The sequence below is a fragment of the Gracilimonas mengyeensis genome, from assembly GCF_900182705.1.
Taxonomy (GTDB): domain Bacteria; phylum Bacteroidota; class Rhodothermia; order Balneolales; family Balneolaceae; genus Gracilimonas; species Gracilimonas mengyeensis.
Window position 1 is genome coordinate 57,672 of the sequence record NZ_FXTP01000005.1, and the last position, 115,343, is coordinate 173,014.

General features: G+C 44.1%; 93 protein-coding genes and 2 tRNA genes (2 of these 95 cut by a window edge). 41 read left to right on the plus strand and 54 right to left on the minus strand.

Translation table 11 applies throughout. The features are described from left to right. Both meaB and radC read left to right on the plus strand, forming a co-directional pair. Positions 1-619 carry the 3' portion of a methylmalonyl Co-A mutase-associated GTPase MeaB gene (meaB, locus tag FN815_RS06800; protein WP_142453879.1) on the plus strand. It extends 377 nt beyond the left edge of the window, so the window shows 619 of its 996 coding nt (coding positions 378-996); its start codon lies off the left edge, out of view; it ends in the stop codon at positions 617-619. Between the two features lie 84 nt (positions 620-703). Further along, positions 704-1,420, plus strand: a complete 717-nt coding sequence (radC, locus tag FN815_RS06805; RefSeq protein ID WP_142453880.1) for a RadC family protein — start codon at positions 704-706, stop codon at positions 1,418-1,420. Between the two features lie 383 nt (positions 1,421-1,803). Here radC and FN815_RS06810 read toward each other — a convergent pair. The 10 genes from FN815_RS06810 to FN815_RS06855 all read right to left on the minus strand — a co-directional run bounded on the left by FN815_RS06810 (position 1,804) and on the right by FN815_RS06855 (position 16,253). Then, a tRNA-Ser gene (locus tag FN815_RS06810) sits at positions 1,804-1,892 on the minus strand. A 77-nt stretch (positions 1,893-1,969) separates the two neighbouring features. Then, entirely contained in the window at positions 1,970-5,302 is a 3,333-nt protein-coding gene (locus FN815_RS06815; RefSeq protein WP_142453881.1) for a sensor histidine kinase, read from the minus strand. A gap of 63 nt (positions 5,303-5,365) precedes the next feature. Further along, positions 5,366-5,932, minus strand: a complete 567-nt coding sequence (gene hpt / locus FN815_RS06820) for a hypoxanthine phosphoribosyltransferase (RefSeq protein WP_142453882.1) — start codon at positions 5,930-5,932, stop codon at positions 5,366-5,368. A gap of 1 nt (position 5,933) precedes the next feature. After that, complete coding sequence (gene tilS, locus FN815_RS06825) at positions 5,934-7,277, minus strand: tRNA lysidine(34) synthetase TilS (protein WP_142453883.1); 1,344 nt, start codon at positions 7,275-7,277, stop codon at positions 5,934-5,936. Between the two features lie 21 nt (positions 7,278-7,298). Further along, positions 7,299-8,597 (minus strand): M28 family metallopeptidase, encoded by a 1,299-nt coding sequence (locus tag FN815_RS06830; protein WP_342780479.1) that lies wholly within the window; start codon positions 8,595-8,597, stop codon positions 7,299-7,301. A gap of 94 nt (positions 8,598-8,691) precedes the next feature. Further along, a complete protein-coding gene (locus FN815_RS06835) occupies positions 8,692-9,129 on the minus strand; it encodes a hypothetical protein (RefSeq protein WP_142453885.1) in 438 nt (145 codons plus the stop codon). Positions 9,130-9,253: 124 nt separating this feature from the next. Further along, a complete protein-coding gene (locus FN815_RS06840) occupies positions 9,254-10,579 on the minus strand; it encodes a murein hydrolase activator EnvC family protein (protein ID WP_142453886.1) in 1,326 nt (441 codons plus the stop codon). Continuing rightward, positions 10,576-11,352, minus strand: a complete 777-nt coding sequence (locus tag FN815_RS06845; protein ID WP_142453887.1) for a DUF4292 domain-containing protein — start codon at positions 11,350-11,352, stop codon at positions 10,576-10,578. The genes FN815_RS06840 and FN815_RS06845 overlap by 4 nt, the downstream gene beginning before the upstream one ends. After that, entirely contained in the window at positions 11,345-13,024 is a 1,680-nt protein-coding gene (locus FN815_RS06850; RefSeq protein ID WP_185957203.1) for a tetratricopeptide repeat protein, read from the minus strand. Before FN815_RS06850 ends, FN815_RS06845 begins: the two co-directional genes overlap by 8 nt. A 118-nt stretch (positions 13,025-13,142) precedes the next feature. After that, the gene (locus tag FN815_RS06855; protein ID WP_142453889.1) at positions 13,143-16,253 is read right to left on the minus strand and encodes a T9SS type A sorting domain-containing protein; all 3,111 of its coding nucleotides are present in this window, start codon (positions 16,251-16,253) and stop codon (positions 13,143-13,145) included. A 361-nt stretch (positions 16,254-16,614) separates the two neighbouring features. On the opposite strand from FN815_RS06855, the gene FN815_RS06860 reads away from it, so the two are divergent. The 8 genes from FN815_RS06860 to FN815_RS06895 all read left to right on the plus strand — a co-directional run bounded on the left by FN815_RS06860 (position 16,615) and on the right by FN815_RS06895 (position 24,993). Beyond that, positions 16,615-17,265, plus strand: coding sequence for a GNAT family N-acetyltransferase (locus FN815_RS06860; RefSeq protein WP_142453890.1), 651 nt, complete (start codon positions 16,615-16,617; stop codon positions 17,263-17,265). A gap of 154 nt (positions 17,266-17,419) precedes the next feature. Beyond that, positions 17,420-18,622 carry an argininosuccinate synthase gene (locus tag FN815_RS06865; protein WP_142453891.1) on the plus strand — a complete coding sequence of 401 codons (1,203 nt, stop codon included), beginning with the start codon at positions 17,420-17,422 and terminating at the stop codon, positions 18,620-18,622. Next, positions 18,615-19,580 (plus strand): N-acetyl-gamma-glutamyl-phosphate reductase, encoded by a 966-nt coding sequence (gene argC, locus FN815_RS06870; RefSeq protein WP_142453892.1) that lies wholly within the window; start codon positions 18,615-18,617, stop codon positions 19,578-19,580. Before FN815_RS06865 ends, argC begins: the two co-directional genes overlap by 8 nt. 2 nt (positions 19,581-19,582) lie before the next feature. Further along, on the plus strand, positions 19,583-20,392 hold the full coding sequence (proC, locus tag FN815_RS06875) for a pyrroline-5-carboxylate reductase (protein WP_142453893.1): 810 nt from the start codon (positions 19,583-19,585) through the stop codon (positions 20,390-20,392). After that, positions 20,389-21,519: an aspartate aminotransferase family protein gene (locus FN815_RS06880; RefSeq protein WP_142453894.1), complete on the plus strand. Its 1,131-nt coding sequence runs from the start codon at positions 20,389-20,391 to the stop codon at positions 21,517-21,519. The genes proC and FN815_RS06880 overlap by 4 nt, the downstream gene beginning before the upstream one ends. A gap of 374 nt (positions 21,520-21,893) precedes the next feature. Beyond that, complete coding sequence (locus FN815_RS06885) at positions 21,894-22,847, plus strand: N-acetylornithine carbamoyltransferase (protein ID WP_142453895.1); 954 nt, start codon at positions 21,894-21,896, stop codon at positions 22,845-22,847. Continuing rightward, complete coding sequence (argB, locus tag FN815_RS06890; RefSeq protein WP_142453896.1) at positions 22,844-23,608, plus strand: acetylglutamate kinase; 765 nt, start codon at positions 22,844-22,846, stop codon at positions 23,606-23,608. Before FN815_RS06885 ends, argB begins: the two co-directional genes overlap by 4 nt. A gap of 317 nt (positions 23,609-23,925) precedes the next feature. Continuing rightward, complete coding sequence (locus FN815_RS06895) at positions 23,926-24,993, plus strand: M20 family metallo-hydrolase (RefSeq protein ID WP_142453897.1); 1,068 nt, start codon at positions 23,926-23,928, stop codon at positions 24,991-24,993. Between the two features lie 301 nt (positions 24,994-25,294). Here FN815_RS06895 and FN815_RS06900 read toward each other — a convergent pair whose 3' ends face one another. Next, positions 25,295-25,687 (minus strand): type II toxin-antitoxin system VapC family toxin, encoded by a 393-nt coding sequence (locus FN815_RS06900; protein ID WP_142453898.1) that lies wholly within the window; start codon positions 25,685-25,687, stop codon positions 25,295-25,297. Beyond that, complete coding sequence (locus tag FN815_RS06905) at positions 25,684-25,938, minus strand: AbrB/MazE/SpoVT family DNA-binding domain-containing protein (protein ID WP_142453899.1); 255 nt, start codon at positions 25,936-25,938, stop codon at positions 25,684-25,686. The genes FN815_RS06900 and FN815_RS06905 overlap by 4 nt, the downstream gene beginning before the upstream one ends. Before the next feature lie 345 nt (positions 25,939-26,283). Here FN815_RS06905 and xseB point away from each other — a divergent pair, with 345 nt between their 5' ends. The 13 genes from xseB (at position 26,284) to FN815_RS06970 (ending at position 40,199) form a co-directional block, all read left to right on the plus strand. Further along, a complete protein-coding gene (gene xseB, locus FN815_RS06910; RefSeq protein ID WP_142453900.1) occupies positions 26,284-26,487 on the plus strand; it encodes an exodeoxyribonuclease VII small subunit in 204 nt (67 codons plus the stop codon). A gap of 6 nt (positions 26,488-26,493) precedes the next feature. After that, a complete protein-coding gene (dxs, locus tag FN815_RS06915; protein WP_142453901.1) occupies positions 26,494-28,419 on the plus strand; it encodes a 1-deoxy-D-xylulose-5-phosphate synthase in 1,926 nt (641 codons plus the stop codon). 47 nt (positions 28,420-28,466) lie between these two features. Next, a complete protein-coding gene (locus FN815_RS06920; RefSeq protein WP_142453902.1) occupies positions 28,467-29,072 on the plus strand; it encodes a hypothetical protein in 606 nt (201 codons plus the stop codon). Between the two features lie 18 nt (positions 29,073-29,090). Further along, positions 29,091-30,092: a tRNA preQ1(34) S-adenosylmethionine ribosyltransferase-isomerase QueA gene (gene queA, locus FN815_RS06925; RefSeq protein ID WP_142453903.1), complete on the plus strand. Its 1,002-nt coding sequence runs from the start codon at positions 29,091-29,093 to the stop codon at positions 30,090-30,092. A gap of 116 nt (positions 30,093-30,208) precedes the next feature. Further along, positions 30,209-30,282 (plus strand) — tRNA-Arg (locus FN815_RS06930). 317 nt (positions 30,283-30,599) lie between these two features. Next, complete coding sequence (locus tag FN815_RS06935) at positions 30,600-31,181, plus strand: restriction endonuclease subunit S (protein ID WP_142453904.1); 582 nt, start codon at positions 30,600-30,602, stop codon at positions 31,179-31,181. Between the two features lie 14 nt (positions 31,182-31,195). Then, positions 31,196-31,423, plus strand: a complete 228-nt coding sequence (locus FN815_RS06940; protein ID WP_142453905.1) for a DUF2188 domain-containing protein — start codon at positions 31,196-31,198, stop codon at positions 31,421-31,423. A 41-nt stretch (positions 31,424-31,464) separates the two neighbouring features. Beyond that, a complete protein-coding gene (locus tag FN815_RS06945) occupies positions 31,465-32,961 on the plus strand; it encodes a type I restriction-modification system subunit M (RefSeq protein ID WP_142453906.1) in 1,497 nt (498 codons plus the stop codon). Between the two features lies 1 nt (position 32,962). Continuing rightward, positions 32,963-33,991 carry a virulence RhuM family protein gene (locus tag FN815_RS06950; RefSeq protein WP_142453907.1) on the plus strand — a complete coding sequence of 343 codons (1,029 nt, stop codon included), beginning with the start codon at positions 32,963-32,965 and terminating at the stop codon, positions 33,989-33,991. Between the two features lie 35 nt (positions 33,992-34,026). Continuing rightward, the gene (locus FN815_RS06955) at positions 34,027-35,298 is read left to right on the plus strand and encodes a restriction endonuclease subunit S (protein ID WP_142453908.1); all 1,272 of its coding nucleotides are present in this window, start codon (positions 34,027-34,029) and stop codon (positions 35,296-35,298) included. Positions 35,299-35,304: 6 nt separating this feature from the next. Continuing rightward, positions 35,305-36,309, plus strand: a complete 1,005-nt coding sequence (locus FN815_RS06960; RefSeq protein ID WP_142453909.1) for a virulence RhuM family protein/type II toxin-antitoxin system death-on-curing family toxin — start codon at positions 35,305-35,307, stop codon at positions 36,307-36,309. Continuing rightward, complete coding sequence (locus tag FN815_RS06965; protein WP_142453910.1) at positions 36,302-39,490, plus strand: type I restriction endonuclease subunit R; 3,189 nt, start codon at positions 36,302-36,304, stop codon at positions 39,488-39,490. The genes FN815_RS06960 and FN815_RS06965 overlap by 8 nt, the downstream gene beginning before the upstream one ends. A gap of 1 nt (position 39,491) precedes the next feature. Beyond that, positions 39,492-40,199, plus strand: a complete 708-nt coding sequence (locus tag FN815_RS06970; protein WP_185957204.1) for a M48 family metallopeptidase — start codon at positions 39,492-39,494, stop codon at positions 40,197-40,199. Positions 40,200-40,683: 484 nt separating this feature from the next. Here the strand turns inward: FN815_RS06970 and FN815_RS06980 are convergent, their stop codons facing one another. The 4 genes from FN815_RS06980 to FN815_RS06995 form a co-directional block, all read right to left on the minus strand. After that, positions 40,684-42,909 carry a phage/plasmid primase, P4 family gene (locus FN815_RS06980; protein WP_142453913.1) on the minus strand — a complete coding sequence of 742 codons (2,226 nt, stop codon included), beginning with the start codon at positions 42,907-42,909 and terminating at the stop codon, positions 40,684-40,686. An 11-nt stretch (positions 42,910-42,920) separates the two neighbouring features. Then, the gene (locus FN815_RS06985; protein ID WP_142453914.1) at positions 42,921-43,205 is read right to left on the minus strand and encodes a helix-turn-helix domain-containing protein; all 285 of its coding nucleotides are present in this window, start codon (positions 43,203-43,205) and stop codon (positions 42,921-42,923) included. 75 nt (positions 43,206-43,280) lie between these two features. Beyond that, on the minus strand, positions 43,281-44,195 hold the full coding sequence (locus tag FN815_RS06990) for a hypothetical protein (RefSeq protein ID WP_142453915.1): 915 nt from the start codon (positions 44,193-44,195) through the stop codon (positions 43,281-43,283). 23 nt (positions 44,196-44,218) lie between these two features. After that, entirely contained in the window at positions 44,219-45,451 is a 1,233-nt protein-coding gene (locus FN815_RS06995) for a site-specific integrase (protein WP_142453916.1), read from the minus strand. Between the two features lie 153 nt (positions 45,452-45,604). On the opposite strand from FN815_RS06995, the gene FN815_RS07000 reads away from it, so the two are divergent. The 3 genes from FN815_RS07000 to FN815_RS07010 all read left to right on the plus strand — a co-directional run bounded on the left by FN815_RS07000 (position 45,605) and on the right by FN815_RS07010 (position 50,737). After that, positions 45,605-45,850 carry a hypothetical protein gene (locus FN815_RS07000; RefSeq protein ID WP_142453917.1) on the plus strand — a complete coding sequence of 82 codons (246 nt, stop codon included), beginning with the start codon at positions 45,605-45,607 and terminating at the stop codon, positions 45,848-45,850. A gap of 115 nt (positions 45,851-45,965) precedes the next feature. Further along, positions 45,966-49,367, plus strand: coding sequence for an EVE domain-containing protein (locus FN815_RS07005; RefSeq protein WP_185957205.1), 3,402 nt, complete (start codon positions 45,966-45,968; stop codon positions 49,365-49,367). After that, on the plus strand, positions 49,364-50,737 hold the full coding sequence (locus FN815_RS07010; RefSeq protein ID WP_142453919.1) for an McrC family protein: 1,374 nt from the start codon (positions 49,364-49,366) through the stop codon (positions 50,735-50,737). The genes FN815_RS07005 and FN815_RS07010 overlap by 4 nt, the downstream gene beginning before the upstream one ends. 12 nt (positions 50,738-50,749) lie before the next feature. On the opposite strand, the gene FN815_RS19210 is transcribed toward FN815_RS07010, so the two are convergent. Genes FN815_RS19210 through FN815_RS07020 form a run of 3 tightly spaced genes read right to left on the minus strand, consistent with a single transcriptional unit; the run spans position 50,750 to position 52,358 of the window. Beyond that, entirely contained in the window at positions 50,750-51,109 is a 360-nt protein-coding gene (locus FN815_RS19210; RefSeq protein ID WP_221930266.1) for a nucleotidyl transferase AbiEii/AbiGii toxin family protein, read from the minus strand. Next, entirely contained in the window at positions 51,073-51,546 is a 474-nt protein-coding gene (locus FN815_RS19215; RefSeq protein ID WP_221930267.1) for a nucleotidyl transferase AbiEii/AbiGii toxin family protein, read from the minus strand. Before FN815_RS19215 ends, FN815_RS19210 begins: the two co-directional genes overlap by 37 nt. Further along, on the minus strand, positions 51,543-52,358 hold the full coding sequence (locus FN815_RS07020) for a type IV toxin-antitoxin system AbiEi family antitoxin domain-containing protein (RefSeq protein WP_185957206.1): 816 nt from the start codon (positions 52,356-52,358) through the stop codon (positions 51,543-51,545). The genes FN815_RS19215 and FN815_RS07020 overlap by 4 nt, the downstream gene beginning before the upstream one ends. 303 nt (positions 52,359-52,661) lie before the next feature. On the opposite strand from FN815_RS07020, the gene FN815_RS07025 reads away from it, so the two are divergent. Next, positions 52,662-53,231 (plus strand): sugar O-acetyltransferase, encoded by a 570-nt coding sequence (locus tag FN815_RS07025; protein ID WP_142453921.1) that lies wholly within the window; start codon positions 52,662-52,664, stop codon positions 53,229-53,231. Between the two features lie 22 nt (positions 53,232-53,253). Here the strand turns inward: FN815_RS07025 and FN815_RS07030 are convergent, their stop codons facing one another. The 12 genes from FN815_RS07030 to FN815_RS07085 form a co-directional block, all read right to left on the minus strand. Beyond that, a complete protein-coding gene (locus tag FN815_RS07030; protein WP_142453922.1) occupies positions 53,254-53,778 on the minus strand; it encodes a pirin family protein in 525 nt (174 codons plus the stop codon). 15 nt (positions 53,779-53,793) lie between these two features. Continuing rightward, positions 53,794-53,994, minus strand: coding sequence for a hypothetical protein (locus tag FN815_RS19005; RefSeq protein ID WP_142453923.1), 201 nt, complete (start codon positions 53,992-53,994; stop codon positions 53,794-53,796). Between the two features lie 10 nt (positions 53,995-54,004). After that, complete coding sequence (locus tag FN815_RS07040) at positions 54,005-54,409, minus strand: DoxX family protein (RefSeq protein WP_142453924.1); 405 nt, start codon at positions 54,407-54,409, stop codon at positions 54,005-54,007. 51 nt (positions 54,410-54,460) lie between these two features. Beyond that, on the minus strand, positions 54,461-54,961 hold the full coding sequence (locus tag FN815_RS07045) for a VOC family protein (protein WP_142453925.1): 501 nt from the start codon (positions 54,959-54,961) through the stop codon (positions 54,461-54,463). 106 nt (positions 54,962-55,067) lie between these two features. Beyond that, positions 55,068-55,649 (minus strand): YceI family protein, encoded by a 582-nt coding sequence (locus FN815_RS07050; protein ID WP_142453926.1) that lies wholly within the window; start codon positions 55,647-55,649, stop codon positions 55,068-55,070. Positions 55,650-55,692: 43 nt separating this feature from the next. Next, positions 55,693-56,550: an SDR family oxidoreductase gene (locus FN815_RS07055; RefSeq protein ID WP_142453927.1), complete on the minus strand. Its 858-nt coding sequence runs from the start codon at positions 56,548-56,550 to the stop codon at positions 55,693-55,695. A 37-nt stretch (positions 56,551-56,587) separates the two neighbouring features. Continuing rightward, positions 56,588-57,250, minus strand: coding sequence for an NADPH-dependent F420 reductase (locus FN815_RS07060; RefSeq protein ID WP_142453928.1), 663 nt, complete (start codon positions 57,248-57,250; stop codon positions 56,588-56,590). A 148-nt stretch (positions 57,251-57,398) separates the two neighbouring features. Beyond that, positions 57,399-57,974 carry a Crp/Fnr family transcriptional regulator gene (locus FN815_RS07065; protein ID WP_142453929.1) on the minus strand — a complete coding sequence of 192 codons (576 nt, stop codon included), beginning with the start codon at positions 57,972-57,974 and terminating at the stop codon, positions 57,399-57,401. Between the two features lie 125 nt (positions 57,975-58,099). Further along, on the minus strand, positions 58,100-58,639 hold the full coding sequence (locus FN815_RS07070; protein WP_142453930.1) for a YceI family protein: 540 nt from the start codon (positions 58,637-58,639) through the stop codon (positions 58,100-58,102). A 660-nt stretch (positions 58,640-59,299) separates the two neighbouring features. After that, positions 59,300-59,569, minus strand: a complete 270-nt coding sequence (locus FN815_RS07075) for a GIY-YIG nuclease family protein (RefSeq protein ID WP_142453931.1) — start codon at positions 59,567-59,569, stop codon at positions 59,300-59,302. A gap of 171 nt (positions 59,570-59,740) precedes the next feature. Then, positions 59,741-60,442, minus strand: a complete 702-nt coding sequence (locus FN815_RS07080; protein ID WP_142453932.1) for a LytR/AlgR family response regulator transcription factor — start codon at positions 60,440-60,442, stop codon at positions 59,741-59,743. Next, a complete protein-coding gene (locus FN815_RS07085; protein WP_142453933.1) occupies positions 60,439-61,668 on the minus strand; it encodes a sensor histidine kinase in 1,230 nt (409 codons plus the stop codon). The genes FN815_RS07080 and FN815_RS07085 overlap by 4 nt, the downstream gene beginning before the upstream one ends. A 317-nt stretch (positions 61,669-61,985) precedes the next feature. Here FN815_RS07085 and FN815_RS07090 point away from each other — a divergent pair, with 317 nt between their 5' ends. Beyond that, positions 61,986-63,257, plus strand: coding sequence for an aspartyl protease family protein (locus tag FN815_RS07090; protein ID WP_142453934.1), 1,272 nt, complete (start codon positions 61,986-61,988; stop codon positions 63,255-63,257). 114 nt (positions 63,258-63,371) lie between these two features. Continuing rightward, entirely contained in the window at positions 63,372-64,349 is a 978-nt protein-coding gene (locus FN815_RS07095) for an alpha/beta hydrolase family protein (RefSeq protein WP_142453935.1), read from the plus strand. A 36-nt stretch (positions 64,350-64,385) separates the two neighbouring features. Here the strand turns inward: FN815_RS07095 and FN815_RS07100 are convergent, their stop codons facing one another. The 10 genes from FN815_RS07100 to mdh form a co-directional block, all read right to left on the minus strand. Next, a complete protein-coding gene (locus tag FN815_RS07100; RefSeq protein WP_142453936.1) occupies positions 64,386-64,889 on the minus strand; it encodes a hypothetical protein in 504 nt (167 codons plus the stop codon). Positions 64,890-65,024: 135 nt separating this feature from the next. Then, positions 65,025-65,375, minus strand: coding sequence for a cupin domain-containing protein (locus FN815_RS07105; protein WP_142453937.1), 351 nt, complete (start codon positions 65,373-65,375; stop codon positions 65,025-65,027). A gap of 111 nt (positions 65,376-65,486) precedes the next feature. Further along, entirely contained in the window at positions 65,487-69,245 is a 3,759-nt protein-coding gene (locus FN815_RS07110; protein ID WP_221930268.1) for a PDC sensor domain-containing protein, read from the minus strand. Positions 69,246-69,537: 292 nt separating this feature from the next. After that, positions 69,538-71,310: a sensor histidine kinase gene (locus tag FN815_RS07115; protein ID WP_142453939.1), complete on the minus strand. Its 1,773-nt coding sequence runs from the start codon at positions 71,308-71,310 to the stop codon at positions 69,538-69,540. Between the two features lie 618 nt (positions 71,311-71,928). Continuing rightward, positions 71,929-73,188, minus strand: a complete 1,260-nt coding sequence (locus FN815_RS07120) for a GAF domain-containing sensor histidine kinase (RefSeq protein ID WP_142453940.1) — start codon at positions 73,186-73,188, stop codon at positions 71,929-71,931. A 16-nt stretch (positions 73,189-73,204) separates the two neighbouring features. Next, positions 73,205-76,186, minus strand: coding sequence for a PAS domain S-box protein (locus FN815_RS07125; protein WP_142453941.1), 2,982 nt, complete (start codon positions 76,184-76,186; stop codon positions 73,205-73,207). 193 nt (positions 76,187-76,379) lie between these two features. Continuing rightward, on the minus strand, positions 76,380-76,643 hold the full coding sequence (locus FN815_RS07130) for a response regulator (protein WP_221930269.1): 264 nt from the start codon (positions 76,641-76,643) through the stop codon (positions 76,380-76,382). Between the two features lie 304 nt (positions 76,644-76,947). Further along, positions 76,948-77,598, minus strand: coding sequence for a response regulator transcription factor (locus FN815_RS07135; protein ID WP_142453943.1), 651 nt, complete (start codon positions 77,596-77,598; stop codon positions 76,948-76,950). 2 nt (positions 77,599-77,600) lie between these two features. Beyond that, entirely contained in the window at positions 77,601-80,711 is a 3,111-nt protein-coding gene (locus FN815_RS07140; RefSeq protein WP_142453944.1) for a PAS domain S-box protein, read from the minus strand. Positions 80,712-80,960: 249 nt separating this feature from the next. Further along, entirely contained in the window at positions 80,961-81,917 is a 957-nt protein-coding gene (gene mdh / locus FN815_RS07145; RefSeq protein WP_142453945.1) for a malate dehydrogenase, read from the minus strand. Between the two features lie 368 nt (positions 81,918-82,285). Between mdh and FN815_RS07150 the strand changes: the two genes are divergently transcribed. The 4 genes from FN815_RS07150 to FN815_RS07165 all read left to right on the plus strand — a co-directional run bounded on the left by FN815_RS07150 (position 82,286) and on the right by FN815_RS07165 (position 86,898). Next, positions 82,286-84,190, plus strand: a complete 1,905-nt coding sequence (locus tag FN815_RS07150; RefSeq protein ID WP_142453946.1) for an ABC-F family ATP-binding cassette domain-containing protein — start codon at positions 82,286-82,288, stop codon at positions 84,188-84,190. 119 nt (positions 84,191-84,309) lie between these two features. Further along, the gene (locus FN815_RS07155; RefSeq protein ID WP_142453947.1) at positions 84,310-85,581 is read left to right on the plus strand and encodes a M28 family peptidase; all 1,272 of its coding nucleotides are present in this window, start codon (positions 84,310-84,312) and stop codon (positions 85,579-85,581) included. A 5-nt stretch (positions 85,582-85,586) separates the two neighbouring features. After that, positions 85,587-86,345, plus strand: coding sequence for an enoyl-CoA hydratase/isomerase family protein (locus FN815_RS07160; RefSeq protein WP_142453948.1), 759 nt, complete (start codon positions 85,587-85,589; stop codon positions 86,343-86,345). A 157-nt stretch (positions 86,346-86,502) separates the two neighbouring features. Continuing rightward, positions 86,503-86,898 (plus strand): DUF2784 domain-containing protein, encoded by a 396-nt coding sequence (locus tag FN815_RS07165; RefSeq protein WP_221930270.1) that lies wholly within the window; start codon positions 86,503-86,505, stop codon positions 86,896-86,898. A gap of 82 nt (positions 86,899-86,980) precedes the next feature. Here FN815_RS07165 and FN815_RS07170 read toward each other — a convergent pair whose 3' ends face one another. The 3 genes from FN815_RS07170 to FN815_RS07180 all read right to left on the minus strand — a co-directional run bounded on the left by FN815_RS07170 (position 86,981) and on the right by FN815_RS07180 (position 90,582). Then, positions 86,981-88,144 (minus strand): DUF2911 domain-containing protein, encoded by a 1,164-nt coding sequence (locus tag FN815_RS07170; protein ID WP_142453949.1) that lies wholly within the window; start codon positions 88,142-88,144, stop codon positions 86,981-86,983. A 181-nt stretch (positions 88,145-88,325) separates the two neighbouring features. Further along, the gene (locus FN815_RS07175) at positions 88,326-88,973 is read right to left on the minus strand and encodes a DsbA family oxidoreductase (RefSeq protein WP_142453950.1); all 648 of its coding nucleotides are present in this window, start codon (positions 88,971-88,973) and stop codon (positions 88,326-88,328) included. A gap of 379 nt (positions 88,974-89,352) precedes the next feature. Next, positions 89,353-90,582, minus strand: coding sequence for an MFS transporter (locus FN815_RS07180; RefSeq protein ID WP_185957207.1), 1,230 nt, complete (start codon positions 90,580-90,582; stop codon positions 89,353-89,355). Positions 90,583-91,030: 448 nt separating this feature from the next. Between FN815_RS07180 and FN815_RS07185 the strand changes: the two genes are divergently transcribed. Next, positions 91,031-92,650, plus strand: a complete 1,620-nt coding sequence (locus tag FN815_RS07185) for a DEAD/DEAH box helicase (RefSeq protein ID WP_142453952.1) — start codon at positions 91,031-91,033, stop codon at positions 92,648-92,650. Between the two features lie 394 nt (positions 92,651-93,044). Here FN815_RS07185 and yidC read toward each other — a convergent pair whose 3' ends face one another. From yidC to rpmH, 3 genes are read right to left on the minus strand one after another with little or no spacing between them, the layout of a single operon-like run. Next, positions 93,045-94,838, minus strand: a complete 1,794-nt coding sequence (gene yidC / locus FN815_RS07190) for a membrane protein insertase YidC (RefSeq protein ID WP_142453953.1) — start codon at positions 94,836-94,838, stop codon at positions 93,045-93,047. A 12-nt stretch (positions 94,839-94,850) separates the two neighbouring features. After that, positions 94,851-95,291 carry a ribonuclease P protein component gene (gene rnpA, locus FN815_RS07195; protein WP_142453954.1) on the minus strand — a complete coding sequence of 147 codons (441 nt, stop codon included), beginning with the start codon at positions 95,289-95,291 and terminating at the stop codon, positions 94,851-94,853. Next, complete coding sequence (rpmH, locus tag FN815_RS07200) at positions 95,266-95,427, minus strand: 50S ribosomal protein L34 (RefSeq protein ID WP_142453955.1); 162 nt, start codon at positions 95,425-95,427, stop codon at positions 95,266-95,268. Before rpmH ends, rnpA begins: the two co-directional genes overlap by 26 nt. A 211-nt stretch (positions 95,428-95,638) precedes the next feature. Here rpmH and FN815_RS07205 point away from each other — a divergent pair, with 211 nt between their 5' ends. After that, positions 95,639-96,469, plus strand: coding sequence for a nucleotide excision repair endonuclease (locus tag FN815_RS07205; protein ID WP_142453956.1), 831 nt, complete (start codon positions 95,639-95,641; stop codon positions 96,467-96,469). Positions 96,470-96,807: 338 nt separating this feature from the next. Here the strand turns inward: FN815_RS07205 and FN815_RS07210 are convergent, their stop codons facing one another. From FN815_RS07210 to FN815_RS07225, 4 genes are all read right to left on the minus strand, one after another. Then, positions 96,808-97,041 (minus strand): DUF3820 family protein, encoded by a 234-nt coding sequence (locus FN815_RS07210; RefSeq protein ID WP_142453957.1) that lies wholly within the window; start codon positions 97,039-97,041, stop codon positions 96,808-96,810. Positions 97,042-97,308: 267 nt separating this feature from the next. Further along, on the minus strand, positions 97,309-99,735 hold the full coding sequence (locus FN815_RS07215; protein ID WP_221930271.1) for a TonB-dependent receptor: 2,427 nt from the start codon (positions 99,733-99,735) through the stop codon (positions 97,309-97,311). 133 nt (positions 99,736-99,868) lie between these two features. Beyond that, positions 99,869-101,146, minus strand: coding sequence for a sensor histidine kinase (locus FN815_RS07220; protein ID WP_142453959.1), 1,278 nt, complete (start codon positions 101,144-101,146; stop codon positions 99,869-99,871). Next, on the minus strand, positions 101,143-101,832 hold the full coding sequence (locus FN815_RS07225) for a response regulator transcription factor (RefSeq protein ID WP_142453960.1): 690 nt from the start codon (positions 101,830-101,832) through the stop codon (positions 101,143-101,145). The genes FN815_RS07220 and FN815_RS07225 overlap by 4 nt, the downstream gene beginning before the upstream one ends. A gap of 628 nt (positions 101,833-102,460) precedes the next feature. Between FN815_RS07225 and uvrA the strand changes: the two genes are divergently transcribed. Then, entirely contained in the window at positions 102,461-105,274 is a 2,814-nt protein-coding gene (gene uvrA, locus FN815_RS07230; RefSeq protein WP_142453961.1) for an excinuclease ABC subunit UvrA, read from the plus strand. A 278-nt stretch (positions 105,275-105,552) separates the two neighbouring features. After that, entirely contained in the window at positions 105,553-106,140 is a 588-nt protein-coding gene (locus FN815_RS07235; RefSeq protein ID WP_185957209.1) for a porin family protein, read from the plus strand. 61 nt (positions 106,141-106,201) lie between these two features. On the opposite strand, the gene FN815_RS07240 is transcribed toward FN815_RS07235, so the two are convergent. From FN815_RS07240 to FN815_RS07250, 3 genes are read right to left on the minus strand one after another with little or no spacing between them, the layout of a single operon-like run. Continuing rightward, positions 106,202-106,699: a response regulator gene (locus FN815_RS07240; RefSeq protein WP_142453963.1), complete on the minus strand. Its 498-nt coding sequence runs from the start codon at positions 106,697-106,699 to the stop codon at positions 106,202-106,204. A gap of 10 nt (positions 106,700-106,709) precedes the next feature. Then, positions 106,710-108,110: an SLC13 family permease gene (locus FN815_RS07245; protein ID WP_246075177.1), complete on the minus strand. Its 1,401-nt coding sequence runs from the start codon at positions 108,108-108,110 to the stop codon at positions 106,710-106,712. A gap of 11 nt (positions 108,111-108,121) precedes the next feature. Next, positions 108,122-109,318, minus strand: coding sequence for a porin (locus tag FN815_RS07250; protein ID WP_142453964.1), 1,197 nt, complete (start codon positions 109,316-109,318; stop codon positions 108,122-108,124). 639 nt (positions 109,319-109,957) lie between these two features. On the opposite strand from FN815_RS07250, the gene FN815_RS07255 reads away from it, so the two are divergent. From FN815_RS07255 to dinB, 4 genes are all read left to right on the plus strand, one after another. Continuing rightward, positions 109,958-110,878, plus strand: a complete 921-nt coding sequence (locus FN815_RS07255) for a DUF58 domain-containing protein (protein ID WP_142453965.1) — start codon at positions 109,958-109,960, stop codon at positions 110,876-110,878. Positions 110,879-111,352: 474 nt separating this feature from the next. Beyond that, complete coding sequence (locus FN815_RS07260; RefSeq protein WP_142453966.1) at positions 111,353-112,573, plus strand: serine hydrolase domain-containing protein; 1,221 nt, start codon at positions 111,353-111,355, stop codon at positions 112,571-112,573. A gap of 465 nt (positions 112,574-113,038) precedes the next feature. Next, positions 113,039-114,391 carry a T9SS type A sorting domain-containing protein gene (locus tag FN815_RS07265; protein ID WP_142453967.1) on the plus strand — a complete coding sequence of 451 codons (1,353 nt, stop codon included), beginning with the start codon at positions 113,039-113,041 and terminating at the stop codon, positions 114,389-114,391. Positions 114,392-114,991: 600 nt separating this feature from the next. After that, positions 114,992-115,343, plus strand: the beginning of a protein-coding gene (gene dinB, locus FN815_RS07270; protein WP_142453968.1) for a DNA polymerase IV. It continues 734 nt past the right edge of the window; 352 of the gene's 1,086 nt are visible here — the first part of the coding sequence; it begins with the start codon at positions 114,992-114,994; its stop codon lies beyond the right edge, outside the window.

The window sequence follows — 115,343 nt, forward strand, 5'->3', positions numbered from 1 at the left end:
TTCCGGCTCATTGGGCGGCGTGGCGCGTAGCACCCGGGAAACCATCACTTTGTGCGAAGCGGCCGGCTTTGATACCATTCTGATTGAAACTGTGGGCGTGGGACAGTCAGAAACGGCCGTCCATTCCATGGTCGATTTCTTCCTTTTGCTGATGCTTGCTGGCGCAGGTGATGAACTGCAAGGTATCAAACGGGGCATCATGGAGATGGCCGACGCCATAGCTATCAATAAGGCAGACTCTGGCAACGAAGATGCTGCCCGGCGCGCTATGAGCGAATACAAAAACGCCCTGCACCTGTTCCCACCAACTGAATCAGGATGGATACCAAAAGTTACTACCTGTTCAGCATATCACGAAAAAGGCATTCCTGAGGTCTGGAACATTGTGGATGAATATCTTCGTCACACAAAAGCCAAAGGGTTTTTTGATCAAAAAAGAAAACAGCAGGCTGCCTACTGGCTTAATGAAAGTATACAGCAGGAGTTACATGCTGCTTTTTACAACAATCCTGCTCTAAAGGTAAAACTGGAAGGCTATCGTCAACAGGTGCAGGACGGAGAGATTTCTTCTTACAAAGCGGCCAAGGATTTAATCAGGCTGTTTTTGAATCATTCGTAGGATATAGCACCGGCATTCCACTTTTTTTGTAAGGATTTGCTTTGAGATTGCTCTTACTCTGAAAGCAAACCAATTACAGAAATTATGGCCTACGAAGAATCTTTTTCCATCGAAGACTTCCATAACCGCACCGTCAAAGACATGCAGCCTGATGAGCAACCCCGCGAAAAGCTGATGCGCTACGGAGCTGAATCCCTTTCTGATTCCGAACTTTTAGCTATCCTGTTGCGCACCGGCACCAAAAAATTGAATGTCATAGAAACAGCCAAAGCTTTGCTGGAGCATTTCGGAGGCTTACATAGCCTGGTACGTAAAGACTGGCAGTCGCTTAAAGTGATCCCCGGCATTGCCAAAGTAAAAGCCATTACCCTGGAGGCTGCTTTCGAATTGGCGCGACGCATGCAGATTGCCGAGCTGGGCAATGAGATTACGGTGACCTCCCCCGAAGATGTAAACGCCTATTTTGCGCCTAAACTTCGGCATCTCACCAAAGAAACTTTCATTGTAGCCTTTCTTGATAACACAAAGAAGCTAACCGGTTACCGCTCCATCAGCACCGGAGGAAAAACAGCCACTATCGTAGATGCTTCCGAAGTAATGCGCCAGGCCGTGCTGCATGAAGCCAACTCCATCGTGCTGGTTCACAATCATCCCTCGGGCCATAACAAAGCCTCAACGGCGGATATTCAGCTAACCAAACGGCTGGCAGAATGTGGTAAGCTGTTTGGAATCCCTGTAGAAGACCATGTCATTATTGCCGGACATCAGTTCGTGAGTCTACGAAGTAATGGGGTTTTTTAGCACTGAGAAAATCTCGCATCGAAATTCGATCTATCGTAAATCTCTCTTATTAAGGCTTTCGGTTGTAATTGGAAGGAAGAATTTATTACTCAGCTTTATAGTTCTCTTGAATCAACAGAATAAACTTCTAAATTCGAAAGCTAAGGTCTTTGGATGAGCGAATGATCGATTAGCGACTAGCGAACTGCGAACACTTCTAACTTCAATGTTCCTTATTGAATGTTCGATGTTCGAATTGTGGAGAGGGAGGGATTTCCCGCATAGCTTATAATCTGAAAGCATCCCAATCTTAAGCGGGACAGGCTTCCCATCCCTGAATTATTTTCCGAACATAAAAAAACCACCAGACAGTGAATGCATGCATGGTGGTTTGAAATCTACAGCGGAGAGGGAGGGATTCGAACCCTCGATACCTCGTTGGAGGTATACTCCCTTAGCAGGGGAGCGCTTTAAGCCGCTCAGCCACCTCTCCGTTTTTTGAAGGGCATCAAATATAGCGACCTTTACCGACTAATAGCAACCCTTTTCGACGATTTAATCGGAAGGATTTTAATTTCTTTCTGAGATACCTTTTTCTGAAGCATTAAGTCCCGCTACCGGCAAGCGAACGGTGAAAGTTGTACCACGACCCTCTTCGGTATCAATGAGTATGGTGCCATGGTGCATCTCCGTCATTTCCTGGCAAATCAACAGCCCTAAACCCGATCCCTTTTCGTTATCGGTGCCGTAACGGGAAGTATTTACGCCCAGTTTTAGCAGCTCATTAGCCATTTTAGCGCTCATACCGATGCCATCATCTTGCACCGAGATATCATAAAATGATTCCTCCTTTTTTACCTCTAAATGGATGTTACCGCCAATGGGAGTAAACTTCAGTGCGTTGGATGTCAGGTTTCTTAATACGGTTTGGAGCATATTTGAATCGGCAAAAATCGTGTAAGAATCATCTGCAGTATAGCTAAGCTGTATTTTTTTCTGCTTTGCAACCGGCTCAAAAATATGAGCGATCTCAATAACCAGTGCCTTTAAGTTCACCGTCTCTGGTTCTGGCTTTATTTTGCCACTCTGCAGCGAAGCCCAGTTTAATAGGTTCTCTACCAACCTGAGCAGTGACTCCGACGAGCCGTGAATATATGCCATGCTTTCCCATAACTCGGGGTCTTTTTCGCGATCAATATCTGAAAGCAAGATATCGCTATAGCCAAGTATTGCCTGAAATGGATTCCTTAAGTCATGGGCAATCAGCGAAAAGAATTTATCTTTGGTACGGTTACTTTCTTCTAATTCCTCGGCCTGCTGCTGTATAATCTTGTTCTTCTCTTCCAGCTCGTTTTTCTCCTTTCTGATCTCTGCTGTCTGATCTTCAATAACCCGCTTAAGTTTATGCTGTCGGTTCAAAAGATACCGGTATCGCAATTGAGAGGTACCGTAATAACCAATTCCTATCAACAGTAAAATAAGCCCTATAAACCAGGGCTCTTCGTAGATAAAGGGTAATACAGTAATGGATATTTCTGCCGGCACCTCATTCCAGCTCCCCTGATCATTGGCAGCCGTCACCTCGAATGTATAGAAGCCCGCCGGTACGTCTACAAAGGAAATGGAGCGGTCTCCGTATACTTCTTCCCATTCATCGGAATATCCCACCAAGCGATACCGATAACGTGTTTTCTCCGGGGCATTAAACGTTAGTGCATGGTAATTAACCCGAAAGCTTTTATTCCCTCTTTCAATTTGTATCGCATCCTGGGCGTCATATATCCGCCCGCCGGCTTCAACACTATTTATTACCACATGAGGGGGGACCGTATTGCTTCCATTTTGCGAAGCATCAAAAATGGCAACACCTTCTTGGGTGGCAAACCAAAAGAAGTCATTCTCTGTTTTTAGTCCTGCTTCCTGGAATGAGCCATTCGCTTCAGGGTTTCTCATGCCTTCCGTACTGCTGTAATGCATGAGGCTAAAACTATCGTTGCGGCCATCCATATAGCGGTTCAATTCATCTTTTCTGATTTTGACAATCCCCTTGTTTGATGAAATCCAAAGCCACCCGAAATTATCCTCAGAAATCCAGTGGACGATATGGTCGGGCAGTCCGTCATCCCTATTCACATAAGCAATCTCGCCATCCCGAATGCGATTCAAACCATTATTTTCGGTACCTACCCATACAGTACCTGTATCTTTTTCATCGATATAGATGGAGCGCACATTATTTGAAGACAAACCTTCTTCCGTAGTAAAATTGGTAAATGTGCCCTTATAATACCTGCTGACTCCTCCATCCAGGCTTCCCGTCCATAATCCTCCGTCCGAATCTTTGGTAATGTATCTAATCTTGACGCCACTTAGCCCGTCTTCTTTACCGTATATCCGCAGGCTGTCATTCACAGGATTCCACTTTAGCAGCCCACCATACGTACCTATCCAAAGTTCTTCTGAACTTTCGGAATGCATAGCACGGACATCGTTCATTCCCGGCCGATCCGAGAATTTGTGGTTTTTAAATTCAGAGCCGGTCATCAAATCAAGCCCTTGCTGATGATACCCAATCCAGATATTACCGTTAACATCTTCTTCAATAGATTGAACGATATTGCTCGCCATCCCATCACGGATATCGTAGTTATAGACTTCCTGCCCTTCCACAATATTCAAACCATCTCCTCTTGTGCCCACCAGAATTCGATTTTGGTGATCTTTCTCCAGAGCAAGGATATTATCGCCAGAAATACCCTCTGGCACCCCAAGTGTACGTACTTTTGATTTACTCACCTTGATCAGACCATGACGGCTGGTCCCAAACCAGAGATTACCTTCACGATCTTCGTACATACAGGCATATTGGTAATCCTGCATCCCTTCAATTCCCTTGAACGGCACCAAGCGACCATCCTTATAAATACTAAGTGTTCCGGTGGTGCCAATAAACCAGAGTACACCGTCTGAGTCCCTGCGGACCTTCCAATAAATCTCTTTTATCTGGAGGTTGTCTTCTTCGATTCTTTGAATTTTGGCTGAACCGGGAACTTCTCCAAACACACGCCCGTCCGAAATGTAAATAGTGGTTTCTTCATCTCTGTATATATTGTAGATATTAAGGCCATCCAGTACCCGAAATTTCGGCGGCGATACAAGTTCCCACTCCTGAATCTGATACATCTTTCCGACAGAAGATACATTTATCACACCTTGGTCATCCTGAAACAACGCAAAAAAACTGTTCTCAGCAATACCATTACCAAGGTGGTACTCTTTAATCAACCGGCCATCATAATGCAAATGATACAAGCCGTTATTCGTGGCCGCCCAAATAGTGTTGGTAGAGAAATCTTCGAGTAGCTTGTTTACCCTTCTACTCTGATCATCATCTTTGTTTATGTACTGTGAAAATTGCCCTTCGTGATAAACGTACAACCCGCCCTGGGTAACAAAAAACATACGCCCGTCAGCCGTTTCATGCATTTGGGTAATATCCAGGTCAGTAAAACCTTCTTCGTTGCCGTAATGGGTAAATTCACCATTTTTCATCAGCATCACACCGCCATATTCCAGCGAAATCCACATTCCCACTCCTTCTTGAATATGTAGCATAGTGGTGCGGTTATGCGGCATTTCCGGTGTGTTGGAATAGTTAAACACTTTGAAATTAAGCCCGTCAAAACGTACCAATCCATCGTAGGTATTTACCCAGAGATAACCAAGGCTGTCTTGTGAAACCAATCCCACCGTGTTTACCGGCAATCCGTCTTCAATGGTCCAGGTTTGTGCAGTAAGCGTATCCAGTTTTTGTATTATTGGATATTGAAAAGCATTTGCCGAATGAGCCCCAAATGCCCATAGCAAACCCACCGTAAATAATATTACACGTTTCTTATTCATTGCCTTTAGTTAAGCAGCCCGTTTGGGGGATGCTTCAGCCCGGAGAATCAACCCAGACTGTATTTATTTTTCATCATCCAGCACATAAATTTGGGACAGGTTACGTCCTTCCTGAGCGTAATCCAATCCATAGCCAAGCACAAAAGCATCCGGGATTTCGAAACCTACATAATCCAATTGCACGTCATGTCTGGTAGCTTCTTTTTTATGAAGCAGCGTACATACACTCACTGAAGCGGGGTTTTCTTCCTTCATTCGCTTCACCATATACTGCATACTTAAACCGGTATCCACAATATCTTCAATCAGTATCACATGTCGTCCTTCAATTTTCGCGTCAATATGCTTGAGCTCCGTAACCTGCCCCGATGATACTTTTTCATCACCATAGCTGCTGAGCTTCATAAAATCCACCTCGCAGGGAATGGTAACGTGCCGCATGATATCTGCCAGAAAGATAAAAGCCCCATTCAATATGCCAATAAATATCGGACGCTTGCCATCAAAATCTTTATTAAGCTGCCGCCCCATCTGCGCCAGACGCTCGTCTATTTGTTCTTTGGTGATAAATATCTTAAAAAGCTCTCCGTTACAAGTTACTTTATCGGGCTGATGGAATCTTGAACTCATATCAAATTGAAAGATTAATAGTCAAAAATATTTCGGTTTGGGGATGATAACGGGCCTCCTCAGCCACGGCTCCCCACTCGTTGTTTTCTGCCTTCACGGGATAGATAATGGCGTAAATAGTACCATCTGATCCGCACAATACCAAAGCCTTTTCCTTTAAATGAGCGGGTATTTTGCGGGATGTCAGATGTTTGGCAATGTTTTGGGATCCTGATAAACCTAAAGGCGTAAAGCGATCTCCCTCTTGCCATTCTCGCAAAGTCAGGGGCCATTGCAGCTTGTCTGCGTCTACTTGCAAATTTGCCGACTGGCTGCGTGAAGATACAAGTTTTAGCGATACCGGGCCCGTCTTAAAATCACTCTCCACTTCACCCCTTTTAAAAGTGTAGCTGATGGACGCTTGTTCTTTGTGAGCTTGAATAACAACCTGCCCACGATCTGAAGTTAACCTCAGGTTACCGGCTTCGATTGTTGTACCTGTTTGGATATGTTCAATCTCTTTCAGCTGCTGCCATTCGCCCCGGGAGAGCGACTGTTCCAGGCCATTTATTTTCAGGATGGTTTTCAGTACCGATGTTTTCAGGTTGTCAGGCAATGCCGAATATTTTGTCAAGTCGATCATATTCTTTTCAGCCACCTGACCGGCCACCTGTTGCATGGCAGCTTCAAACCGTTCTCCCTGTTCCTGCAGCTTTAAGATATTTTGTTGCCAGCCCGGAAAAAAACCATCCATTTGCTCAGCAAGCTCATTCCTTAAAAAATTACGGGCATAATCACTTTGCAAATTAGATTCATCCACTCGGTATGGAATGACCTCTCCATCGCAGTAATCGAGTATTTGTTGTTTGGTAAAAGGGAGCAGCGGCCGGAAGAGCTCTCCATCCCACACAGACATCCCCTGCCATGCTTCCGGTGCACTTCCTCGAAGCAGTTTCTGCAAAATGGTTTCTACCTGGTCATCCTGATGGTGAGCCGTTAGGATGGCTGCGGCATCATACTCTTCCTTAAAATCCCTAAAAAAACGATAGCGTTGTTTCCGGGCCCAGTTCTGAAAGTTTTCATCCCCGGCATCTTCAGGATTCAAGGGAATCGTACAGCATTCAAATCCCCACTGAAAAGCCATTTGTTCGGCGAGCTCTTGGTCGAGATCTGAAGCTTCATCACGTTTTCCATAATTCACATGCACAATCAAGGCTGAAATCTCTAATCTCTTGAGCAAGTACATCAGAGCCATCGAATCGGGACCACCGCTCACTCCCAAAACAAAAAAATCATCTGGCGCAAAGTACTGCCTCCTTACTTTTTCCAGATGATTTTCTAATTGAGTTAACAGGGACTGAGCCATGTGATCTAAATCCTGTTGGAATTAATCCCCGAAAGAACCGGCTGGACCCGGAAATACTACCGGACTTTCAAAACCCTCTTTGGAAACACTAGCCACACCAAAGTAGTAGTTGTCGATTACAACATTTTCCAAAGTGTGTTGGGTTGAGTCGGCTGGCACATACACGCTTTTTTGCCATTGATTGGCATCCGTCAGGCGCCAGTAAATTTTGTAGCCTGCCAGCTGTGGATTTTCTTCGGAATCCAGCGCTTTCCATTTCAGCGTGGTGCTCGGGCGAACGGCGCCTTCAATTTCTACATTGGCCGGCGGGCTGGGTGCCCACGACATACCTGCCATTACCACCGCATTTAAACCGGTAAGTTTGGCGGCAAAATCGAATTCAACTTCATCCAGCACGTCACCATATTCCACGCCATCCTCGGTTCGTAAATCCTGGTGCTGGCGGTTGTAATCTTCATTTGTTTCCATGATACGTACACCCGGGAATCCAGCCTCGTTAAACGGCCGATGGTGCCCGCCTCGTCCAAAACGATCCAGACGATAAATCATCATTACATCCAGGTTACGAATGTACAAATCGGCCATTTTATCTACGTAACGTGCCAGGTTGCGCGAAGGCGAATCAACCTCACCACCCGTATAGCGACGGATGGTTGCTTCCCGCTCTGTTTCCACGTAGCGGGTTCCTTCAGAAAATACGCGGGCGGTAGTATTATCAATCACCTGGTTGATACCCTGTATGTTGCCAATCATATCATTATTCAACACACCTTTGATATCCCAGCCTTGTTCTTTGGCATATTCGGCCAGAATCTGTCCGCCAAATAACCCCTGCTCCTCACCGGATAGAGCAGCATACATTATAGAACCTTCGAACTCATATTGGCTAAGAACCCGAGCGGCTTCAAGCGCACCGGCAACACCGGAGGCATTATCGTTGGCGCCGGGAGATTCAGAGGTACCGTCCAACGGATCGGAAACACGCGAGTCAATATCACCACTCATCATAATAAAACGGTTAGGATCGGCTGTGCCTCGCTGAATAGCAATTACATTCACTATTTTGGTGGGTTCCGGGATACGCCGGGTGCCCTCAACCACATCACTTACATAAAATACTTCCAGGCAACCGCCACATTCTTCTGAAATGCGTTCAAACTCTGCTTTTATCCAGCGCCGGGCTGCGCCAATTCCGTGGGTATCAGAAGTAGTATCAGACAATGTGTGACGGGTACCAAAACTCACCAGTTTTGTGATATCGGCTTCAATACGTTCGGCAGAAGGAGCGGCACCTATCTCGCGGAGCACTTCCGTTTCCATGGTCTGCGACCAGGCGCTGCCTCCCATCAAAAACACAAATAATAGGGTAGTTATCGTAGCTTTAAATAATTTCATAAAGATAGAATAAGAGTTATTAGTTATTCTCAGGAGAGGAATCGTCTTGTTGTAGATATTCTTTCAGGTTTTGCTGAAACCGGGCTTGCGCTTTTTGTCCTGCACGATGCCCGAAATAGGCACCCAGCCCACAGGCCACAATCACGGTAAACATATAGGTAAGTTCGGACTGCCCCAAGCCGGCATCAAAAATCTTTACCCACACCAATGGAGGAATGGCCACCATCAAAGCAAATACATAGGGAGCAGGATTTGGTCCCTGAAGGCGCCGCATAAAACGACGACCGCTTACGAATACCAGGTTCATATATACCAGGCCAAAACCCAATAGAAAAAGCATTCCGGTGACGCCGGGATCACTTATTTTTACTAAAAATTCGGAACTGAGAAGCGTAAAAGCTGCCGATACAATGAATATACCGGAGGTGTAAAATATAAAACGAGGAAGGTTATCCACGGGAAAAGTTGGCTTTTAGGTTTGATTGTGGCCAAAATTCCTAAAAACAAACCCCAAATGCTAATGCATACATAACTTTTAACGCCTTGCGTAAAGTGTACCGTAAAATGGAAGGCTTGCAAGTTTACTTAAGCCAGCTCACCGGATTTACGTTTTGGTTGCCATCCCGCAATAAAAAGAAAAGAACTTCGCCTAACTCAGATTGAGAGGTACCGGATGAGCCAATACGGTCACCTTGACGTAACACCGTTCCCACGCCCACATCAATCTGGCTGAGGTTGCCATATGCGGTGTAATAAGAACCATGTTTTACGAATACTACATCGCCGTAACCGGGAAGTGGACGAATACGAAATACATACCCATCTGCCACCGCTTTAACAGGCGAACCGGCATCGGCTACAATATCGATACCGGGATGTTCGGTGATGGTGCCATACAAAGGGTTACGAACGCGTCCAAATTGCTTGGCCACGGTAGTGCTGTTTACCGGCCAGGGGAGGTCTCCTTTGGCTTTAGCAAATTCGTCTTCAAATACAGCCAATTCTTCATCACTTACAAAATTCGTGGAACGGGCGGCGCTCTCATACTTTTCAACCTCGCTGGCCCGGCGGGAAGCGTCCGTGATATTCCGGGCCTCTTCGAGACGGCGCAGACGTTCATTTTCGGCGGCACGTAATTCCTCTTCTTCCTCGATCAGGCTAGAGAAAGTGTTCTCCAGATTCTCTTTCTCCTGCCGGGTCTTACGCAATTCAGATAACCACTCGCTGCGTTCCTGTTTAATTTCTTCAACGGTCTGCTCCTGCTGTTGCCGTTGGTCTCCCAGCTCTTCTTTTTCCTCCCGGATTTCTCCCAGCACAACCCGGTTCTTCTGATGACTGTCCTCCAGGTTTTCCTTCACTTCATCCAGCTCCCGTTTGGTTTCACGGATAGCTTCTGCCTGCTTGGCCTTCTGCTCTTCAAAACGGCGCAGGTAATTGGCGCGCACCACCATCTGGTTGATGGACTTGGAGGTTAACAGCAACTCCAGGTTTCCGGTCCGTCCATTCTTGTATGCGTAACTGATGATTTTTTTGTAGCTCTCAATCAGATGATTTAATTCGGCTTCCCGCACGCTTATTTCTTCTTCGGTGAGACGTATCTCCGCTTCAATCTGAGATTGCTCCTGTTGCAGGGATTTAATTTTATCATCCTGCAAAGCAATCAGGTTATTCAGCGACTGAAACTGCTCAAAGGATTTATCAAAGCGCTGCTCAGCCTGACGTACCCGCTCCTGATAATTTTTGATACGGGCTTCCAGCACATTGATTTCAGCCCGGGCATTTTCCTGGCGCTTAAGCAGTTCCTCCCTCTTCTCTTCGTAGGTTGATTGTGCAGAGACCTCCACGGCCGCTAAAGCTGCAAGCAAGATCATCACACATACTTTCAATAAATAGCTATGAGCTTTCATAATCGTTCAATCTCTACATTCTTGGGGATATCAATGGTCAACTCCGGCAACTTTGGGTTCACATCCAGGCTTCGGATTAAAAAGACCACCCGCGAATCTCCATCGGAACTAAAAATCGTGATTTTCCGCGGTAAAATAAATCCATTAAGCTCACCATAACTTTCGTATTCCAATCTTGAATATGGAGCGGCAGAACGTGGTGGTTGTTCTACCTGCCGTACCTGTCCGCCTTCTTTGCTCAGGTACACCCGGGCACCATTCTTCAACCGCAGTTGTAGGAAATTATTGTTTTCGAAAACCGCCTGCACCTGCTCCTTCCCCACTTTGAAATTGATGAGATCCAAAATATTGATAGAGGCCAGTTCATTCAGGCTGGTCATGCGCCCGTCATAAATCGACAGCTTTTGAGCATAATCATCCAGGCGGTTGTAGATCAAAATCGAATCCTGATCCACCAGCATCTTCCCGCCTTCGATACCAATACGGTTTTGGATAGTGAGCAGGCTTAGCGCCGTATCTGCCTGAAATTCTATAGTTACCCGGTCGCTGTTCCCCGGCTCACTCACCAAAGCCCGTCCTTTACCCTCCAGCGTGTTCAGGCTTTCGGAATAATCGGGAATCCTGTTCACCACTTCACCAATAGAAAGACTGCTTTTGCTATAGTTTTCTTTAGAAACCGAGCGAGAAGTGCTACAAGCGGTAAAGAACAAGACCAATGGTATAAGCGGAAAAAACAGGGATGTGAAAGAACGGATTTGCACGTGCTTACCCATTTATTTTAGGTTCAAGATGGGTGCGATCCGGATCTTTTTCGAGGGCCTGCCGCCACCAGTCACGGGCTTCTTCCATATTGCCCAGCTTTTCGTTTACATCGCCCATATGCTCCAGTACTTCCGCACTAGCTTCCCCAGTGTCAATAGAAGCTTTGATGAAACGCTGTGCCCGGTCGTAATCTCCCAGTTTATAATACACCCAACCCACGGTATCCAAGTAAGCTGAATTTTCGGGATTTACTTCGATGGCTTTCAGTGCCAATTCCTTGGCGCGTTCGAGGTTCTCTCCGCGCACCGATAAGTTGTAGGCGTAATTATTCATGGCGTTGTCATTATCGGGATCGTACCGCAAAGCTAATTCGTACGCTTCGTCTGAGGCTTCATGGTTCTCAAGGTTGGCCCGAACATCACCCAGTGTACTGTAAATGACGGATTTAAACGGTCTACGTGCAGGAGCCCGTGCTGCTTGCTCCAGCCAGGGTTCTGCTTTTTTGTTTTGATCGTTCAGCATGTACCCGCTACCGATAAAAAACTGTATAAAGGCATCTTCGGGCACCTCTTCGTTGGCTTTAAGGCCCACTTCAATTGTCTCCTCGTATTTCTGCTGACTGAGCAATAATTGCAAGCGTTGTCGCCAGGCGATATCATCTCCGGGCAGCAGCTTATTGGCTTGTTCCAGTTTTTCAAGGGCTATTTCGGGCTCCCCGGCCTGACGGTAATATTCTCCGGATAAAGTAAAAGCAGGACCAAACTCTGGCTCACTTTCCGTAAAAGTGTCGAAAATGCGCTCGGCTTCTACCCGCAGCTGTATGTTTTGGGGATCCTGTTCTACCCTGGAATAAAAGAAACGGGCGATCTCCATTTTATTTTCCGGCTGAATCAGCGTATCAGAGATAAAATTGGTCAGCAGAGTTCCGGCACTGTCCCACTGTTGCTCTTCCAGGTAAATAGTGGATAAGGTGATCAGCGATTGTGGATCACGGGCATTGCGGTCAAGCGCATCCTTCAGCACTTTCTTGGCTTCGGCTTTTTCACCGGTACGGGAATAGTATTGCCCCAACAAGTTCAGCATTTGCAGATTATCCGGATCAGCTTCACGGATTCTTTCCAGCTGCACAACGGCAGAATCGGTTGCTGCCAGCGACTCAAAATTCCTGAATTTCATCAACAGCACCTGCGGGTCTTCCCCAGAGAGTTTTATAATCCGGTCTAATATCTCATTGGACCTTACAAACTCACCATAATCCTTATAGGTATCAGCCAGCATGTACAATCCCTCAAAATCATTGGGATGATATTCCAGCAGAGTATTCAGCTGCTCCAGGGTGGCCTGATTGCGACCGGCACTGCGATAAATCTCGGCCAGTTTCAGCCGGTACCATTTGCTTTCCGGATCGGCTTCAACGGCTTGCTTTCCATATACCGCCGCATTCGGTAAGTCATTTAAAGACAGATAGGTATCGGCCAGGGCATAACTCACGCCCGGGGGCTGATCAAGGTTACGATAGGCTTCCAGCAATAACTCCCTTGCTTCCTCATAAGCCTCGTTTTCAAAAGCTTCCAGGCCGTTTATATATGCCGATTTCCCAGAATAATCATTGTTCTGTTGAACCTGAGCAGGTAACAGCTGTGGAATAATAAAGAGTGCGAATAGTAAAAAATAGTTTCTCATAGAACACATAACGCTAAGTATAACGGTATAGCGCCTTTTTTGCTTATTTCATTCATAAAAAAAGAGCCGGAAATCAATCCGGCTCTTCTAACATTAGGAGAATAAAAAGTGGGGAATTCTACTTGATAAGCATCATTCTCCGCGTTTGGGTAAAGTCTCCGGCGTTTATCCGGTATAAATACATTCCACTTGATAAATTAGCTGCATCGAAAGTAAGGGTATAGGTACCAGCCGACTGTCGTTGTCCCTGAACCAGGGTAGCCACTTTTTGTCCGGTGATGTTATATACCGCAACATTTACGCTGGCCGCTTCGGGCAGGGCATAACTAATTTGCGTGGTTGGGTTGAATGGGTTTGGATAGTTCTGGTCCAACTTAAAAGCAGTTGGCGTTCCGTCATCAATTTCCTCGTTACTGGTGGTCATGCCAGGCAACAGCTGGGCTGTTCCGTCAGGCAGTACCAGTAGTAAACCAAAACCGGGACCTTCATTATTGGCAGATGGATCAAGGAATCCACTGGCAAGTATCATGGCCGTTTGACCTCCCAGGCTACTCACATCGGCGGTAAAAGAGGCTACGGGTGAGTCAGCGCCAGTTGGATTTACATCAATGGTGTAAGAAGCCAAAGGCACCGTCAAATAGCTCTCGGTGGCACCGGTGTAAGACACATTGGTAGCCAGAGCAGTAACATCTCTCGCTAAAATATCCACAGCCGGAGCATCGGTAGCGCCATGATAGATACCAAAGGTAAATTCTTCTTCATTGCCGGATAATTGCGCACCGGATTGTACATCCAGCATGAAGCCGGTATCAACGCCATCCGGGTTGTCTGCAAAGGCGGAAGGATCACTGACACCTTGTGCAATCACATAATAGTTTTCACCAGCTTCGAAAGTCACATTGGCCGTGTAAGAATCTTCGGTCAGCTCAGCATCAGCAAGGGTAACACCGATGGTATATTCGGTACCCGCTTCAAATTCCAGGAAGTCAGTTGCGTCACGGAATCCAACATCTTCCAGCGTAAGCGCTCCGTTTACGTAAATATCCACCATTTCAAAAGCAGGGTCAGCTGCATTGTGGATGATTTGTGCCATAGCTGTTCCGTAAGATGGAAGGTTTATTACCGTGCCATCAGGCAGCACCGCAATCAAACCAAAAGCTGGCCCGTCGTTGTTGGCAGAAGGATCCAAAAATCCGCTGGCTAACACAATAGCTGAAGAACCGCCTAATCCAGATACATCTGCTTCAAAAGAAGCTACGGTGGTAGCTGTACCTGCCACATTGATATCCAGCACATAACTGTCGGCAGGTACACTCACGTATCCTTCCGAATCATCGGTATAAGCTAAACCGCCAACCAGTGTATTGCCTCCGGTATTTATATCTACAGACGGTGCGTCACTGGCACCATGATATACGGCCAGATCAACCATTCCTGCATCGGCCGTAGTTTGGGCGCCGGTTACCACATCCAGAAAGAATCCGGTAGTAACGCCATCCGGGTTTTCAGCAAATTCGGAGATATCATTCACTCCCTGCGCAATCACATAATAGGATTCACCAGCATCCAGATTCAGCGTAGTATTGTACACGGAAGAACTGATCCCTGCGGCATGTGGAGCCACATCAATTTCGATATCAACCCCCGCACGCAATTCTACAAAAGGACTTGCTTCTCGGAAGGCCACACTGTCTAAAAGGATTTCGCCGTTGGCATAAATATCAACCAATCCAAAAGCAGGATCGGCAGCATTATGGATGATTTGTGCTGTAGCTGTTTGATATGCCGGAAGCTCTACAACTGTTCCATTTGGCAACACGGCAATCAACCCAAAAGCTGTGCCGTCATTGTTTGCGGATGGATTCAGAAATCCACTTGCCAGGACAATAGCACTTGATCCGTCTAAACCACCAAGCGGAGCCACAAACGAAGCGACAGTGGTTGAAGTACCGGCCGCATTTACATCCAACACATATTCAGCTGCGGGTACGCTTAAGTAGCCGGCTGTATTATCTGTATACGACAAGCCGCCTGCAAGTGTGTTGCCACCTGTGTTAATATCAACGGTGGGAGCATCGCTTGCACCATGATAAATGGAGAGATCAACCTCACCAGCATCGGCAGTAGTTTGTGCCCCGGCAATAGCATCCAGGAAAAAGCCTGTCTCTACTCCATCGGGATTCTCTGCAAAAGAAGAAGGATCACTTACGCCCTGTGCAATTACGTAATAAGATTCGTCGGTCGCCAGGTTCAGCGTGGTGTTATACACAGAGGCGCCAATACCTGCTTCATAAGGCACAACATCAATCTCAATATCAACGCCAGCTTCTAATTCTACGAAGGAAGTTGCTTCACGGAAAGCAACACTGTCCAACAAGATTTCACCGTTTGCATAAATATCTACTACTTCAAAAGCCGGATCAGCAGCGTTATGAATGATTTGTGCGGTTGCCGTCGGCGTGTATTCCGGAAGATTCAGCACCGTACCATCAGGCAATACTGCAATCAACCCAAAAGCTGGTCCATCATTGTTGGCTGAAGGATCCAGAAAACCACTGGCTAAAATCATAGCTGTGGAACCTTCGAGAGTTGAGATATCAGCCTCAAAAGAAGCTACCGTTGTTTCAGTGCCGGCTGCATTGATATCTAATACATAGCTATCACCCGGCAAACTGATGTAACCGTTGGTGTAATCAGAATATGGGATGTTACCTACCAACGTTCCGCCCGGGGCATTTACATCTACTGCGGGAGCATCGGTTGCGCCGTGATAAACGGAAACGCCCACAAAGGACGAATCAAAGGTTGTTTGGGCTCCTGAATAAACATCCAGCATAAAAGCGGTAGAACGCCCGGTTGGATTCTCTGCAAAAGCAGAAGGATCGCTTACGCCTGTTGCTACAATATAATATGCTTCGTCAGCTTCCAGGTTAACCGTGGTATTATAGACCGAAGCCCCGATTCCTGCTCCAGCGGGTGCAACATCTATCTCGATGTCAACACCAGCTGTGAGTTCTAAAAATCCGGTAGCTGATCGGAAAGCGACATCTTCCAGCAGTACATCGCCGTTTGCGTATATATCTACGACCTCAAAGGCTGGGTCGGCTGCGTTATGAATAATTTGTGCTTCTGCAGTTTGTGCTTGCGCGGAAGTGGTTCCCAAAAGCCCTGAAAAGGCAAATAGGAAAGCGCTCACAATGGCAGAGATACTTGTACCTAATGATCTCATAGTTCCTGTATTTAATTGTGATTTATGTACAAGAGAAATGCAGCGTCTCTTTTGTTGAATAGTCAATTTTTGTGCAAATCTCCTGCGCTTATCAATGCAATTTGCTGGCACATTAGTTCCCGAAATAAAAAATCAAGAAAAAATTTGAAATAATTCTTTAGCTTTGTTTACATTAGAGCCATGCAAACGAACAGCATAAATAGAATTAATTTTACGCCAACACCACTCCGGCGGATTCCGCGGCGGCGGTAAGCATATAACTATGTCGCTATCTCAGCGGCACCCACCTCGACAAAACCGCTCAATTCTATTATAACTTTTCCCCGACAGGGAAATTCCATAAAGATCTCACTCAACCATCATGTCTGTTCAAATCCAAGTTGCTTCCGAAAAGCATAGCACTTATGCCGAAGAAATCACGCTAATGATTGAAACGGCTGCACGCCAGCGCGGCACCGGTATTGCAAAACGTGATCCGGAATACGTCAAAAAGAAGCTGCGTAACGGTAACGCCATCATCGCTTTAGACGGCAACAAGCTGGCCGGCTTCTGCTACATCGAGGTGTGGGAAAACAAAAAATATGTAGCCAACTCGGGATTGATTGTACACCCCCACTACCGCGGCATGGGGCTGGCCAAAAACATCAAAGCCAAGGCGTTTGAGCTCTCCCGTAAAAAATATCCCGGCTCCAAATTATTCGGGATTACCACCAGCCTTCCCGTCATGAAAATCAACTCGGACCTTGGCTACAAGCCCGTCACCTTTTCTGAGCTTACCCGTGACGAGACCTTCTGGGATGGTTGCCAAAGCTGCCCCAATTATGACATCCTTACCCGTAATGAGCGCAAGAATTGTTTGTGTACCGGCATGATGTACGATCCCAATCAACCCAATAAAAAACCCAAGGCTGAGCGTGAGAAAAACATTGCCAAATATTACCGGTGGGTGAAAATGAAAACCAACAAGTACCTGAAGAAACTGAATCCCATGAGCATGTTTTTTTCCATTTAAACACTATGAATTTTAATAGACCGTCATTGCAAGGAGCCAAAAAGCGAAATCCTAAATATTTCATGGAGATCGCTACGTCGAATACCAGCACAGGCTTAGTCTCAACATCCATACTCCTTGCGATGACACAAACTCATTCAAATTCCATTCAATCATGACTGAAAAGAAAAAAGTTTTACTCGCCTTTAGCGGCGGACTCGATACCAGCTACTGCGCCATATGGCTGGCTAAAGAAAAAGGCTATGACGTGCACACCGCAGCCGTAAATACCGGTGGTTTTGATGCCGAAGAAACCGAAGCACTGGCTGAAAAAGCCCAAAAGCTCGGCATTCAAAATCACGTAATGTTGAATGTGGAAGAGGAATTCTATCAAAAGGGCATTAAATATCTGGTATTTGGGAATGTGTTGAAAAACCACACCTACCCACTATCGGTAAGTGCCGAGCGGGTATTCCAAGCCGTAGCTATTGCTGAATATGCTAAAGAAATTGGCGCCGATGCCATCGCTCACGGAAGCACCGGGGCCGGGAACGACCAGGTTCGTTTTGATTTAGTGTTTAATGTGATGGCGCCCGGTGTGGAGATCATCACCCCTATTCGTGATCAAAAACTGAGCCGTGAAGAAGAAGTGGAATACCTGAAGGAAAACGGCATCGATCAGGAATGGGCCAAAGCCAAATATTCCATCAATCAGGGATTGTGGGGCACCTCCGTCGGCGGCGCCGAAACGCTGACTTCGCACCAGGGACTTCCCGAAGATGCCTGGCCTACTAAAGTAACCGCCACCGATTCGAAAAAAGTGGAATTGGAATTTAAACAAGGCGAGTTGATTGGCATTGACGGCCAGCAATTCAGCCCGGTTCAGGCCATTAAAGAACTGGAGAAGATTGCCTCTCCATATGGCGTTGGAAGAGACATTCACGTAGGCGATACCATTATTGGAATTAAAGGTCGTGTGGGATTTGAGGCAGCTGCGCCAATGATCATCATTAAATCACACCAGCTGCTGGAGAAACACACGCTGGGCAAATGGCAACTGCACTGGAAAGATCAACTCGCCGACTGGTACGGCATGTTGATGCACGAGGGTCAGTATCTCGACCCCGTGATGCGCAACATTGAAACCTTCCTGGAAGACACGCAAGAGACGGTATCCGGCAAGGTATTTGTGAAACTGGAGCACAAACGATTTGAGCTGGAAGGCATCGAATCAGACCATGATTTAATGGCTTCCAAATTTGGCCAGTACGGCGAGATGAACAACGCCTGGAGCGGCGAAGATGTGAAAGGCTTCACCAAAATTCTGGCCAATTCTATGCTCATCCAAAAACAAACCCAAAACCAGACCAATGATTAAAGTCGGAGTCATAGGAGGCGCGGGATATACCGCCGGAGAACTGCTCAGAATTTTATTGCATCACCCCAAAGCGGAATTGAAAAGCGTGGTGAGCCGCAGTCACAGCGGGGAGTTTTTGTACAAAGCCCATCCCGACCTGAACGGAGATATCGATCTGAAATTTGATGCAGAACTGAACCAAGATGTAGACGTGGTATTTCTGTGCATGGGGCACGGGAATTCCAGAGGTATTGTAGAAAGCGGGGTGATTCCCGAATCGGCCAAAATTGTAGATTTGAGCACGGACTTCCGCCATAAAGAAAGTAGTAACGGATTTGTATATGGCCTGCCGGAACTGAACCGCGAGGATATCAAAGAAGCAGACAAAATTGCCAACCCCGGCTGCTTTGCCACCTGTATTCAGCTTACGCTGTTGCCCTTGGCGGATGCGGGATTGATTAACCAAGACGTGCACGTAACTGCCATCACTGGAAGCACCGGGGCGGGACAAAATCCCACGGCTACCACGCACTTTAGCTGGCGCAGCCACAATGCCTCCATCTACAAACCACTGACTCACCGCCACCTGAAAGAAATCAAAGAAAGCCTGACGCAGCTGCAGGATGATTTCAGCAACCAAGTGCACTTTATTCCTATGCGCGGAGCGTTTACCCGTGGAATTTTGGCGGTTTCCTATCTTCCCACAGATAAATCACTTGAAGAAGTACAGGATTTATTTGAAGCGTATTACGCAGATCATCCCTTCGTGCATCTCTCGGATGAACCGCTGGATGTGAAGCAAATTGTAGGCACCAACAAAGGCTTGCTGCATCTGCAAAAAGAAAATGGCCAAATCCTCATTACCGGTGTGATTGACAACCTGGTGAAAGGGGCCTCGGGACAGGCCGTGCAAAACATGAATCTCATCTTTGGACTCGACGAAACGGAAGGACTCACTCTTAAATCAACCGCATTTTAATCATGGCTAAAAAACACGACATCGCAATTATTGGAGCCGGAAACCTGGGTATCGCCATCGCAAAAGGCATTGCCGGGGCCAAGTTGGCCAAACCCAAAAACATGTATCTGACCCGCCGGCACCTGGAGAAACTGGCCGACTTAAAGAAGCAGAAGTTCAACGTGCTGGCTAATAATATTGAAGCCGTACAAAACGCGGAATATGTGTTCTTATGTGTTCAACCCAAGCAGCTGCCTGATGTGCTGAAAGAAATCAATCCGGTGTTGGATCCTGAAAAACATGTACTGATTTCCACGATTACCGGGGTTGAAATCCCTACCATTGAGCAGCACCTGGAAACGACGATGCCCATCATCCGGGCCATGCCCAATACGGCTACGGCAATCCAGGAATCGATGACCTGCATGTGTACTAAGAACGCCAGCGAGGATCAGGTAAAAGAAGTGAAGACCTTTTTTGAGGCCCTGGGCGAAACGCTGGTGATTGATGAGAACCTGATGAAGGCCGCCACCGTGCTTGCGGCCAGTGGTATTGCCTTTTTCCTGCGGTATATTCGTGCGGCTACCCAAGGTGGAATTCAGCTGGGATTCCATGCGGAAGAGGCCCAGAAGATTGCCATGCAGACGGCCCGCGGCGCTGCCTCATTGTTGGTGGAGGGCGAAAATCACCCCGAAACGGAAATTGATAAAGTAACCACGCCCCAGGGCTGCACCATCGCCGGACTGAACGAGATGGAACACCAGGGCCTCAGCTCGGCCGTCATCAAAGGATTGATGGCTTCCTATGAAAAAATTAACAACATCACCCAATGAATTTATTTGAAGTTTACCCCCTCTTAGACGTTGAGCCGGTTAAAGGCAAAGGCCACTATGTGTATGATAAAGAAGGTACCAAGTACCTGGATTTTTATGGCGGTCATGCCGTAATTTCCATCGGGCACGCCCATCCGCATTATGTGGAACGCGTGAATGCACAGCTCAACGACATCGGTTTTTATTCGAATTCGGTACCCATCAGCATACAGAAGGAACTGGCCAATAAACTGGGCAAGCTGTCGGGTTACGACGACTGGAGCCTGTTCCTGTGCAACTCCGGTGCCGAAGCCAACGAAAACGCACTTAAGGTAGCCTCAGCCCACAATCAGCGGAAGAAAATCCTTGCTTTCAAAGGAGCATTCCATGGACGTACTTCGCTGGCTGTGGCTGTTACCGACAAGCCCAGCATCGTATTTCCGGTAAATGAAGGGGCGGAGGTATTGCGCTATGAAATGGAAGATTTTGACGGTGTGGAAAAAGCGTTGAAGCAGGAAGATGTAAGCGCCGTCATTATTGAAGGCATTCAAGGCATCAGCGGCATTCATGCTCCTTCTGAAAAATTTCTAAAGCATCTGCGAAAGCTCTGTAATAAAACGGATACCGTACTGATTTTGGATGAGATTCAATCCGGCTTTGGCCGCGCCGGTACCTTTTTTGCCCATCAGTTGTTTGGGGTTGAACCGGATGTGATTACCATGGCCAAGGGCATGGGCAACGGATTTCCCGTGGCGGGCGTGTTGATTCATCCCAAATTTGAAGCCTCATTCGGGATGCTTGGAACTACCTTTGGTGGCAACCACCTGGCCTGCGCTGCCGCCTTAGCCGTACTGGAAGTGATAGAACAGGAAAACCTGCTGCAAAACTCTAAAAATGTAGGAACCTATCTGGGCGAGCAATTGAAGGAAGTACCTAAGGTGAAGGAAATCCGTCAGTTTGGGTTGATGATTGGCCTGGAGTTTGACCAGCCCGTAGCCGACTGGCGTAAGAAGTTGCTGTATGAGCACCATATTTTTACCGGCTCCTCGTCCAATCCGAATGTACTGCGGCTGCTGCCTCCACTTTCTGTTACTAAGGAAGAGTGCGATATGCTGGTGGGGGCGTTGAAGAAAGTGGTTAGTGATTGAAGCTCTGATGTTGAACCGGGATTAAATGCTTAAAAATGGAATAAGGAAAGATGTTAAACTCTACCAGTAAAAGTCCTCCCTTGAGGGAGGTGCCGGGTTTTGACTTGTCAAAACACGCGGAGGGTGTTAGTGCCAAAGGACCAATTGTCGAAAGTGAACGATAATGCCTTTGGTGCCAACACCTCTCACATTCAATGCGGGAACAGCCGCATTGAATGATCTCTCCTCAAGGAGAGACTTAATACTGGCTTGAATCATTTGTAGGATTCGATTACATAATTGAGACTTATAGTGAACAACAAAATTCAAACTGACCACACCCCACCGGCCTCTGGGCCGAATCGTTAATTCTGTACTAAAACCTTATTGAAACCATGAACTCATTCCTGTCTATAAACGATGTTGAAAACCTGCCGGCGCTGGTGCAAGAGGCGCTGGAGATCAAGAAGAACCCGCATGTATATTCGGATTTGGGACGGCAGCGATCGATGTGCCTGATCTTTCTGAATCCCAGTTTGCGGACACGATTGAGTTCACAGAAAGCCGCCTTTAACCTGGGTTTGGATACGGCCGTGCTGGATGTCGGCAGTCAGGGGTGGAACCTCGAATTTGCCGATGGTGTGGTGATGGATGGCGATAAAGCCGAACACATAAAAGAAGCAGCTGCCGTCATCAGTTCCTATTTTGATGTGGTTGCCATTCGCGCTTTTGCCAAGCTGCAGGATCGCGAGGAAGATTACAGCGAACAGGTGATGTCGGCCTTCAAGGAATACTGCCCCGTACCGGTTATTAACATGGAATCATCGACCGGGCACCCGCTGCAGGCTTTTGCCGACCTCATCACCATAGAAGAACATAAAAAAGTGGAAAAGCCCAAAGTGGTGTTGACCTGGGCGCCGCATCCCAAAGCACTGCCGCAGGCGGTTGCAAACTCCTTTTCGCAATGGATGCAGGCGGCGAATTTTGACTTCACCATCACCCATCCTGAAGGCTATGAGCTGGCCGATGAAATGGTGGGCAATGCCAAGGTAGAATACGATCAAGCTAAAGCTTTTGAAGGCGCTGATTTCATCTACGCCAAAAACTGGTCCAATTATAAAGACTATGGAAAAGTAGTAAGCAAAGACTCAAACTGGATGGTCACCCAGCAAAAAATGCAGCTTACCAACGCAGGAAAGTTTATGCACTGCCTTCCGGTCCGCCGCAATGTGGTGGTAGAAGGCGCCGTGCTGGATAGCGACCAAAGCATCGTGATTCCCCAAGCGACGAACCGAATTTTTTCAATGCAAACCGTAACCAAAAAAATTCTCGAAAGTACTCATTCATGAAATCCATAAAAGTCATTAAAGTTGGCGGAAAAGTTATTAACAACGAAGACCGGCTGGATGCTTTCCTAAAAGCACTCAGACAACTGGAAGGCCCCAAAGTATTGGTGCATGGCGGGGGCTCGGTAGCTTCTACCATGGGCGAACGTCTGGGCATCAAACCCAATATGAAAGACGGACGCCGTATCACCGATGACGACACGCAGGAAGTCATCACCATGGTGTATGGCGGACTGGTGAACAAAAATATTGTAGCCAAACTACAGGCCTTGGGTTCTGATGCCGTCGGGCTTTCAGGTGCTGATGTGAACCTCATCTCTGCTAAAAAGCGAAACCCCGAACCCGTGGACTATGGCTGGGTTGGAGATATTGAGCAGGTACGCACCGACTGGCTGCTGGAGTTCTTGCGGAATGATGTGATTCCCGTACTGGCCCCGCTCACGCACGACGGCAAAGGGAATATCCTGAACACCAATGCTGATTCCATTGCATCATTTACGGCTTCTGCTTTGGCTGAGTTTTCTTCTGTAGAACTGATGCTCTGCTTTGAACAAGCCGGCGTTATGAAAGATGAAATTATGCTGCCCGGATTAAATCCCGATTTATATGAGGAGTTAAAGTCCGAGAAAGTCATCACCGACGGCATGATTCCTAAAATAGACTTGGGCTTTGCCGCTTTGAAGCAAGGAGTTAAGCATGTAACCATCCGCAGCTTTGATGCATTGCAGGAAGAGAAAGCCGGGACAGAGCTGCGGTTAACGTAGTTTCGTTAAGTAAACCTCCAAGGTTTTTAAAACCTTGGAGGTTTGACTGAATCTCCCAGCCTGGAATCAAGACCTGACAGGTCTGTGCTTGGCAAGAAGTAAAACTGTGATAGCTGTGATGATTTTGATCGGTTGAGATGATAGATACGTAAATCACAGTGCATCATATAAATCACACTCATCACAGTTAAAACGAATAGGAACCAGAGGTTCCGGCAGGCATTCTGAACGGGACGTTCGGAATGAGTACTAAAATTTGTAGCTAATATTAACTCTGGAAGGGTTCAGAACCCTTCCAGGGTTGTAAAAAATCACTCATGAACACCATCGAAGAACTTACTGAACAAGCCATTGAGCTGTTGAAAAAGCTCATTTCCATCCAGTCGTACAGCGGCGAAGAGGATAAAACCGCCGACCTGTTGTCGAACGTACTGGAGGAATTTGGCTTCAACCCAGAGCAGAAGGGAAACAATGTTTGGGCCTATGGCGGAGACATCAACCCCGACAAACCAACACTGCTGCTAAACTCCCATCACGATACGGTGAAGGCCTCTCAAAAGTGGACTAAAGATCCCTTCACCCCAACCCTGGAAGACGGCAAGCTGTTTGGACTTGGAAGTAACGATGCAGGTGGCCCGCTGGTGAGTTTGCTGGCTACATTTGTTTATTTGTCGGAGCGAGAGCAACCATATAACCTGGTGTTTTTGGCTTCCGCTGAAGAGGAAACCTCTGGCAAAAAAGGTGTGCCTATTGTACTGCCTGAAATGGTGGATATTGACCTGGCCGTAGTAGGCGAACCAACCTCCATGGATCTGGCTGCTGCAGAACGCGGACTGGTTGTGCTGGATTGTATCAGCCATGGTAAAAGCGGCCATGCTGCCCGTGGGGAGGGCGAGAACGCTATCTACAAAGCCATGAAGGATATTGAGTGGTTCCGGAATTTTGAGTTTGAGAAAGTGTCGGAGGTACTGGGCGCCATCAACATGACGGTGACCATCATCGAAGCCGGGACGCTGCACAACGTAGTTCCAGATGAATGCCGTTTTGTAGTGGATGTGCGACCTAACGAGTTTTATAGCAATGAAGAGGTGGTAGAAAGCATCCGCCAATATGTGGATTGCGAGGTGAAGCCCCGTTCGTTGAATTTAAATGCCTCCGGTATTTCGCTGGATCACCCCGTGGTTAAAAAAGCGGAGTCATTAGGTATCCGCACTTACGGATCTAAGACAATGTCGGACCAAGTGCACATGCCTTTTGACAGCATCAAGATGGGCCCTGGCAATACGCATCGCTCACATACTGAAGACGAGTTTATTTATTTGGATGAAATTCGTGAGGGAATAAAGACGTATGTGAAACTTTTGGATGGGCTGGAGATTGAGTGATTAGTTTTTAGTTGTGAGTTGTGAGTTTTGAGTTGCTTTGGTTCGAATAGGTTGGTTCCCCCCCCCAATGATCTTTTGAAGTTGCACTTCAAAAGTAAAAGCCCGGCAAGGTTGTACCTTGCTATGTATGCTACTGCCCTCCCTGATTTTTTAGCAGCTCTACGGCTGCTTCAAAATCGGTCCCTCCAAAGGGACACAGGCTCTGTAACGGACAACCCAACTTTTATTCTAAGCTGTATTTTAAGCATCCACCTCGACAAAAATTTTGCAGCATTTACCATTCTTTAAGCACAATATTGCCTCACTCCAATAAATTCATCCCCTTCAGCCGGGAAGCCTTTTTATCGAAAGTGTAGGTAACGGCTGCGTGAATATTCTCGTTTAGTTGATTTATTAAACAATCTTCGAAATCAGCATTCGATTTCTTGTAAGTATTAAGTGCCTTGAAAATAGATTCGGCTTCCTGGAAAACAATCTCTTTCGACTGGAGTAGAATTTCAAAAGTAGATATTAACTCTTCTTTCTTGTAATTGTATATATAATCCAAAACCCACCACACTTCTGTTACGACTACAAGGTTTACAAAAAATTGATCATTTCCAATTCCCTTGAAAAGACTCAACGCTTTTTGATATTGCTCTTCATCATCTCTGAGCAAATAGCGAAGTAAAATATTGGTATCGATACCCTTCATTGAGACTTAAATTTATCACGAACATACTCAGCAAGTTTTTCATCCATTTCTTCCTGGGATAAGGGTTTCTGTCCGGGTCTATGCAGCTTACCCGCAGCTTCAAGTATGGATTTTTTCGAAGTTGACATTTTAACATCACCTTCGGCCTCAATATCAAAATTGATTTTATCACCGGGTTTAAGGTTCAGTTTATCTCTAATTTTTTTGGGGATCGTTACTTGTCCCTTGGATGTAAGCGTGGCGGTAGGCATAATGTCTCCTCTAATTCTTACTGCTTGTAAGGAATTTGGTCAATTTAAGCTTCAATTGCAATGCTACAGCTGTTCAGTGAGCTGTGAACAGCAATCAGTTACCACCAGATAGACTCTACTGTAAGCCTAAAACTTCCCAATGATCTTCCAGAGATCTTTTGAAGTTGCACTTCAAAAGTAATAGCCCCGCAAGGTTCCACCTTGCTATGTATGCAACTGCCCCGTGATTTTAAGTAACGCTCAAGTAGCCCAAAAAACCACAAATTCTAAAACATGCCTTTTTCCTAAAAAACCGGTATCCTTGGATGATATTAAATTGTAGAAATTACCTTTTAGCAAAAATTAATGGCAGAAAAGGAACGACTTAGCTTTGAAGAAGCTTTAAAACAATTGGAATCTATCGTTAATCAGCTTGAACAGGACGACATAACTTTAGAGGATTCCGTGAAATTATACGAAGAGGGCGTGAAGTTATCCCGGTTTTGTACCGAGACACTCGAGCAAGCTGAACTTCGTATTGAACAGGTGAATGAAGCTAACACAGAATAACGACTTATGGAGTTCGATAATCCTACCCCCGGGCCCTTACTTGCAGAAATAAACAGTCCCGCTGATCTGAAAAAATTGAAGCCGGAACAGTTGCAGGATGTTTGCGACGAGCTCCGTCAGTTTATTATTGATACCGTATCTGTGCACGGAGGACACTTTGGTGCCAGCCTTGGCGTAGTGGAATTGACCACCGCCCTTCATTATGTATATGACACGCCCGAAGACCTCCTGGTTTGGGATGTGGGGCACCAGGCCTATGGCCACAAAATTTTGACCGGACGCCGCGATCAGTTTCACACCAATCGTAAGTACGGCGGACTTTCCGGTTTCCCGAAACGTACCGAAAGCGAATATGATACCTTTGGCGTGGGGCATTCCAGTACTTCCATTTCTGCAGCTTTGGGGATGGCCGTTGCCCGTGACCTGGACAAATCCGACAAAAAAGTAGTAGCTGTTATTGGTGACGGAGCTATGACAGCCGGTTTGGCTTTTGAAGCCATGAACAATGCCGGAGCTATGAACAGCGATATCCTTGTTATCCTGAATGATAACAATATGTCGATAGACCCGAATGTGGGAGCCCTTAAAGAATATCTGGCTGATATCACTACCAGCAAGACCTTTAACAAGATGCGGGATGAAGTGTACGATATGCTCGGGCACTTCAAATCCGCCGGCGATAAAATGCGTAAAGTGGCATCGAGACTTGAAAAAGCCATGACGGCTGCTCTCACTCCTGGTTCTTTGTTCCGTGCTTTAGGTTTTAAGTATTACGGACCTGTAGATGGACACGATGTGGACGGGCTTCGTAAAATGATGGAAGACTTGCGCGATGTGAAAGGTCCCAAGCTGTTACACACCGTGACAGTGAAAGGCAAAGGCTTTGCTCCTGCCGAACGTGAGCAAACAAAATGGCACGCATCCAGCAGTCCTTTTGACAAGATTACCGGAAAATCCCTGGCCGAGCCGAAAAATGACGACAAGACCGAACTGCCTCCAAAATATCAGGATGTATTTGGTGAAGCCCTGGTAGAATTGGCTGCTAAAGATGAAAACATTGTAAGCATGACGCCTGCGATGCCCAGTGGTTCCAGTTTGTGGCCGATGATGAATACCTTCCCTGACCGGGCATTCGACGTCGGTATCGCCGAACAACATGCCGTTACTTTTGCAGCCGGATTGGCCGCCGAAGGCAAAAAACCTTTCTGCGCTATTTACTCTTCCTTCCTGCAGCGCGGATACGATCAGCTGGTACACGATGTAGCCATTCAGAAATTGCCGGTGGTATTCTGTATTGATCGGGCCGGACTCGTTGGAGCTGATGGTCCTACCCACCATGGAGCGTATGATATTTCCTTTATGCGGGCTATCCCGAACATGATTATCTCCTCGCCCTTGAATGAACAGGGACTGCGCGATATGATGTACACGGCTTCCCGTTATGACGAGGCATCCTGGGCCATCCGTTATCCACGGGGCAGAGCGACTGGAATGGATACCAAAGACAAATTTGAAGACATAGAAATTGGCAAAGGGGTTTGCCTGCGCGAAGGCGAAGGCGTTGCCATCCTGAGTTTTGGTCCTATTGGCAAATATGCCATGGAAGCGGCAGATACCCTTGCGGAAGAAGGCGCTCACATTGGGTATTACGACATGCGTTTCGCCAAGCCTTTGGATACCGATTTACTTGATGAAATTTGTGAACGCTACGATCACATTATCACCCTTGAAGACGGAGCACGCATGGGCGGATTTGGCAGTGCCGTGGCTGAATACATTGGAGAAAAAGTAAAACGGCCTACCCTCAAAATAATGGGCATCCCCGACCGTATAATAGAACATGGAACCCAAAGAGAGCTACATGCCGAAATCGGCATAGATGCAAAGGGTATCCTCGAACAAGTGAGACCTTTAATTACAGTTAACGCATAGATTTGAAACACTTATTATTACTCCTCTGCACAGCCAGTGCACTTTTTTTGACATCCTGCCTCAACACCGACACCCCCGATAGCTACAGAGTAGTAGAAGGAGTGGTTCTGCATAACGGTGCTCCTGTTACTGATGCAGGCGTCCATATTCGCAATCATTTTGACCCCGGTGGCTTTGTGGATGGAGAAAACAATGCCGTTAAAATTCAATTTGAAACCAGTATTCCGGAATATTTTATTGGTGAACTCTATCGGTATCAAACCAGCGAGCCTTTTGCAACTTTCTTCTCAGACAGCCTGACTGTAGGCGAATACACGCTTACCGTACCAGACTCTCTACTCAGCAATGGTATTTTTGCTTACACCATCCGCACGGAAAGAAGCCAGGGTGTCAGCAGTTTAGTGGTCATAAACAAACCGGATTCTCTGCTCCCCGGCACTCGCCCGTTTACCAACACTACGGCAGAAGGTGAATTTGCCCTCAGCCCCATTCCTATTGGTTTTGGCGATTCTTTTCAGTCTGAACAAAGGGGTTCTTTTGAGATCACCGACAGCCTGGAGTTTATAATCACGGCCGGCGATTCTATTTTTGCTACACAGAAAGTAGAAGTGAAGCCTAATACCGATAACTTTTTCGAGATTGCCGGAAACTAAGAGCTTATTTATAAGGGAATGAATTTTACCCTCTCTGATTTTGATTACGACTTGCCCGAAAAACTAATTGCCCAAGCCCCGGCTTCGCCACGCGACCACGCCAGGCTGTTGGTGTACAACCGGGAAACCGGTACCATCACCGATGATTATTTCTACAACCTTGGAAAGTATCTCCCCAATGAAACCACACTGGTGGTGAACAACAGCAAAGTGGAGAAATGCCGCCTGCTGTTTGATGACGGGAAAAGGGAATTGTTTGTGACCTCCGTGCGTAACAATAACACAGTGGAAGCGATGGTGCGCCCTGGCAAAAAGTTTAAGCTGGACCGGGAAGTAGAGCTGGCAGAAGGCATCACCGCAAAAGTCACCAATATTGCCGATGATGGCATCCGCACGGTCATTCTTTCTTGTGATGTGGACGACCCAAAGCTGGAACCTTACAAGCACACACCATTCCCTCCTTATATCGAGCAGAATGAATCCCTGTCAGAGGAATACCAGACGGTGTATGCCAAAGATCTGGGCAGCAAAGCAGCCCCCACGGCCGGACTGCATTTCACGGATAATCTGCTGGAAGATTTGAAGAACGCCGGCGTCCGAAAATCGGAAGTAACCCTGCATGTGGGCCTGGGAACCTTTGCGCCGGTTAAAACCGAAGATATATCCGAACACAACATGCATAGCGAGTGGTACCAGCTGGGGGCTTTTACTTGTGAAGAACTAAATGAGGCAAAGCATATCACAGCAGTAGGGACAACCAGTGTTCGTGTGCTCGAATCAGCGGCAAAAGAGCCGCGGGGTTTTCAGCCCGAAAGTCGGGATACCGATATTTTCATCACTCCCGGCTATAAATTTAAAGCCACGGATGCGCTCATCACCAACTTCCACCTACCCAAAAGCACCCTGCTGATGCTGGTCTCCGCTTTCATGGGATATGAGGAAATGAACCGCCTGTACCAGCACGCCATTGAGGAAGAATACCGCTTCTACTCCTTTGGAGACGCCATGCTGATTCTCTGAGCTCTGCTTCAATTTTTTGCTGTTTCTAAGTGCAGGTCTTCTTATATTTGATGCCCTTTTGAAACAGACATTCGATCAATGTTCACCCTTCAGTGTTCCTTGTATAATGTTCAACTGCGCCCGTAGCTCAACCGGATAGAGCGTCTGACTTCGGATCAGAAGGTTGAGGGTTCGAATCCTTCCGGGCGTACGATTTATGAGCCGTTAAGTAACTATTTTTGTTAACTTAACGGCTCTTCTATTTTTTGGACCGGCCAACATATGGCAAACATTTTCCTTTTCCTGCTCTATTTTGCACAGATTAAGCTTTTCTTATCAAGTTCTCTATTTGTGTCAGAAACAGTCCAAATTTCCATCCATTTTAGAGGGTACAAATAAGGGTACATAAGAGGATCTTTTATAGTAAAATAGGCCGAATACAGAAACAATTTACTGTAATTATTTTTGCTTCCTTAAAATTGATTACCTACCTTCTTGCAGAAACACATTACTGCACAATTATACTCGATGAAACTAAAAGAAATAGCTGAAATATCCTCGGGGTATTCTTTCAGGTCTAAGATCAAACATGATCCGGCTGGTGAGACGAAGGTCATCCAGATGAGTGACATGGACAAGTATGAAGGAATCCTTGTCGATAAGCTGCAGAGGCTGAGTAACTTTGACCCAAGGAGTAGTCGTTATTTTCTGGAGGCTGGAGATGTCATTATGATCAGCAAGGGCTACAATATTGATGCTTTTGTAATACCTAAAGGCTTGGGGCGAGTAGTGACGGTAAATAGCTTTTTGGTAATGAAACCCAATCAGAACAAAATTTACCCTGATTATCTTGCTTGGTTTTTAAATTCAAAGCGCACGCAATACTTTTTCAGGCAGATGGCAGCGGGGACTGATATACCTAACCTCTCAATCAAGGCACTGGAGTCTTTGGATGTCTATTTGCCCTCTATGAATGATCAATATTTGATCTCCGACATAGAGAGACTAAAAAAACGGGAAGTGTATCTGCATCAGAAAATTACGGATAAAAAAGAGCAGCTTGTAGATGAGTTGCTCCAAAAGAAGTTTGATAAACTTAAATCTAAATAGTCGAGGAGAAACCCATGGCAAAGAAACAGAATATTGATGTCTCACCTTCTGGAGATAATTGGCAAGTCAAAAAACATAATGCCAGTAGAGCGTCAAAAGTATTTAAAACACAGAAGCAGGCTATAGAATATGGCCGGGAATTAGCTAAAAAGAATAAAAGTGAGCTCTATATAAAGAATCGAAAGGGACAGGTTAGGGATGCAAATTCTTACGGCAAAGACCCCCACCCTCCAGAAGGATAAACAATCAAACAAGAAACTAACAGAAATTAACAGTTACATAGATGTCTAACTACAAACCATCCCAACAAGAAATTAACAACGCATTATGGTCGGCCTGCGATACGTTTCGTGGCGTGGTTGACCCTTCGGAGTACAAAAACTATATCCTGGTGTTTCTCTTCCTTAAGTATTTGAGCGATGTATGGAAAGACCGGTATGACGCCTACAAAAAAGAATATGGAGATGATGAGGAGCTTATTCGGCGCCGGATGAAGCGAGAGCGTTTTGTACTGCCGGATGATTGCACCTTCGATTACTTGGTTGAAAACCAGAATGCTGAAGATCTTGGCGACCGAATTAATAAGGTCTTGGAAAAAATTGAAGAGGCTAACTATGAGAAGCTGGAAGGAGTATTCCGTAATGTGGATTTCAACTCAGAAGGAAATCTCGGTAAGACCAAAGACCGGAACCGTAGGCTTAAAAACCTGATCAACGATTTCCATAAGCCGGAGCTGAATTTCCGCCCATCAGTAATTGGTACAGAAGATATTATTGGAAACGGGTACATGTATCTGATTGAGCGATTTGCTTCGGATGCCGGTAAGAAAGGCGGTGAGTTCTACACCCCTCATGAAGTTTCTCAGCTTTTGGCAAAGCTCATAAAACCACAGCCCGGAGATCGTATTTGTGACCCGGCGATTGGTTCCGGTTCATTGGCGATTACGGTAGCTGAAGAAGTGGATGGAAAAGATTTTCGCATATACGGACAGGAAAGTAATGGTAGCACGTGGGCATTGGCTAAAATGAACATGTTCTTGCATGGTATGGATGCTGCGGATATTCGCTGGTGTGATACGCTGAACAGCCCGGACTTAGTGGAGAAAGATCAGCTTATGACTTTCGATGTGGTGGTGGCCAATCCTCCGTTCAGTTTGGATAAGTGGGGTAAAGAGGAAGCCAAAGATGATCCTTACAACCGATACAAAAGAGGGATTCCTCCCAAGAGTCGTGCAGATTACGCATTCATCCAACACATGATTGAAACGGCCAAAGACGAGAACGGAAAGGTTGGGGTGATTGTCCCACATGGTGTGCTATTCCGTAGTGGAGCCGAAGGACGTATTCGGGAGGCGTTGATCAAAGAAAATCTCTTGGAGGCCGTGGTTGGGTTGCCAGAGAATCTCTTCTTTGGAACCGGTATACCGGCAGCTATACTAATCTTCAATAAAGCTAAAGAACGAGAAGAGGTGCTCTTCATCGATGCAAGCAAAGGCTTTGAAAAAGGGACCCGCCAAAACAAGCTGAGAGATGAGGACATAGAGAAGATCGTTTCCACTTTTGAGCAATTTGAGACGGTGGATAAATACTCGTATGTGGCCTCTCCTGATGAGCTGAAAGAGAATGATTACAATCTGAACATTCCCCGTTATGTGGATACCTTTGAGCCGGAGGCAGAGGTGGATATTGCAGAGGTTCAGGGGGAAATTGAAGAATTGGAGACAGAGCTGACCCACGTTCGAAAGCAGATGGATGAATATTTGAAAAAGCTGGGGGTATAGAATGAGTGAAATGCAGGACGAACGTTATGGAGAGTTTTTGATCTATAATTCACCTGACGGTGAAGCAGATATAGAGGTTAGACTCGAAAATGAGTCTCTGTGGATGTCACAGCAGCAGATGACCGAACTGTTTCAGACAACCAAGCAAAATATAAGCCTCCATATTAAGAATATTTATCAGGAAGAAGAGCTTGAAGAAGAGGCAACTGTCAAGGAATACTTGACAGTTCAAAATGAGGGAGATCGCCAGGTCAAAAGGCCCATCAAGTATTACAATCTTGATATGATTTTGTCTGTTGGGTACCGTGTTCGGTCAGCAATAGGAACGCATTTTAGAAAGTGGGCCACTGAGCGTTTAAGAGAATATTTGGTGAAAGGCTTTGTGATGGATGATGATCGCCTGAAACATCCCGGTGGATGGGATTATTTTGATGAGCTGCTGGAACGCATCCGGGATATTCGGGCCTCTGAAAAGCGGTTCTACCAAAAGGTGAAAGATATTTATGCGCTAAGCGCCGATTATGATTCTAAATCTAATGCGGCCCAACTCTTTTTTAAAAAGGTACAGAATAAAATGCTGTGGGTAGTTACAGGACAAACAGCTGCTGAGTTGATTGTTGGGCGTTCAGATACTGGGAAACCGAATATGGGGTTGACTTCCTGGAAAGGCAACAAAGTGCGAAAGCAAGATGTGGATACGGCAAAGAACTACCTCAAAGAAGATGAGATTAGTGAGCTGAACCGCATTGTAACCATGTATCTCGATTATGCCGAAGATCAGGCAAGACGGCGAAAGGCGATGTATATGAAAGATTGGGAAGATCGCCTGGATGCCTTTCTCGAGTTTAATGAACGTGATATTCTGGATCATGCAGGGAGCTTAAAAGCCTCCGTCGCTAAGAAACTGGCCGGTGAGCGGTATGATGATTTCAACAAAAAAAGGAAACAACTGGAAGCCCGAAAAGCGGATGAAGAGACCCTGGAAGAACTGAAGCAGATTGAAGAGAAAGCGAGAAAAAAGAATGAGTAAATCAGTAAGAAAAAATCAAGTCTTAAGTTATTAGTATGACATCAGGTAAAAAATATATTGGTCCATCAGTAAAAAATGTTCCTGATGAGTGGAAAATTGCTCCATTGGGAGAATGTATTATGGGTAGTGGCAAATATGGTATTAATGAATCAGCATCTGAATACGATCCTCAAAAACCTCGATACCTAAGAATTACTGATATAGATGATTACGGGAATCTTAAGCAGGAAGGGAAAAAATCTGTTGAAAGCGAACAGTATTCAAAATATTTATTAGAACTGGGAGATATCGTTTTTGCCAGAACAGGTAATACTGTTGGTAAAACATATCTGCATGAAATAGATAATGGGGAATTGGTTTATGCAGGCTACCTAATTAAGTACAAACCTGATGCAAATACTCTAAGACCTAAATATCTTAAATTATATACAGATACTGCATACTATAGAAATTGGATTAATACCATTTCACAAAGAAGTGGTCAACCGGGGGTTAATTCAAATGAGTATAGGAAAATGCCCATACTCTTACCCCCTCTTGAAGAACAAGATATAATTTTAGGAATTATCACTTTTTGGGACGAAGCCATCTCCAAAACAGAGAAGCTCATCCAGGCCAAGAAGCGGTATAAGAAAGGCCTCATGCAGCGGCTGCTCTCCGGCAAGGTTCGGTTTCCGGAGTTTGAAGGGGAAGATTGGGCTGAGGTGAGGTTGGGTGAGGTATTTGATAGAGTAACAGAAAAAAATGAATCTGATACAGTTAAAAATGTATTAACGATTTCCGCCCAAGACGGTTTGGTTAGTCAGACTGATTACTACAATAAATCAGTAGCCAGTAAAGACTTGTCTAACTACATCGTTATAAGACAAGGTGATTTTGCTTACAACAAAAGCTATTCAGAAGGATATCCGTTAGGAGCCATTAAAAGGCTGGATGATTATGAAAAGGGTGTTTTGTCTCCTTTATATATATGTTTCAGATTAACCTCAGATAATGTGGATAGTGATTTTATAGCTCACTTCTTCGAATATGGAGGTTTGGACCATGGCATTTATAAGATTGCAAGAGAAGGAGCCCGTAACCACGGCTTACTGAATGTTAGCGTGAAGGACTTTTTTGAAATCGATATCACATTACCTCAATATGAGGAGCAAAAAAAGATAGCTTCAATATTAAACAAGGCGATGAAAGAGATTGAGCTGTTAGAGGTACAACTTGAAAAGTATCAACAGCAGAAGAAGGGTTTGATGCAGCAGTTATTGACGGGGAAAGTGAGGGTGAAGCATATAGATACCGGCACTAACTAAATGGATATGAGTGATCAAAAAGATATCATTATTTATGAGTCTAAAGAAGGATATACCAAACTGGAAGTAAATCTTCAGGAAGAGACCGTATGGCTTACTCAGGAGCAGCTTTCACTTCTTTTTAACAAAGATGTACGAACCGTTTCGGAGCATATCACAAATATTTATGAGGAAGGAGAACTGGATAAAAAACCAACTATCCGGAAATTCCGGATAGTTCGGAAAGAGGGTAACCGGCAGGTTAAAAGGAATATTCAGCATTATAACTTGGATGTCATCATCTCAGTGGGTTATCGTGTGAAATCTATTGAAGGTACACGATTTAGAAAATGGGCTACGAATATTTTAAAGCAACACCTTATTGAAGGGTACACGCTGAATCAAAAAAGATTGAAGGAGAAAGCCTCAAAGTATGAAGAACTAAAAGCGGCATTAAAGCTGATGGAGAAAGCGGCCCGCTCCAAAGAATTGGAGCCAACGGAGGCAGAGGGCTTGCTGAAGGTGATTTCGGATTTTAGTTACTCCCTTGACATGTTGGATCGCTTCGATCACGAACAGTTGGATTTGCCGGAGGTTGGAAGTACTGATCGATGGAAAATCACCTACAAAGACGCACGTAAGGCCATAGAAACTCTTCGTAAAAGAACACAGGCTAGTGAACTGTTTGGACGAGAAAAAGATAAGTCACTAAGAGGTTCCATTGGGGCTATATACCAATCATTTGATGGGAAAGATGTGTATCCAACGGCTGAGATAAAAGCAGCTCACCTTTTATATTTTTTGGTTAAGAATCATTCCTTCAGTGATGGTAATAAGCGAATTGCCGCCTATCTTTTTCTGCTTTTCTTACAGCATAATGGTCTTCTGTATACCGAAGAAGGATTGAAACGAATTTCAGACTCAACACTCGTTGCATTGACCTTGATGGTGGCAGAAAGTAATCCCTCAGAGAAAGAAATGATCGTCAAAGTTATTGTGCATTTACTTCAAGCCGGAGACCACAATGAATAACTCATCCTACTTAGAAGACAAAGACTCCCAACTCCCGGCACTTCGACTGCTGCAACAGTTGGGCTATACCTACATCTCCCCGGAGAAAGCCCTGGAGATGCGGGATGGACTGCTCACCCGGTTTGTACTCACGGATATCCTGGAAGATCAGCTATCCAGCATCAACAGAATCGAATACAAAGGGGAAACGCTGCCCTTTCCGCCACCGGCTATCAGTAGAGCCGCTTACGATCTTCAGCAGCAGCCGGACGAAGGTTTAGTGAAGACCAATGAGAAGATTTATGATTTGCTTACGCTGGGTAAAAGCTATGAGCAGGTTGTTAAGGGAGATAAAAAGAGCTTTCCGTTTAACTATGTGGACTGGGAGCATCCGGAGAATAATGTCTTTCACGTAACGGATGAGTTTGAGATTAAGGGAAAGCATAAGGTTCGCCGGGTCGATATGGTCCTTTTTGTGAACGGGATTCCCTTTGTGGCCATCGAGAACAAACGAAGAGATAAAAAGAATGCTCTCGATGAGGCTATCTCCCAACATCTACGCAATCAGAACAAAGAAGAAGTGCCCGGTTTTTTTCACTTCACCCAAATGCTGATCGCTTCCAGCGTGAATGAGCTTTCGTATGCGGCTACTGATACAAGCAAGAAGTTTTGGTCGGTCTGGCGAGAGGAAGAGAATATTGAAGACAAAGTAAAAGAGCTGATCGCCAAGCCGGACGATTCAACGGAATGGATGGATCGTCTCAAAGCTCATTACTACGAACGCCCACAGACAAAAGAGAAAAAGCGAGAGCCCACCAAACAGGATGTAAACCTATATAGCCTTTGTCGCCCCGACCGATTACTTGAGCTCACACGGAATTTCACGGTGTTTGATAACAATACCCGAAAGATTGCCCGGTACCAGCAATATTTTGGGGTAAAGCGTATGATGAACCGTGTTCGTCAGACGGATGAAGACGGAATTCGCAAAGGCGGTGTGATATGGCACACTCAGGGAAGTGGGAAGTCCATTACCATGGTATTCATGTCCAAAAACCTGGCAGTAGCCGATGATATTTCATCCCAACGTATCATCTTGGTAACTGATAGAACAGATTTGGACGATCAGCTTAAGAAGACATTCAGAAGCTGCGGTAAGGATATCATCCAGGCAAAAACCGGCAGGCACCTTGCCGAGCTGATTAAAGATCCGGGCGTTGAAAATATCTCCACGATCATCAATAAGTTTAACGCTGCGCTTAATCAAAGGAACTTGGTCAATGAGTCCCGCAATATTTTTGTATTGATTGACGAGTCGCACCGCACCCAGTACGGAATGATGCATGCGGAGATGAGAAAGATACTACCTAATGCCTGCTACATCGGTTTTACGGGTACACCTCTCATGAAAAAAGAGAAGAGCACAGCCGCCAAGTTTGGCGGTATCATTGATTCGTATACGATGGATCAGGCGGTGAAGGACAAAGCTGTAGTGCCGATCATCTACGAAGGCCGGGCAGCAAAGCTGGATACCTGGAAAGAGAAGCTGGACCGAGAATTTGAACGGGATATGGAAGGCATGTCGGCAGATCAGGTCTCCGACTACAAACGCCGGTACTCCACGTTAAACAAACTGCTCACGGCTCAACTGGTGATTGAGGAAATTAGCAAAGATATTACCGATCACTTCCTTAAAAACCTTAAGGGAACCAAATACAAAGCGCAACTGGCTGTGCCCGATCGCAAAACAGCTGTACGCTACTATCGTTACTTCAAAGAGCGTGGACAGATTAATGCCGAACTCGTTATTTCTCCCCCTGACACGCGGGAGGGACATGACGATACCTATGATGATCCGAATGACGAGGTGCAGGTATTCTGGAAGCAGATGATGGACCGATTTGGGAATAAAGAGACTTACGAAGACAGTATCATTAATCTATTTAAGTCAGACAGCCGGGAGGTGGAGCTTATCATTGTCGTTTACAAACTCCTCACCGGTTTTGATGCACCCAATAACACGGTGCTGTATATGGCTCGATATCTGGATGAGCATAACCTGTTGCAGGCTATAGCCCGTGTGAACCGTTTGTTTGAAGGTAAAGATGTCGGGTTTGTTATAGATTATGTGGGAATTCTTGGCACGTTAACCGATGCGATCAATACCTATTCGGCCTTGAGTGGCTTTGAGCAGCAAGATTTAATGGGAACAGTTACCCCCATGAAAGAAGTGGTCGAGTCTCTACCTAAATTGCATAAAGCCTTGTGGGATGTCTTCAAGGAATGTGAGGACACGAATGATAATGAGGCGATGGAGCGGTTTCTGCGGCCCGATGATATTCGGGATGACTTCTATGAAAAGCTATCCAATTTCGCCCGAACCCTACAAGCAGCCTTTTCAGCGGATAAATTGTTTGACTATATCGACGAATCAGACATTAAACGGTACAAGAAAGACCTGAAATTCTTTGAAAACCTGCGTCGCTCTGTCCGAATTCGTTACGGAGAGGCCATTGACCACCGAGAGTATGAAGATCGGGTCCAAAAAATGCTAGATTCTTATGTGGGCACAGAGGGAATCGATCAAATTGTGGAGCCTATAGATATTTTCAGCGACGAATTCTTTGAGATGCAGGATGAGCAGTCTAAACGCTCTGATGCCTCCAAAGCCGATGAAATAGCCAGTAAGACCAAGAAGGTGATTGAAGAGCGCATGGACGAAGACCCGGCCATGTACCGCAAGTTCTCGGATATGATAGAGGAAACCATACAAAAGTTCTTACACGACCGTATCTCCGAGAAAGAATACCTCGAAAAGGTTAAACAAATTAAGCAGGGTGTACAGCAGGGGATTTGGGATGGAACCCCGAATGAGCTGAAAGAACGTCCGGTAGCCCGTTCCTTCTACAATACCATCAAAACAGAGATGGAGGAATTCTTTGAGGAGGCATATATGGCGGTTGAACCAGAAAAACGGGAAGATTTCTACACCACGGCTGGAATTGAATTGGAGAAAATCATTGAAAGTCTAACCATTGTAGACTGGGAGACCAATCCGGACGTGAAGAACAACATGTTCATCGCCATTGAAGACTACATGATAGAGTTATTTAGAAAATTGGACCTTAAACGGGATTTTGATGTCATCGAACGCATTGCAGAAACCATCATCAAGTCAAAACAAAAACATAGCTCACGATAATTTGCAGACGGTTGATTATGGTACCACCACCCTTAAGTTTAATCTGACCTACTCTAACCGAAAAACGTTAGAGATTGCGGTATATCCGGACCAGACTATTTGGGTCACGGCCCCGGAACAGGCTGAAATGGAGAAAATTCATGACAAAGTGCGCAAGCGTGGGCGGTGGATCGTCAAACAATTAAAGTATTTCAACCGATTTGACCCGCTGGGAGATCACGACGAGTATGTGAGTGGAGAGACACATCGCTATTTGGGTAAGCAATACCGGTTAAAAGTCATACAAACAAAGGGAGATCAGCCTGAATCCGTTAAACTAAAAGGCGGATACTTCCAGATTTGGTCTAACAAAAAGGGCGATAAAGACCATGTTAAGCAGCAGTTGGATAGCTGGTACCGGGAGAAAGCAGAGAAAAAGTTTGACGAAAGGCTGGTCGCTTGCCTGGAAACAGTAAAAAAGTATGACATTAAACGCCCCCAACTCCAAGTGTATAACATGGAAAAGCGCTGGGGAAGTTACACCTCCTCCGGCAAGGTGCTTCTCAATCCCGAATTAATCAAACACCCGGTATACTGCATTGATTACGTGATCATACATGAGTTATGTCATACAAAACAGCCTCACCACGACAAGGAATTTTACCGTTTGTTAAACAAAGTGCTCCCTGACTGGCAACGGCGTAAGCATAAGCTGGAGCGGTTTAAATAGCCATGTATGACAAAATAAGGGCAATTTTGTTATACTAAATGGCCTTTTACTGATCCTTTCCTCTGAACTGGTTAACCAATCTATGCATATTGATTTCCTTCTGTTTTAAGTGCAAAAGTGACTCGATTTTAGCCAAACTCAGGCTATGAAGGTCTCTAGTCGTCAACATTTGTTGATTGCTTTTACCTGCTTCGTATGGCATTCGCAGCATCTCACCTTCACTGCATGTAACAACATGACCGGGTAATTGAGCGCAAAGGTCATACAATTTTTGGATGAGCTGAAATTTCTTTAGCCTCCGTTTGTATGACATTCGGCACCTGTCACTACAGTATTTTGCATCACTTCGCTTTGATGCAGTGCTTTGCCCACATGCTAAACATTTAGAGGCTGCATTGTTCATACTTGTTCGGAATAGAAGTGAAATTAAATATCAGTAGAGTAAGTAGAGGGTGTAGGTCCATACTGGCATTTACATTTATTTTTAAGCCTGAACATGCTCTACACCCTCTACATCATCTACGTGATCATGGGCTTTGGGCCGGAAGCCACGCCAGTGAACTCGCCCATTAGAGTGATACTTTACGAAGCCTCTTTCCTCAAGCCTTGGGTTCAGCTTATTGTTTGAAAAGGGTACAAGACCGTTGTCACTACACCACATCTCATAAGTATGGCGGAACTCTTTGTTACTGCAGCTGTGTGTAACCCCTTCCTCGCAAGCTTCCTGCAAAAATGAGGACAGAATATCCATCTCCCCTCGGTATTTTAAGGTCTCTCGCCCCACAGATTCCGGGACCATTAATTTCCTTCCGTTTTCTTTCCACTCTTCAAAGCCTTCAAGCGCCCAGTTAAACACACCGGACAAATCCTTTTTCAGCTTTTCTTTTAATTCGCCATCCCGTTCTTTTTCGGAAAAGGTTCTACCAAACTTTATCAATCGAAGTCGTCTCCAGATCCCATCGTCGGTCCCAGTTATTAGTGGCTTATGGTTGCCAAACAACCAAAGCGTATGGGTTGGGGTAAAGTCGAAAAACTCTTGCCGAAGGAATCGGGCTGATATGGTATCCCCACCGGTGAGGTTTTTAACTTGGGCTTCGTCTAACTTTTTACCCTCTTGCACCTCGGATAGCAGCACAAAACGCTGGCCTTTCAATCGGGCCACATCATTGGGGATACCTGCATACCCATTGCGATCCATGATCATTTCGTTTTCGCCTTTACAAGCATACTCTCCAAGCATCTCCATGATGACTTCTACAAAGGTGGACTTTCCATTTTTCCCCTTTCCAAACAAAAAGAACAAACACTGTTCGGTTGTGAGGCCAGTCATAGAGTACCCGACCGCCTGTTTCAGGAAATTGGCCATCTCTTGGTCGCCATTCATAATTTGTAAGACAAACTCTCTCCATCGCAGCCCATTTGCATTGGAATCAAAGTTAAAGGCTAACTTTTTGGTGATGTAGAGATCGGGATTGTGCGTTAGCTTCCTACCATTTTTAAGGTCATAGGTTAGATTTTCGAGTGTAAGCTTAAGGGGGTATTGGTCTAAATCCTTTCCGCTTACTTTAACTCTCTTGTCTGTCTTTGCGAGGTTAAGAAAAGCATTAAGACTGGTACCCTTAGCTGATTTCTTTGCATGACGTTTCTTTTCTTTGGCAAGGTCTTCATCTTCAATGTCGCAAGCTTCGTCATACAATTCTTCAATCATCTTCTTGGCGTAGCTGGTAACGATCAGCTCTTTGGGATCTCTCTTCCATCGGGTGCCGTCCCAAACCAACCAGCATTCGCTATCGGTGTCAAAGCAGACTACATCTGCATAACGCTCAACAAACTCATTGGCATTGCCAAACTCAGTGTCCCATAGGCCGTATTCTATTTCGTTAGCATTAAGTGATGTCATACTACCTGTTGATGAATTTGGATCACGGCTGGCACTTCCGGCAATCACCTGGACTTCTGAGCTATCTAAAGGTGGGCTACAACGTTTAGCATTGATATCAAGGAGTTCTGATTCAATTTGTATGCGATTAGCTCCCTTTTTCCGGAGAAGAACGCCAAGTTCAAACAGTGTATTATTCCGTTCTCCTTCTGGAATAGGATCAGTGGAACTTAAACTGTGTTTTTTATCCTCTTTCTTTTGCTTAGTGGCAGGTTTGTTTAACGCTTGAATGAGTTTTTCTGGAAAAGCTTTGATCTCATCGAGTCCAATGAGCCAGTCATAAGTTTGTCCCGATTGATGCAAACAGCCAGGAGCGACTATATATCCGCCGTCTGTCTTGATATCCAGTCCATCACCAAGCTTTCCATTACTGTTTTTGATCTTTCCTTGACCGGGATACCGGTAGTAGAAATGATTACCTCCACCTCCTGTAATAATAGTAGTGGTTTGCGTAAAATTACCGAGCCTCTCTTCCAATTCATCGAGCGACTTCTCTCCTCCATGGCGAGGATCTACATCTAAAACGACTAAGTTTGATAGCTCTCCACAAACAATACCAATATTAGCTTCCGGCCAACTCCGCCACCATTCCCTGACTTGATTTGGGTTGTTGGTTGCATTGTTGGGCCAGTCGCTAATTCGAGGGTGTTTACCTTGACTTCCACATGACCTACCACAGGAACACCCGTCGTTTTCCTGGGGAGTGTGAAGCGGAATAATGTGAAATCCTTTATCAACGAGATCTAATGCTGTGTTTAATGTGCTGCTCATTGTTATCCCTCCTACCGGTAAGCTTTTATCATGTTATCACGTAAAAACTTTTCGATACCTTCACGAGGGTAAAGGATGACTCTCCCTTCTCTTGTATAAGGGATTTTACCCTCATCCCGGTAATTCTGAATGGTTCGGCGGGAAACATTCATCATTTCCATTACTTCATCGGTGCTTAGCCAATCCTTTTTAGTATTGGCGTAGGCAGGAAGCTGCTCTTTAACAGCCTCCTTTACCGCCGAAGCAATTTGGTTGAGGGTATTTTCATCCAATTGTATGGTTATAGAACTCTTCATAGTGAACTTGAATTTTATTGTTAGTAATTAAGTGCACTTGAAGGTATTGGGTGAAGGTTAAACGCCCCACTCGGTCTATGAGCTAATGTTCTCGCTGAGCAAGCTTAATTCATTGTAGATTTTGTCGCGATGTCTTCTGGCCCTATCGGCAAGAACTTTAGGTTCATCTGGGAAATCTTCAGGTTTCAATCCTAAGGCATTCAATTCAGATTCAATGATGCTATGTGCTTCTTTATGAGAGTATCTACTTTTCTCTACTAAGGAATTGAAACGAAGCTTAATAGCGGGATCTACTAAATGCCCCATATTAAGAAGGTTACTGAGGTCCTTATCTATTACCCGATCAAGTGAAAATTCAAATCCATCCCAATTTCTGGTCACAAAATCCTCACAACTTGGAAATGACCCTTGTTCAAATAAACAGCGCATAGCACATGACATGCCAAGGTGTTGAGCGAATAGCATACAAAGTTGATCCAAGAGACTTTCAACATTAGACAAGACTTCCGTAATGAAATCATTGTAACTCCCAAAAGGATGGCCAATTTTATCTGCTTTGAACTTCGAAAAGTTCAAACCTTTTTTAGTGCAGTCAATGCCTAAAGCATAAAGGTAGTTTTCCCTGACCTCTTTCCATATCTTTAGAATCCTAAGAAGTTGAACTGCGTTTTTCTCCTCAAGTTCAGCTTCTTTTGTTTCAAATACACCAATTGCATTGTCAAAAATATTTCTGATTTCTTGAAATTTAATGCTACAACGTTCATAAAGAGTGTTCTTGTGTTCTTCGGCAGCTTGGACAATTAACAAGTAGCTATTCCCATGATCACCGCTATTATACCTTTCAATATCTTGTTTGAAATTTAGCCAATTCTTCTCGAATGATTTATAGTATTTGTTGTCATCCGTTGGAGTAAGTGAGAAATAACCGTCTATGGAGTTTTTAATTTCTTGTTCTGTAGGGATGTAATTAACTAGTTCTTTAGGTTTCATGATTTGTATCGTTTTTTTAAGGTTTAGTTAAAAAGTTCTTCTACCGTCTCGTCTAAGTGGTCTTCACCAAGGGATTCGAGGTAATTCATAGTGGTATCTACACTGGAGTGACCCAGCATGTCTTTTATATCCAGCAGTCTTACATTTTTCTTGTTAGCCAGCTGGGCAAAAGAATGGCGGGCAATGTGAGTGGTAATGTTTTCATTGATCTCCGTTAAGCTCCTTATGTCTTTGAGGTACTTGTTGACCAAGGCTGTCTTCGAGGAGATCTGTTTGGATAAAAAGTTCTTATCACTGTAATCCTTACGATTGTCTAAAAGTGGGAATACAAAGTGATTGGGCTTTGGCTTTCCTTGGCCTCGGTAGTGGTTAAGAATCTGAAGGGCTTGGTCTGTGAGCTTCAGGTAAATTCGCTTTCCGGTTTTTCTCATATCATAATCGAGATACCCATCTCTTACCGAGCTCCATGTCAGTGTAACCGCATCTCCGAAACGCATTCCCCGACAGTAGTAGGCAAATAGAAAAATATTCTTGGAGTCGAAAATTCGAGTCCCCGGCTTTAGCTCAAGATTTTCAATAGCTCTAATCTCATTCTGAGTAAGTTTCGATTTTGTGACCGGTTCAGAAGGGATTTTATAAATTCGGAAAGGGTACATATCGGCAGCTATCTTGCCCTCATTGATGGCAACATTGAATACCCTTTTGATCTTCTTCATATTGTTACCTACGGTATTTATTGCATTCCCGTATTCCGAAATCAGGTACGTTTCAAAACGACGAAGGAACTGTACATCAATGTCATCAAAGTAGATTCTCTTTTTCGGCCAGAAGTCCCTGAGTTTATTTAGCACGGTTCCATAGTTCTTGTACCTCTGTAGTGACCCTTGCTGTTTGAACCCGGTTCTTAACTCTTCGGCAAAGCTTAGAAATTCAACTCGCCCTGTTTTCTTAATCCCATCTAAAGATCCTGTCTCAAGAACCTTCTGCATTAAGTCTATATCAGCTGCCGGTTTGAATTGCTTTAGCTCCAGAATTAATGTGTCGCAGTCCAGTTTCTTAACTCGCAGGTAGCGATTGATCTTGTCGTGGCGAGGGTGTGACTTTCGCACGACCTGTTTTTCTTGGTTCCAATGCTCTTTCTCTATGTCGATATCCAATCGTACATATCGAGATTCCCTTTCATGGGTGAGACGGAGATATAGTGGGTTACCATTCTTGTTCTTGCGAGACTTTAAATAGTATGAAAGTGTGGTCATATCAGTACGTCTAATTATCGATGTTGTTATGCAGTAAAGCTTACTGTATATTTACAAAGAAGCAAGAGGTTTCTCTAAAAAATCTCTGAAAATAGATTTTCGCCCTTTAAGGAAGCCTAAAGGCATTAATTCAAACGAAAAACCAAGATTGGAATGGAACTATATAAAAGACTTGAACTGCCAGATCCCAAATTTAAGCGTCACGATTACATCACCGACCACAAAGGACAATCCTTTGAAATACGATTTTTCGAATGGGATTTTGAAAGAGAGGAATACTACTATTTTCCAATGCCGGACACTTTTGCAGGGAAGATTTATGAAGGGGATGCTAAGTTAACTGATCCTCCTAAGGATACCAGTATGGTTGTGTATGAGTTGTTGTTTGGAGAGAAATAGAGATGCATTTATATCAGCATATACAACAGAATTTAAAAGACTCCTATTGCCATAGTTTTTTAATAAATTGTTTATTCCTTATGATTTAGTAAGAATGAAGCAAATACTGATAAGAATGAATGATGAAGATCAAAAATTTACGTGGGTACAAACACATAAAGAACTGGTTGAGTATCTTAAGGATAAAGAGGATGACCAAGAGGTTTTAATAAAATTACTTAGTGATGCAGGTATTACTGGCTTGCATGATGAGGAGATAAAGGGGACCCGAAAAGATTTAGAAGAAATAGATCCGTTTACCTTTTTCTGCTTTATAAATAAATATCCCAGAAGGAGAATCAAGATACTCCAGAATATTGCTGATCAATTAGACATCACTATCCCAGAAGATGACTTAGGTGTACCCTCAGCACAGGGCCAAAAAGTAATGATGTTTCCATTCAGTTATGATCGTAAGGATAACGAGATTTCAGCATTGTGGAGGTTTTTCTTTGATGCATTACTTGATAGCATAGATGATTTCCAATTCAGTGAAATTCTTAATCAGTATGGCGTTGGACCAGTTAAAATAACTGAGGCACTATTTTACATTGATCCGGAAAACTATTTTCCAATTAATGGCCCGACCAAACCTTACCTAAGAAGTGTTTTGGAAATAGAGCCAACCTTTGAAAGCTACACGGAATATCAAGCCATATTAGAAGAAGTACGCCAAAAAACAGAAACTCCTTTTTACGAGCTCTCCCACATTGCTTGGGAATGGAATAATAGATACAAAGCAATGATAGAAAAATGGGAAAACTTACAACAAGATTACAAAGTGCATCGGAAAGAAAACGGTTTGGTTGATGAAATTTATAAATGGGAAGCCGTTCAGCATTTTCAGGATACTTTTGATCTTGAAGCTGATGATTTTGCTGCGAACCTTAAAGATGCCATTTCAAAATCTTACAACCTCGTTTATCAAAACTCAAAAGGTTTTATAATCAAGGCCGCTACCTACTTTCCGGAAGAGGTACGGAAGATGTTCCGCCTCCTTTATAATGAAGAAGAATCTCTGGAGCAACGGCTCTTGGATTTTGAGGGGCAGGCAGAGGAATTAGTCCCAAAAGTATCTGAAGCTCACGGTAAAGAACTGAATCATCAGCAGGATGAGCGGACCCTCTCCTTTTATCTGACGATGCGATTCCCGGAACAATATCCCATATATAAAGACGACGTCTACCAATATTTGCTGTCAGAAGTAGCCAACCAGGAAAGTAAAAGTGCTGGAGAGAAATATCTTCATTACCTGGAACTGGCTGGGGAGTTAGTTCCCACTATTGAAGAAGATCAAGAGCTTGTAAAAACAGTTCGGAATCAGCTCAGCGAGGACTGCTATACCGGCGAACAAAAGTGGCTGATCTTTCAGGATATTCTTTGGGTGAATATGCGGGGAAACACAGAGTCAAATTATTGGCTGTTTCAGGGTAATCCTTCCGTATTTGATATTGAACAATCATTAAAGGATGGAGCCTTAAGTAGTTGGAGGGTAAATGCGCATAAAGATAAAATTAGGCCGGGCGATAAAGTGATCTTGTGGGTATCCGGTAATAAGCGTGGATGTTACGCTTTGGGTGAAGTAGAATCTGAGGTCCAAGAAAATACAGCCAAAGAAGATGAGCTCCCCTACTATAAGGAACATGATAAAGAAAACGGCTTTGATCAGGTTGAGTTAAAAATTACCCATAACCTTGCAAATAATCCCATTACCTACGATCAGATCAAGAATGTTCCGGAGTTGGCAGATCTAAAAATTGGAAATCAGGGAACTAACTTTTCGGCAACAAAAGAAGAGTATGATGCTTTGTTAGCTACAGCCAAGGTAAAGCTCAATACAAAAAGATATTGGTTGTACTCACCGGGCCCCAATGCAAATAAGTGGGAGGAATTTCACTCTGATGGAGTTATGCGATTAGGTTGGGAGGATTTGGGAGACCTTGCTCAATATGATTCAAAAGATGAGATAGTAAAAGCACTTCAAGATTTATTTGATACAGATAGCTCTAAGAAGAATGATGCTACTGCCAATTGGGAGTTTCTTCATGAAATAAAAATTGGAGATGCTGTTATAGCTAAGAAAGGACGAAGCGAATATATCGGATATGGGATAGTGGAATCCGAATATTTCTATGAAGAGTCTCGCGATAATTTTAAATCAACACGAAAGGTTAACTGGTTTAAAAAGGGATCTTGGGAAGAGCCAAAAGGAGATAATGTTGTAAAGACTTTAACTGATATCACTCCTTATCCTGATTATGTAGCTCGCATCAAAAAAATTATGGGAATAGAGGAAAGTAAAATGCTTAAAAAAGAAATAAACTACCCACTCAACACCATTTTCTATGGCCCTCCGGGAACTGGTAAAACATATAATACCATTAAGCGGGCTGCTGAAATTGTGGAAGACCGAAGGATCGAAAATTATGTGGAAGCAAAAGAGATATTTAATGACCAGCTGGGAGAGACCATCGAATTCATCACCTTCCATCAAAACTATAGCTACGAAGATTTTATTCAGGGATTGAGACCTGATATTGAAAACAGTCAGCAGCTTACCTTTGAACGTACTGACGGTATTTTTAAGAAATTGGCTGATAATGCTTTAAAAAACTGGAAAGCGTCCAGATCTCCTCAAACAAAAAAGCAATCATTTGAACGCGTTTTCAATGAATATATCCAGCCTCTTGTGGAAGGAGAAGTGGAAGAGCTTGAAGTACAGATGAAGCGAGTATCCTATTACATTACAGCGGTAACGGATAAATCGATAGAATTTAGAAAGTCCAATGGTGCAACTTCTCACACATTGAGTATTAATACATTGCGGAAAATGTATGAGGCTGAGTCAGTATTAGAGATACAGGGTCTTTCATCTTACTACTCACCATTATTGGAGGAACTCCTGGACATTGGGAAGTCTCCCGGTGAGACGGAGCAAGTGGATCTTAAAAACTATGTGATCATTATTGATGAAATTAACAGGGCAAATATCTCAAGAGTTTTTGGTGAGCTAATTACACTTATAGAACCTGATAAGCGCCTTGGCCGAGAATTACATATTCCAGCTAAACTACCATCCGGCGAATCATTTTCTGTACCAGAAAACCTTTATATCATTGGTACGATGAACACGGCTGATAAGTCTATTGCACTGTTAGATATTGCACTACGACGCCGGTTTGATTTTGAGGCGATGTATCCAGAGTATATCATCGAAGATCAGCAGATCTACGATGTCGATGTTTTGAAAATGATCAATGAGCGCATCATAAAACTAAAGGGGCACGATTTTCAGATTGGTCACAGCTATTTTATGGATGAGGAGCTCAGCCTAAAGAAACGAATGAACCGGAAAGTAATCCCTTTACTACTGGAATATTTTATGAACGATGAGAAGGAGGTTAAAGATATCCTGAGTCATGCTGGACTTGAAGTAGAGGATAATAGCTGGCCGCTTCGAATTACAGGCAAGAAATGATCAACCTATTCGAATATCAAAATAAGGCGGACCTGACCGATGGAATGGAGGGTCTGGAAGAGTTTCTGGATGGGATCTGGAATCAAAGGGAGAAGAGCGGCTACTACTATGGTAATGAAGAGGAAGAAGATGAGAAAATTGAAGCCCAGCGTTTCCTTCAGTTTCTTCATCGTACTGATGAGATTAAGTCGAATAAGTATGTGGGTGTAATTCACTTTCAAGGGCAGAAGATCAATCTACTACCTAAGATTTTCTTTGATGATAATCGTGAAGTCAGCAAACACGATATCAATGCCATCCAGCAGCATATTCTATGGTGGCTTAGCTACTGCCGCAAGATCAAATTCCCAAGCTATCAAACATCATTAGGGGCCGAGAAAAGTGACTTTTTTGAAGTACTCATCTACCTGTTTGCTAAGTATACTCGGGAGCTGCTTGGGCATTCTATTTATCAACAGTATCAAGAAGTCCGGCGTGAAGTACAGTTTGTCCGTGGTCGGCTGGACATAGAACGTTACATTAATCAGAACCTATCAAAGGGACGCTGGCATAAGGTGAACTGCATTTACGATCCGTTTGTGCTGGATAACCGGTTCAATCAGATTATAAAGTATGTGACTAACTTATTGTTTCATCAAACACAAAACGATGAATCTAAAAAGTACTTGCGCGAGATTCTATTCACCCTTGATGATGTTTCGGATATCCCCGCCTCAGCAGAAGAGTGTAAATCAATACAGTTCAACCCTGCCTTTGCTGAGTTTGAAACCGTGCGTGACTACTGCCAGCTTTTCCTGGATCATGCGGTATCCTTTGACTATAAGAATGACTTAAAGCTCTTCGCTTTCCTGCTCCCAATGGAGTACCTGTTTGAGGATTTCATTTACGGGTTTATCGAGAAAGAAGTGGATGGCATTAAAGCCATAGCACAGTCTTCATCTACCCATTTGGACCACGATAAAACATTTGCTTTGAAGCCGGATTTAATTCTGAAAACAAAGGAAAAGCAGATTATCGCAGATACTAAATACAAAATGGTCTACAATGATCAGGATGATCCAAAGAAAGGAATATCTCAATCTGACTTGTATCAGGTATTAGCGTATGCAGTTAGATTTAAGATCGACGAGATAGCCCTACTGTATCCCGATCAACTATCCAATTACCATGAAGAAGTAACAGGGTTTATTATTCGCGATGAATTTGCCGACCAAGTAGATGTGAACATCAAAGCTTATCAGTTGCCTATTATAAACAGAGCAATGTTTGAAGGGCAGTGGAAAAGAGGTAAAAAATTGGATGAAATATTTGCAGATGCGGCAGAAAAGCTTCGTAGAAGGGTTGACTATCTATTCACCTCATCTATTTAGAGTAATATTGTTTTATAACTTCTGAATTAAATTTGAACTAATATTTTCAAATGCTTTATCCTGCTCATACTCAACTTCAGGTCTAAGCAAAGCCATAATATCCCCTGTAAACTCCTCGTCTTTCATTTTCTCTTCCAAATTCATTTCAAACTCCCGTGCTGAGGGAGCTTTATTCTCTTCCTTATTCATATATGCATGAAAACACTCAATGATTTTGTCGACGTCCAGATCAAGATTCTCTATGGCATAATGTAAGTCAAATAAATCACGTCCTTTTTTACGCTGATATAATGCCCTGAGTTTTGTACCTATAAGCTCTTCCGGCTGGTAAGTCGTTACTTCTGCACTCCCTTGATACCAAGGATTATCCACTGAAACGTTTCTTTCTGTAACCCCAACACATTGAAGTGTTCCCGTGTATTGATTTCAATTTTTACCCGCATGCTTGGCGGAGGACTTACCTCAGTCTCAAACTGATAGTAAACTGTGCAATTATGCTCATTCAGTTTTACTTGCCGGTCATCTTTCCCACCCAAGAATATTAATTGATCCCGAATAGCTTCAAGCATGGGTTTGGCAGGACCAGAATGTAGCTGTACCAAATCGATATCTTCAGAATACCTTGCCTGTGGATTCAAGAATAATTTATGGAGAGCTGTCCCGCCTCGGAATGCAAGGTTTTCCTTTAAATAGTCATTGGAAAATATCTCTACAACGGCTCTGGAAATAACCAAATCCTGTTCAATCTGTGAAGATTCAGTCCAAGGGGCTACGGATCGCCATGCATCTATATACGCTTTAGGGATCATAGTTCGTCAATCTCTACATTCGTGTTTGGTATTATTTTCCAACGGTTTGGTGTTTTTTGGTTTTCACTGTCTGTTTTGGGATTTAGCTGAGCTGGGTAGTATTTCCGGTTGTCTAATACACTATGTATGGCATCAGCCAGTGTGGTTTCCTGAAGAACCTCATCAAACAAATAACCCAAGCGTTGAAGGGTTGTGGTTTGAGGGAAATCCTCTGCGGCTTTTGCCAGTGGGTCTGGTTTCAGCTCAAAGACTAATTCAGCCAGAACCGTGGTAGCCCGGTTTATGCCCCCAATACGGTCTGAGTAAAAGATTAAATCAAGAGCCGTTAATGCTGGACTCGAAATATTTATGTACCCTGCATCTGTTTTCTGCTGAGTTACAAAATCAGCATTCCAACCTTTTTTCAAGCAAAAGACAATAGATTGTGGCCTGTTTTTGATCGGTCTTAAATAAGGAGGCTCAGAGACCACGAATTGTGTTTGCGGCTGTTGATGCGCAGCTCCATGATACATAGCTGCGGTTAGCAGGCCTACATAATAATCCCGTTCCAGAAATTTCATCAGATCATCAATGAAATAGCCTAATGGAAGAGTTTGGAGGGATGCGTATTCCGGAGGGATGATTAGGTAGAAATTCTGCCTAAGTCTTGATATTCGTTCTTTATCGGTTAAACGTTGAATAACTTTTTGATAGGCTTCATCAGATAAGTTGAACTCTGCAATGATTTCATCCCCGGTAAACGTATATCGCCCTCTGCTTCGGAGTTGGTCTAAGTAGCGGCTAAGGTATTCGTATGTGTTCCCGTTGTTCATTTTAGTTTTCAACTGCATTACTGGACGGAATTCATCCAGTTATGCAGCTAAGAACTAAAAAAGGTTGGTTAAATACAACCATCTTCTATTTGAGTCCGGATATTTTACATACATGGAGTTTCCATTTGATATCTGATTTCGAATCTCAGTGGCCAGTTCCAACACATCACTTCCCTCACCTTGTCTCATTACTTTAGTTAAAGCATTTTCACCAACATTTTGCTGAAGGTTTACAATATATCTCAATTCTTGATTGCAGTTTTAAGACTATCTTTCACCGGTTTCAAAAAAATAATTTGCGATATGACCGAAAAAGAAAAAATGCTTGTGGGTAGGTTATACGATCCGTCTGACAGTCAATTGGTAAGGATGAGACTTCATGCTCGTCGTATGACAAGTCAGTTTAATCAGGTACCTGCAAATGACAAAAGCATGAGAGGTCAAATTTTGAAGTCTTTATTTAAAGTTACCGGGGAAAAGATTTACATAGAGTCTAATTTCAGGTGTGATTATGGAGTGCATATTACAGTTGGCGAGAATTTTTATGCCAATTTTGATTGTGTGATCCTCGATGCTGCTGAAGTGACAATAGGCAATAATTGCTTAATAGGTCCTCAGGTTGGAATCTACACTTCGACCCATCCCCTAAATCCCAAAGAAAGAAGCAGTGGACTAGAATTAGCAAGGCCCGTAACCATCGGAAATAACTGTTGGATAGGAGGGCATGCAATCTTAAATCCTGGAGTGACCCTGGGTCACAATGTAGTTGTAGCTTCAGGTGCTGTTGTTACAAAAAATTTCGGGGATAATGTAGTGATCGCAGGTAATCCTGCCCGGGTTATCAAAGAGATTGCTCCCAATGCTGATTACTGATTTATCTTGCCTAATTCGCAAATTACTTAGCGAATAACCCGTTACGGCTGAAGGGTGCATTTTCATCCAAAACAAAGAAGACCAAATCAGCATCATCATGGCTTTTTATGTTAATCAGCTGATCTTTGATGACAATGGAGTCGCCTTTTTCAACAATCACACCTGAATTTCCGATGCTACCGCTTCCATGAAATACATACAACAGACCGGTTTTACCATTCAGTTCCGGTGTTACAAGATTAAGGCCTTTCTCAAGTAATGCATCATAAAACAAAACCTCACTTCTGAAAATCATAGGTGCTTGTGAGCGTTCATGTCCCGCTAAAAGGCGCCAGGTATTAAGGCTGGAGGTTTCTTTCGGTTCCAGAAACTGAATACTGGGTTTGAGGCCGTCGGCTTTGGGCCGAATGAATATCTGGAGCATTTCTACGGTATCCTCATCCTCAGGAACACCTTCTTCATGATAGATCCCACTTCCTGCGTTCATTAGCATAAAGTGCTTGCTATGAATTCCGAGATCGTTTCCGTCGCTGTCTTTATGATGCATGGTTCCTCTTCTTAGTTAAGAGAGGATCTCTTCATTTTGATGCATGTGCATTGGGACTAAAGCTCCGCCCTCTAGGGTAGCATGTTCCAGCCGCCCGATCTGTGCAAGTCCGTGATCATTCAACTCTTTGAATGGTTTGCCAAGCGGCAGGAACCTCGATGTAAAAGGTCCCCACCTGACGACTCGTCTCTTATTTGCTTTGGTAATGTGTATCATGATAAAGTTCTCAAGAAGCTGTTTGAACTATATTTTTTACTACCTCAGGTTGTAGGTCATCATTCAGCTTATGAAATGTATAATAGGACAATCCAAGAATAGCCAACATGACAAGCGGAGTGATGACAGCTGAAGCAGGGTCACTTTGTGCAGCATGCGCAATACTCCCTGAGATCATGTTGATGGAAAATCCGGCATAAACCCATTCTTTAAGGCGACCGTAAAAAGGAGTTAGTAACATCAGAACACCAAGGTATTTAGCGATACCCAATTCCACACGGAAATAATCCGGGAATCCTAAGTGCTGAAACGTTTGAGCCATCTCAGGACTAGTGAAATACATGGTTGCACTGAATAACATCATTGCGCTAAATAGAAGGGTAGAAATCCAGTAGGTAATTTTTAGTTTTTTCATAATAATAGTAGAAAGTGTTGTCTTTGAGTAATTATTTAAGTTCACAGATGATCAATCATCCAACTCGCTTAGAAGATCTTTCAGATCCAGAGGTTTGGTAACCATTTTCACCGAGCCATCTTTATCGTACTCCCATTCTTTTTGTGGGCGGTCCCGGTATAGTTCTACTCCATTTCCATCTGGATCCTGAAGATAGATTGCTTCAGAAACTCCATGGTCACTGGCTCCGCCAATAGGGTACTCTTTGTCAATGAGTCTTTTAAGTATGACCGCTAAGTCTTTCCGGGTCGGATACAAAAATGCCGTATGATACAAACCCGGGCTATTTCGAGGTGCAGGAGAGCCGCCATGGCTGTGCCAGGTGTTCAACCCGATATGATGGTGGTAGCCACCTGCAGATAGAAATGCGGCCTGTTCTCCATACATAGTGGTTAACTCAAAACCTAGCAGATCGCGATAGAACCCAAGGGCTTTATCAAGGTCAGAAACTTTCAGGTGTACATGTCCGACACGGGTTTCTGATGGAGTAGTATATGTATTATCAGTGCTCATGGTTAGATCTAATTAAGTGTGGTTTTGAGGTTCAGTGAAAAAACATAGTTGGATTCAATTGGAGTAAAAGGTCATAAAGATTCACCCTCATGGCCCTGGTCATCTATCAGCTATCTTGCTTGGTAAATTCACCATCGGCTTTAATTTGCACCTTATTGCTGATCATGGGTGGGGGAAAGCCATTGCCGAGGTCAAAGTCTGAGCGATCGATGGTTCCGGTAATTTGAATGCCGGCTTTAAGGGCTCCATAGGTCATTTCATTCTGAACTTTTCCACGGTAGACCATATGTACCTTTACTTCTTTTGTGATGCCGTGTAAGGTCAGGTTACCGGTGAGTGCATAGGAGTTTTTCGCTAACTTTTTAATGCCGGTGCTTTTGAATGTCATGGTCGGGTACTTTTCAACATCAAAGAAGTCCGCACTTTTAAGGTGATCATTGCGCTGATCTACACGGGTTTCGATGGACGCTGTTTGTACAATGAGTTCTACTTGCGCATCACTGAAGTCATCCTTCGAAGAAGTAATGTTGACTTTATAGTCGCTGAAGTAACCTGGAACATCAGCTATACCCAAGTGAGTTACAGTAAATCCGAGCTTTGAGTGAGCCGGGTCTTCAACCCAGACATCCTGAGCAAAAACGCTCGCAGGCACAATTAAAAGAGATAGTATAAAGGTTAATTTTTTCATGGTTGTATTAGGTTTAGTATTAGGTTACAGTAAATTGTTTTAATTAACGGGTGGTCATTTTGTCGATAAAACTTTGCATATCAGTGGGTGTGCGACCAAGTAATTTTTCCAGGTGATCAAACGAGAAGTCTAAGGCTCCGTCAGAAAAGGTCTCTGCAGTCATCAAGCTCATAGCTGCTTGTTCTTCTGTTATCTTAAGTCCTTGCAAAGCCTCTGCAAAGTAGGGGACTGAAATATCCGAGTAGGAGACCTTTTTGCCGGCTGCTTTACTTAACATATCAGCAATCTCGGCAAGTGTATATGACTTGCCGGATGTAATCTCGTAGGTCTTGTTTTTGTGCTGATCTTTATCCTGAAGACCGTTGGCTAATGCCTCAGCCATCTCAGAACGAAGTGCCAGGTTGATAGGTTTACCGGAAGATGGGAATACCCACTGTCCTGTTTTAAGTGCATCTCCCAGAAACAATGGCAGGAACTCCATATAAAATGTATTACGATAGATCGTGTAAGGAATGCCTGATTGTTTTATTAGTTTTTCAGTTGAAGCATGATCTGGAGATAGCGGGCTTAATTTTTTGTCAGCCTTAATAATACTGGTGTAAAAGATGTGGTTTACGTTGGCGTCCTTAGCAGCTTCAACGACATTTTCATGTTGCTTAACGCGTCCATCAAGAGTACTGGAGGAAATCAATAGCAAGGTATCAACACCTTGCATGGCATTTTCAATGGAGGCATAATCGGTATAGTCTCCAATTCTAAGCTCTATGCCTTTTGCTTTCAGTTCTGTTCCTTTTTGCTCACTGCGAACGAGTCCGGCAATGTTTGCATCGGGATCCTTCTCAAGTAGATAATTGATGGTTTGAGATCCCAATTCTCCGTTTGCTCCGGTTACAAGTATCATAAGTCTAATTTTTTAGTGTTAACGTTCTATTGGCTTTTCAGTGGAGTATCTTCCAGCCGGCGTGCCATTTATAATTATTTTTAATGGTGAGTTGTATCAGCAGAAGTTGCATGCGTTCAAGAGTTCCACTCACCGTCAGATCACCGGCAATTATTGGATTGAATCCTGCGGTCTCTACAAGTTCACTTACTATTATTAAGGCCTCCTCGTCATCACCGGCAATAAAGGCATCGGTTTGCTTCCCATCGATGACTGGCTGCTCAAAATCAGCAGCGAAGGTTGTGTTAAAGGCTTTAATCACCTTAGAGTGAGGGAGCCACTCTTGCAATTCTTCAGCCGCACTGGTATCAGGCCTGGTTGTTAGCTTTTCGAAATCTTCATCTACCGGATTTGCTATACTGATCACTACTTTTTGAGTGGCAACATCTCTGATCTTGTCAGTCAGCTCTTTTTCGACTTCATGTGGGACAGCAAGAATAATAATGTCAGCTTCCCAGCTGGTTTCGTGAGGACAGCTCATGAAATGGGTATCAGCTTCAGGGTGTTTATCACGAATTTGTTGTGAAAGCTCACCTAATTGCTTTGGGTCTGAGTCAAATAGTAGGAGGCGATAGTTACCACCGGCAATGCTTTTTGCAATGGCAGAACCCATTGAGCCTCCGGCACCAAGAATGGCAACCGTTTGTTTGGTAATAGACATATTGGACTTTCGTTTACAATTGAATAATTATTTCAATGCAAACTTACCGGTCATGGGTCTTGAAACCATTGATATCTGTTAGTAAAAACTCTTGATATATATCAATGAATGTGCAAACAAAATTCTCTTTCTGTTGAAAAGAGACAGATCAACGATTATAACTTCCACGTACTCTACTAAGTGTTTCCGGGCTAACTCCAATATAAGAGGCTATCAAATGTTGGGGGACCCTATTAAGGAAAGCTGGACTTTCAGCGATCAAGCGTTCATATTTTTCTTCCGCAGTAAGTCCCAGGGCATTTTCAACGCGACGCTGCAGAGCTACATAAGCATTTTGTACAATAATGCGATGATAGCGTTCATAAGGGGGAACTTGTTCAAGAAGCATTTCATGATTCTTTCGGTCCAGTATTAGCAGTTCACTATCTTCAAGTACTTCGATATTTAAACGTGTGGGTTTACCTGTAAAGAAACTTTGGAGATTGGCCATCCACCAACCTTCAAAAGCAAAGCGAATCACACGTTTATTTCCAGACATATCTAAAGAGTAGGAGTACAGGGCCCCTTTTTCAACAAAAGCTAATTCTCTGCAAACATCCCCCTCTTGAAGCAAGAATTGCCTTTTGAGCATACGCTTTGGGCGAAAACTATGTTTGCACAGCTCCCATTCTTTGTCACTTAAAGTAACATGTTCCTGAAGGCTCTTTTTTAGCTGTTCATACATTAGAAAAGACTTTAGCTTGTGGTGAAATCCTGTGATCAAAAATGTACACCGAATTGCAGTAAATAAAAAAGCGGATACCCTTTGAAAGAGTATCCGCTTGGGGGATCAACAACAAATTGCTGTAATCAGCTTTGAACGAACTGAACGTTTAACTGCAATTTAACCTGGTCACCAACAACAACGTTTCCGGCTTCTGTTACAGCACTCCATGTAAGACCGAAGTCTTTGCGGTTGATAGATCCACTAATTTCAAAACCGGCTTTGGTTTGGCCGTATGGATCAACAACAGTTCCGCCGTGAACCACATCCAAAAGTACCTTTTTGGTTACATCACGAATGGTCAGGTCACCGGTTACTTTATATTCTCCGTCTTTGATCTTTTCGAAATTCACTGATTCAAATTTCAGTTGGGGAAATTCTTCTGCATTGAAGAAATCATCCGACTTCAGGTGCTGATCCCGGTCTTCATTGTTGGTCGATATACTGTCGATATCAGCGCTAAAGGTAGCTTTAGCCTTTTTGAAATCGTCACCATCGGTTTCAATCGTTCCGTCATAAGAACCGAAGCTTCCGGTGACAGTCGAAATAACCAGGTGTTTTACTTTGAATTGCACTTCAGAGTGAGTGGGATCAATTTTCCACAAAGTTTTTGTTGAAGTAGTCATGGTATTGGGGATTTGATGTTATTCATTATGTTCAGGAATAACATAAGGGGGTATTGAACCAACACCATTGATATAAGACAGGAATTAATCTTGATATATGTCAATAGAGTATCTAACAGAAGAACATTTTTCCGGCAAACAAAACTTTCATTTACCTTCTCTTTGTTCACTTAACAGAAATATAGAATCCACGTTAGATCATGAATAACGTGCATTTAAACGAAATAGAGCGAAGACTTTTGCTTTCTTCCGGGCGTACAAATATAAAGCCACAAGATACTGATAAACAGAATCTTGTGGCTTTTATGTTTTGGGGATTGGACAATATTTGATAAACATTTTCCCCTCGTTCCCAACCACCCGGTTGGGGATGCCACTCCGGACCTCCCGGTCCGCGATATGCTACAGACAACATCCCCGCTCAATTTTTGATTAAACATTACTTCCCTTCACCCACCGGGGTAAAAATTCTTCTCTATTATTACACCTTTTCCCCGGGTTGCCCGATCCCGATCATCGCCCCAAATTAACACCCCAACGGGCTTACCCAAGGTTACCTGCGTTTTTGACTGCTACGGAGTCGTAAAGCTTTATAATCCATGCGGTTCCATAATTGGCAGCCACAAAAAGATCTCAAACCCAATAATCATCCTAAAAAAACTAACCCTTTGCCATTAAACGTGCTATCAACGCTTCCTTCTGCTTTCGACTTAGCTGCTTAATGGCGTATTCGCGTTTGCAGGCTTCGGATTGATTGGGCTGTTCTTCGAGATATACCAGTTCTTTGGGAGGAAATGCCCGCAGGTATTTGGCTCCCTTACCGCTGCAGTGATCCCGCCATCTGTTAATCACATGGTTGGTACAGCCGGTGTACAGACTGCCGTTTCCACAGCGGATGATATATACAAACCAGGAAACTTCTTCGTACATATGCTATTCTGTTTCGCTTTAAGACCTCCAACGGGATCAACTTAATCCGAGGGGGCGTTGCTTTGGGAACAATTCCGTTAAGTATATAAAATCACATTCCTTAAAACACAGATTTCCTCACAAAAATAATCCGTGGAATCCCACAATCCACAAAATCCGTGATTCCAACCCTTAGCCCTCAAAAAACGCTTTCACCTCTTTCCGGTAGGTTTTGCCAATGGCTAACTTCTTGTCCGCCACCTTAACCTGCCAGGACTCATATTCCTGCAAATAATCGGCATTGATGATGGTAGAACGATGAATACGAATGAATGAGCCGGGAAGGAATTCTTCCATGAGTTCGCTTAGACTGTGGTCCACTATCACTTTTTCATCTTGCATAAACACCTCCGCATAATTCCCGGAAGCCGTAATGTAACGGATATCAGCAGAGTCCAGTTTTAGCATCTTGGTTCCGTTTTTTAGCAACAAGGCAGAAGCTTTGGCATCAAGCTGAGGACCGGGTTGGACAGCCTGCCGTTTATGCTCCAGCACACGCATCACCGCCTTGTAGAACCTGGGAAACTCGATGGGTTTTAAGAGGTAACCGGCCGCCTCATGATCGTAACTCTCCACCGCATACTCATCATAAGCCGTTGTAAAAATAACAGTCGGCGGATTCTTCAACGCCTTCAATAACGACATCCCATCCATATCCGGCATGTTGATGTCCAGGAAAATAAGATCCACCTGCTGCTCTTTTAAATAAGAAGCGGCTTTAAGCGGAGAGGTGAATGTTTCCATCAGTTCAAGCTCCTCAATCTTATCCACGTAATGCCTGATCACATGATGGGCCCGAGGTTCGTCGTCTACAGATATGGCTTTTAGTTTCATCGGCGGGGTAGTTTTAATATCACCTCATGTTGTTGCTGGTTAGACAGGATATCCAAATCAAAGTCATCTTCATAATACAAGGCCAGTAACTTTTTGGTTTGAGCCGTCCCGATCCCGGAAACACCGGCTTCCTGTTTTGAGGGATGATTGCTGTTACAAACCGTCAAAATGATATAGGTTTCTGTGATGTTAAGTTTCATCTCCACGAAGGAAGGCCTTTCATAGCTTATGCCATGCTTGAATGCATTTTCCACAAAGTTAATCAGGATCATCGGGGCGATTTGCGCCGAATGCAGATCACCGCTTATCTCCATGTTGATATCTACGGATTCCGGATTTAATCGCAATTTCTGTAATTCCACATAACGTTTTATGTACTCCCATTCTTCTCTCAGCGGAACCAGTTTTTTGGTGCTATGGGTTAATGAGTATCTCATCAAACCGGTTAGGTTCTGTAGCCCATCCGCAAGGGCTTCGTTCTTACTTTCAAGCGCCATGGAGTACAGGTTATTCAGCGTATTGAAAAAGAAATGAGGCCGAAGCTGAGCCCTTATCAAGGCAAGTTCCGATTGCATATGATCGGCTTCCTCCAGTTCCTGATACCTGTATAAAAACTGAGTCGTCGTTTGTGCCAGAAAAGCCACCAACACGATCAAAAAATAGACCGCAAACAGAGAATCAGAAAATGAACTAAAAGTGCCAAACCTGAATACCGTGGTGGAAGGCTGAGTGGTTAGAGCTGAAGCTGTCGTTTGGCTGGTTGTCGGTTCAGTGTTAAGCATCACTCCGGCAAACACCACAATGACCATATGAATAATAGCAAAACCAAGCCAGCCCGTAGTCAATGCAAGCAGCTTCTTTTTAAGGGCGCTTTGATTTCTTTTGAAGAACATAAAATAGGAGACAAACCAACCTGTGAGATACAGCCCATACACAATGCCATGCCAAATCATTTGATTAGTTTGAGAAGACTGTGCATCGTTGCTGCTTCCAAAGCTGGAAGTAACTTCGGAATTCATTGTATCCTGAAAAACAGAACCGGCAGCAGTATCCGGCGAAGAAGAATACCCGCGAAGGATATAAGCTTCAGATTCTGAAGAAATGGGAACACCCTCTAACACCATATAATTGATGAGCTCATAATTTCTAATTGCCAGGGTTGTGATAACCACCACCGCCACAATATGGATCAGAATTTCGGCCAGTTTTGGTATCCGGGGATTCATGCTAAAAGTTCAATGTACATGCTGTGTTTTATCGTAAGCGTTGAAGTAACACCGTTAAGAGAGTCAGTAATGTTGATTTCATCAAACTTATACATCGGTTTTGTGTGTCATTCATTTAAAGGTAGAGAGCAGGCCGTTCAGGATTAAATAGAACATCCGAACGGCGCTTTATATCATGTGAACGGCACCCCTACGCATTCAGCCAATAAATGTTAACACTCAAAAGTCAAAGGAATGCTTTCGGATGTAAAATTTTTTGAGTGAAATGCTGGAGGTTATTCTTGGTGAAAACATTAAATATTCACCAGGTACACACTATGGATATTAGTAATTATTTACTGCTACTGCTTATTTGGACGCTGGCTTTTGGAGTAATCCGGGGACAAGAGAAATCAAGCAAAGAGAAACTGGTTGATCGTATCGTCCAAAGCATAAATAACCAGTCTATGGAAGGCTTGAAGCCCTATTTATCGGACGATTTTGTTATTTCAGGCAGATATAGTCCCATTTCATTGAAAATCCTGGAACAGCTTATTCTTCAATTAAACGAACAGGTAAATGACTATACCTGGATCAAGTCCGAAGAAACGCTTGATGGTTCAGTGACACATTTTTACCGCTTCGATTATGAGGGGATGGGGGAAAGACAGATGTCGTTTTCAGTCAATGAAGACGGTAAAATCACAGAAATGGAGCTGGTGAATATGAAAGTAAAGACCCTGGAGGAAGAACCGGAGGTAATTAAACCCACAGAAAAGGTCATAGAGATTCCCTTCCGGTTAAAAGAAAAACTGCTGTTAGTAGATGCGACAATCCAAGGAGAAAGAAAGACCTTCCTGTTTGATTCCGGATCTCCACGATTGATTCTCAATCAACAGCATTTTAGTACTGAAGCAACAGATTCGGGAGCAACCAGATTCAGCTCTGTGGAGGGAGTACATAGACACATCAACAGCCTAGATATTATTGAGCTGCCGGATTTCAATTTCCATGGCATCCGGATGAAGAACCAGCAAGTGCTCACCGCAGACCTTTCTCATTTAGAGGCTACTTTGCACACTCCCATTGTCGGCTTAATCGGGTACGAAATCTTTGAAGGCTACGATGTGCTGTTTAATTATGGACAACAAAAGCTGATACTCATTTACCCGGATCAAACCAAAAACTTTATAGCCGCATTAAGTGCGCAGCTATCCGTCTCCGTTATCCCCTTCAAGTTAGAAAGTCATCTCCCTCTGTTTGAAGCCTCGGCTTCAGGCCGGCAATTTACTTTGGGTTTGGATAGTGGTGCCTCCTCAAACCTCCTGTCACTTAATTTGATTGAACCGTTGGAAGGATCAGTCTCTGAACTGCACCACACCGAGCTTTCCGGAGCGGATACAAATGAACAAATGGTTACCAAAGGGGTTCTGGATGAGATCGGCATTGGCGACATTTCCTATTTCAGTGTACCCACGATCTTTAAAGATATCACAAACCTGAAAAAAGCCTACGGAGATGAGCTGGAAGGATTGGCAGGATATGAACTTTTAAGCCGGCAGGTATCGTTGATTTCCTATTCGGAAAATACCCTGTATCTCTTTAAATAAAGTGTAGCAGTCGGCAATGACATTCCGGTAAGGGCCGCCATGAAAAATATCTACTGCTAATTTACTAAGCAGGTTAAATGCTAACATAGTATCAATCTTAAAACGGGAATCTACGTGACTAAAAAATGTGCTTTACTACCCTTATGCTTTCTTTTGCTTTTGATACCGGCATTGTGCTTTGCCCAGATCACTCCTGGTGATAAAGGGTTCAGGGAATACACCATCGAAGCTCCCAATGATACCATCAACTTTTATCTATATGCTCCAAGGGATCTTCAGAAAGATCATCTTTTCATTCATATTGACGGCTCTTATCCGGCTCCACTCTGGATAGAAACCAATCCCTGTTGCTCCACGATGGATCCTTTTAGCTATAATTTGATTCCCGATAATTATGCCTACGTTGTTATCTCAAAACACGGATTTCCATTCAGCGACAAAGAAGATTTTACGGTTCCATCAAATTATTGGGAAAAGAATACACTGGATTTTCGGGTTGAGAGGGTTAACCGGGTGATCAAATATATTCAGCAAGAGATTTTTCAACCAGAAAATATCGTATTGGTAGGCACCTCACAGGGGACGGATGTAGCTGCAAAGTTAGCTACTCTAAATAAAGATGTAACGCACCTTGGATTTTGGGCAGGAGGAGGACTCCCCCAACTTATGGAATTCATCATGTTTGTAAGGAAGGATGCTATTGCAGGAAAAATTTCGGAAGTCGAGGCTACAAAACGAATTGATTCCCTTCTGGTGCAGTTTGAACGGATGTTCCAGGATCCATCGCCACATAAAATGTGGGATGGAAATAGTTATCTCAGCTATGTGAGTTTTTCTGAACCTCCCGTTCAACACCTTTTAAAACTTGATATCCCGATATATGTGGCGGTAGGCACCCTGGATAAAAATGTGGCTGTTGAAAATTCCTACATCATCCCCGTTGAATTTATCCGTCACAGAAAAAAGAACCTTACCTTTCGACAGTTTCCAAACTATGATCACAATTTCATAGAAATAACCGAAACCGGACAAGAAATCGACCAGTTTGATACGGTGACCAAAGATTTCATTCAATGGCTGGAAGAGCACTAGTCCGGCATAATAAGTACCGAAATGTGCGGATAGTGCTTAGGCTTCATTCTTCTTAAAAATCCGATTCCCAATCTCCCGCTCTTTCCGCACCAAGAATGAGCCCTGACCGCGCTGGCGGACAAACCTGCATGTGCGTCCGCAAGCATAGAACAGCAAAAAAGCCAATAGCGTAGCGCCAATGGTCGCTATAGGCTGTTCGGCAAGATTTTGATAAACGGCCTGGAAAAAAGCTACGCCTTCATTCAACATATCCATTACGCGATCCATCGCTTGCCCGCCATATCGCTGATGAAAGTCTGCCGCTGTTTGCGTGTTATAATCCTCAATTACCATGCTGATGTAGCTTAACTTCTCAGGCCAGGCGGCAAGCTTATGGTACACCTCCGACAAAGAACCAAATCCTGTAGCAAGTTTATCCAAAAAAGAATCCGGTGCGGCTAAAACAATGAGGGCAACCACTCCGGCTGCAATTTTAAATACAAATTCCAGCACAAACAGAAGCGGATGTACGGTAAATCTATATATAGGAGAAGTTTTCATAGAGCGCCGGTAAGGTTTTGAGATTCATATACTGCTGCTTTTAGCGAATCGGGTAACAAGATAGCTTAAGCTTTCACTTTAAAAAACTTTGAGTACGTGATTGCCTTCTATATCTACTCAAAAGCCTGTTTTCAATCAATCCAAGGTAATGAACACAGAAGTGCGAGGCCCATTATTCACGGCCCGGCTGATATGTCCCCGGCCAGTGGTGTCTTCCACCAGCACAATGTCTCCGGTTGAGAATCGCCGTACGGTTCCATCTCCTATTTCTACATCTACGGCACCATCCAGCATGATGATATATTGCCGGCGGGGCGCATTGTGCCAATCATAATTATAATCGGGATCGGTGCGACGGAAGATGATACCCGTGGCATCCAATCGCTCTGAAAGGTGTCCGATGTCGCCGGCATCTTCCAGTTCTATTTCAAAATCCTCGAAATGTGATTCGTTGTCTGCGCCGGTGTAGATTCGGGTGATGGTCATTGCTCTAAGTTCTGTTTAAACATTTAAAAAAAACATATCTCCCTGAAGTGACTTATAAAACCTAAAAAGCACTTCGGAGATTCCTTTTATTCAAACGAAGCATAGAATTTTTCACTCAGCTCTTTTACCAAACATAGAGGGAACATTGGTAAGCTTGGCAATGGCACCAAAAATTGCAATTAGTGACGTTACAATGGCCACTATTTCATTTAGATATTGTTGTTGGGTAAACAATATAAACAAGAAAAGTCCGCCCATAACAAGCAGAATAAAGGTGCGGTATCTTGCCCAGCTGCTTTTGCTTTCAACTTCAGATTTAATTGCTTTAAGAGCACTTTCGTCAAAAGTATCGAGAATAAATTGCCGGAAGGTGGCCCTGTCCGTACATTCCTTCGCAGCTTTTTCTTGCTCTTGATCCTCCTCTTTTTTCTTATTTACTGCCTCTTCATCGTCATCATAAAAATAAAATTGTGTGAGTATCAGATGTTCTGACCCATTTTGGGATTTGTTGTTATCACTGCCATTTTTCAATCCGTCTTGGGATTTGTCTTTATGCTTGTCCTTGCTCTTGCCCTTTATCAATCCCTTCTTGAATAATGCATTAATTACGCCGGTATTTTTAGTATTGATGATTCCATCTTCGGCTAAATCATACAACAAATATTGCTCATTTTTATCCAGACTCACAAACCTTTTTTGAAATTTCATCCTTGTTTTAAGCTTTTTGTTACAGGCTTCCTCCCTTTCTTCATCAGTAAAACAAATCGGTTTATAATAAGTGTCAAAGGTTGACAGGAACTCTAATAAACTGCTATAAAGATCTATTGTCTCTGGTACTTCTTCTGTTTTGTCTATTTCACTTTCCTGATTTTGAAGTTCTTCTTTTTGCCCCCCTTTACTTTCCTGCTCTTTTACTTTTCCTGATTTCTCAGTCTTTACCATATACTCCTTTTCTTTTGCTCTTTCCGCCTCCTCAATCAACAGTAACGGACTTTGTTTACAAATAACCGTAATTTTCTTCTCTTTATATGAAGACAGGAGCTCTTTCATTGCAATGGCATCTTCTTTGGATATCTCTTCAAATGAGGCTGGAAAGTTAGATACCCGTATTTCCCTTATCTTTTCATCTTCATCTGATTTGGGATTTCCTGCATAACTACTCCACTCCACTTGTTTTACTTCTGTAGAACTTACATCGTTAGAAAACGCCTCTCCTGTCACATCTACTAAAAAGAGCCTTAAAGGGGCATCTGTTACTTTTTCCATCTTGCACTCCCAATCCCAATCCTCCATTTTCTGGATCTGAACTTTGAACAACCTTTTTTTAACTCTTCTAAAAATTTTTATGGCTCCCAAAAGTAGTACCAAAAGTGCCAGCAGCGTAAAAACCATACCTCCAAAGTTTTTATTTAGCCATGTTCCAACGCTGGCAAAGTTAAGCCTTGTTAATTCCGGATTATGAGTTACCCTGTTTTTAACGGTCCTTGTTACTTCCTGCATACCCATAAAAAGGGTTCTTTCCTTATATGCCCGAAAGGCATTATCCATTTCGTGATCAAACTCACTAAAGGAATAGAATACAGGCTGACCTGCCATAGAGTATTCCGGCAATATCTTCTTTTTGAACATGTAATTGCCCTTTCCTTCGCCCATATTCATCCTTTTGCTGTGGATGTTTGCTAGGGTTTGGAATTTATTGGCACAGAGCTCCTCACCAAGCCATGCTATATATTCTTTGTTGGCAATCTCCTTTTTATTCAACAACTCCGCAGTCTTTATTTCTTTTAACTTGTTTAGAGTAAAGGTTTCCCGGTTATACGAATAATTGAAGATCAGAAGTGGGATCAGCACACAAAGAAAGAAAACAACTCCCCAACCCTGCTCATATTTCAGCTGTTTTTGCATTGAAATAGGACGTAACCAACTATCGTAAGATGGCGGCTTATGTTTTAAATATGCTTTCAGATACACCACTCCCATAAATAACAAAATCAATAAAATAATGATGGATATAGTAATCCGGATGACTCTTGAAAACACTCCGAGTTGTGTACTTTTATCCCCTATTAGTACCAAGTAAAAAGGCAACTCCTCGTGGAGACGAGAAAAAGAGGCCGCCGATTGACTTCCATGGTATGAGATAGAAGTGTAACCCAGGTTATTATTATGGATACGCTGGCGAACTGCTTCTGTATCTTTTACTTCTTCAAAAAAGTTCTCATTTAGGTTCTTATCTGAATCTGAATGAAAGTGTACCAGTCCGCTTTTATCAATTACACTAAACTGATAGCCATATGGAAGCACTGTATCATACAGCGAATACAATTTGCTGGTAATACCAAATATTCTATTGCTACATTTTTGCTTTCGGGTGATAACCGCCAGTTGTTGCCCCGTATTGTAAGACACAATAGATTCCAGAAACATCTGTGCTGAAGGGCAACCACCTGTTTTATACCCCGTTTCCTGAAACAACCTGTCTACATAGCCCCGGTTTTTTACGTTAAATTTTGGAGTACGATGCTTTCTAACTGTCCATTTTTTTTCTTGTGCACCACTTGAATCAATCACAAAATAATCTTCCAGGAATGGGTAGGTCCAAAAAAAGTGCTCGTGATTGTTGGCTTCATCAAATGGCGAATGTGCCTCATTACTATCACTCATGTTCTCAGCTCCGGCTGCTTCCATCCTCACCAAAAAATCAGCGATATCATAATACTCTTCAGCAAAGGTTCCTTTTATTTCTGCTTCTAAGTATTCAAGAGATTCCTTGTTCTGTACCTCAGACATATTGAATACATACAAAAAATAAATAACGATCGTAAGCAAAGAGGTCAGGCTGATGATCGAAAAATATGCCAATACTATATCCCTGGTATTTACTTTTTCCTGATCATTAATAGTATTCAATTTTATAAGAGGCAAGGCCAGCAATACCAATACTGAAACTACCAACAATATCAGGCTCCATTTCCTGGAAATCTTCCAGCTTTCGCTCCTAAACTCATCAGCCCGGATAAAACCAACAAGATTCCAATGCTGGCTTTTGGATATATGGATAGGACGCACAAACGCTTTGTACTCTACTCCATTTACAGCGACTGTGCGCACTCTTGCGTTTCTCGTTTGTGCGGTACCAGCCAAACTATCTGAAAATTCTTCGTAAAACATCGTCCCCTGGGGATTAGACTCATATATAAGCCAGTCTTTGGTTGTCAAAATAAAGCTCTCAAAGAAATCGAAATGCAACAAATCACCCACCAGGTTCGGAGTAGCTATCTCAATTTTATACGATAAATGGGTTTTACTCTCATTACTTAGCACCGAATCAGTATGAGTTGAATCAGGAACTCCACTCTCTGTTTTTTCACAAAAGATCCGGGTATTTCCGGATATTTCATTAAGTCCAATACGATCAGAGTAAAGAACCGAAGTATAGTCTGGCGTATTTATATGCAGTTCAATTTTGTTTTCACTGAAGCTTTCATCATTGTGAGCTTTAATCCTTTCAACACTCAGCTCTCGAAATGAGATATCGCTGTTAAACCGGTTTATTTCATTGTTCAGATGGCTTTCAACATTTAAAAAAACTTTACTTGTATCCCCTTTTTCCAATTTTGAAAGACCACAAAAAATATAGTTACCAACACTTTTTTCCTTTACCACATTACGAGCATTTTTTATTAAACTTTTTGCCCGTGTTCTCAGGTTATCACTTACCCGGTTTAACTCTCGAAAATTTCTTTCTGTAATTCTTTCTTCGTTTTCCGGAACGTATATTAGAAAAAAGCCCGCAACCAGCGAGGCAATGATCGTGGATATAATAATGATCAACCAATAGTTCCCGGCGGCTTTACTTTTTGTAGCCATATTAACCCCATAGTTTATGTTATTGTAAGTAAGAGCTATCAGATTGCCATTCCTTACAAAAAAAATTTTCCGCCCGGATACCCCATTTATCTTCCTGAGCTCATATTAATGTAATAAAAAAATATATATATCATGTTTTAAAAACTACTATTGGGCATAGCTAACTATCATTTATATATACCTTCAAATGATCATGTATTGTACTCTAAAGAAAAGATTTACACCGTGTTACACCAGCAGATACTATCCACATATAAATGAACCCGACAGACGGAGCCAACATAAGGCCCCCTCACTCCTCTGCCACAAACTGCATCTTAAACTCTGTGCCCTGCTCCTTATTATGCAAGCTATATTCAGCATTTAGTTTCTCAGCCATCATTTGGATAACGGTCATTCCCATGGAATCACCTTGTCCGCTTTTATAATCTTGGGGCAAGCCAACTCCGTCATCCCGAATACTGAGTTGTACCAGGTTTTCGTCTTCGTCTTGAATAAGCTGTAAGGTAATGGTGCCTTCTGCCCTGTTCTCGAAAGCATGTTTATGGATATTGGTAAGCACTTCGTTAGTAATGAGGGAACAAGGAAGCGCCTGGTCGAGACTTAATTTAACCGTCTCCAGCTGAAAATCGTGGGAAATATCTGTTCGAAGCTTATACGTCTTCCCAATATTCAGCGCCAGCAATTTAATACGCTTACTTAAATCAACCTGTGCATAATCATTGCTTTGGTACAACTGCTCGTGGATGCTTGCCATCGTGTGTATACGGGCAATACTGTCAAACAGGCGCTCCAGCACTTCCTCGTTATTTTCTTTGTAAGCCTGCAACTGCAACATGCCTATCAAGCCGGTCAGGTTATTTTTTATGCGGTGATGAATCTCGGCCAGCAAGGTTTCTTTCTCCTTCAGCGAGTCCAGTATCTTCCCTTGTTTTATTTGCCGTGCGGTGATATCGCGGGCATTTGATATGTAGCCTCTCACCGCGGGGTCATCCGTCAAATTTGTAATGGTAGCTTCCAGCCACCGCCAGTTTTCCGCCGAATCCTTAAAACGAAAAGGAGAAAGCTGTATCGACTTACCCGGTGCCAGTCCTTTAAACTGTTTGTAAATGCAACTTTTATCATCAGGGTGAATAAAATCAAAAGCATTGCGTCCTATAAAATAACCGGGGTCAATCGATAATACATTATATGCTGCCGGGCTCACATAATGATAATTGGCTTCCTCGTCCAGGATTGCCATCATATCGGTGCCGTTTTGCACCATGGCTTTAAATCTGCGCTCGTTATACTCCAGGTCTTCTTTGGCTTTACGGCGTTCGGTTACATTTTGGCTAATGCCATAGAAACGAACACAACGCCCATTTTTATATTCCGGCTCACCCGTTGCACGTATCCATCGTTCATCTCCCTGACCGCTAATAATTTTGAGTTCAACATCGAAAGGCTTTTCTCTCTCGATTGCATCCATGGCGGCTTTCTCAAATAAATCCCTGTGATAGCCTTCTTTAAATAGCTGGATAGTACTTCCTACATCCGGCTCGTAATCTTTACCAAAACCGTGCACTTCTTTGGTGATATCGGACCAATGCAATTCTTCCTCAATCATATCGTACTCCCAGGTGCCTATATCTGCAAGTTTGTATGCCTGGTCCAGTTTCGCTTTTTCTTCTTCTATTTGAGTAGCAAAAACACAGTGATTCAGCTTTTGGAGACACAGATGAAACACCATCGATACCGATTCTTGCTCTTCTTCACCAAAAGAGTCGGATTCTTTCTGCTTGTACATCCATAATTCAACCTCTGCTCCGTTTTTCAATTCTCCCGTCTGACCCAGATAATTCTTCGATTCCCTAAAATTCTCAGAGCGAAACGACTCATCCTTAATGAATATTTCCACAGAAAGCAGTGAAGGGTACGCCCAGTGGTCCATTATCTTTTCGATAACTTCAGCAGCCATTTCATTTGTGTTCATCGCCTCGTCGTCCAGCAGACAAATGCTGTTAAAAAGTACAGCTTGCTCCTTAAGTAATCGCTCTGTGCCAATTTGGGAGAAAGAACCCATCACATATTTTTTCCTGGGGATTTTTTTGCCTTAAATATGCGGCAAGTTTACTAATCCATAGCTAAAAAGGCCAATTAAAGGGCAGCTCATTATAAAATTAATTCAATATATGTCGAAGATTCCTGCCTGCGCGGGTATGACCTCCTGAAGCTTTCGATATTTTATTTAACCTTTTTTTGAAAGCAGTTTGTAGATAACATAAGGTTGAGATATAAATAACTTAGAGATAGGCTTATTATTTCGAGGCCGGCACTCGTTTAAATTAACGTCAGTTCAAAAGAAGAAATCAATTGCTCCGGCCTTCAGGCCGGTGATAGCATATCTTTTCTATAAAGAACCCGAATTTTGATGGCATTAAAGTCCAAACGTTTGTCGAGGGTGGACGACAAGAAACATATAAGGCAATACGATCAAAGCTTTGAAAAACGTGTCACCAGGTAGCTCTATTAGGGCAAAGCTTTGTTTATCTTGTCTTTCTTCACCGGCCTGAAGGCCGGAGCAATTCTGTAAAAGTTGAGATATTATCTCGAATTCACGTTAAATAGCAATTGCCAAAAAAAAGAGCCGCTCCGTATCAGGGTAGCGACTCTTTTGGGTTTTGGGGTATAAATGAAGTTCTTAAGCCTCTTCTGTTTCCGACAACGTTTGTTCAGGGATTTCAATTTGGAAGGTACTTCCTTCGCCTTCTTCAGTTTCTATGGCGATGGTTCCGTCATGGATATCTACCATTTGTTTAATCATAGGCAGTCCCAGCCCAGTACTTATTTCGCCTTGTGTTCCTTTCCGGCATTTTTCTTTATTCCGGGTAAATAAGTTGGATAATATATCTTCAGGAATACCAATCCCTTCATCAGTAACACGTCCCTTTAATATTCGTGGCGAACCATCCTCCACTTTAAATTCGAGAGTAACCTTATCTCCGTTTTCGCTAAACTTGAGCGCATTTGAAAGAAGGTTACTTACAATGAGCTTAAACTTCTCTTCATCCAGCTTAAATTCCATTCCGGACCCAAGATTTAGTACAATTTCAACTTCCTTGGTTTTGGCCATGGGTGTGTACATCTCAACAATATCACGTATAGTTTCTTCAACATGTACATTTTCAACATTCAACTTTGTGGTTCCTGAAAGTAAGGAATGACTGATGAGCTCGCTGGTGTAACTAATAAGCTTTCGGCCACTTCCTTCAATCATATCGAGGATACGGGATATTTCTACCTCTTCACCTTCCCAAAAATTCTTCAGATATCCGGCCGCCCCAATAATGCCATTCAAGGGGCTTTTGATATCATGATTGATAGCTTGTATAAGCTGCTCTTTTTCTTTGTTGAGATTTTCAAGGTGATGCTTTTGCTTTCTCAGTTCCAGCCGGGCCATTATCTCGTCAGCTATAGTGGCAAGTGCTTGCTTTTGATCATCACTGAGTTTTTTGGGCTTGGTATCCATCACACAAATAGCACCAATATTAGCCCCATTTGCACTTTTAAGCGGATAGCCACAGTAGGATCTTAAATCAGGATCCCCCTTCACATAGTCTTTGTTCTTAAAACGCTCGTCTTTGGAAAGATCTTCTATCTCAAAGTTACCTTCTTGCTTAATGGTATATTGGCATACCGTGTCAGAACGTTTGGTATAGCTTGCTGTGGGCATCCCCTTGGCGGCTTTGGTCCATTGCCAGTTATATCCCATTATATTCATCAATGACACCGGCGTGCCGGTTACGAGGGCCGCAAGCTCCACCAGTGAATCGAATTCTTTTTCAGGCATCGTCTCATAAATATCGTACTCTTCAAGCTGTGCCAGGCGCTCTTTTTCTTCTTCAGAGGGAACTGAATCTTGGGGTACTTTCTCAGGTAAATGATCTGTCAATAATTTCATATCTGCGGGGTTAGGCTTAGTTTAAACCGCTGTGAGGACCTTTTATTTCCCTCTTCGCGAAACTCACGGTAAGGGTCGGTTTTTCCTTATCATCAATGGTGAGTTCTCCGTCTATCTGCTTCAACAAAACATGAATCAATTCCATTCTTAGTTGTTTCTCCATCAGGTTTGTATCAGCAAATGAACGAAACAAATTCCCTCCAAAGTGGTCCGTTATGTTTATCTGAATACAGCTACCCAGGTCTTTCATGACCAATGACAATCTGTTTTCGTGTTTTGTTATATCCCCCTCCAACTCATCTTCTATACATGAGAGCAATTCATTTAACAACATACCGGCCGGTACGGCCTGGTTTACATTTAATACAACGTCATCAATCTTAATTTCTGATATAATTTCATGCGCTTTATACCCCGGCAGTTTGCTTTGATCAATCATCACACTTTCAATAAACTTTTTGAAGTTTACATGCGAGAGGCTGGCATTTTGATACAGCAGCTCATGCACTTTTGCGATGGTGGAGATGCGCGATTGAGAAGACTGTAAATGCTGAGATACTTTTTCATCGGTACTTCCAAACATTTCGAGTTCAAGTAAGCCCGATACAATAGCCAGGTTATTTTTTACCCGATGATGAACTTCATTCAGCAAAGTCTCCTTTTCCGCCAGCGATTCTTCAATAATCTTGCGGGCCTCAACCTGCTCGCTTACATCAATAGCCTCAATAATTACGCCGTAGATATTTTGAAGTTCATCGTGCAATGGCTTCACTACAAAATTGAGGTAATGCACGGTTTTTTCGCCGGTCTCTTCATTGTTAAAGTAGATTTTCTTTTCAGTGAAATGGAACGGCTTACCTTCCCGGTAACAGATATCAAGAAGCTCAAGAAAGCCCTGATCACTGAATTCCGGAATCACTTCAGCAATAGAATTACCTATTAGCTCGTCGCGACCAACCAGCTCTTTGTACCGGTCGTTTGCAAAAGTGTAGGTATGGTTTTTTCCTTCCAACGTTGCTATGGCTGAGGGTGCCTCCTCAAACATATCCTGCATGTGCAAGCGGGCTTTTTTCTCAGTCTCAAGGAGTTCTACGATTTGGTTCTCCAGCCGCTTCCGCTCGGATATATCCACATACATTCCAAAAATTGCGATCACCTCGCCATCGAGTTCTACAGGTACCCCGCCCACCAGCACAGGTATTTCTTTACCTTCTTTTGTTCTTCGAATCGTTTCGGTTTGAAAGGCATCACCTGTAAAACTCAGTTCGGAAAGTGTTTTAGCCTGCATACTCATAGAACTTGGCACTATGGTCTCGTCCAGCTCTACACCTACCAATTCATCATTGGTATAACCAAATAATTGTTCAAAACTTTCATTGAGCTCTTTCACCTTGCCCTTGGCGTCAATCAACACAATACCTATGGGAGAATTATCAAAAAGCTGGGTTAGCAATTGAGCGTTGCGGTTTCGCTCGTTTTCAATTTCTTTGAAATCATTTTGATTCAGGCCACTGCCTACAATAAAATGCTCACCATTCTGGAAAAAGCTTGTACCTGAAATTAAATAATGAAGCACTCTTCCTTCTTTGCTGACGCACCTGGTTTCAAGATTCACTCTTTCACCAGTAAACCCGCGGTTCAGGAAAAACTTAATACTCTCCCGATCTTCAGGATGCACAAGTTCCAGGATATTCAAATTTTCGAGCTCATCTGCGTTATAGCCAAAATCGTTTTCCAGCATCGTATTCCAGCGTATCAGCTCTCCGGTACTCTTGAATACAAAAAAGGAACTTGGAAGGCTTGAAATCGCTGATTCAGTAAACTCTTTTTCCTGCATCAGTTGTTGTTCAATGGCTTTCCTTTCGGATATATCCTTAATACTTACAATGGTCTTCTCGGTGCCGTCTTCCGCTTCAAAAATAACCGAGCTCACTTCAACAGGAATGGTGTATCCTTCTTTATGAGTAAAAAACACTTCACCTGTAAACTCACCGTTTTTACGGCGCTGCTTCAGGGCTTCACAATTTTCAGGATGCTTTACATCAAAAATGATGTCTCTTTCTTTATTTACAAGCTCCTCTTCGGTATAGCCTAATAAATCACAAGCAGCCGGATTGACCGCCAAAATGCGGCCATTCGGTCTGCCTATGATTGTTCCTTCCAGGGTATTGTTGAACTGCAGTTTGTACTGCTGTTCTGATTCTTTTAACGCCTGTTCTGTAATTTTTTTATTGGTGATATCCTTAAACACCCAGCTTGTAACAGGCTTTCCTGTTTCATTCCGAAACAGGATCACGCTCAATTCTATAGGCACTTCTGTGCCATTAGCCGTTTTAAGTACGTGCTCTCCTATGTAATTGCCTTCCCGGTTAATCTTCTTTTGGATCTCACCGGCATCCACTTCTACATCCAGGTAACTGGATATATTGGAATAGGTAATGTCATGAAGGCTAATCTCCAACAGCTTGCAAGCTTCGTCGTTGGCTTCGATAATAACTTCGTTATCATCGGCCACTAAAATACCGTACAAGTTATTCTGAAAGTATTTGGCAAGCTTTTCGCGCGTTTCCCTCAGATATTGCCGGCTGATAGTTTGGTTACTAATGTCTTCATATACTAAAACTGCACCGCTATCCAACCCTGTAGTGTTTATGGTTACACTAAACCAATGCTGTTGATTTTCCTGGCTGAGATTTATTTTTGCAGTAAAGCTTTCACTTTCACCATTCAATACTTCTTTTAAACCTAATAAAAGGCGAAGGGCAGAGTCACTGCCGCTCGCCAAAGGAGCTTGTAAACACGTTAATATGTTTTCATCCAAATAGGGATGGCTCCAGCTCTCTTGCAGTTCATCACTAAAGGCCTTCCATTTTTTATTAAATGCTACTACTAATCCTTCCGTATCAATTATTGCAACATGAGCATTCAAAGAATTTAAAATCACCCTACTCAACGGGTCGAGCTCAATAACCGTATATATATCATCTTGTCTTACCATATATTAAATTTTACCTACTCTCACTTTTGTAGTGTAATGCCAAAACCTTTATCAGCTATTTGCTGCTTGCTTTGTGACTCTTTATCAACTTAAGAAGCTTTTCATCCCGACAAATGACGTGAAAAACCTAATTTCAAAAATAGGCGATTTAACGTAGTTGTGATTTTTTTACCTAGGTAAAAACACGCATTCCTTATTCTGTGAAGCCATCGTATGTATTACCGTCCATCACCTGAGTTACTGCTTCTCGCAGCTTCTCCTCACTGGGGGTAATAGATAAAATTCCATTCGCACCAGCCTTGACGAGTGATTCTGTAAAGCGGGCGTGCGTGTAGCCATGCATTACCACTATTGGAGTGTTAGGGAATATTTTTTTTAGCCTGGCTACTTTTTGTGGGGCGTTACCCAAGCCCGTAGATGTATTGATATCTACAAAAACCAAATCTTTATCGCCCATAGTTTTATTATGCGACCTGGAAAAAAACTCAGATGGAGAAATAAATTCTATCTCTGAGTCAAAGTGGATGTTTAGCATTTCACTAACAATGCTATTGGTTTGATTCAGAGTACCTATGAACGCTATCTGCAGCATCAGACTCTTACTTTTACGGCGATGATTGACTTATTTCAAATCTAGCTGAAAATTCCAGCTCATCAATCAGTGATAAGGCCTATTTTTTAAAATTTTTATCTAGGTGTTTTTACCTACGCATTTTACTTATACCTATATACCTCAGGCCTGTTTTATAAATAGAGAAATGCTAATCCAACAGGTTATTCTTTAGCGCATATTTTACCAAACCAGCTGTATTTTTTGATCCTGTTTTTTGCAGCAGATTTCGGCGATGAGCATCTACTGTACGCACACTTACAAATAATTCGTCGGCTATTTCCTGATTGGTATATTCGTTTACAATTAGCTTTAATACTTCTTGTTCACGCTCAGTGATGTGTACATCTTCGGGTTGGTTTTTCTTAGATAAGTCCGGATTCACCAATTCCATTAAAATTGACTGGGTGGCGCCATCGCTAAAATAATGTTGTCCTTCCATTATTTGATTAACAGCTTTGATCAACTCATCCCGGCCCGCACTTTTTAAAATATAGCCTGATGCACCGGCTTTAATCATTTTTCGAATATGCTGGTCTTCGCTAAGCATCGTTAAAGCCAACACCTTAATGTCCGGGTATTCTTTTTTGATTTTCTTAGTGGCCTCAATACCGTCCATTTTGGGCATGGTAATATCCATAATTACCAAGTCCGGATTATACTTACCGCATGCTTCACAAGCTTCTTTCCCATTTTCAGCTTCACTTATGATTTCGAATCCCGGTTCATCTTCCAGTAATAATCTAATACCATCTCTTACAATCTCATGATCATCCGCTATGGTTATTCGAACATTAGCCATGTTTATTCACTTTTTATTGCATTCTGTTCAGGTATGGTTACACTAATAAATGTTCCTTCACCTGGTCGGCTCTCGATCTGTATTTCTCCCCCAAGAGCCCCTGCTCGTGTTTTTATTGTTTGTAATCCTAAACCAGGCTCAAAACCGGAAGATTCTATATCGAACCCCTTGCCATTATCATCAATAGTCAGCATCAAGTCAAGGTCATCTTTCACCAGCTGTATATTAATTTTATCCGCTTCGGCATATTTCATCACATTTGAGAGAGCCTCTTGCGTAATACGATACAAATTAAATTCCACTTCCCGCTTCAACTCCAGTTCATCCACATTATTATAAAAACTGATCTTAGCACCTGTAGAGCCCCGGTAATTATCCAGTAAAGACTCAATTGCCATCACCAATCCATAATCATCCACTACCCTTGGCAATAAGTTTCGGGAAATCTCAGACGTCTCGTTAACCGCATTCTTTAGCAGGTTCAGGCCTTTCTTGAATTGCTCTTTTTTGCGTTCCGTTAGTTGATCCGTTGCTGTTTCTACAGCCTCGAAATTCATCCGTGCAGCTGCAAGATATTGTCCAAGGCCGTCATGCAGCTCTCGGGCTATGCGAGCTCGTTCTTTATTTTCTCCCTCAACCAGAGAGGCCAGCACCATCTCTTCGGCTTTCTTTTGCTCAGTAATATCATTCACCAATATCAGCCGATAGTTTTGACCAAAGTAATTAATAGCAGAGCCGGTAATTTTCACATATATAATCTCACCCGATTTCGTTACATGTCTCCATTCTTCGGGGGGTGCAAATTTTTCTAAATGGCCACTGATTTCTTTATTAAATAATTCCAGATCTTCTTTAGGACGTATATCTCTAAGTGTCATCTCATAGAATTCTTTACGGCTGTATCCATAATGACTTATTGCCGCATTATTTACCTCAACAAATCGTAAAGTCTTGGGGTCGTATATCCACATGGGCAATGGACTTTTAAGAAATAGCAATCGATAGTTGTGCTCCGACTCCGCCAGCCTTCGTTCAGCCTTTACCTGCCTGGTTACATCTACCACGGTAGAAATCATCAGGTTTTGTTTTTCTACCGGTATCACTTTAGCGTTTACAATCCGCTCTTCCCCGCTCTGGGTTTGAATTTCGAGGCGCTCCCAGTGCATCCTTTCCGGGTTAGAAGAATTGATATCGGCTTCAATCATATCGTACATTTTCCTGCGGTACTCAGGCTCAGGGAATATACTTTTATAAAACGACTCCTCGTCATTCAGCACCTTTTGTGGCCAGCCATATATATCCGAGTACTTGTCGTTTGCCAGGGTGGATGCGCCTGTATCCATCATATTTACGGCCACACCAATGGGCAAATTTTGCAATGTGGTTTCAATGAATTCATTTCTCTCCTTTAGCCTTCGCTGAAATTCTTCCCGCTCGGTGATGTCTTGTATCGTTCCACTCATGGCTACCGGCGTGCCCTCTGTATCATAAATAGTTTTACCCAATTCCTGTAAGTGTACAATATCCCCCGTCCCCGGTTTTATGAGCCGGTAACGCACATTCATCGTGCCATTTTCCAATCCATCCTTAAAAACACGTTCGTATTCTGTTTTGTCATCGGGATGAATCATTGCCATCATTCCTTCAAAACTAGTATCGGCGGTTCCTTTTTTTATATCAACCAGGTTGTAAAATCCATCCGACCATATGGCTTCATCCAGCTTAAGGTCCCGGTACCAGTGTCCTAGGCCGGCAATTTCCTCTGCCTTTTGATAACGTTGAGTTACCTGTTCCAGTTTTTTCTGCTGCTGCACCGTATCCGTTACATCCTGTATGGTGCCCCTTATAACTTGCGGCTCGCCACCCTCCCCAAAATCTACCGTTCCAAGCTCTCTGATATAGGCTATTTCTCCACTTTTGGCTTTTTTAATTCGGTAATCTATTTCTAAGCGACCGGTTTGCTGGGCTTTCTCCACTTCTTCTGCAAAATAAGGCCAATCCTTTTCGTGAATTATTTCCTTCAATTTCTCAAAGCTTATGCCCTCTTCATTATCAAGTTCTGTCACTTCGTAGAAGCCATCAGAAACGGTACTTTCGTTCGTTTTTAAATTTCTTTTCCAGTGACCAATATTGGTGAGTTTTTCTGCATCGCGATAACGCTGGGTAAGTTCTTGCAGCGCGCGTTCTTTCTCTTTCAGGTTAGTAGTATCCAGGCCAATGCCAATAGTTAAGTCTTCTGTTACCTGAATATTTGTCCATGTGGATTCAATTTCTTTACCATCTTTCGTGTGCATCTTGAAATCCTTCCACTCGCCATTGGCTACCGCCATATGCTCTTCGGCTTTTTCCCGCCTGTCTTTATCCGGAAACATTTCTTCAATTAAATTAAAAGACTGCAAAGATCTATTTTCATACCCGGTCTTCTCCTCAAAGTATCTGTTTACCCGGTACACTTTGCCTTTGTTATCGTGAAGATTGATGAAAACAGGAATATTGTCGTAAATCTTTTTTAGTTCCAGCCGCTCCCGTTCAAGTTTTTCCTCCAATCTTTTTTGATCTGTCACATCCAAGCCAATCCCAACCAGGGTATTATCTGAAAGACGGATATTGCACCAGCGCTGGCTGCGTACTTCCCCGGATCTGTGCTGTACCTCAAATTCATACCACTCACCGTCTGCCTCCAGCATAACCTGAGCAGCTTTCCTCCGCATATTCGAATCCGGATAGCATTTCTCCATGAGATCAACTTCCTGCACGTCTTTGTTACTCCAACCCAGTTGTTTCTCAAAAGCTTTGTTTACCTTGATTTTATTTATCTCCGGATCAAACACACTTATCAAAATGGGGATATGCTCGAAAATACCTTCAAATAATTCCTTCTCAGAAGCCAGACGCTCATTGTTTATTCTCATCAGCACATAAAGAAACACACTAGTTCCCAATACATAAAAAATACCCTTATAGGTCTGTAGTTTGGAAATTAGCTGGGGATCTTGGGTTAACCAGATGAGAACTTTGTCAGAAACTAAAATCCATAGAAGAGCAAACACCAAATAAGCAAAGGTGATAGAAAATGCATTAAGTTCAAAAATCTTCAGAATGCGTCTCATCATGCAAATAATTATTGGCCTACAGATAGCTATTGGTTATTGTAGAACATCTGTTGCTTTAAAACAACCTTTTTTAAAAGCGCTTCCAGTCAATTCGCCTTGGTATACTTGCTCAACTCAATAAAAGAATGGATTAGTTTTTTAAACCCTTTGTTCCCGAAAACGTTCTTTAAAATAGAAATCCCTCACGCAAACAGAATTCACGTGAGGGATTAATGCAAGTAGTGAGGACCTTGTCCTCGCTAGTTTAGTTTACTTGTTCATTAGTTCTCTGAATTCATCCAAAGTACTTCTTACTGCTTTGGCTGATTCATTTAGAAGATCTTGTTCTTCTTCGTTTAATGCAACCTCAATTACTTCTTTTACACCACCGGTGCCTAATTTAACGGGAACACCGATGTAGAGGTCGTCAATTCCGTACTCACCGTCGATATGGGCACATACCGGGAAGATACGGTTTTGATCCAGCAGGATGGCTTCAACCATTTGGGCTGCAGCCGCACCCGGTGCGTACCAGGCAGATGTGCCCATGAGGCCTACAATTTCGCCTCCGCCTTTTTTGGCACGATCTACAATTTCCTGCAGACGATCTTCATCAATAAAATGTGTAATCGGCATTCCAGCAAGGGTTGTGAATCGAGGCAGTGGTACCATGGTATCGCCGTGTCCACCCATCAGCAGAGCCTGAATATCTTTTGGAGATACATCCAGTTCGCTGGCAATAAAGGCACGGAAACGTGCGGTATCAAGGATACCAGCCATCCCCATCACTCGCTCGTATGGCAAGCCGCTTGATTCTTTCGCTACCTGCACCATTACATCCAGCGGATTGGAAACCACAATAATAATGGTCTCAGGAGAGTGCTCAGCCAGTTTTTTACTTACATCCCCTACAATATTGGCATTAATTTCTAACAGGTCATCACGACTCATGCCAGGCCGACGAGGCACACCGGCTGTAATTACACAAACGTCAGATCCAGCAGTATCGGCATAATCCACAGTACCGTTTATACGGGTATCAAAAAGATTAACGGGTGCAGATTCCCATTGATCCAGGCCCCGGCCTTTGGAAGGATAAAATGTTTTATCGCCATCTTTTTTTTCGATGTCAACAGCTACAATCTCTTTGCAAATGTCGCGCTGTGCGAGGACGTCTACTACGGTTGAGCCAACGTTACCTCCAGCTCCAACTACGGTTACTTTCATGTTATTGTATTTTTTTGTTCGGATTCTGATTTGAAAACGTACGTCAAAAGTCAATTTTCAGGAGGCGGGCTGTCAACGTTACCGCCTCCTCAACACTGCCTATATAATTACGCTATAAATTATGAATTTTAGATGTTGATGTATAGAAATCGATTAGAGGTAATGTACCAATTTAAGGGCTTAAAAGAGAGCCTAAGCACTAACCTTACAATCATTTTGCCTTTTATTTATACTTCTCAAATTAAGCGGGCGTTTTAGTCTGGTTTGCAGTAATGATTGAAGTTTTACTAACCTCTGGGATCGTTCGATATTCTGTCTTTTTAATGCGTATTTTGATTATTCATAATGCTATCATCTAACTATTATTTATGACCTACCTCTCTACCGAGAATTTATCCAAGCATTTTGGCATTAAGCCGTTGTTTGAAAACCTCACATTTGGCCTTTCCAAAGGGGATAAAACCGCTCTGGTGGCCCCCAATGGCACCGGAAAATCTACCCTTCTTAAAATCGTAGCCGGCGAGATGGAACCCGATTCCGGAAAGGTAATGGTACGAAATGGCATACAGGTAAGCTTTTTGGCGCAGGAGCCGGAGATGGACGAATCTATGACCATCAGCGAATTCATTGCCCATGGCAAATCCGATAAGATCAAAGTGGTTCAACGATATGAAAAGGCCGTGCGTGATCAAGCGGAGGACTTCAACCCGCAAACCCAAAAAGAGTTTGAACAGGCTACCGCGGCCATGGACGCCAACGAAGCCTGGGACGTAGAACAACAGATGGAGCAAATTCTGGGTGTGCTTGATATTCACAACCTGGAGCAGTCAATCGCCTCACTATCCGGCGGGGAGCGTAAGCGTGTGGCCCTGGCTTTTGCCCTTCTTGATGATCCCGATGTACTGATTCTTGATGAGCCCACCAACCACCTGGATGTGGAAATGATTGAGTGGCTGGAACAGTATCTGGCCAAAAGTAATCTCACCTTGCTAATGGTCACTCATGACCGCTACTTCCTGGACCGGGTGTGTAATCATATTCTGGAGCTGGATGCCGGCAAGCTCTATCATCACAAAGGTAATTACGAGTATTATCTGGAAAAGAAAGCCGAACGGGAAGAGATTGAAGCAACCGAGATTGCCAAAGCCGGCAAGCTGATGAAAAAGGAACTGGAGTGGATGCGTCGCCGCCCCAAAGCCCGCACCACCAAGTCCAAATCACGCATAAAGCAGTTTCATAAAACCAAGGAAAAGGCAAACTCCCAAACTGAGGATGCCGAGCTGAAGCTGGAAATGAATATGAGCCGGATGGGCGGCAAAATCCTTGAGCTGAAGCATATCGATAAAAGCTTTGAGGATGGCGACCTCGTGATCCTGGATGACTTTAGCTATTCCTTTAAGCGGGGCGAGCGAATTGGCATCCTGGGTAAAAACGGAGCCGGCAAAAGTACTTTCCTAAAGATTATAACCGGAGAAGAAGAACCTGATAATGGCGAAGTGGAAACCGGCCAAACCATGGTAATCGGTCATTACCGGCAACAAGGCCTGCAGCTGGATGAAAGCAAGCGCGTGATTGAAATCATCAAGGAAGTGGCTGAAGTCATTGAATTGGCCAACGGCGATACCATCTCAGCCACGCAATTCCTGGAGCACTTCATGTTTCCCAAAAAGATGCAGTACACACCCGTTGAGAAACTGAGCGGCGGGGAAAAACGCCGGCTTGGACTGATGATGGTGCTCATGGAAAACCCCAACTTCCTGATCCTGGACGAGCCTACCAACGACCTCGACCTTATCACCCTGAATAAACTGGAGGAATTCCTGTTAAACTTTGGGGGTTGCCTCATCATCGTTTCTCACGATCGCTTTTTCATGGATAAACTGGTAGATCACTATTTTGTATTTAAAGGAGGTGGAGAGATTGAAGACTTCCACGGCACCTATGATGAATACCGGGAGCAAACTTTATTGGAAGCGGCTGAATCTTCTTCGGCCAGCAACAAATCCAAATCTTCTTCCTCATCAACCTCTGGCAACCAAAGCTCCGACTCCGATCAACCCAAAAAACTAAGCCATAACGAGCGGCGTCAATATCACAAGTTGGAAAAAGAAATCGCCAAGATGGAGGAACAAAAAGAATCCATGGAGGCCAAATTGAGCAGCGGCGAACTGGACTACGAAGAGTTGAGTGAACTCTCCAAAGAGTACGAGCAACTAAAAGGGGAGATTGATGAAAAAACAGCTGTGTGGTTTGAACTAGCAGAACGGGCTTAATCTACATTTCCGTACTGCACCTCTACTCTGTGCTCTATTTCAATTTCCATAAAATCCGGTTCCCCAAAAATTCCGCAATATGTTATATTAAATGAGATGTTTAACCATAAGCTTTTGCTATGCCATACAGATTGTCGCTCTTCCTTCCCTTTCTTCTGCTAACTATCTCTTCCTGTTCTCCGGCCGAAGAGTCGAAACTGAGTGAACCTGACATCACCTCTCATGACATTGAAACCCATATCAGTTTTTTAGCCAGTGATGACATGCGGGGCCGCGAAACCGGCACCCCGGAAGAAGCGGCAGCAGCCAACTATATTGCTGATTTGTTTAGAAGTTATGGCCTGGACCCTGCCGGGGATGAGGGAAGCTACATTCAGCCATTTACGGTAAACATGGCTATGGCCTCCAATCCACACGCCAGTCCGGATGACTCTGCCGGAGAAAAGCGATTGGCTAAAAATGTGGCCGGTTTGTTACAGGGTACCGGCAATACAAACAATGTTATTGTAATCGGAGCACATTACGATCATTTGGGTATGGGCGCATTTGGTTCTCTAAGCAACGGGAATGAGCGCATCCACAATGGCGCAGACGACAATGCATCCGGAACTGCAGGCCTACTGGAACTGGCCCAATACTTTGCTGAAAACCGTCCCGAAAGTAACCTGCTCTTTTTGGCTTTTTCAGGTGAAGAAATTGGCCTGCTTGGCTCCCAGCATTATGTGGCTAACCCTACTGTGGAGCTTGATGAGGTAATCGCCATGATTAACATGGATATGATCGGACGGCTTAACGAGGATAGGCTTATGATTTTTGGAGTAGGCACCGCTGATAATTGGGAATCTATTTTAACCTCTGCCAATGCAGACTCACTGGACCTGGAGCTTGTGGAAGACGGCACCGGCTCCAGCGACCATACCAGTTTTTATTACAAAGATATTCCCGTACTCCATTATTTCACCGATACCCATGCGGACTACCACCGTCCGTCTGATGATACCGAATGGATCAATTTTGACGGACAAGAAAAAGTGGTTGAACATGTCGCGCGCGTTGTTCAGACGCTGGACACCCTTAGCCGCAATGAACTTGCTTTTACCAAAGCGCCCGGCCAACAGCGCCAAACCATGCGCATGGACGGCCCCACCCTGGGCGTACTTCCCGATTACGGTTTTGAAGGGGAAGGTTTCCGCATTAACGGGGTAAACGAAGATGGTCCTGCCGCCGGTGCCGGGTTACAGCCGGGTGATGTTATCATCCAGATTGGCGATATATCCATCAAAGATATTTATGAATACATGGGTGCCCTTAACGAGTTCTCAAAAGGCGACCAAACCACCGTTACGGTAAGCCGGAATGATGAAACCCTCACTTTAAATCTGCAATTTTAGGCAGGATGGTTCTCACCCAAAAACGCATATCCGATCACATCCTCTGGGCTAATATCAATCGCCCAAAAGCACTCAATGCCATAGATTTTGAGGTACTGGATGAACTGGAAAAGCTGGTCCAAAAGGTTGAAGAAGACGAAGACATTCGCGTTCTCATTTTGAGCGGAAGCGGGGATAATACCTTTGTCTCGGGCGGTGACCTCAAAAAATTTCATACCATCAAAGAAAAAGATAAGATGGTGGGACAGGCACAGCGCATTCAAGATCTTTTGTTCCGTATTGAAGAACTTCCCTGCTGGACGGTCGCTCATATCAATGGGGATGCTTATGGCGGGGGAATTGAACTCATGCTGGCCTTCGACTTCCGGCTTTCGGTACCTGATGCCAAATTCGGTTTCACCCAGGGACGCTTTTACCTGGTGCCTGGCTGGGGCGGCATGACTCGCCTGGTGGAAAAAGTGGGCCGAACCAAAGCACTGGAATGGCAGGGAAAATCAGAAGTTTTAGAAGCCCATAAAGTGCTGGCACATGGTATGATTGAACACATACTGCTGGGAGATCACCCCGAAAAAGAAACCCTGGCTTGGGTAGAAGCACTTACTCAAAACGACCGGAAATATATCCGAACTCTTAAAGAAAATGCCTTCCGAATTTCTGCCGCCCGGCGGGAAGCCCTTGAAGCCGAAACCGAGCCTTTTGCTGAGCTTTGGGTCGATGAACAGCATCTTTCCCGTGTGGAAGATTTTATGAATAAGGGGAAATAAGTTGAATTCTTAACCGGGACCCTGGTATCACTAAGATCCCTGCCTACGCAGGGATGACCCTTTTTAAGTAGATAAAAAAGCGACCCTGTTTATCCCTCCCTTTAGCTTAACCCACGGATGAATCCGTGGGCGATGGATTCTTTCAGAAACTTATTTAATGACTTTGATTGGTGGTTTTATGTATCAATTCCTGGATTACTTTTTCGTGGTGTTCCACTTTTCGTTGATCCTGTTTAACCTCACCGGATGGATTTTCCACAAAACGCGCCGGCTGCATCTGTACGTTATTACCGCAACGATCTTCTCGTGGGTAGGCCTGGGTATTTTTTATGGATGGGGTTACTGTCCCTGCACCGACTGGCACTGGCAAATAAAATATCAACTCGGAGAAACCGGCCTCCCGGCGTCATACATTAAATATTACCTGGATGCGGTTACCGGTATTTCCTGGGATGCGTTTACGGTTGATGTTCTTACCGCCAGTTTGGGCATTGCGGCTTTTTTGTTGTCGGTTTGGATAAACCTGAAAGATTACGTTTCACAAAATAATTAACAGTTACAATTCTTCAGCTAATAAAAAACCTCCAAGGTTTTAAGAAACCTTGGAGGTTTGATTTGAAATGAAAAATCAAAGATTACTCAATGGTAAAAGGGGCACTAAACACGGTTTCGCCCCATATCAGCTGGAGCTCACCGCCATTATCCGTTTCAACTACAGTTATAGTGAAAGCTTCCGTACTTTCTTCCTTCGTAGAGATTTCCATCGGTACGCGACCTAAATCCATGCTCTCATCGTAGGCCGTTCCATTCTGTCCGGTTTCCTCGTTAATGATTAACGTGCCTCCATCCTCTTCTGGAATAGTGAAGAGTGTATAATCACCAGCTGGTACTTCGAGATCGCCAAATTGCAGATCAGAAGTGGTAGAAAAGTGTGTTGCCCGGTTGGCTCCGGTTCTCCAGACTTCGCCCCAAGGCACGATGCCTCCAAATAGTTCACGGTCGCGTTTTTGGGGAGAACCGTATTCAAGTTGAAAATTGGTATCGCCGATGTCATACTCTACTTCTACAAAACCGGAAAGAGATCCGAAAGAATTTCCAGCCCGGTCTTGTTCGGCAAACCTCATACCGATATCGTCAATTGGCAATGATTCATGTCTATACACTTTCAGCTTTCGGGTAGTTAAACCTGCATCCAGATATTCCAAGTTACCGCTGTCATCCACATTCACACCCATCACACCGCGGAATGGATGGCGGATAGTCATGGAATCGCCTTCCAGATCAGCTATAGTGAAATCAGATAACCGGTTGCCCGTTAACAATGGTTGGATTACGGTATCCTGACCTGTTTCTACCGCGTTGTTAAAGGCTACCTCAAAAGGCCAGTGTACCATGTCGATGAATGGCAATACGCCCGGTTCGTAAGGCGCCGTGTACGTGCCTGGATTATTTTCTTCCATCACTTCCACATACAGGCTGTCGCCCACGCGATTAACGGTTCGGGTGACCGCTCCTGATCCGGTAAAACCTTCCACCGGCGGATATACGGTTTTAACCATCTCCTCTATACCGCCAGTCTCATCCAGCGTTAATTTATAAGCAGAAAATGAAGTTTCCGGCACTCGTAAAACCACTTGTGCGGTTATACTGGAGTCGGTTTTCACAAATTGCTCCACCGCCAGCGTATCGTTTCCAAGCATGGTCACGAATGATGCCTCGTCCTCAACTCCATCTTGGGAACCAGAAGTGCAGGCCCCTAATGTTAATGCAACAAATAGTATCCATACAAAATGTCTCATAGCAAATAATTTGGTTTTAGATTGATAAAAATCTATTTCTAAATGATTCAATGAACAAATATGTATTGGTTAAAAATTGAAACGTCCTCTATTTATGCTACTATCACAACAAAATTATCGGCTAAATAGTTGGACGTTAACCGCTTTACGGATTTCAAATTATTAGCCTCGGCTTAACGCCTTACTGTTCTGTCGCCACATTGCCGCTTTCAATCTGTTGGAATGCATCCTTAAAGACTTTTACGGGCTGAGCTCCAGACAATCCGTATTTTTCGTTGATGTAGAAAAAAGGCACGCCCTGAATCCCAATTTGTCTGGCCACATGCTCATCTTGCCGAACTGCACTTTTATAGGTTTCCTCTTCCAGTACAGAAGCAGCCTCCCTGGCATCAAGACCTACACCTTCAGCTATTTTCACTAAAGTATCGGAATCACTGATTAGCTTACCTTCAGTAAAATATGCGGCCAACAGGGCTTCCTTCATTTCATCCTGCAATCCGTTTTCTTTGGCAAGATGGAGTAATTGGTGCGCTTTAAAGGAATTGGCCGGTTGTATATCGTCCATGTTGTAATCCAGCCCTACATCTTCGGCATTTTTGACCATGTTGGCATTCATCTGTTTTGCCCAGTCAAGATCTTTACCATACTTCTTCGCCAACACTTCGTTGATGTTGGCATCAGTATGCTCCGGAGCCTCTGTGTCCAGTTCAAAACTACGCCATATAATTTCTGCATCAATTTCGGGAAGTTGCTCCAATGCCTGTTCCATATGTCGCTTTCCGATGTAACAAAACGGACAGACTACATCTGACCATATCTCAATTTTCATATCTTAATTCTATAATGTGTTTAGGTTGGTTGCTCTTAGTTCTGAATAACGAAAATATGAGCCTTTTTGTTCAGCTGCAGGTCCAAGGCTATGACGTACAAACCAGTCGGCCACGAACATTGGGATGAGGTTTCAGGATGGACTTTAGCTGATCATCCCGTTGGGAGTCGTATTTAAAATAACGTCAGTTCGATATAAAAAACGTCATTGCTGCAGATGTTAGATAATTTGGTTAGAAACCCCCGAATGGGGACGGCTAGAAAACAGTCATTGAATTATCTAACATCTACAGTGATGAACACGGGGAGAGGAAACAGGGACCTTCAGTCTCAAGCCAAACCCTGTACTTCCAGTACAAGGTGTTTTATTTTCAAAAAAATCAGGCTGTTTCTGTGTCCGCATTGCGTAATCCCAGGAATGCTAAGAAAGCTCCGGCCACGACTGTTAGAAAAGCAGAAAACAGAATCGACTCGATGGCAACCCCGTTATCCAGCATCCATCCCATAAGAAACGGGCTCAGAGCGGTACTGAATACCATCAGCGAAGCAAACAGGGAACGCACGGTTCCAATCATGTCTTCTCCGTACAATTCAGCCCACAGCGCAGATTTTGTAGCATTCCCAAAACCCATAGTCACCCCGATCAGGGCCATGTACACAAAAGCGGACCAAATGCCGGGATGAAAAACTCCCATCAGCACACCGGCACCCAATGGCAGAATATAAAAGGGAAATATCTGTCGGGCACTGAAGCGGTCTATAACCGGACCAATGCCTAAGGAGCTAACAATTCGCGCACCGGCAAAAAAGATGAAAGCGGAAGCAATGATGGCGGCCGTCCAGCCCAACTGTTCAGCAATGGATACCTGGTACAGGAACAATCCCGTAGCCCAAAATGGAGGTAGTAATACGGCTGGCAGGATCAACCAGAACCGTCGATCACCAAACATCATAGAATACGAACCCTTTTTGTCTTCGGACTCCTCACCGGTATCCTCCGTTTTCTTCACCACCTGATTCTTTTCTTCGATGGCCGTTTTCTTCAACAAGTAGAGGATGTAGGGAATAAAAACCAGCGCAATAACGGCAGCTATAATGCCCCAGGTTACGCGCCAGCTAAACACGGCCAGAATGGCTGCCATTGCTACCGGCAATAGACCTTCTCCCAAAGGATATCCCAGGCTCGATACACTCAATGCTTTCCCACGTTGGAGGTTAAAATACCGGGCCATAGCTGTTTCGGCAGTATGGCCGCTCAGTCCCTGTCCCGAAAGACGGAGCATCAGTATAGCCGCAAACAAAAATCCGATATGCCAGGAAAACGCCATAGTCAAAGAGGCGATCAGCAGACCGCAAGCCACATACAAACTGTATCGGCCGATTGGTAACACGTCAATCCATTTTCCCAGGTAGGGCAGGATGGCTGCACTGGCTAAAGTAGCGCCAGAATAGATGGAGCCAAATGCTGCGTTGGTGAGATTGAAGTCTTCTAAAAAGAAAGGTACAAACAGTGAAATCAGAAATGTTTGGCCAAAGCTTGAAAAGAAGGTAAACGAAAGACCAAAGCTCAGTACTTTTCTCTCTTGAAGAACAAATGCCAGGTAACTCAAAAGAATAATAGTTTAAATGTTAGCAAACAGTTTGAGTACAAAAAGATACGGGTTTGTGCTTCTAAGAAAAACTTGTGTTGATTGCATTTAGCGATGCTTCAGATAGCCGTGTTTTATGATAGCAGTTCCAGTTTGATTGCGCTTTGATGAAGCCTCTTTTTGGTTTGATTTTTTTGTTCTATTTACTCCCTTATCCCCCGTTTCCACCTTTACTTCCAAAAAAACCTTTTACCTGTTAACCCAAGATTTGTGCGAGATAACAGCCCCAGGAACCCTTCACTGTACCTATTTCAGCTTAATTGAAAACCCTTAAGCCAGGTGCAATTTCAACCGGTTAAAATATCAGACCTGAGCTTGCCCGCATTTTTTTATATATTGTAAGGTCTTTATTGAAAGACGTGATCTTTGAAAATTGAACTATAAAGCCAAAATGTAAGAGGTGTAACCATTGAGTTTTGAACAATTTGGCCTGAGCCCCGAACTGTTGAGCGGGCTGGCCGACGTACGAATTGAAGAACCTACACCTCTCCAGAATGAAGTTATTCCACTGGCGCTGCAAGGCAAACATATCCTTGCAAAATATGAAGCCGGTGAAGATGATGGAGTATTTTTGATACCAGCATTGCAAAAACTGACGACCAACGGAGAGGTTAAAGGCACACGAGTTTTAATATTAACACCATCTGTAGAACGGGCAAAAGCGATTGATGAACAGGTTTGGGCTATGGGTTACCATGCTCAAGTTGGCAGCAGCTTGCTGTCTATGAAAGGAAATCGCGGAGAGCAAGAACAAGCCCTGAAGGATGAAGCCCCGGTTGTGGTAGCCAATCCCGGCCGGATTATTGAATTACTGGAAAAGAATAAGCAGAAGCTTTCTCACGTGGAGCTCGTCATTATTGACGAAGCCCATGGCATGGAGAACTATAACCTGGTGAGCCGGGTAAAAGACATCATGCAATATGTGGAAGGAGAGCCTCAGCCTTTAATCTTTTCTGAAAAGAACAACCAAGCTACGCAAGAGCTTTCCGATATGCTGCTTCAGAATCCTTCTGTTATAGGATTTGATAAAGCAGGCACACATTCTTCCTCATCTGAGAAAAACACATCCGAGGACAAGAAAACCCAGGAAAACAAACCTGAATCATCTTCCAAAGAAAATAAGGAAGAGGATGAGCAGGAAGAGTTTGTACTGGATCAGGAAGAGGTAAACCGCAAACTGCGCGAAGCCAGCGTGAGCGTGGTATTGAATCCTGAAGAGAAAAAAGAGGAAAAGCAGGAGCAAACTTCAGATAGTGAACAGGATGATGATCCGGGACCTATTAACGAAGACCTGAGCCAGGGCTACATTTATGTTCCTCCACGGGCTAAGATTTCTACACTGCTGGCACACCTGGAAAAGAACCTTACGGACAAAGTTGTGGTATTTGCTGCTTCCAAGCGTACTACCGATCGACTTTTCCGCATTATTCGTAAGAAAGGATGGGGCGTAGTAAGTATTAACCCCGGACTGAAGGAAGAATATTATAACGAACGCTTTGGAAAGTTTACTTCCGGCGAAATGAAGATTTTACTGGTTGGCGGACTTTCTGCTACTGAAGTGGATCTGAATGAAGCCAAGCAGGTCATCAACTATGATGTGCCTAACGAAGTGGAAGAGTATAAGTACCGCGCGGAATTAGTAGGCAAAGGCAAAGCAACTCGTATGATCTCTCTCGTATCCAAAATGGATAAAGATGATATCGATGAGATTGTGAAGCAGGTAGGATATGCGCCAAAGGAAATTCCGCTTCCTGAAGAAGTGAAAGAGAAAAAAGGACGTGGCAAGAAATCACGCCGTAAGAAAAACAGTAAGCGCAAAGGCCGAAACAATAAAAGCAGTAATAGCAACAACAAGGATCGCAAGCGCAGAAAAGATCCTAAAAAAGAGAATAAAACAAACGGCCTGCCCCGCCCCACTTACGATGGTTTATCTGGTGGAAAGGAGGGCAAAAAGAAAGGAAAAGGTAAGCGCCCAAGTCCGGGTAAAAGTGATGGCGCATTTGGCTGGATTAAAAAACTGTTTAATTAAAGCCGCCTGATTTCATAACGATTTATACCTGGCAAACGAAAAAGGCCTGTCATCTTATGGTGACGGGCCTTTTTTATGGTTCTTAATGTGAATTCGATATAAGAATTGATATAGAAATATGTTTAATGCTCATTCCGCAGCTTACCTGTCCCGACAAACTTGTCGGTGAGGCCCGGAATCTTATTGTTTGCCAGCTATCAATAGTTGGATTCAACAAAAAAATTAGATCCCTGCCTGCGCAGGGATGAACATAAAACCTCCTTTTAACCGGTTTTACCTATTCTTATCTCAGGATTTCTGTACTGACAGAAACAAAAACGGCCCAGACTAACCATGCACGTTTTGCATGGCTTGCCTGAGCCGTTAACATTGTAAATAAGTTGGTTTGACTGTTTTAAGCCTTGGCCGTCTCTTTATCGGCATGCAGACTTCGCTTAATGAAGAACTGCTGTACAATAGACAATACATTAAATACGAGATAATAGAGACTCAGTCCGGCAGCAAAATTGTTGAATATGAACAGTAACATAACCGGGAAGATGTACTGCAAGATCTTCATCTGGCCGGCCATAGGACTGCTGCCGCCACCGCCACTCATTCCGCCGGTTAACTTACTTTGAACCATCATTGCCGCTGTCATCAACAGTACAAAACCGGCAATTTGGTCACCCAAAAATGGAATTTCGAAAGGCAGGTTAATGATGTAATCCGGGGCGGATAAATCTCCGGCCCACAAGAATTCTTCCTGACGGATTAAAATAGAGTTTTGGAAATACCGCCAAAGGGTAATCAGGATGGGGAACTGCAGCAAGTTAGGCAAACATCCACCAAGGGGATTTACCTTGTTCTTGCGATACAAGTCCATCGTAGCTTTCTGCTGCTTCTGCGGATTATCTTTATACTTCTCTTGTATCTCCTTCATTTGAGGCTGCAGCTCGCCCATCGCCGCCATACTCTTGTAACTCTTGTAAGTGAGCGGTGACAGCACCAGTTTCACCAAACTGGCAAATACAATAATGATGACCCCAAAATTATTGATGAATCCAGACATGAATTCAAAAAATGGTATCACCATCCAGCGTACAAAAGGTTCAGAGAACCAGCGCAGCCAGCTCCACCCGATATCTACCATATCATAGGCTCGATCATCAATCTTGGTGATCGCCCGGTACTTTAAAGGTCCCAAATACATGCGGAAGGAAGCGACTCCCTGATCATCCAGATCAGAGCGGATGATGGAGGTATACCGGTGTTCGGTATTTTGATTGTCGATCGCGCCGGTTACTTCTCCGGTTACGATAGCAGCATCGGTGGGAGAAATGGGTTTGATTAACTGGGTAAAGAATTTCGTTTTGGTAGCTGCCCAGTCGATATTGCCGTTGATGGTTAACTCGTCGCGTCCGGCTTCATCCAGCTTAAACTGTTCGAGCTCGCCGCCTGCATATACATAAGCAGAGGTTGGCAAAGCGTCTTGGGTATGATCTTTCTCTGTAAAACGTAAAGGTGAAGTCCAGCCAAAATCGATGGAATGGCCTACTACATATTCCCTTAAGCCAACAAATTCTATATCGGCGTCAACTTCATAGTTATCTCCATTCAACAGGTAGGTAATAACTACTCGCCGGCCATCACCGAGATCCAGCTCATACTGAACTTCCCGTTGTTCACCCGGTGCAATAGTAAGAGAAGAGCCTCTGGTCACCTGACGAAACATCAGGTTCTGGGTTTCTACATTATAATTCTCTGTGGATAGGAAACCAATATTATAAGCAGAGTGTGTAGTATCAGCTATAAGCTGTACCGGGCGTCCGTCCCAGGTGTCATAATCATTCAGTATAAAAGAAGCAGGTCCGCCACCACGATTGGTAAATGTCACATCATAAAGCGGAGTACTTACTTGTAGGCGGCTCTCTTCGGTTACTGTACTGTTACCAAAAAGGCCCCTTGTTTCAGGAACTTCGTCGGTCTCTTCACTTATGGAAGGCTCCTGACGATCTGCTTCTTGACTGGTTACTTGTTCACTTTCTGCTATCGAGTCCTGACGGGCTTCTATTAAAGCCAGGCTGTCACTTTCTGCTTGCTCTCTGCGCTGTTGGGCCAGTTCTTCTTCGGAAGGCATGGTAAAATAGAACCACCCCAGCATTAGCAAGAATATCAGGACAAATCCGGTTACTGTATTTTTATCCAAGAGTGTAGTTATTTATTGGGCTGAAGTTTTGGAAATCACATGTTCCCGTAATTTGCGAAGCAAGTAACTAACATCTTTTTGTGCGGCCTTAAAATCAATATCAGAATGACGCGCGACAAACGCATAATGTACAGCAAAGGTACATGAAGGAGAAAGGTCAGTAATAAGATGTTGATTCAAACGGTAAGCTTCGCGCAAGAGCCGCTTAACGCGAACCCTTTCTACGGCGTTACCAATTCTTTTAGGAGCTATGAAGCCCGCCAAAAACTTACGCGAGGCTTCAGAATGAATAACAAAACGCAGGGTAATTTTTGATGTTGCAAAAAAAGAGGAACTATTGAAAAGTTCCTCAAAATTCTTCTTACCACTTAATCGGTGCGATTTAGGTAAGTTAAACCTACGCTCTGTTGAATCAGTAATACTTAAATTACTTCTTTGCTCCTTTCTTCTCATCGCTTACCGTTAGCTTATGACGGCCTTTAGCTCGGCGCCGTGCTAATACTTTGCGTCCTTTCTTGGTGGACATTCTTTCGCGAAAACCATGTTTGTTCTTTCGCTTCTTGTTACTTGGTTGATACGTGCGTTTCATGAATATGGATATTTTATTCGTTCAATTTCTTATCCGAAAAAGGCTTTAAATATAAAGAGAATCTCAGAAAAAACAGAACTATTATTCAACCTGCAATTAATTCCCTTAATTAACCTCGTTTCACTAACCATTTTAGCAATTTAGCTTTAGAATTTTACCCTCATTCTGCTATTTTCCCACAAATCGTTAGCAATTTTTTTACTCCAATCCCGTGACTTTAGACCTCTTTGAACCTGCGGCCGTCACCCAAAAAGAACGGGTGAACCATGCCATGAGCGAGCTACCGCCGCATCAACCCGGGGTGTATACCATGTACGACCGTCATGACCAGGTTCTGTACGTAGGCAAAGCCAAAGACTTGCAGCAGCGGATAACGTCCTACCGGTATTCCAAATCAAAGAAAGTACAGCGGATGGTAGCCCACCTTCACCGCATCGGCTATGAAGTTTGCAATACCGAAACCGATGCCATACTACTTGAAAACCTGCTCATTCGTTCGCTGCGCCCGCCTTTCAATCAAGCCAACAAAAAACCGGAAACCTATTATTACATATCGACAACACGCAGAGGCAACAAACGAGAGTTTCGGCTATCGATGAGCGTGCCGGATGAATATCCTAATGTATATGGTTGTTTTAAAGGGCACTTGAAAACCCGTAAAGGCCTGGGGGCTTTACTCAAACTTTTGTACCTGATGGGGCGGCCCATCCGCAGCGCCCACTACCTACCAAGCCAGCTATTAAGCCGCATCACCCCTCAGAAATTCACTCTCACTATGGATCCGCAAACCGGGGTACTGGTGAATCAATTTCTAAAAGGTGCCTCCTCCCTTTTAGCCGATGAACTGGAGGAGTTTGTGCTGGGCATGAAGTTCAAAGACAAGTTCACCGAGAATTATTTTGATAATGAACTGGAATTACTGCGCACGTTTTTCACCCTTGGCCCCCAGCGCAATTTCCGCATGAAAGAGGAGTTAAATCTCCAAAGTGAGCTGATCGATCAGGACAAAATTGATGATTTGATGGCGTTGATGAAGGGGTGATTAAGCTAAGATTCCAAAAGTTGTTTTTTGGATAGAGAATAAGGTGATAAGGAAATAAGTTTTTGCTGTTGAAAGCGAATCGGGCGTAAGTCACCATCGCACATCCCTCTGGTTTCGAGCTAAAGCTCTAAACCGGTCTCCCTTCAAAGGGAGAATTACCTTGTTTAGCATTCTAAATTTATCGACCTAAAAAAACTTAAAAATGCATCGATTTTTTAAAAGAGAAATTCCCACTTTGAAGAGGGACCGAAAATGAGCTCGCTCATTTTCAGGGGGATGTGAGATGCTGATATTAACCCCGAAAATTGACTCGCCGCTCAGTGCTAAATATTACTTCCCTATCTCCCCGAATTTCTATGCATTCTGATAATTGGCTTTAAAATATCATCCAGTCCGTTAATCTTGATCTCGTGCATGGTGGCCAGTTGTTGCCCCAATTGGCCTGAAGGAAATCCCTGCCGGGCAAACCATTCTAAATAATGGACTGGCAGGCTGGTTAAATATCGTCCTTCATATTGCCCAAACGGCATTTTGGCTTTAACCAACCTGATAAGAAAAGTTCGGTCGTACATTCGTCTGGGAGCTTGTTTTGATGATTTATCACTTCAAAGGTAAACTGATTTCAATCATCAACCCAACAAAAAAGTTTTTGTCTTTTGGGTGCAATCATAGGTTAACTACGTATCATACTCTATCGCAAGTGTTTCGCTTATGCACTGTTATAATAAAATGAATTGGATAGAAGCATATACTGGTCCAATCGGGACGCTTGAACCAGTTGGGCATGATAGCTTCGAACAAGACTGAAAAATCCTTTTCCCTTGTCTTGCATATGGTGATTAGCGTCCTCTGCCGCCGCGGTCGTTATCTCCTCCTCCGAAGTTGTAGCGGAAGTTGACCCGGAAGGAACGGCTGGACCAGCTGAATTCGCTGTTGGTGTATGAATTGGGCTCGATAATCTCGCGGTCACTGTTTCGGGTGTTAAACAGATCCCGGACGTTGAGTGAGATATTTGCTTTTCCATCCAATAGCTCTTTAGAAATGGCGCTGCCCACAAAAGAGCGTGCGGCCCGGGTTCCCTGGGTGGTTTCCTGCGCTCCACGGTAAAAGAGGTACGACTGAAAATTCCAGCCCTCCATAAATTGCCAGCGTACGCGCAGACGTGAGGTAAATGATCCCGTTTCGCTAGAATAATTTACACCCTGGTAGAATCCATCCTGGGAAGATTCAAAGAAATTCAGGCTTCCAGAAAGCTGCAAACCATCAAATAAATCCTGATCGGCAGAAAACTCAATTCCGTAAGCATCTTCCGTGGCCAGGTTGATGGGGGTTCGGGTGGTAATTCCGTTATTGTCGATGATGGAAACGCGGTCTATCACCTGGGTACGGTGGCGGTAATACACGCTGGTGAGTACCGACCCGCTTTCCCAATAGCGCAGATAACCCAGCTCGTAAGAATCGCCCATTTCGGGTTTCAGGTTTGGGTTACCGGTGCTACGGTTCCGGCTGTCGGTGATTTCGGTAAAAGGCAACAAGTACCAGGAACGGGGACGTGAAATACGACGGCTGTAACTGGCCTGAATGGAATTAGCCTCGTTGATAGTGTATGAAAGAAACACGCTGGGGAATAAATCTACATAATTTTGATCACTCCCTGCACCAGTCTCATCCAGCTCGGTTTGGATGCGGGTATTTTCCAGTCGCAACCCCAGCTGATAAGTAAACGGCTTGAGTTCTCCGGAATAGATGGCATATGCCGCATTTACATTTTCGAGGTATTCAAAATTATCACTGATGCCCAGTTCCTCATCCGATCGCTCCCAGTTTCCGTTCTGAAATTCTTCAACCAGGTAATCGCTGTCTTCGGTTTCGTATTCGATACGGGTCCCCGCTTCCAAGCGACCGTTCTCACCAATGGGGCGCTCATAATCCATATCAAAACGCAGTTCACGGTAAATCTCTCCGCCAAAAGTGCGCTCCCTTAAATCATCTTGCTGACCCGTTGTTATCGCCTGGTTCAGCCGTGTCTCTGCATCTTCTTGGCCAAATTCAAAATCCAGGTCGGCGGTAAACTGGTGATTTTCTTCGGGGAAAGTTTTTTCGTAGGTAGCACGCACATCAAAATCACTTTCCCGCTGCTGGTCTTCCACCTCTCGGGTGATTTCCTGCAAGATATCCCAGGAAGGATCTACCGACCGATAGACCTGGTTATTTGCGGGATCGTAATCGGTGTAGTTGATATTGCGGTCTTCGCGTTCTTCTTCAAGGCTCACGCGTCCTTCAATGGTTAAAACCTGCTGGTTTCTGAAAAATATATCCGCTCCTAAGTTGATGTCGCCTTCCATTTCGCGTTCGTCCCAGTCGCTGGCTTCTTGATAGGCATAGGTACTGTCGCGACTAAAGCTTTGGAAGGTACGGCTGGAACGCGGGTCTTTTTCAAATTCAAACTCTGAGTTCAGGAACCAGTTAATTTTACTGGTTTGATAATTCAGGTTGGTCCCTATGGAATGATCTTGCGGCCAGCCAGTATTGGCGCGAATGCTTCCGTTGAAGCCCAACTCAGCATCATCCACCAAAATAATATCAATAATACCGCCGGTTCCATCGGCTGAATAGCGTGCGGATGGATTGGTAATAATCTTCACCTCTTCAATCATCCCGGCCGGAATACTGCTGAGCCCGTCGGTTCCATTGCGCACCAGGTTGGTTGGGCGCCCATTAATCAGAATCTGCACGCCCTGATTACCACGCAAACTCACATTGCCTTCAAAATCGGTGGTAATGGAGGGTACATTGTCCAGCACATCCAGCGCCGAGCCGCCCATACTGGTGATGTCTTCGTTCACGTTAAAACTGCGGCTGTCAAAATTCATCTCCATATAAGAACGCTGCCCTTCTACTTCTATATCCTCCATCTGGGCAGGATCGGGTTGAAGGCGAATTTCCCCCAGATTTAATTCTTCACCTGCGCTCAGGTCCAGCTCTGTTTCATAGGGTTGATAGGAGAGATACGTAATCCGGAGCAGGTAGTCATCCACCTCGGTACGCAGACTAAAAGTCCCATCTACTTTGGAAGCCGCCCCGGTTAACAGCTCACTTCGTTCTTCGTCATCCTCATCATACAATGCAATAGTAGCATTCGTAAGCGGCGATCCGTTTTCATCCAGCACCGTACCCGTTATCACCGCAGATTCAGATTGTGCCTGCACTGCAGAGGGGAAAGCTCCCAAAAGGCCAAAAAATAGTAGTACACTCAAGTATTTCATTGTTGGTAATGTCTCTGATTTAAATAGCATGATTTTTTCTATGGGTGATCGTGACGGTATTTTTAGACTCCGCTTCAAAGTTACGACCCGACTCTGCTTTAACTCTGTACAGAATCTGAAGCAATTTTGAAGCTTAGCCCCGTTTTACACCCTTTAATGTAATTTCAATGTGGTGCCACGCATTTTTATGCTCATAGCTGACACTTAAATCATTTTGGTCGGCAATTCGTTTGATAATGGCCAAACCAAGGCCTATTGACTCAGAATTGGGGTTTCCTTTGCGAAACCGCTGGAATAATTCATCGGGAGGGGAATCCAGCTCTTCTCCGGTATTGGATATGCGAAGCTTCTCTTCGGTTAATTCTACTTTTATTTTTCCCTGATCTATATTGTGGCGAATGGCATTTTGGAACAGGTTGGTCCAAAAGATGTCAGCCAGCACCGGATGCATGTTTATGATTACTCCATCCTGAATATCGGTTTCCACTTCCAGCTGATTTAGCTCAATAAATTCACGGAAAGCGTCTATACCCTCTTTCACCAATTCGCTTAGATTCACTTCCTGGTCGTTATCAAACTCGTGATTTTCAATTTTTGTAAGCAGCGCCAGCGACTCACTTAGTCGTGACAGCTTCTTAACGGTTTTTTCCAGTTTGATGACGTGCCGGTATTGTTCTTCACTTAAATCCGTTTCTGCCAGCAGCTCCAGATTTCCTTTAGCAATGGCAAGGGGCGTTTGTATTTCGTGCGAGGCATTTTCCGCGAACTCTTTAAGATTTTTATAATCCCTGACCGCTTTTTGAGTCATCTCTTCCACAAACTGGTTCAGGTCTGCAAACTCCTTCACATTTGTTTTTTCTGCGGGGAGATATTCTTTCTCATTCAGTTTAAAATTGCGGATGCGGTCCAGCGTATTCCGGAAGGGTTTAAACAATGGGCCTGACACCAGAAAGCCAATGCCCACGGCGCCGATCACCTGTAAACCCAATATCCACAACAAAATCTGTACTACGGCTTCCCGAATATCATCCGATTCAATCATATTGCCGTAGGTTGAAATGTAGTAGGAAGAATCGCCAATGGTCCGGTAAGCAGATACGCGCACGTTAAGCTCCTCTTGCTCAAGCCGTTCATCCCAAATCAGCGTATCGCTTACTTCCACCCGTGGTTCTGCAAAGTAATCCAATTTTTGGATAGTCAGATTTTCATCCCCATCTACGGTACGGTGATGCCGGAATCTTTTTCCCTGTTCCAGCAGGTAGGTCGCACGATCGATACGCTCCAGGAATTCCCATTTCATTTCCTTGTCGATCTCGTCTTTTATCACGTAGTACGATATCACGCCACCGATGCCCAGCACCACCGCACTTACCATCAGGTAAATCAGTATAAATTTGGTAATCAGCTTCATGATACTTTTTTCGAGGTATTCAACTTATAGCCAATACTGTATACGCTTTCGATATAGTCGTTAGCACCGGCATTCACCAGTTTTTTGCGCAGGTTTTTGATGTGCTGGTACACAAAATCGAGGTTATCCAGCTGGTCAGCATAATCGCCCCACAAATGCTCGGCAATGGTTTGCTTGGAGAGTACATGGTTTTTGTTGGAGGCAAAATAAAGCATCAGGTCGTATTCCTTGGGCGTCAAATCAACCACTTTTCCATCCACCTTTACTTCCCGCGCTTTGGTATGAATGGCAATTTCCTGAACGCGGACAATCTCGCTGCCACCCAGATTGTTGCGCCGGTTCACGGCTTTAATACGGGCATGCAATTCAGCTAGTTGAAAAGGTTTAGTGAGGTAATCATCGGCTCCCAGCTCCAGTCCGGTTACTTTATCATCCAGGGAGTTTTTGGCGGATATGATGATAGTGCCGGTTTCAGGGTTCACCGACTTCTGCTCTCGCAACACCTGTAAGCCATCGCCTCCGGGCAACATCAGGTCAATTAAAACCACGTCGTAGGTAAACGACATGATTTTATGAAAAGCGGTGTCGTAGTCTTCAGCCGTCTCACAGATGTAGCCTTCCCGCTCCAGGTAGGTCACGATGTTATCCAGTAAATCGGCGTTATCTTCTACAATCAATAATTTCATAGCGTTTTAATATACAACCCAAATTTGAAGCAAAACTGAAGCAGGGTGAGATTGGAAATTACAGATTACATATTGCAAATTTTCTGTTCCAACGCAGAGCGTGTTGAAAGAGGGATAAAGGGTGAAATCTAAACAAACTAAATCAGCGTAATCCCTGAATCCGCCAAATCCGTGATTCAAAATCCCTTCCAACGTTCTAAGCCCCACTCCACCATTTCGACCTCTTCTGTCTTCTCCTTCAAAAAGGAGAATGACTCCTAGAATGAGCCTCAAATTTGGAAACAAACCATCAACAAATTAAGGTCCCGGCACTTCCTCTCCTTGTAAGGAGAGGATTGAGGTGAGGTCGAAGTTTAAGAATCTGAGGAATCCTTAACCTACAATCACAGCTATGCTTTATATACAAATGCGTTCCAACGCAGAGCGTGTGGAACGAGGAGTAAAGGAGAAATCTGAACTAATTAAATATGCGTAATCCCTAAATCCATTAAATCCGTACTTCACCCCTCAAAATTAATTCAATAAGCCGGAGAGCTGCCGCCAATTATTTTGTTGTGAGCCTATGTCGGTTTGCCGGCGTTAAATTGTTATATTCAGGGTTCGTAAAAATTCAGGATTGATCATAACCATGGCCAAGACACAGACGGCTTCTCAACAAGCAAAAAAGCAGGAAGAAGAACGCCCCATTATTATCAAGGGCGCACGTACGCACAATTTAAAAGACATCGATGTTGAAATTCCACGCGGCAAACTCACCGTAGTTACGGGGGTTTCCGGTTCCGGGAAATCAAGTCTGGCTTTTGATACCATCTACGCCGAAGGACAGCGCCGTTACGTGGAAAGTCTCTCCAGTTACGCCCGGCAATTTTTGGAGCGCATGGATAAGCCCGATGTGGATTTCATGCAGGGCATCTCACCGGCCATGGCTATTCAGCAAAAAACGACGTCCAACAATCCGCGATCCACGGTTGGAACCACCACCGAAATTTACGATTACGTTCGCCTTCTCTTTGCCCGCATAGGTAAAACTATTTCGCCGGTTTCTGGAGAACAGGTAAAAAAAGACTCTCCCCGAACAGCGATTGAAAAGCTCTATGATAGCCAGGAAGAAGGCGAACGTTTTTATGTGCTCCATCCCATCCCGCAACACGACAAAAAGAAGCTGGATGAAGAACTGAAGGTTCTGAAGGAAAAAGGACTTACCCGCTTATTGAACGTTGATGATGAAAGTATGGTGGACCTGACCACGGACGACATCAACCCAAAGAAATTTAAAGCAGACCAGCACCGCGTACTTATTGACCGCCTAGTATTAAAAGATGATGATGAAACCCGCACCCGTATTGCAGACTCGCTGGAAACAGCTTTTCAGGAAGGAAATGGGCGCTGTGCCATTAAAATGCGGGGCGGTGAAGAGCTCAAGTTTAGTGAGCGTTTTGAGATGGACGGCATGGAATTTCATGAACCCACGCCCCAAATGTTTTCCTTCAATAACCCCTTTGGCGCCTGTGATGAGTGCGAGGGTTTTGGCAAGGTGGCTGGCATCGACGAAGATCTGGTAATTCCCGATCCTCAAAAAACTATCCGAAATGGAGTGATTGCACCATTCACATCTCAGAAATTCAGCATGCACATGAAGGATTTGATCAAAGTGTGTGCCCGCGAAAAGATTTCTATCGACACGGCCTATGCCGACCTCCCCAAAGACGTGAAGAAAATGATTTGGGAAGGCAAGGATGAATACATTGGCATCCGCGAGTTTTTTGATATGATCAAAAGCCAGAGCTACAAAGTGCATATGCGGGTGTTGTATTCCCGTTATCGCGGATACAGCCGCTGCCCCGAATGCGAAGGCTACCGCGTGCGTAAAGATGCGCTGTATGTAAAAGTGGGTGGATTGCATATTGGGGAAGTCTCGGAACTTACCATCGGTCATGCCCGCGAATTTTTTGATGATCTTGAGCTTTCTGAATTTGAAGAAGATGTAGCCGGACAGATTCTGTATGAAATCCGCAAACGACTTAAGTATCTGGATGAAGTTGGATTAGATTACCTCACGCTCGACCGCCTGGCTAACACCCTGAGTGGCGGAGAGTCGCAGCGAATCAGCCTGGCGAATGCATTGGGTAGTTCGCTCATCGGCAGTTTGTATGTGCTGGATGAGCCGACCATTGGCCTGCACCCCCGTGATAACGACCGTCTGATTTCGATTCTGGAATCGCTGCGGGATATCGGGAACACCGTATTGGTGGTTGAGCACGATCCCGAAATGATTAAAGCGGCGGATAATGTCATTGATATTGGTCCTTTTGCCGGAACGCACGGCGGAGAAGTCGTTTACCAGGGACCCACTGACACACTCCTTAAAGCTGATACACTGACCGGCAAATACCTCAGCGGGCGCAAAGAAATTCCGGTCCCCAAAAAACGCCGGAAGGGAATTGATAAGGTTTTATCCCTGAAAGGAGCTTCAGAACACAACCTCAAAAATATTGATGTGGACTTCCCGCTGGGGATGATGACGGTAGTAACCGGCGTATCCGGCTCCGGCAAATCCACTTTGGTACATGACACACTGTACGGGGGCATTCAAAAACACCTTGGCTCTTACAATGACAAAGTAGGTCGACATTCTGATCTCTCCGGTATGGGGGCCATTCATTCCGTTGAGATGGTAGATCAAAGTCCTATTGGCCGCTCTACGCGTTCCAACCCAGCCACTTATACCAAAGCATTTGATGGCATCCGCGATCTTTTTGCGAATACCAAACAGGCAAAAATCATGGGCTACACGCCGGGTCACTTTTCATTCAACGTGCCGGGCGGACGATGTGAGGAATGTCAGGGTGAAGGGGTTCAGCGTATTGAGATGCAGTTCATGGCGGATATCGAGCTGACCTGTGAAGTGTGCAACGGCACCCGCTATCGCAAAGACGTACTTAACGTAAAATACCGTGGCAAAAACATCCATAATGTACTGGAGATGCCCGTTTCTGAAGCCATCGAGTTTTTTGTGGATGAAGCGACCATCGTCAACAAGCTGCAGCCGCTTGAAGATGTGGGACTTGGTTACTTACAACTGGGACAAAGTGCCACCACCCTCTCGGGTGGAGAAGCACAGCGCGTGAAGCTGGCTAAATTCTTATCTAAAACTTCTACCGATCACACGCTTTATTTCTTTGATGAACCTACTACCGGACTGCATTTTGAAGACGTAGCCAAGCTGCTGGACTCTTTTAACGAGCTGGTACAACAGGGCCACTCGGTGATCATCATCGAGCACAACCTCGACATCATCAAATGTGCCGACTGGGTGATTGATCTCGGTCCCGAAGGCGGTTTCGGCGGCGGACAAGTAATTGCTGAAGGCACGCCCGAAGACCTCATGAAAACAGAAGGCAGCCATACGGGGCATTTCTTGAAGGATTATTTAAAAGGTTAGGGTGTTATAGTGTTAAAGTGTTAGGGTGCTACAGTGTTATAGTGTTTCAGTGTTAAGGTGCTATGGTGCTACAGTGTTTTAGGTGGATATAGTTACCCATTGGAATTACCTGTAAGCCTTACAATTCTATCGATTACTCACGAAACCACTGCGGAGACCGTAACACCCAAACACTCTAATACTGTAACACCCTGCCCTTCGGAACATAACAACCGCTTCGCTGGTATGGATGAATGAGAATAACAAAACCAACTCAAAATCCATCAAACAAAATGAATATGAAGAAAGCGATAAGCGGAATAGTACTCGGGCTTTTCTTGCTGGCAGGCAGCACAGCCCATGCACAAATGATGCCCCAGTTTGGAGTAAAGGGCGGGCTAAATTATTCCACCTTCAACAATACGGAAAATACTGAATACAAGGCTGGAGCGCTGGCTGGTGTATTTGCCAACTTCAAGGTTCCAAACAGTCCAATGGCGGTACAGCCTGAGGTTTTATATGCCCAATACGGAAGTAACTTTGAAGATACCGATGCCAAGCTGTCGATAGACTACATTCAGATTCCGGTTTTGGCGAAATTTGCTTTCGGGCCATCAGAATCTACCGTAGTGCCTGAAGTATTTTTTGGCCCCTATGCAGGTTTTAAAGTGAATTCTGAAGTAGAAGGAGATGAATTTACCGTAGAAACCGATGACTTTTTCGAGAGCACCGATTTTGGCGTAGCAGTGGGGGCAGGCGTAAATATTAGCCAGGTTAGCCTGGAGTTTCGCTACACCGCAGGTTTAACCAATGTGGTTGCCAATTCAACCTTTGAAGACAACCAGAAAAACGGTGCCTTTAGCTTAACAGCTGGCATTAGCTTCTAAGCACTTAATACCAAGTATTTTATTTAAAGGCCGGGCAATCTTGTCTGGCCTTTTTTATGTTTTAGCGATCCCCCATTTGTTTCTTACGCATGGCTTCGGACAGTTTTTCTGAATCCAGGATTTGCATGAATGGCAGGAGATTTTTTTCCTTCTCAATTACATAGTCGGTCAGCTCACGAACTACAGACTCTTCCAGCTCTTCCCTGCTCCATGGCTTGGCGATGTAATGATCCAAGTCGGCCTTATTTATAGCCAGGATGGTGTCCTCATGACCCGCTTGTCCAGTTACCAGTATTTTCTTGGTGTCTGAAGTCTCTGGGTTGTCACGCATTTCGATTAACAAATCCACTCCGTTTTTTCCAGGCAGCACGTGATCACACAAAATCAGTCCAATACTGTTTCCTTCACTGATAATATCCTCTATCACCTGTTCCGCTTCAACCGCATCATTGGCAGTCTCTAAAGGGAAAAAGGGCTCAAACTTCTCCAGGTCTTTCACCAGGGCGTCCATCACTTCCAGTTCGTCTTCTACAATCAGCAGGTAAATTTTCTTATCCATGTTGAGGTCCTCAGTTAATTAGTAATGGCCAGTAAAACAAGGCATATAAAGTCACCATAAGCAATCCGAAAGCACCAATGACTAATCCTGATTTCGTCATGTGCTTGGTTTTCAAGGTACCGGTACTCATGGCAATAGCGTTTGGCGGGGTTGATATCGGGAGTATCATCGCCATGCTGGAGCTAATACCAATCACCAGGCTGATCAATATCAGACTAAAGCCCTCTCCCGCAGCGCCGGAAGTTGCCAAACTCACGGCCAGCGGAATCAGTAAGGTAGCCGATACGGTATGCGACAGGAAGTTGGACATGATGATGGTTACCAGGCCGAATACCACAATGAGCATCAGTGCCGAAAACAGATTCCAGTTGATGGTGGCAATAATCCATTCGGCCAGCCCGGTACTTTCCATGGAAATCCCCAGTGAAAGTCCGCCGGCAACCAGCCAAAGCACCTCCCAGGGCAAACCACGGATTTCGTCTTTATCCAGGATTCCCGTCAACGAAAGTATTGCTACCGGCAACAAAGCAATGATGCTACTACCGATGCCGTGCAGCGATTCAGTAATCCAAAGGCCGATAGTCAGGCCAAAGACAAGATACACCTGAATAGCATCTTTATTTTTCTGAAAAGCTCCTTTTACATCCAGCTTGATGCTATCGGTTTTGGGTTTGAACATCCAAAGCAAAACAACCCAACTTGCGATTAACATCACAATTACCAGCGGAGTGGCAAGGCCCATCCACTCGGTAAAGGCAATATCTATTCCCTGGTTTGATAAGGCGCCAATTACCACCGCATTGGGCGGCGTACCAATGGGCGTGGCTATTCCGCCGATATTAGCTGCAAAGGGAATACAAAGCGCCAGTCCGATACGTACCGGATCATCCATTTCCGTTTTGGCAAGGATGGGTAAAATTACCGTCATCATCATAGCGGTAGTGGCCGTGTTGCTCATAAAACCCGAGAGCAGCGCCGTCACCACCATCAACCCAAGAATGATGAATTTTGGTCGGGAACCAAAAGGTTTCAGCAGCACTCTTGTGATATTCTTATCCAAGTCAAACTTAACGGCCGCAGCAGCAAGCACAAATCCCCCTAAAAACAAAATGATAATGGGATTGGCCAGCGTGCCTATAAATTCAGTGTAGCTGTTGGGTGTATATTGAGCCGTGGCTTTCGGAAATAATACCCCTTGCTTACTCAGGAAAAACACCTGCAGCAAAATAACCAGCATAGAGGTAGCATAAATGGGAACCGGCTCCAGCATCCAAAAGACAGCTGCAATGATGAAAATGCTAAGCGCTACGTGCCCGGCTTCCGACAACCCCGGGATGCTCACAAAAAATGGAATCGCGAAGCCGATGAGGCCAAGAAGAATAGAAACAGAATCTTTAGTGAAGTATTTCATGATTTCAGTTGTTAAAAGCTAATGCTAAACTGTGTGAGAACTTGCAGGTACATCTTATCCTTGGCGGCTGCATATTCTTCATTCAGGAGGTTTAATTCAAACTGTAATTTCAGGTGATGTCCCCGCAGAAAATGATTGAGACCCAGCGTGTACGTATTCTGTTGCGTGAACTGTGCTTTGGCAGCCTGTAAATTGTCATGGGGATTTAACAAGCTCACACGCAAGGTAGGTTCTGTTTTTGGACTGATGAATTTACCGCCTTGCACCGAGAATCCGCTGCCTCCAACAACAAGGCTATAACTTTGTACAAAAAAATCCCCTACCACTTGTTCTATGATTTCCTGATCCACTTTACGATCTGCATATTCAGCCAAAATGGATAAACCATTGAATTTAAAGACGCCATCGAGATATAAAGCGCTGATGTCATCCTCCTGACCTTTCCAGAGATTATTTGGCCCCTGCCCACCAATTTGCACATAAGCATCCTGATTATAATACACGGCACCTCCCAAGGAAAGCTTCGGAGTTTCCTCGTGGTACAAATCACTTTCCCTGTAATCGCCGCCTTCAGCAAAAGTGCCGAATGGCAGCCACTCCAAACGTCCGCCATAGGCCATGCCGCCCTCAGCCGAGGGCTTATTCATACCTTCACCATGGGTAATACTCAAGTATGATTTAACGAGTGACTTTTTTCCAATTTCCAGATTGTACTGTGCAATCATGCCAATATCATAGCCCGGCCAGTAGGAACGAGAAACGGGCGAGCGGTCAATCATTTGAAAGGCTTCTGATACGGTACGGAATTGTCGTCCCCCAACCGGCCAGAGCTGTCCAAAATTAAGCTGTAAGTTGTCCGTGGCTTTCCATCGAAACTCTGCATTAGAGAGGGTAAAGTTACCTTTGTCCATCTGGGTTTGGACGAAATAGGTAAGCTTTTTGTCATAAAAATATCCGTGAATCCTGATGCGTGCCCGACGCATTAAGAAGTTAGGTTGCACGGCATCGCTGTAATCCATCGGGACCGTAAAGCCAAATTGCTGTTGCAACCGTGTGCTGATTTTGAATCCCATAAAACCATCGGCACTTTCTACATAGAATCCTTTCTCGGGAGATAAGGTGATTTTAGCCGATTCAGTTGCTTGGGCGGATACCATTTCCGGTACCAAAAAAACGAATAAAAGAAAGAGAATTCTGAGGATATACACGACTTCATTTTTTGTTTGAGAACTATCTTGTTCACACCTTAATACTATCCCTATTTTACAAAGTATTTGTGAAGATTCCGTCTTTCTATCTTCTTTTTTTATTAGGATTTAGAACTGGAAGCGATTCCATGAAAATTGCAGATTACAGATTGAAAATTGAACGATTATTTTTTGGTTTGCATCACTCCATGTCGTGTGGAAAGTGGACAGATTATCTCTTGGATAAAGTCTGTGGAACTTTGGCAACATTGACCCTCACCTTAATCCTCTCCCGGGAGAGGAAATCTTTAGGGAACGCATAATACTTATGCTTAGACTTTTGCCATTAACTTTGTTCTTGATTTCAACATCAACCACCACTAAGGAGCTTCCCCGCTTGGGCGGGGATTGAGGGGTGGGTAAATGGTGCCAGTGAATGTATACCCACAAAGTGAGATTGTGAATTATTCCTCGTTTAAGAACCAAGATTTTGCAGGATTAATGGGATTAACATGATTTATGACCCGATATAATTCTCAGGCTTTTTCTTAATCCAGTTCACACATACAAAACTTATTTACAACATTCCCCGCTTTCATTCATTACTTTAATCCGGTACCATAAGCAGTAATCTGCGCAATCCAATAATCCCAAAAATCTGTGATCCTAAAACCCGAAATACTTTCCAAGCTCGCATCTCTCGAACTGCGTGCAAAAAAAATTGTGGAAGGCTTCATCTCCGGGCTCCATAAAAGCCCCTTTCACGGATTCAGTGTAGAGTTTGCCGAACATCGCCCCTACAATCCCGGCGACGATTTCAAGCATATCGACTGGAAAGTGTATGCCAAAAAAGAGCGTTTTTATGTGAAGCAGTACGAGGAAGAGACCAACCTCCGCGCCTACGTAATGCTGGATACCAGCTCCTCCATGCTTTTTAAACACTTTGGCGAATGGACCAAATTACGCTATGGAATTCACTTTGCGGCCTCACTGATGTACCTGATGCACCGCCAGCGCGATGCCTGTGGCCTGATTCCCTTCCACTCTGAAATCGAAAGCTTCATCCCGGCCAAATCTACCTATAATCACCTGCGACAGATTTATACTGAGCTGGAACGGGAACTGATCAGGGAGGAAAAGGACGACGGTGTTAAACGACAAACCGCCTCAGCTCAGGCCATCCATGAAGTGGCGGAACGGCTGAATCATCGCAGCCTGGTCATAATCATCACCGATTTATTTGAGAATGTAGATCAGCACGAGGAAATTATCTCGGCTCTGAAGCACTTGCGGCATCGTAAGCATGAGGTATTGCTGTTCAATGTGCGGGAAAAACGCAGTGAACGCGATCTCGATTTCCCTGACCGACGCTTTGTATTTGAAGACATGGAACTGGGGGATGAAGTTGAAGTACTGCCGGCGCAAGTCCGCAAGGATTACCAGAAAAAAGTAGCCGAGTACACCGAGAAATTCCGGCTTGCCTGCAGCGAGTTTGAAATCGATTTTGAGGAAATGGATACTGAGGATCAGTTTGACACGGCTCTGTTGGCTTACCTAAATAAACGCCGTCGTCTGGGGTGATTTGAAATCGCCAATCGATCTTTCGGTCCATCGATCACTCGCATTTCTTTAGGGGTAGTAACAGTGTTTCCCTCATAATTAAAATGTTATCCCTAAGCCTCTCCCCCCGAATGCATTGTGGGGCAAGCCAAATCCTGTCTCTCTCCAAAGAGAGATATTTTCTTCCCTATTCCTGCTTGCTGAAACTACTCCACAATTTTGTTAATGCCACGAACCTGTGTCCCTTTGGAGGGACCGATTTCAGAGCAGACAAATCCTGCTCTGAAATCAGGGAGGGCAGTTACGAAGGCTTGAAATCCTACCCTACCCCTTCCTTCCTGCGCAGGCAGGAATCTTATTGTCCCCACCTCAACTTTTCTAAATACAGTCTACATTTTTTAAAAAACACAAAACTTTCCCTCCTCACCCGGCAGCTTTCCTTTTTTGTGATATATTCTGCGAAATTGATTAGTCAATCACGAAAACATATCTATCATGAAAAAACTGAGTCTTAAACTATTCCTTCTACTAATCATCTCCGGGCTAAGTGCTTCCGTATTTGCCCAGGATTACTTTCCCGGAAAATGGGGCGATTGGGAGAAACGATCCCCGGAGGAATTAGGACTCAATCCTGATAAAATCCAGGAGGCCATTCAGTTTGCTCAGGAGAATGAATCGGATAATCCCCGCAGCATGGAAGAAAATCACTACGGCACCTTTGGGCGCGAGCCTTTTGGGGATGGCATTGGCCCATTTAAAGACCGTGGACCTCAAACCGGCATTATCGTGAAAGATGGCTACATCGTGGCGGAATGGGGCGAGCCGTTTCGGGTAGATATGACCCACAGCGTAACCAAAAGTTTTCTAACAACCACTATCGGAGTGGCTTATGACCGCGGACTGATCCGGGATGTGCACGATAAAGTAGATCCGTATATGGCGCCCATCATGCTGGTGGAGTGGGACGACAATAATAACAAGGCTGATGACTTTGGCAAAGCCAAAGTATTTCAACCCTTCAAAGGCGAACACAACAGCAAAATTACCTGGAACCACCTGCTGCGCCAAACCAGTGACTGGGAAGGCACCTTGTGGGGCAAACCCGACTGGGCCGATCGTCCCTCAGAAGACCGCTCGGAATGGATGACCCGCGAGCGCCACGAGCCTGGCTCTGAATGGGAATACAACGATGTACGGGTGAATGTGCTTGCTCTTGCGGCCATGAATGTGCTGCGCGAGCCGCTTCCCAAAGTGCTGCGAGAAGAAGTGATGGATAAAATCGGCGCTTCACCCACTTGGCGCTGGATGGGTTATGAAAATTCCTGGGTGATCATAGACGGACAACAAATGCAGGCTGTGAGTGGTGGTGGTCACTGGGGCGGTGGCATGTTCATCAACGCCCGCGACCAAGCTCGTTTTGGGTTACTCACCTTGCACAATGGTCGCTGGAAAGATGAGCAGATTATCTCCGAAGAATGGAACAAATTGGCTCAAACCCCCACCGAAGCCAACACCAACTATGGTTTCATGAACTGGTTTCTGAACGTGAATAAAGACCGCATCCCAAGTGCGCCCACTTCTGCTTTCTTCCATCTCGGCTCCGGCACAAACATGGTATATGTAGATCAGGAAAATGACCTGGTGATTGTCGCCCGCTGGATTAAAACCCCCGCCATGGATGGGATTGTAAAACGTGTGCTGGAAGCGATGGAGTAAGGCTGTTGAATATCGAATATTGAATACAGAACATTGAATATCGAACGGTAGATCTCTTGCAAGTATCAACTATTTGGCTTTTTCAATCTCCCTAAAGCTTAAATAGGCTCGTTTTACACTTGCTCCGTTAGGAGCAACATATTGGTAAAAAAGCCCACTGATAAGAACCAATTTTTGCCCGGATGGCATGAAGGCGCATTCGGTTTTTCCGAAAATTGAACAACCAACCCGGCACCAACCCAAACCACGCATACGTTCCAACGCAGAGCGTAGGAACGAGATGTGGGGAGCTGGAAACACAGGACATCGGAGCGAGGCGCAATCCCCTAACACCTAAAACCTTGCACCTTGCTACTGCCCTCTTGCCACTTTATCCTTATTCATATCAACAACCCCTAAACCTCTACAAATCATTTATTAATAGAAAGGTTTTGACTTTCTTTCTTCCTTTGTGTTGATTCAAGTATGAAAAAATATGTCAAGATAGTTTTGTTGTTTATTGGGGTACAGTCCTTGGTATTTGCACAAACGCCACAGCGTATTCATGATCTAAAAAGTCTTACCGACAGCTCGGGGACTGACCACCTGTTTTACCGGATCGATACTGGAACTGATGATTCCGACTCCTATACCAATCATGTATACCATTATAATTCGAAAACCGGCCAAGAAAAGGTTCTGATACTGCACTACGGTAATTCCTGGACTAATAACAGAGTGCTGGATTACAAGTTTCTGGATAATGATCCGGGAAATTATGTGTACATCCATAATTCTGAAGAGTACACCTTTATCTCAAGAAGTGATAGCACGGAAATAGCAGGTGGTTTTTATGTTACAATGGACCACTTAACCGTAGAAGGCACCAACAATGGCAGGGTATATGTAGAGGTAAATGGCGGAATGGTAATAGGCAGGAACGGAGGCCGGGACTGGCCAAAGATTGACATAGATAGCTTTGATGAAATTCCCGACAGTTCTAGGCTGGCTTTTCCACTCCGATCTCTGAGCCCTTATGATGATTCATTGATGTTTGGGATTGATTATACTTTTGGCTCAGATAATAATGGGTTTTATCGGAGTATTGATCAAGGAATAACGAAAGAATTCATAAGCGATAGCTTATATGGCTCTAACATTCAATATGACTCAAATGGAACTTTTATTTATTTGATAGACACCATTGGTGCTCCCGGTTCAGATGTGAATTGTTCTCTTGAGCAGTGTAAATACGGACTATATATAAGCTCAACTAAAGGAGAGCAAGGAAGTTGGTCTTTGGTGAAAGTATTCAAAGGGCATGTTCACATACAAACTCATTCAAAAGAATCTGGGAAATTATATGTTTGGAATTCTGATTCAGTTCTGGCTAGCAACGATTACGGAGAACATTTTGAAGTACTGATTGATCCCCAAGAAAAAATTACGGGATTCACTGCCACAGATAGCAGTATTTACTACACCACTATTTCTACACTATATGAGCTTAAGGATGGACAATCTACAGAGCTCTTATCCATCCCAGTGTCCAACGAAACGCCCGAACATATTCCCACCCAACACGAGCTATTGCAAAATTATCCCAATCCTTTTAACCCGGTAACTACTATCTCCTTCAAGATGAAGCAACCGGATATAGCAAAAATCGAGCTGTATAACATTCAGGGACAAAAGATTAAAGACTTGGTCAATGAACACAAAATGGAAGGCACACATATCATAACACTGGATGGCTCTGATTTATCCAGTGGCACCTACATCATACAAGCAAAATTAGGAGGGCAGCTACAAACCCAATTCATTTCCCTCATTAAATAACGTGAGTTCGATATCAAACCCGTCATCTTGATACGTTGAGGTCAATCTCATTGAAGAGATGACAGTATCTGTGATGTGTAGTTATCGCGGGTCCAGCCCCGCGATCTCCTTACTACCGGCAGAGCCAGGCAATAACGAGGTATTGGTGAGTAATACTCTATGTGCCGTAAGATCTCGGTTCTGCGATTCCGCTGCGCTCCCCGAATACTCGGGGCCGGGAGGAAAGGTCTGTTTTTGCGCCATTGTTATCTAGAACTCCCCTTAGGAAACTCTGTTCATAGAAACCACAAATATGCTCCATTAGGAGCAATATATTGGTAAAAAAGAACAATAAAGGATCCCCCAATTTTCGCCCGAATGTTATAGAGGCACATTCGTTCTTTACGAAAATTGGGCAACCAACCCGCCACCAACCCAAACCATCCATACGTTCCAACGCAGAGCGTAGGAACGAGACGTGGGGAGCTGGAAATACAGGACATCGTAGCGAGGCGCAATCCTCTAACACCTAAAACCTTGTGCCTTGCACCTTGCTACTCCCCTCTTACCACTTCCTTACATTCCCCTTTCCTATAAACCTTCATATGTGTAATTTATGTTATGGATTCCAACACGCCCATTCGCAAAATTATCCATATTGACATGGATGCCTTTTATGCCTCTGTAGAGCAGCGGGATAATCCCGAACTGCGGGGTAAGCCGGTGATTGTGGGCGGATCTCCCAGCGGCCGGGGCGTAGTGGCGACGGCCAGTTACGAAGCACGTAAATATGGCGTCCATTCGGCCATGCCCGCCTCCAAAGCCGTACGACTCTGTCCCAACGGCATTTTCGTAAAAACCCGATTTGATGCGTACAAAGAAGCCTCCCACCAAATTCGCGAAATCTTTTTTGAGTATACCGACCTGGTAGAACCCCTCTCGCTGGATGAGGCTTTTCTTGATGTCACCGAAA

Bases quoted from the DNA above. Each gene is read 5' to 3' on its own strand.
- FN815_RS06980 (WP_142453913.1), bottom strand. From the start codon at position 42,909: ATGAGCAGCACATTAAACACAGCATTAGATCTCGTTGATAAAGGATTT.
- FN815_RS07120 (WP_142453940.1), bottom strand. From the start codon at position 73,188: ATGAAATTATTGACAGATCATTTACCTGAGAAAGTACCCCAAGATTCA.
- FN815_RS07125 (WP_142453941.1), bottom strand. From the start codon at position 76,186: ATGGTAAGACAAGATGATATATATACGGTTATTGAGCTCGACCCGTTG.
- argC (WP_142453892.1), top strand. From the start codon at position 18,615: ATGATTAAAGTCGGAGTCATAGGAGGCGCGGGATATACCGCCGGAGAA.
- FN815_RS06985 (WP_142453914.1), bottom strand. From the start codon at position 43,205: ATGAAGAGTTCTATAACCATACAATTGGATGAAAATACCCTCAACCAA.
- FN815_RS07220 (WP_142453959.1), bottom strand. From the start codon at position 101,146: ATGAAGCTGATTACCAAATTTATACTGATTTACCTGATGGTAAGTGCG.
- rpmH (WP_142453955.1), bottom strand. From the start codon at position 95,427: ATGAAACGCACGTATCAACCAAGTAACAAGAAGCGAAAGAACAAACAT.
- FN815_RS06845 (WP_142453887.1), bottom strand. From the start codon at position 11,352: ATGGGTAAGCACGTGCAAATCCGTTCTTTCACATCCCTGTTTTTTCCG.
- FN815_RS06955 (WP_142453908.1), top strand. From the start codon at position 34,027: ATGACATCAGGTAAAAAATATATTGGTCCATCAGTAAAAAATGTTCCT.
- proC (WP_142453893.1), top strand. From the start codon at position 19,583: ATGGCTAAAAAACACGACATCGCAATTATTGGAGCCGGAAACCTGGGT.
- FN815_RS06995 (WP_142453916.1), bottom strand. From the start codon at position 45,451: ATGACCACACTTTCATACTATTTAAAGTCTCGCAAGAACAAGAATGGT.
- FN815_RS07140 (WP_142453944.1), bottom strand. From the start codon at position 80,711: ATGATGAGACGCATTCTGAAGATTTTTGAACTTAATGCATTTTCTATC.
- FN815_RS07105 (WP_142453937.1), bottom strand. From the start codon at position 65,375: ATGACCATCACCCGAATCTACACCGGCGCAGACAACGAATCACATTTC.
- FN815_RS06900 (WP_142453898.1), bottom strand. From the start codon at position 25,687: ATGAAGGGTATCGATACCAATATTTTACTTCGCTATTTGCTCAGAGAT.
- FN815_RS06905 (WP_142453899.1), bottom strand. From the start codon at position 25,938: ATGCCTACCGCCACGCTTACATCCAAGGGACAAGTAACGATCCCCAAA.
- FN815_RS07160 (WP_142453948.1), top strand. From the start codon at position 85,587: ATGGTTCTCACCCAAAAACGCATATCCGATCACATCCTCTGGGCTAAT.
- rnpA (WP_142453954.1), bottom strand. From the start codon at position 95,291: ATGAGAAGAAAGGAGCAAAGAAGTAATTTAAGTATTACTGATTCAACA.
- FN815_RS07100 (WP_142453936.1), bottom strand. From the start codon at position 64,889: ATGAAAACTTCTCCTATATATAGATTTACCGTACATCCGCTTCTGTTT.
- dxs (WP_142453901.1), top strand. From the start codon at position 26,494: ATGGAGTTCGATAATCCTACCCCCGGGCCCTTACTTGCAGAAATAAAC.
- FN815_RS07235 (WP_185957209.1), top strand. From the start codon at position 105,553: ATGAAGAAAGCGATAAGCGGAATAGTACTCGGGCTTTTCTTGCTGGCA.
- FN815_RS07060 (WP_142453928.1), bottom strand. From the start codon at position 57,250: ATGTCTATTACCAAACAAACGGTTGCCATTCTTGGTGCCGGAGGCTCA.
- FN815_RS07055 (WP_142453927.1), bottom strand. From the start codon at position 56,550: ATGATACTTGTAACCGGAGCAAACGGAGAATTGGGATCTCAAACCATC.
- FN815_RS06850 (WP_185957203.1), bottom strand. From the start codon at position 13,024: ATGAGAAACTATTTTTTACTATTCGCACTCTTTATTATTCCACAGCTG.
- FN815_RS07020 (WP_185957206.1), bottom strand. From the start codon at position 52,358: ATGAACAACGGGAACACATACGAATACCTTAGCCGCTACTTAGACCAA.
- FN815_RS07260 (WP_142453966.1), top strand. From the start codon at position 111,353: ATGAAAAAACTGAGTCTTAAACTATTCCTTCTACTAATCATCTCCGGG.
- FN815_RS07065 (WP_142453929.1), bottom strand. From the start codon at position 57,974: ATGTATGAACAGCTAAAAAAGAGCCTTCAGGAACATGTTACTTTAAGT.
- FN815_RS06935 (WP_142453904.1), top strand. From the start codon at position 30,600: ATGAAACTAAAAGAAATAGCTGAAATATCCTCGGGGTATTCTTTCAGG.
- FN815_RS19005 (WP_142453923.1), bottom strand. From the start codon at position 53,994: ATGATACACATTACCAAAGCAAATAAGAGACGAGTCGTCAGGTGGGGA.
- FN815_RS06815 (WP_142453881.1), bottom strand. From the start codon at position 5,302: ATGAATAAGAAACGTGTAATATTATTTACGGTGGGTTTGCTATGGGCA.
- FN815_RS07150 (WP_142453946.1), top strand. From the start codon at position 82,286: ATGACCTACCTCTCTACCGAGAATTTATCCAAGCATTTTGGCATTAAG.
- FN815_RS07175 (WP_142453950.1), bottom strand. From the start codon at position 88,973: ATGAAAATTGAGATATGGTCAGATGTAGTCTGTCCGTTTTGTTACATC.
- FN815_RS07010 (WP_142453919.1), top strand. From the start codon at position 49,364: ATGATCAACCTATTCGAATATCAAAATAAGGCGGACCTGACCGATGGA.
- radC (WP_142453880.1), top strand. From the start codon at position 704: ATGGCCTACGAAGAATCTTTTTCCATCGAAGACTTCCATAACCGCACC.
- FN815_RS06880 (WP_142453894.1), top strand. From the start codon at position 20,389: ATGAATTTATTTGAAGTTTACCCCCTCTTAGACGTTGAGCCGGTTAAA.
- FN815_RS07070 (WP_142453930.1), bottom strand. From the start codon at position 58,639: ATGACTACTTCAACAAAAACTTTGTGGAAAATTGATCCCACTCACTCT.
- FN815_RS06960 (WP_142453909.1), top strand. From the start codon at position 35,305: ATGAGTGATCAAAAAGATATCATTATTTATGAGTCTAAAGAAGGATAT.
- FN815_RS06830 (WP_342780479.1), bottom strand. From the start codon at position 8,597: ATGGAAACGGAAGTGCTCCGCGAGATAGGTGCCGCTCCTTCTGCCGAA.
- FN815_RS07090 (WP_142453934.1), top strand. From the start codon at position 61,986: ATGGATATTAGTAATTATTTACTGCTACTGCTTATTTGGACGCTGGCT.
- FN815_RS07030 (WP_142453922.1), bottom strand. From the start codon at position 53,778: ATGCATCATAAAGACAGCGACGGAAACGATCTCGGAATTCATAGCAAG.
- FN815_RS06860 (WP_142453890.1), top strand. From the start codon at position 16,615: ATGTCTGTTCAAATCCAAGTTGCTTCCGAAAAGCATAGCACTTATGCC.
- argB (WP_142453896.1), top strand. From the start codon at position 22,844: ATGAAATCCATAAAAGTCATTAAAGTTGGCGGAAAAGTTATTAACAAC.
- FN815_RS06990 (WP_142453915.1), bottom strand. From the start codon at position 44,195: ATGAAACCTAAAGAACTAGTTAATTACATCCCTACAGAACAAGAAATT.
- FN815_RS07085 (WP_142453933.1), bottom strand. From the start codon at position 61,668: ATGAATCCCCGGATACCAAAACTGGCCGAAATTCTGATCCATATTGTG.
- FN815_RS06840 (WP_142453886.1), bottom strand. From the start codon at position 10,579: ATGAAAGCTCATAGCTATTTATTGAAAGTATGTGTGATGATCTTGCTT.
- FN815_RS07215 (WP_221930271.1), bottom strand. From the start codon at position 99,735: ATGAAATACTTGAGTGTACTACTATTTTTTGGCCTTTTGGGAGCTTTC.
- FN815_RS06945 (WP_142453906.1), top strand. From the start codon at position 31,465: ATGTCTAACTACAAACCATCCCAACAAGAAATTAACAACGCATTATGG.
- mdh (WP_142453945.1), bottom strand. From the start codon at position 81,917: ATGAAAGTAACCGTAGTTGGAGCTGGAGGTAACGTTGGCTCAACCGTA.
- FN815_RS07170 (WP_142453949.1), bottom strand. From the start codon at position 88,144: ATGAGACATTTTGTATGGATACTATTTGTTGCATTAACATTAGGGGCC.
- FN815_RS07045 (WP_142453925.1), bottom strand. From the start codon at position 54,961: ATGAGCACTGATAATACATATACTACTCCATCAGAAACCCGTGTCGGA.
- FN815_RS07265 (WP_142453967.1), top strand. From the start codon at position 113,039: ATGAAAAAATATGTCAAGATAGTTTTGTTGTTTATTGGGGTACAGTCC.
- FN815_RS07005 (WP_185957205.1), top strand. From the start codon at position 45,966: ATGAATGATGAAGATCAAAAATTTACGTGGGTACAAACACATAAAGAA.
- FN815_RS06895 (WP_142453897.1), top strand. From the start codon at position 23,926: ATGAACACCATCGAAGAACTTACTGAACAAGCCATTGAGCTGTTGAAA.
- FN815_RS07245 (WP_246075177.1), bottom strand. From the start codon at position 108,110: ATGAAATACTTCACTAAAGATTCTGTTTCTATTCTTCTTGGCCTCATC.
- FN815_RS06950 (WP_142453907.1), top strand. From the start codon at position 32,963: ATGAGTGAAATGCAGGACGAACGTTATGGAGAGTTTTTGATCTATAAT.
- FN815_RS06865 (WP_142453891.1), top strand. From the start codon at position 17,420: ATGACTGAAAAGAAAAAAGTTTTACTCGCCTTTAGCGGCGGACTCGAT.
- FN815_RS07110 (WP_221930268.1), bottom strand. From the start codon at position 69,245: ATGGCTACAAAAAGTAAAGCCGCCGGGAACTATTGGTTGATCATTATT.
- FN815_RS07210 (WP_142453957.1), bottom strand. From the start codon at position 97,041: ATGTACGACCGAACTTTTCTTATCAGGTTGGTTAAAGCCAAAATGCCG.
- FN815_RS07075 (WP_142453931.1), bottom strand. From the start codon at position 59,569: ATGTACGAAGAAGTTTCCTGGTTTGTATATATCATCCGCTGTGGAAAC.
- FN815_RS07240 (WP_142453963.1), bottom strand. From the start codon at position 106,699: ATGGATAAGAAAATTTACCTGCTGATTGTAGAAGACGAACTGGAAGTG.
- FN815_RS06940 (WP_142453905.1), top strand. From the start codon at position 31,196: ATGGCAAAGAAACAGAATATTGATGTCTCACCTTCTGGAGATAATTGG.
- FN815_RS07050 (WP_142453926.1), bottom strand. From the start codon at position 55,649: ATGAAAAAATTAACCTTTATACTATCTCTTTTAATTGTGCCTGCGAGC.
- FN815_RS07130 (WP_221930269.1), bottom strand. From the start codon at position 76,643: ATGGGCGATAAAGATTTGGTTTTTGTAGATATCAATACATCTACGGGC.
- uvrA (WP_142453961.1), top strand. From the start codon at position 102,461: ATGGCCAAGACACAGACGGCTTCTCAACAAGCAAAAAAGCAGGAAGAA.
- FN815_RS07040 (WP_142453924.1), bottom strand. From the start codon at position 54,409: ATGAAAAAACTAAAAATTACCTACTGGATTTCTACCCTTCTATTTAGC.
- FN815_RS07000 (WP_142453917.1), top strand. From the start codon at position 45,605: ATGGAACTATATAAAAGACTTGAACTGCCAGATCCCAAATTTAAGCGT.
- FN815_RS06965 (WP_142453910.1), top strand. From the start codon at position 36,302: ATGAATAACTCATCCTACTTAGAAGACAAAGACTCCCAACTCCCGGCA.
- FN815_RS07115 (WP_142453939.1), bottom strand. From the start codon at position 71,310: ATGGGTTCTTTCTCCCAAATTGGCACAGAGCGATTACTTAAGGAGCAA.
- FN815_RS07155 (WP_142453947.1), top strand. From the start codon at position 84,310: ATGCCATACAGATTGTCGCTCTTCCTTCCCTTTCTTCTGCTAACTATC.
- queA (WP_142453903.1), top strand. From the start codon at position 29,091: ATGAATTTTACCCTCTCTGATTTTGATTACGACTTGCCCGAAAAACTA.
- FN815_RS19215 (WP_221930267.1), bottom strand. From the start codon at position 51,546: ATGATCCCTAAAGCGTATATAGATGCATGGCGATCCGTAGCCCCTTGG.
- FN815_RS06855 (WP_142453889.1), bottom strand. From the start codon at position 16,253: ATGAGATCATTAGGTACAAGTATCTCTGCCATTGTGAGCGCTTTCCTA.
- hpt (WP_142453882.1), bottom strand. From the start codon at position 5,932: ATGAGTTCAAGATTCCATCAGCCCGATAAAGTAACTTGTAACGGAGAG.
- FN815_RS07080 (WP_142453932.1), bottom strand. From the start codon at position 60,442: ATGAAACTAAAAGCCATATCTGTAGACGACGAACCTCGGGCCCATCAT.
- tilS (WP_142453883.1), bottom strand. From the start codon at position 7,277: ATGGCTCAGTCCCTGTTAACTCAATTAGAAAATCATCTGGAAAAAGTA.
- FN815_RS06885 (WP_142453895.1), top strand. From the start codon at position 21,894: ATGAACTCATTCCTGTCTATAAACGATGTTGAAAACCTGCCGGCGCTG.
- FN815_RS07225 (WP_142453960.1), bottom strand. From the start codon at position 101,832: ATGAAATTATTGATTGTAGAAGATAACGCCGATTTACTGGATAACATC.
- FN815_RS07025 (WP_142453921.1), top strand. From the start codon at position 52,662: ATGACCGAAAAAGAAAAAATGCTTGTGGGTAGGTTATACGATCCGTCT.
- FN815_RS07135 (WP_142453943.1), bottom strand. From the start codon at position 77,598: ATGGCTAATGTTCGAATAACCATAGCGGATGATCATGAGATTGTAAGA.
- xseB (WP_142453900.1), top strand. From the start codon at position 26,284: ATGGCAGAAAAGGAACGACTTAGCTTTGAAGAAGCTTTAAAACAATTG.
- FN815_RS07165 (WP_221930270.1), top strand. From the start codon at position 86,503: ATGACTTTGATTGGTGGTTTTATGTATCAATTCCTGGATTACTTTTTC.